Raw genomic sequence first — 82,319 nt, 5'->3', positions numbered from 1 at the left:
AATTTTACTAGTTTTTCAATAAATAAAAAGATGTTTCTGCAAATAAAAATCAGATTTATGAGATAAAATATCTTATCAGGAATAAGAAATTAATACATATTTTAAAAAAATATTTTAGCTACGCAGAATAATTGCGTACTACAATTTGAATATTTGCTCAACAAATAAAAACACGTTCTTTTAAATAAAACAAATACATTAATCAGGTCAAGTCTAAAGTTACTTCAATAACCATTTAAGATATACTTTGACAATTATCGATTAATACATTTATAAAAATATGGGGCAGTAGCTCAGCGGTAGAGCAGGTAGTTTTGAAATTATCCTTAAAAGGTCAATCATAACTTACTTCTCGCATTTTTAACGCCCGTGTCGTGGGTTCGAATCCCACCTGCTCCACAATTAATGATTATTAAAAACTTACTTCAGAACACGGTTAATTTCGGTTCGAATTTGAACAAGTTTTAAAATTATCATTAATACAACCGAGGGTCAAGATTAACTTACTTCTGGGGAATCCCCACCAAATTAAGGCTTTGTATAGTTAATCCATTATCCTCGAATTTAAGGTCAAGTGTTTCTTACTTCAAAAATCTTTTAGGTAGAACCAGAAACACAATTATCTAAATTTTTAAAAATTAAAAAAATGAAAACACAAGAATTATTAAAAATCAGTTTACGTCAAAATGCAATTTTTATTCCAACAGAATTAATTGCAAATGATGTTAAAAAAATATCAGGAACTACATTGGCTTTAGTAGCTAATGTTTCAAAACTCGGATTCACTTTTTCTGAATCGTTATTACATGCTTTAAATAATGTAAATCCAAATTATAAAATTGATGTTTTAGATATTTTAAAAGAAGTTTTAGGAACCAATAAAAACTGGACTCCTTTGGTTAAAGAATGGAATGTTCCTACCGGAGAATCAGTTATGGATCATGTTGCGACTTTGTTTGCTAATCTTTTTAAATCTAGTAACGGAATCACTTTGCAATGTGGACATATTATTCCTAATGGTACTTTTCCTTTAGAGAGATATAATGGTTGCCCATTTTGTGGAACTCCTTTTGAATTTGGGAAAATTAAAAATTACGGGCAAGGGAGTAAATTAAAAGTTTTAGAATTATGGTCGGAAAAAGAGTTGAATGATTTTTTTACTTCGTTATTGACGTCAAAAACAGCTTTGGATGCTACTCAGGTAGAAAGTTTAAAAACTTCGATTACGTATTTGCCATTGCCAGAAGTTGCTATTGCAATGAAAGAAACTTTGATGCTTGTTATAGACGCATTAATTGAACAAGGCCAAGCCGAAAAAGCAACACAATATTTTAAAACGCCGACAGATATTTTGAGATATTTATGGTACAAGAAAACTAATTTATTGCAAATTATTGATCCAAAAACTATTGTACAAAGAGTGGAGAAAAACAACCAACATTTGGTTCATTTTTTGGATAATAGCGCCCAGTCTAAGCTAACTGCCAAAGAGAATTTAAAACTTAAATATTCCAGAAAAGAATGTTTGATGGTTGCCAATTGGTTGAGTAATCTTGAAATGAGTGCCGATGCTGCTTGCGAAATCATGCATCCAAAAAGAGGAATGTGGGTTCGTTTTATACGAGCATTGCGTTTACCAGAATATAGCAAACGAAAAGGTTTCGAAAAATTATCTGTTTTATTGGATACTTTCTATAACCAGACTTATGAAGTTTGGCAAGGGAATCTGAATCATTTTCGATTGAAATTAGATGCAGATAAAACTTTTGCTTTGCTAAAACAACGACCAGGATTATTTGCTCGTTCGTTATTTTCGAATATGCTTTGGTTTGGAGCCGATGAAACGATAGCGCATTTTAATGAAATTATTGATAAAGTACCTGCACGTTTGGTTTTTACTTTGAATATGTATGCTCAAAATTATTTTGATAAAACGATCCAAAGAAGTGTGAAACCATTGGGAGGAACTACTAAAAGAATCGAACCAAATCGTTTGTTGTCATTGTATACCGATGAGCAATTGAATGCGATGAAAAAGCAAATAGAGGATGTTTGTATCTTGGCAATGAAGAAGAGATTTGCTGCTGTAGCAAATGAGAATAAGACAATGTATATAGATCCACAATTGTTTAATATTCCTGTTGCGATAGGAGATAGAAGTGAAAACGTTCAGGATTTACCAGTAGCTTTAATGGGGACACGTTTCCCGATTGAGGGTAACGAAGTACGATTGTTTATGCAATGGGGGCAAGATTTACCAGCGCAACATCTGGATATGGATTTAAGCTGTCATATTGCTTATGCAGATAGTGCCGATATTTGTTCTTTTAGCCGATTAGAAACTACAGGTTGTAAGCATAGTGGAGATATAAGAAGTATTCCGAATAAAATAGGTACGGCAGAATATATCAACATTAATATCGATGAATTGGCTAAAGCCAAAGCTAAATATGTAACTTTTACTTGTAATGCGTATAGTAACGGAAGTATAACTCCAAATTTAATTGTGGGTTGGATGAATAGTAAGCACCCAATGAAAATATCCGAGAGAACTGGAGTTGCTTATGATCCATCTTGTGTAGATCATCAGGTGCGAGTGACACAAAATGTTGCGAAAGGTTTAGTTTTTGGAGTTTTGGATGTAGCCAAAAGAGAAATCATTTGGTTAGAGATGACATTTGGAGGTCAGGTTGTACAAGGATTAGATTATAAAGGTGTGAAAGCACTATTATCTAAGCTGAACAGTAAATTGAACATAGGATGTTTGTTAGTTCTTAAAGCCGAAGCGCAAGGTTTGGAAATTGTAGAAACACCAGATGCCGATGAGGTTTACGATACAAATTGGGCGATAAATTCGGCTGCAGTTACCCAATTATTAATAGATTAAAAAACAAAAACCACGAACGTAATATTCGTGGTTTTTATATTATATAGCTTTTTTAGTTTGCAATGCCATTCGGGTTGCTAGAATATGTTCACAAGGTCCTTTTCGTAATTGATTTGATTTGTAAAAAGAGCATTCGCAATAACCCTCGATAAGACGGTTATCTTTGTCTAATACTGCAAGAGTGCTGTAAGTGAAGTTTTTATCATTTACTTTTCCTTTAATTTGCAATTGATCAGCATTTGCAGTCGAAGTTATTTTTACTCTATTTTCGGTTATGTAATTATTAGCAATCTCTTCTTGTGGACTCGCAAAACGTAATGATTTCATGTTTAGAGGTTCTTGAGTTAATTCCCTCACGCGATATACACCTAAATTCAAGTCATAAATTACTCGTCCAGCTTGAGTATATGCGGTTAATGATGCCGAAACTACAGACGGATCAAGATTTAGCTTTTTAGCTAAATTATCAGATGTATCGAGCCAATTTTCTTTTAATGCATTGAAAACTTTTTCCTGAGTAAATAAATCTACATTGCTTCTTGGTGCCATTAAATCAAAGTTGCCTGCGGTACTCCAATCATTTTTTGTCCAACCAGATAAGCCTAAAGTATAAGACATATCGCCTAAGTCGGCAATAAAAAAGGACGGTAAACCTGAACCTAATAAAACTACTTTAAAATTACGTGCTACAGGAATTAGTCTTTCTAAAATTAGTAATCTACGTCTTCCCCAGATACGAATTGTTTTAGATTCGTTTCCTTGATAAATAGAACGATGAAATGTAATTTCGTCATGCAAAGGTTCAAATATAGCTTTAATAGGTTTGTCTGGTTCTAGTACAAATCGTAAAGCTCTAGGTCCTTTCTTTTCTTTGAAGCGTCGTAAATATTGGCATAAGCTAAAAATGTCCATAGGATGTAAATCGAGTACAGTTGCAGGTAAAGTCATTGCTGAACTTACTTGTAAAAATCCTCTAACCCATGAATCAGGCAAATCTATTTTTACCTCTTTGTAGATTTGTTCGTTTGTTGTTTTAGCTTCAAAACCAGAAGGGTCAATCTTAAACTCGGTTTCTTTATAATTTCTTATTTTTTGGAATTCATTATATAATCCTTCTGAATAATCAATATTTGTTGTACCACATTTAAAGTCACTAATCTCTGTGAATATATTATAATTACAGCTTAATTTTCCATAAGATGATTCATCTTTACTAAAACATTCAAAAAAAACTTCATCAGGATGTACCGTGATTACTGGATCTAATACGTACCAGGCATCTTTATCATTTTTATATAAATAATCAAAATAGGCAGTTTTAGCTTTGTTAAAAGGTCCCATTACTGTTCTTTTTTCTTTTTGAACGATACTTAATTCTTCTTTTAATTCCTGAATACGGGCACGGACATTTTCAATCTGAAAATCGGCCATATACTCACTTAACCATATCTTTTCTTGCTCTGCTGCCCATAATTTGTATTCTTCTTTATCCTTTGGAAAAAAACGTAAATCAGAAATTACTACGTCATGCAACGCAGAAATAGCTTCTCTAAATGCTATTTTTTGGTTTAGTTTTCCAACAAAAAAAGTAGGTTCTCGCAAAGTATCTGGCGAAAAACTCATGCCAGTACTAGTAGAAGTGTTATTTACAATGGTGCTTCCGCTATATTTATAATCAAATAACATAACTTAGTTTTTAAGGATTAAATGGGTATGCAATTGCGGATAAAGCGTTTTTAAATCGGTCAAAATAGAGATGCAATTTGCTTTATCTTGTATGGCAACTGTAGCCGAAACTTCGTCGATAATTTGGGTTACAAAAACTGCAGCTTCTTCGCTTTTTTTTCCTTCCTGATGTAAAAACTGAAAAATACGCTGTTTAGCAATTCTGGCTTTATGTACTCGGGTTAATACGGAACGGAAATAGAAATCAAGCTCTTTTAACTTTGGAAGATTATCTGTGGCATACGTGTTTAGATAATTTGTTACAAAAAACTGAATATTTACGCTAGGATGCTGGCTTAATTTGGTTAGATAAGTTACACCATCATCAGGATTAAAATATTTAGTAATGATTTCTTTTCCAAATTGTTCAACAGCCGGTAATACTGAATCGACAATACTTATCAGACATTCTAAATCCCAATCGGTTTCATCAAATTCGGTTTTGAAAAAATTAAATGCAAATGCTCTGGTATCATCCCAAGTTGTATCTAGTATTGCTAAAGCATTATTTCTTTCGGCTCGAATTCGTTCTTTTTTGTCCACAAAATAATTCCAACACCATTGTCTTATAGCTAGGATTTCATGGTTTCCTAAAGAGATAATCTGGCGGATTGTAAAATCATCTTTACGAGAATATTTCTTCAAAATTTCATAACCAGTTAATTGACTTTCTCTATAATTAGCATGAATCAATTTTATAACATCGCGTGGTTGTAATGCTGTATCCCAATGATTGGTTGTTTCTTCAAGAATGAATTTTTTGAAGATTAAATGAGCACCTTCAAACTTTTCTTTTCGAATCATTGCATAAACTGCATTAGGAAGAGCAACGTCGATTATACCGGAATTTGATTTTCCTAATTGTGTAATGCACTTTAGGACAGATTCAATAACATCTGAGTATTCATTATGAAATAAATCTAACAAAGGGTCACTATTTGCTAATAAGTAATCTTCCTGATAGTTGTTTAATAACTGAATACCATTTTTTCTAATTTCAGCACTTTCATCTTCTAAAAAGAGAGTAATTAATGAAAATGGAATTTCCTTAGAATCTACTTTTTTGGATTTTAGAATTAAAATATTGCTGGCAAGTAAATTATTAGTTTTTAAATCCGATGAAATTAAGCGAGCTACAATGTCCCAACTCAATTGTTCGAGTTGAGGTGTAGCAATTTTTTTCATCCTATCGATGGCTAGTGTCGCTAGAGTATTGTTAGCTTCATATTCTTCAAACGTAAGTAGTTCAACGATTACTTTTCCAGTAATTACTTTGGCTTTATCTTCCGTAAATGCAAAGTTCTCTAAAGTGCTTGTTATCCAATTTCTTAAATCAGAAACTTCATTAAAAATTAGTTTTACAACACATTCAATATCATTAAGAAATAGTGCCGTGTTTGATAAAATATGGTTTTTAGACCAATTTCTCGCAGACTCGGTTTTAGAGTTCAGCACATCAGCAATAAAACTAACCTGAGTAGAAAGAACATCATTTTTTAGAACAATTGTTTCAAATCCTAAATTGTTTGGTATAGTAAAATCACTATTTAATAAATTTAAAATACTTGTTTCGTCAAAACGATTGATTAAAGTATTATAGTCTTTTCTTGCCTTTAAATTATGATAAGCAAACTCATGAATAATATTCATTTGCCCTTCCATTATAAGCTGAATATAAGCTTCAGGAAAAGCATCCCAATGTTCTGGAAATAATTCTAGACGTTTTGGGGAGTTATCCACAATTGTTTTTTGTTCTTCAGTAACGATAAGACTTTGAGTCTTTTTCTCTGTTTCTTTTTTACCAAAAAAAGTTGAAAATGCTTTTTTGGCAACATCTAATACTGAGCTCGAACTCTGGTCTGCAGCAGTATTTTTATTTTCAGTAGTTACTTTACTACTTACTTTAGTTACTTGATTTGAATCGTAATAATAGTTTTTGCTTGAGAATACTTCCTGATTTAAAATGAATTTCATCTTTGAAGTTAAAATTCGTTTTTCGTCATTCCCAAATAAGATTGTAGATAACAATGCCAAGTTAGAACACTCAGGGTAATCTACTACTGTGTAATAATATTTCTGATCATTATAATTGTATTGTCCATAGATGTTTATAGGCGATTTTTCGGCTTTGCTATAATCATCCTCTGAATACTTCAATAAAATTGATACCGCAAACTTCAGGTATTTTTTTGAATCCATTTCTGAATCCATTTCTTTTAAAAATCGAAGACTATTTTTCTGAAAATAGAATTTGGTAAAATTAGAGAATGCAATTTTACTGTTTTTCCCTCGAAGTTCTTTCCCAATGTTTACTCTTTCATTTATAGCAGTAATAAATTGAGAGTTGTCATATTCACTTTCTAGAGAAACTGTTCTTGTGAACATAGGATTTTCATTCTCAAAACGATAAGCAAGAACTGCAATTGCATCTGCATCGTTTCTTATATGAGCTAGTTTATAAATAGCTCTAATGTGCTTAAAATAAGGAGGTCTAAATGGAACTGCTTCTAGTAAGAAAATAACAATTTCATGTAATTTGCTATCAAATTTTGCAACTAAGTATAAAGCTGTTAGATAATTGATAGAATTATTCTCTAGTTCCTCTTTTAGAAAAATTATTAACGAATCGAAATCTTTTTTATCAATATGATATCTTGCTTCTTGAGGTATCGCCTCCAGAATTGTTGAGATATGTTTTTGTAATTCCTCCTCTTTTAAGATTCCTAGTAATCCCTCATGAGCCAGATTTCTTATATATTCTTTTTGTTTGTTTTGTAAAGCATACGATTTAAAAACTTCTTCTGCAGTATCTGATTTAAGCTTTATTAAAGCCCAAATAGCCGAATAGGTTTGTAAATCATCCCCTTTTGAGGCTAATTTAATGATATAAGGAATCGCTTCTTTAGTATCTAATAAACCCGCTTTCCAAATTACGCGACTGGTTTTCCAAGTTGTACTAAAAGTTTGTTTTCCCATTACAGCATCTTCTAAACGCTGAAGAATAACTCCGTTTATAGAATCAGGTTCTACACTTTCTAACGAAGGAAGATCTATTAATGTTTCTATTTCTGAAGCGTATCCTTTAACTTTTTTCTCATTTTCAAGTTTATCAAAAATGATTTGTGCTTTATCGGCCGAAACATATTCGGGAGTTTTAGTCCCATCTTTTAAAACGCTACCTCTTCTTCCATATCTAAAATTGACTACATAATTAGTATCATCAATACTACACAAGTCTATTTCGTATACTTTATCTGAATTCCCTTCTTTATAGAAAAGTTTAATCTGCTTAATTAATTTCATAATTGAAAAGGGTATTAATTAAAAAATATTCCACCAGTTTTCTGGCTTTTGATCCGTTACTGTTTCTTTTATTTCATCAAGAACAGGAACAGCTATTGGGGTTACTTTTTCAGGAATACTTGTTTTTGCTATGTTGGGTTGACCGTGTTTCTTTATAATGGTTTTCAAATTTTGTTTAAATGCCGTTCCTTTTTCAGGATTCACCATGTATACATAATTAATATAACCTTCTATGGCATTAATTAGATGAATAGCTTTTCCCCATTGTTGGTCTTTCCATCCATTTTTTTCAATATTATGTAGTAGGGCACGGAATTTTCGTAATTGAATTCTATCTATATTTAGTTTTTTATTTACAACAACTCCAGTAACTTTTTGTTGCATCCCTTTTCGCATTACGTGCACTTTATTGGGATGAATTATAAAACCTTCAGATTCAATAATTTTTTTAGTATAATATAATAATCGGGAAACATTTTGACTGTTTTCGTCAGTAGTCGAAAAACTCATATCGTCTGCATAACGGGTATAGCTAAAATTTAATTTTTTGGCTAACCCATTAATTTTTTTATCCATTTTATAAACAATCATATTACTTATTGCTGGACTTGCAGGAGAACCCTGAGGTAATTTGCGTTCGCCAGATTGTACATAATAAGTAACTCCGTCTAGTGTAGTTTCATTAATCTCGGAGTAGGTGCATAATAAACCTAAAATTGTAGCGAGTTCTTCAGAGTAGCCCATTTTATGGAACAATCCTTTTACTCGTTTATAAGTTACAGTAGGAAAAAAATCTTTTAAATCTACATTAACAACAATGTCTTTGTTAATGTGTGATTCTGCATTGGTAACAATAGAGCGCTCTTTTATAAAACCATGCGCCTCTATAGTATATGGTATTTTGTGGAGTATGTTTTCTAAAATCCAGGTTTGAACTTCTTTTAGCTTTGGTTTTGGAGCAGATATCTTGCGCTTACCACCTGATTTTTTTTCAAGTTCAAATGTATGATAATGATTAATTTTAGAAACTTTTCTGTTATAAGCAAGATATTGTAATGCTTTTAAGTCTATCTGCATGCTTTTTGCCAATGCCAATGCATCTTCATAAATAGGCAGACTATATTTTTCTAAAAGTGTAGAATCGGTTTCTTTAGCATTTAAACCTCTAGATACGGATTCACCTAAATATAAAATTTGTTGCTGTTGCAATAATTTCCAATTTTCAGCTTTATCCAGTCTTTTCTTCTCTTGGTTTAATTTGGTTTCAGCTCTTTTTTCTTTAGCAATTTTCATACGTGCTTTACGCATTTCAAGAACCATAGCTTCTTTATTGCTAAACTTTCTGTCTTGTGCTAAAAGATCATTTAATTCCTTCTCAATCTTTGCTTCCTGATTAATTAGAATTTCAGATAGAGTAGGTTCAGATCCTGATTGCCAAAATCCTAAACGTTGCATTTCTTCTAATATGTAGCTATCCTTTGAGGTAGCTTTTATTCTATCATAAATTTGTTGTTTACTAAGCTGTTCAGACATATTACAATCGCTATTTTACATTAAAAAGCCCTATTGTAGCAATAGGGCTTAAAGTTTAAAACCTTCGTATTTTCTAAGGACTATGTCTATCAACTCCCGAGAAAGGGTACTATACGTACAGTTAATCTCGAGGAGGTGGAACCGAAACTGTACGTATAGTACCCTTTCTCATCCATAAGATAGAAGTAGTGCTGAATGTTAAATAATCTTACATCGATGACGAAACATCATCATTTTCTTTATACAAGAAAAGCAAGGTATTTCTTAAACTCAAAACAAACATACTAAAAAACTTTTAATTGAATACTAATAAAATTAAAATAGATTATCCTTTTTTAAAACTCCCGTTATCCACATCTTTAAGGAACTGGATTACACCAGGAAAATAATGTTTAGGGTCATCATATTGAGAAAGATGACTTCCGTTAGGACAGAATAAAAAGCGTCCGTTTTGTACTTCGTTTGCAATCCATTTCATGTGTTCCGGATCCATAGTATCGTATTTAGAACCAATAGATAAAGTAGGAACTGTAATCGTTTTTAATCTTGATTTAATATCCCAGTTTTTTAATGTAGCATTTCCAGTTATCCCAAATTCACTCGGACCTTGCATATATACATATACGCGTGGATTAATGTGTTTGAAACATCTGTTTATAGATTCTGGCCATTCCTCTAGAGGCATTCTTAAAATATGTTGTGTGTAATAATTTTTAAAAAGGAGTTCGCTGTATTTAGGATTTTCAAAATCATTCTTGGCTTCAATATCCTGTAACTCTTTTAATACTTTTGGATCCATTTGGGGAGCGAGAACATCTTTGGCATATTTATTATATTCAGGAACACTTGCCATCATGTTTGAGATAATAAGACCTTTTAAGTTTTTTTGATATTTCAGTGCGTATTCCATAGCAAGAATTCCACCCCAAGATTGACCCAAAATATAAAAGTTAGAATTGTCCAAACCTAATGCAATGCGTACTTGTTCTACCTCTTCTACAAAGCGCTCATTTGTCCATAAACTACTATCGGTAGGCTGGTCGCTATAATAAGAACCCAATTGGTCATAATATATATATTCGATACTTTCGTTAGGGAAATAACCATCAAAACATTCGTATAATTCATGTGTAAGTCCTGGGCCACCATGTAATAATAAAACCTTTATCGTAGGATTGTTACCAACAGTTTTTGTCCATACTTTAAATTTTCCTTTGGGAGTAGTAATCGGAATCATCTTAATTCCACCGGTAAGTTGGTCATCACGTTTAGAAAAATCTAAATAATTTGCTTTAACAGGATCAACTTTGGTTTCTTCTTTACAACTAGAAAATAATATAATGCTTAAAAAACAAATAATAAATTTTATTCTCATGATTTTATCTTTAGGATTATTCGGAATCTTAAAAATAGATAAATTTATTGAAATTGCTAGCATTGTCTAAAAAATAGAACACGATCCCGAAGCGTCGGGACGGATTCGCTAACGCGAAAACGCTGATAAAAACGGATTTTTTCTTTTTACAAGTTTTAAAAATCCGTTTTTATCAGCGTCTTTACTTTAGTAAATCAGCGTTATCCGCGTTACTTCTTTAGGTAATATGTTTTATTCGCCGTAGATTTTCTTATAAAGTGGCGCGTAAATTTCTTTGATTATTTTACGTTTTAGTTTTAAAGTTGGAGTTAATTGTCCGCCATCGATAGACCAAACATCTGGAGTAAGCTCAAAACGTTTGATTTTTTCCCAATGACCAAATTTTTCATTTACAGCTTCAACTTCTTCATCAATACGTTTAATTACCTGAACATTTGTAATGATATCGTTGTTAGAATCTCCTAAAACTATTTTGTGAATTTTAGCCCATTCTTTTACAAATTCAAAGTTTGGTTGGATAAAAGCAGCTGGCATTTTTTCGCCTTCACCAATAACCATTATTTGTTCGATAAAACGAGATTGTTTCATCATGTTCTCAATCATTTGAGGAGCAATATATTTTCCTCCCGAAGTTTTGAACATTTCTTTCTTACGATCCGTAATTTTAAGGAAACCTTCGCTGTCGATTTCACCAATATCTCCTGTATGGAAATATCCATTTTGTAATGCTTCGGCAGTTTTTTCTTCATCTTTGTAGTATCCCATCATAACGTTAGGTCCTTTACAAAGGATTTCTCCATCCTCGGCAATTTTAACTTCTACATTACGAATTACTTTTCCAACAGTTCCAATTTTAAAACCTCTGTTTCTAGTATCGTTTACAGATATTACAGGAGAAGTTTCAGATAAACCGTAACCTTCCATAACAGGTATTCCTGCTGCTGCAAAAACGCGAGTTAATCTTGTTTGTAAAGCGGCACTTCCAGAAACCATTAAATCTATATTACCACCTAAACCTTCTTTCCATTTACTGAAAATTAATTTACGTGCTATTTTTAATTGAAATTCATACCAAAAACCATTTGCTCCGTAAGGCTCATATCTTAAACCTAAATCGATAGCCCAGAAAAATAATTTCTTTTTGATTCCCGTTAATTCAGCTCCTTTAGCATAAATTTTATCATATACTTTTTCAAGAAGTCTAGGAACAGCTGTAATTACATTTGGTCTAACTTCTTTTAAGTTATCACTTAATTTATCAATTGATTCTCCAAAGTATACCGAAATACCATAATATTGATAAATGTACAATATCATTCTTTCGAAAATATGACAAATAGGAAGGAAGCTTAATGCTACACTATTTCCTGGGTCAAACGGGATTCTTGGAGCACTGTCCAGAACATTAGAAACGATGTTTTTATGCGAAAGCATAACACCTTTAGGACGTCCAGTTGTTCCAGATGTATATATTATCGTAGCAAGATCTTCAGTATCGATACTGTCTTTTCTTGCTTCAACTTCATTCTGATTGCTTTCATCTGCACCTTCGCCTAATACAATAGTCCAGTTTTTGGCTCCAGCGATTTCATCAAAAGTAAAAACATCTTTTAATGTTGGTACATTATGTTTAATAGCTAATACTTTGTCTAATACTTCTTTATCAGATACAAAACAATAACTACTACCACTATGGTTTAAGACATATTCGTAATCTTCCTCAGATATAGTTGGGTAAATAGGAACGGTTTGCGCTCCAGTTTGTAAAACTCCAATGTCCATGATATGCCATTCCGTTCTATTTGTAGAAGTGATTAAAGCAATTTTATCATTTTTTTGAACTCCCATACGTAATAACGCGCGAGAAACGGCATTGGCTTTTGCAATATATTCTTCAGTAGAGGTTTTTTCCCAAACACCATTACGTTTGGTTACTAAAGCATCTTTTTTATTATATTTTTCTTTCTGATAATAAGGAAAATCAAAAAGTCTCGTAATTGTAACCATGGCGTTTAGATTGAATTTTACCGCAAATTAATAAAATTTATCGTTAATTTTTATTTTTAATAAATTAAATATGAAAACTTTAATTCTAATTAATATAAATTACGAAATCGATTTCTTTATGCGATATATTTTATTTTATTTATATTGCTAATTAACAATAGGATAATGATATTATTTGTTTAAAAAACTAAATTTAGACATCTGATTTAAAGTACCGCCTTTGTGTTAGTTATGACTAGAGTTTTTTCCGGATTGCTTCTTGTTTTTAGAATAATGCAATTAAATTAAGAAAAAAAGATTACGGATTTTAGATTGCTTCGCCTGTTTTGTCCCAAAATTTCAGGATCAGGTTCGGGTAACGATTTTTGATTGCGGTTATATGAAGCCTCCAAAAAATGACAATCTTTTTTACCAACACCAAATCATAAATCATAAACCTACAATCGTAAATCTACAATCTAAAATCGCTTAATCTTTCTTAATTTTTTAATGATTCATAAATGTTTATTTCTTTACTTCTTCGACATACTCTTTTACTCTCTCTCCAGAAATATACATTTTCTTTTTCTTAAAATGAATAGAGAATTGCGCGTAAATCCATTCGCTGTCTTCTTTATCATTTGTTTTGTACCAAAGAGAATATGAAGCACTATCAAATCCTTCTTTAAATATAGGGATTCCAATTTCAGAACATTCAAATCCCCAAGTAATATTTTTCTTGGTAAGATCTTCATATTGATAAATTCCGGTTCCATTTGCATTTAACTGAACTATTGGTTCCGTTTTTCCATCATATAAATAAATTCCGTTTACAGGATAAGAGATTGTAGTAGTAATGAAACGTTCTTGATTTTTAGCTGTAATTTTTTCAGTTTTAATTTGAGAATATACGTTTGTTAAACAAAGAAAAAGTGTGATAAAAAGTAGGTTTTTAACTTTCATTAATATGGTATTTAGGGATTAATTTTATTTGTTTTTGGGGCACAATAAATAAGTCTATTTTTTATGCGGGAGGGCAAAACTAATAAAATCAGGTCAAAAAAAAAGACAAAATCAGCGTACTAATTTTATCTTTTTTATACCAAAAATGCGATGTATTGAGAATTAACTCGTTGTGTTTTTAGTACTCAATTTTGTGTATGAGAGTAGTCTTACTTAATAAAAAGAAGAGTCTAAATTTTTCAGACAACCTCTTTGTTTATTTTGAAAGTTTTAGAAGAATGATAGGTAATTGCTCCAGCGGAGCATCATATTTATAGTAAATTAAAGAGGGTTTGGGTAAAAGCTACAGCGTAGCGATATATTGGTTTTTCTTTAGATTGCTATATATGTCCAATGGGTTTTGGCTCAAGCAGAGAGACCATCTAATTAATGAAATACCACCCCGATGGGGTTTCTTTTGATTACAATTAAAATTACTATAAATATAACGTCCCGCTGGGACTTTCTTTATCAATAATTTTAAAAAAAATGACATTATTTCAATAAACAAAAGGTTGTCTGAAAATAACTTTTCGGACAACCTCTTTTTAGTATGAGTATGAAAATTAGATTTTTTCAATCCATTTTCTTGCATTTACAAACGCTTCATGCCAAGGAGAAACTTCGTCGTTTCTGTCTTTTGGATAGTGCGCCCAGTTCCATTGGAATGTTGAACGCTCAATGTGTGGCATCATTACTAAATGTCTTCCTGTTTTATCACACATCATTGCTGTGTTGTAATCAGAACCATTTGGGTTTGCAGGATATCCTTCGTAAGCATATTTAGATACGATATTGTAATTTTCTTCTGCTAGTGGTAAATTAAATTTTCCTTCACCATGAGAAACCCAAACTCCAAGAGTACTTCCTGCAAGAGATGATAACATCACCGAGTTGTTTTCTTGTACTTTTACAGATGTAAAGATACTTTCGTGCTTGTTACTTTCGTTATGCAATAATTTACCGTGTACTTCGTGTTCTGGATTAATTACCTCTAGTTCCATAAATAATTGGCAACCATTACAGATTCCTACAGATAATGTATCTTCTCTTTTAAAGAATTTATCCAAAGCTGTTTTTGCTTTTTCATTGTATAAGAATGCTCCAGCCCAACCTTTGGCAGAACCTAAAACATCCGAGTTAGAGAATCCTCCAACTGCACCAATAAACTGAATATCTTCAAGTGTTTCACGACCAGAGATTAAATCGGTCATGTGAACATCTTTTACATCAAATCCAGCCAAGTACATTGCATTTGCCATTTCGCGCTCAGAATTACTTCCTTTCTCACGAATAATAGCAGCTTTTGGTCTTGGTTTCGAAGCATCGATTACTGGTTTTTTTCCTGTAAAATGTGCTGGGAAAGTATAGTTTAAAACTTGATTTTTATAATTCTCAAAACGCGCCTGAGCTCTTCCGTTTTTAGATTGTTTTTGATCTAATAAATAAGAAGTTTCAAACCAAATATCTCTGTACTTCGCAATATCCAAATTATAAATTCCAAATTCCAAACTTGGTTTGCTTTGAACTGAACCAATTTTGAAGAATTCGATATTGTTGGCGCTTAGTTTAGCTTCAACAACAGTATTAGATTTTGCCTGGAAAACGATTCCGATGTTTTCAGCGAAAAGAATTTTCAATAAGTCTTTTTCTGCGAAAGCACTAAAATCAATTTTTGCTCCAAGGTTTACATCAGCAAAACATAATTCTAATAAAGTTGTGATTAAACCACCACTTCCGATATCATGTCCAGCAAGAATTTGGTCTTCGCCAATTAATTCCTGAATGGTATTAAATGCATTTTTAAAGAAAGAAGCGTCTTTAATAGTAGAAGTTTCGTTTCCGATAGTATTTCTGATTTGTGCAAAAGAAGAACCTCCTAATTTGTACGCATCCTGAGATAAATTGATATAATAAATAGAATCACCATTTTTCTGTAAAACAGGCTCTACTACTTTTTTAATGTCTGTACAATTTCCACCTGCTGAAATAATAACCGTTCCCGGCGCGATTACTTCATCATTAGGATATTTTTGTTTCATTGACAGTGAATCTTTTCCTGTTGGGATATTGATTCCTAACTCAATTGCAAATTCAGAACAACCTTCTACAGCTGCGTATAAACGAGCATCTTCGCCTTCGTTTTTACAAGCCCACATCCAGTTTGCTGATAATGAGATTCCTTTTAAACCATCTTTAATCGGAGCCCAAACAATGTTTGATAATGATTCGGCAATAGCATTTCTGCTTCCTGCTACAGGATCAATTAAAGCAGCGATAGGAGCGTGCCCAATAGAAGTTGCAATTCCTTCTTTACCTAAATAATCTAAAGCCATTACACCAACATTATTCAATGGTAATTGTAATGGTCCTGCACATTGTTGTTTAGCAACTTTTCCACCTACACAACGGTCTACTTTATTTGTTAACCAGTCTTTAGATGCAACTGCTTCTAAACGTAAAACATCTTGTAAATAACTTTCGAAGTCATTTGCTGTATAAGAAACATCAGCATATTTTCTATCGATAGTTTTGTCATTCATAATCGTTTTTGGAGAACTTCCGAAGAAATCTTCTAGTGCATAATCCATAGGTTTAGCTCCAGTCGATTTAGATTCAAAAGTAAAACGGTGATCTCCAGTGACATCTCCAACTTGGTACATTGGCGAACGCTCTCTGTCGGCGATTCTTTGTAAGATATCAATATCTTTTTGACCAATTACTAATCCCATTCTTTCCTGAGATTCGTTTCCGATAATTTCTTTAGCAGAAAGGGTTGGATCTCCAACAGGTAATTTATCTAAATCTATTAAACCTCCAGTTTCTTCTACTAGTTCAGAAAGACAGTTTAAGTGTCCTCCAGCTCCGTGATCATGGATTGATACAATTGGGTTGTTATCGCTTTCTACCAAACCACGAATAGCATTGGCAGCACGTTTTTGCATTTCTGGATTAGAACGTTGGATTGCATTTAATTCAATTCCCGAACCAAAAGCTCCTGTGTCTGCAGATGAAACCGCAGCTCCACCCATTCCGATTCTATAATTTTCTCCACCAAGAATAACGATTTTATCTCCTTCTTGTGGTTTCTTTTTAATGGCTTGATCTAATTTTCCGTAACCGATTCCTCCAGCTTGCATGATTACTTTATCGTAACCAATTTTGCGGTCGTTTTCTGAATGTTCGAATGTTAAAACTGAACCTGTAATAAGTGGCTGACCAAATTTATTTCCGAAATCTGATGCTCCGTTAGAAGCTTTTATCAAGATATCCATTGGAGTTTGGTATAACCATTTTCTTTCGTCCATAGCATTTTCCCATGTTCTGTCATCCTGTGCAGATTCAGATTTTAAACGAGAATATGAAGTCATGTAAACTGCTGTTCCTGCAAGTGGTAATGAACCTTGTCCTCCTGCAAGACGGTCACGAATTTCTCCTCCTGATCCTGTTGCAGCACCGTTAAAAGGCTCAACAGTTGTGGGGAAATTGTGTGTTTCAGCTTTTAATGAAATAACTGAATCAAATTCTTTTATTTCGTAAAAGTCTGGTTTGTCTGCTGTTTTTGGAGCAAACTGTTGTACGCGTGGTCCTTTTACAAAAGCCACATTATCTTTGTAAGCCGAAACGATATCGTTAGGGTTTTCTTGAGATGTTTTCTTGATTAATTTAAATAAAGACGTTTCTTTTTCTTCTCCATCGATTACAAAAGTTCCGTTGAAAATTTTGTGACGACAGTGTTCTGAATTTGCTTGTGAGAAAGCAAAAATTTCAGAGTCGGTTAATTTACGTCCTAGTTTAACAGCTAGATTGTCTAGATAATCTACTTCTTCTTGGCTCAAAGCCAAACCTTCAGTTTTGTTGTAGGTAGCAATATCATCGATATCCAAAATTGCTTCTGGCTGTACGTTGATAGTGAAGATTTCTTGATTCAGTTCAGTATACTTTTGCGAAAGCATCGGGTCAAAGTCTGAAAAATCAGCTGTTGCCGGATAAAATTCTTCAATTCTGATGATGCCAGGAATACCCATATTCTGAGTAATCTCTACAGCATTTGTACTCCAAGGGGTAATCATAGTGGCACGAGGACCAACAAAAAAATCCGTCAGTACGGATTTTTCTATTTTATTGGAGTTGGCAAAAAGCCAGTTTAATTTTGAAATGTCTTGAGCCGAAATTTCGTTTTGCGTTTGTACGGCAAAAACAGTTTTGCTTTGGTTTTCAAAGAAATGAATCATTGTGTTGTGTAGTTTGTTGTATTTAGCTGCAAATTTAGTTAATTAAGATCAAAAAAAAAAGCGACAATTTGCCGCTTTTTAATTATTAGAGATCTAATTTTTAATTAATTGATTATTATCTTTTTAATGAAAGTTTTTTCCTCTTTTGTAGCTTTAACTATATAGAACCCTTTAGGTAGATTACTTACAGCTATAGATTGCTGAGTTGTGTTTGCTTTTTCGAATACTTTTTGTCCAGATACTGAAATTATTTCTATCGTATAAGGAGTGTTTGAATTATCGAAATTAATAAAAAAGTTCCCATCTGAAGGATTTGGATATAAGTGGATTTCATCTGAATCTGACATTAATTCAGGGTTTGTTACTTTCAGTGTACGATTTCCTAAATTTTCACAAGAATCTACAGCGAATGAATCCCATTGAGAACTTAAATTAAATGTTGTGCTTGGAGAAGTTACAGTTGATTTTCTTCTTAAAGTTACATTAGCTGCAAAGTCAGCTGCTCCACCATTAAAAGTTCCGATGATGTCGATAAGTACTCCATTTTTAAATAAACCCATAGGGTCATTTCCATTAAAAGTAATCTCTGAAGCTGTTGTCGAAATATTGGCTGAAGCTTTAGGATAACATGTAGAAGCAATAGAACTATTTACAATAGTAAATTTGGTTCCGTTATTTAAAGTTCCGCTTAAAGCAAGACCAGAACTCCATGTTCCGCCTCCGTTTGTTTGTCTTTTTATAGTGTATCCAGATAAGTTAATTGGACTACCTGTTGCATTCAGAATTTCTAAAGCTTTGTTATTTCCAGAACCTTCTATATATTCTGAGAATAATAAATCGGTTGTTGTTCCGCCGCCAGTTCCAGTACCGGCATCTGTTGTTTCGGTAATTGTATTGCTTGTAGCCGAAATATTTCCTGCTGCGTCATTTGCTTTTACAGTAAGATTATAGCTTGTTGAAGCTGTTAAGCCAGTTATAGTAGCGGTTAATGTTGTAACTGTAGTTTTTAAAACTCCATTAGCATATACATTATATCCTGTAACTCCTACGTTATCTGTAGATGCTGTCCAACTTACAGAAATAGTGCTGGACGTTTTTGCGGTGCTTGCTAAGCTTGTTGGTGCAGTTGGTGCTTGCGTATCGCTAGATGGGCTCCAAACCTGATTTACATATTCGGGATGATCGATATAAGGATTTCTATTGTTCTGACGGGCGTAAATAGCATTGTTTCTTGCAATTTCTCTTGCGCTTACTGGATCTTGCGCGTTCCATGCCAAAAGAATATTTAAGAATGCAGCTGTAAATACTTTATTACTTGTTCCCTCAAACATAGGGTAGTTGTAGCCTGCAACGGTATTTTCATAACGCGTTGCAAAATAAAAATACATTCGGGCAATATCTCCTTTAAATTCGTTGATTGGCTCAAAAACAGTTCCTGAATATCCCGAAGTTGAATTTGCTCCAAGTTTCCCTCCGTTTTTAGAAATGTAAGTTGGTGTGTTTACAACTCCATGCGGATAATTTGATCTTATACCATTTACTTTTCCATCCGTTGGAGTGATAAAGTGAGCATCAGAAACCATAGGTGATTTTTCACTAAATACTGATTGTGGGATTATATGTTCGCGGTTATAACAATCTCCTTCTACGACATAACTACCACATCTTTGTGTAGTTCCTATGCTATAATTATAAGGATCTGTTCCTGACGGATTTTCAGAATACATGTCCAGAACTGTTCCATCGTTTTCATAAAAATTATCAATGTCAGATGCTTGATAAGTGACGTACAAACCGGCATAACCATTGTCTGTATGATCTTTTATGATATTGTACAATTGTGTTTTAAGGGCGTAACCTGTACCTGTTGCAGTGTTGTAATATCCCGAAGGAATTTGAGCAAAAGTCACAAAACTAAAAAGCAGTAATAAAATGGAAGAGTAGATTTTCTTCATAATTAATTTAATAGTTTAAAGTTAAAAAAAATAGGGCTTGTGAAACTTTTCAAAAAATTGATTTTGAGTTGGTTAGTTTTACAATGAAACAAATCTACATCTTTTGGCGATACCTTGTGTTAAGAGATGTTTAATTTATGCAGCATTTTTCTTACTCGTGACTATTATGATTGATTGGAAGGGATTTAAGAGAATGTAAGGTTAAAAGAGCTTGCATTCCTTTAAATTTCTAAATAGGTCTGTTTTTTTCTCAATATTGTCTCTCTGACGAAGGAAGAGTCTCCACTAGTGGCTCGACAATATAGAAATAGTTTGTGCTAGTTTCTTGCGGAGATTCTTCCTTCGTCAGAAAGACAAGTTTGTGGTTTTTTATAGTAAATTAAATCTATTTCGGAAATGGCATGCTTTGATAAGCGCCTAAATCGGGAGGTGAAGTTCTTGTGTTTCCTATAATATCAATCGGAATGTTATACGCCTGATTTCCTTTTGCGAAAGCACCAGAATTGGTGTCGATATTAAATTTGTTTTCTGAAGCATTATAAAACTTAGGATCCTGATTTAATATAATTGCATTATAATGTTGGGTATCGGTGTTAAACTGAAAATCGGGATTAGTGCTTGTACTGCTAAACTTTATTAGGCAATTATTAAACTGATATACAAAGGCTGAATTTGCTTTTTTGTTTAAAGATAATTCGTTTGTATTTGATCCATAAACAATACAATTGTTGAAAGTTGCCTGTGTTAAATCTTTGGTTTCGGGAGTTGCGCCTGCGAGAGTATTGCTAAGGGAAACCGCAGCTTGTTGAGAACTTTGCCAATTGTTATTGAATGTACAATGTGTAAATTCATAATTTCCGCCATATAAACAAGCTAGACTCGATAATCCTGCACGATTTATTACAATGTTTTCGCCTTTTATTTTTGCATTTTGTGCCAGAATACCATGATTTACAGAGTTGTAAATTTGTGTGTTTTTAATGCTAACAGTTGTTTGGTCGCTATTTTCTATTAGTAAACCAGTGGTTGCATTTTTAATCGTAAGATGATTGATGATGTTATTTGTACTTCCGTCAGCAAGCCAGATTGTTCCCCATTGTCCTGGAACATCGGAGTATAATGGTTCTAAACGATCTCCTTCAAAAATTACTTCTTTCTCTAATTTTTCTGTTGATGAAAGAGCTCCATTTACATTAATACTTGCCTTTTTACTAACCAAAAGCCCTGAATTTGAATGAAAATAGACTCTTGAGCCAGCATCAAACGTAGCGGTTTTTCCTTCGGGAACGGCTGCGTAGCCATATATTACATACGGTTTTTGGTTCGTAAATTGTAATTCGTTTTCTTCCAGATAAAAACCTGCTACTTCCTTGCCATCAATTGGTAATGTTTCGATAGTTCCGTCAGAGAGTTTTTTTGGATATAAAAAAGTAGCATCCTGAATAAGTGTTACCAATTCTACATTTTGAAGATTTGCACCACTATCAAACTGAATTTGGTCGGTGTATAAAAAATCAGTTGGGTTTGCATCGGCAATTGCAGCAGTTGTTTCTATAAAAATATACATACTGTCTTTGGCCAAAAGTGTTACATCGCTAAAGATTTTACCTTCGGTTCCGTGCATTCCATCAACGGTCATTCTGTATTTAGAGCTTAATCCTTTTCCTAGTTTGATAGACGGAATTGTAATGTCTTTTTTACCTTGATTAAATACTTTGAGTTGGTATGTACTCGAACCAATATTCGTAAAAACAGTATCTAGATAAACGGTGTCTTTTGAGAAAACTAAATCTCCAGTACTGGCAACGGTTTCAAAATCACTTCGACATGAGCTTGTTGCCAAAAGTATTCCGATAGTAAATAGTAAAAAAAAAGTACGCATTTGAATAGAATTTATGTAAAAATAGCAAAAAACTAATTCGATTAACATATGATTTTCAATTTAGAATTGCATTTTCTGTTTTGTGACTCATCTTTTATTTAATTTTACATTTTAAAGCCAAACAAATGAATTTTAGTAAAGAACAAATATTGGAGCGTTGCAATCAGTTTTCTCAAAACACCTTAATGCAAACTCTACAAATTGAATATATTGATGCTGGAGCAGATTTTTTAGTAGCCAGAATGCCAGTAAATCCAGCAGTTCACCAACCAATGGGATTATTACACGGAGGTGCATCGGTAGCACTTGCGGAAAGTGTAGGTAGCGCAGCATCATTTTTTTATATAAATCCTGAATTACAAGAAGTACGCGGAATAGAAATTTCGGCAAATCATTTAAAAAGTATTCGTGAAGGTTATGTTTACGGAACAGCACGAATTATTCATAAAGGAAGAAGTTTGCATCTTTGGGAAATCAAAATTACCGATGAAGAAGGGAATCTGGTTTCTTTATGCAAATTGACGAACATGGTTTTGGACAGACAAAAAAAGTAATCTGGAAATCATGAATGAATTTTTTTCTAAAATTAAAAAACACAAAGAACAGCTTTTGCCCTTTGTACTTTATAAGAAACCAAAATCGGATACAATCATAGCTTTATTACAACAAAATAATACGTTGCATAAGGTTGTTGATTATAAAGAAAAGGGTTTTGTATTTGCTTCTTTTGATAAAAAACAAATTGTTCTTATTCCCGAAAAGGAATCTGAAATTTGTACGACTCTGTTAGAACGAAAATCGATAAATTTAGTTGATGTCGCTGATTCTGGTTTTGATGCTGAAGCTAAAAAACAATTTGAAACATTAGTTGTTAATGGTGTTCAGGCCATTGAGAATGATGAGTTTAAAAAAGTAGTTTTATCACGTAGTGAAATTGTTCCTTTGAATGATTTTGATTTTATTGAGACTTTTCAAAATTTAGCAAATTTATATCCAACAACATTAGCGTATTGTTTTTATCATCCCGAAGTTGGTTTCTGGATGGGAGCAACGCCTGAGCAATTGCTTAAAGCAAATGGGAATATTTTTGAAACCACTGCTTTGGCGGGAACTCAAAAGGCTGCTTTGGCATCAGATGTTATCTGGCATCAGAAAGAGAAAGATGAGCAACAATATGTTACCGACTTTATTGTAAAAAGATTACAGGATGTCGCTTCTTCTGTTGCAGTTACGGAACCTTATAGTGCTAATGCTGGAAGTATCTGGCATATAAAAACCGATATTTCGGGAGCTCTAAATACTGATTCTAGTTTAGATGAAGTGATAGATTTATTGCATCCAACACCTGCAGTTTGTGGTTATCCTAAAAAGAAATCCAGAGCATTTATTCTGGAAAATGAAAATTACGATAGAACTTTTTATACTGGTTTTTTAGGCGAACTAAATAGCAGTTTCGCATCTGACTCGATAAGCTCTGATTTATTTGTAAATTTACGAAGTATGCAAATGCGTAATTCTGAAGCCGTTTTGTATATGGGATGCGGAATCACAAAAGAAAGTATTCCTGAAAACGAGTGGGAGGAAAGTGTCAATAAGTCAATGACGATGAAAAGGGTTTTAAATATAGAAGCAAGAGAATAGAAGCAAGATTAAAGAAGAAAGAGAATAGGGGTGTAGTAATTAGTAAGGATTAAAAACTAAGGCTCAAATTAAATTTGAAATAAAAACATGAAATTAGATATATTAGCTTTTGGAGCACATCCAGATGATGTAGAATTAGGTTGTGCAGGAACAATTTTAAAAGAAGTTTCTTTAGGGAAGAAAGTTGGCATTGTCGATTTGACCCGAGGAGAATTAGGAACACGTGGTTCTGCTGAATTAAGAGATCAGGAAGCTGCTGCTGCGGCAAACATATTAGGTGTTTCTGTGCGTGAAAATTTAGCGATGCGTGATGGTTTTTTTGTAAATGACGAAGCGCATCAATTAGAGGTTATAAAAATGATCCGTAAGTACAAACCAGAGATTGTTTTGTGTAATGCAATTGATGACCGCCATATTGATCACGGAAAAGGTAGTAAGTTGGTTTCTGATGCTTGTTTTTTATCTGGTTTGATGAAGATAGAAACTACGCTTAACGGTGAGCCACAAACAGCATGGCGCCCTAAGGTTGTATACCATTATATTCAGTGGAAAAATATCGAGCCAGACTTTGTTGTGGACATCACAGGATTTACTGAAAAGAAAATAGAATCGATTTTAGCGTATGGATCGCAGTTTTATGATGCGAATTCTAAAGAACCTGCTACCCCGATAACGAGTAAAAATTTTCTTGAAAGTTTAAATTATCGTGCACAAGACTTAGGAAGATTAGTTGGTGTAGATTTTGCCGAAGGTTTTACTGTTGAAAGGTGTTTGGCCGTCAATAGTTTAGGGAATTTGATGTAAAAAAGATGAAAATTTTTCATTTTTTTCTTTGTAGAAGTAAAGTTTTGCTCTATATTTGCACTCGCTAAGCAGAAATGGTGGTTGTAGCTCAGCTGGTTAGAGCATCGGTTTGTGGTACCGAGGGTCGCCGGTTCGAACCCGGTCATCCACCCAGAAATTTAAAGCCTTGAAGAAATTCAAGGCTTTTTTTGTATGTTTAATTTTTTGAGAAAAATTTTACCGCAAAGAGTGCAAAGGGTTACACAAAGTTTAATGAATAGCTTTGCGAACCTTTGTGTTTTTTTGTCTTTGTGTGCTTTGCGTTTAAAATGGATTCTAAAGATTCAAAGGGATAAAGATTGTCTTATACAAAAAAGATTTAACTGCAAAGGGTTATGCAGAGGTTCGTAAAGTTTAATAAATAGTTTAGTGAAGCTTTTTATTTTTTTCTTTGTAGAAGTAAAGTTTTACTTTATATTTGCACTCGCTAAGTAAAAATGGTGGTTGTAGCTCAGTTGGTTAGAGCATCGGTTTGTGGTACCGAGGGTCGCCGGTTCGAACCCGGTCATCCACCCAGAAATTTAAAGCCTTGAAGAAATTCAAGGCTTTTTTTTGTGCATTTATTTGAGGTTCAGAGAGTTAAGGACGGCACAAGTGTCTTGTGCAAAAGATTTTACCGCAAAGAACGCAAAGGGTTACACGAAGGTTCGCAAAGTTTGATAGATAGCTTTGCGAACCTTTGCGTTTTTTTTTTTCTTTGTGTACTTTGCGTTTAAAATGAATCCTAAAGAGGCAAAGATTCAAAGGGACAAAGGTTTTCTGTAGAGACGCACCGCAGTGCATCTACGTTGTAAAGGTTTGTTTGACTTGTGGGAGAACACAAAGATTAATATTATGGGACTTCGACTCTGCTCAGTCGGACAATATTGGGTATAAAAAAAGCATGATAATTATTTATCATGCTTTTTTTATAATTTGAGATTTTATCTTCTTATCTAATTTCGGCAAAGGTATCGCCTTGGTTGATGTCTCCGGTTTTATATCCTTTCATAAACCAAAATTTGCGTTGTTCTGATGTTCCGTGTGTAAATGAGTCAGGAACAACTTGTCCTTGCATTTTACTTTGTATGGCATCGTCTCCAACTGCATTTGCAGCACTTAATGCTTCATCAATATCTCCTTCTTCTAGATATTGTTGGTTGTTATGTGCCCAAACTCCTGCATAAAAATCGGCTTGAAGTTCTAATGCTACAGATAGTTTATTGGCTTGTGCTTCGCTTTTGCCTTCTTGTGCTTTACGCATTTTGGCCGATGTACCTAGTAATGTTTGTATGTGATGCCCAATTTCATGCGCTATAACGTATGCAATAGCAAAGTCCCCACCTTTGGCACCAAATCTTGTTTTTAGTTCCTCAAAAAAGGCTAAATCCATATATACATTCTGGTCGGCAGGACAATAAAAAGGACCAGAAGCTGATGTAGCTCCACCGCATTGTGTTTGAACTGAACCTCTAAAAAGTACTAGTTTTGGATATTTATATTTCATACCATTCTCGGAGAAAATTTTGTCCCAAGTTTCTTCATTTCTTGCTAGAATTGCTTTAACAAAATGACCTAATTCTTCGTCTTCTTTACTTAGTGGGGCAGCAGCTTCGGTTTGGTTTGATTGGGAACCTTGCATTTGTTCTAAGACAGGAGTTATTAATTGTGCATTTTCACCTCCAAAAACATTTACGAGTAATATTATAATTCCAATGATTCCACCTCCTACAAGGGTTTTTCCACCTCCCGACATTCCTCTTCTGTCTTCAACGTTATCACTTTCTCTTGTGCCTTTCCATTTCATAATTATATGGTTTAAATGTTTTTATTCAAAATTATGCGTACACGAATTTATTGATATTTTTTGAAATAGTAGCTTTTATCTTCTATTTCTTTACTGTTTAGGTAATGGATTTAATTATGGCTTTTTCGATACTACCCTTAATAATTGGTTTAGATATATAACCAGTCATTCCGGCATTGATGCAATTTTGCTTTTCATCTTTTTCCGCACCAGCTGTAACAGCGATTATAGGGATTTTTTTTCCTGATTTTAATTTACGTATTGCTTTTGTAGCTTCATATCCATTCATGATAGGCATTTGTATGTCCATGAAAATAATGTCTGGATTAATTACTTTGTGTAATCTAACGGCTTCTTCGCCGTTTTCGGCATCGTAAATAATAGCATTTACAAATAGGTTTTTTATAGTAGCCCTAAGTAACAATCTATTCACGTTATTATCCTCTACAATAAGGAACTTTATTTCTCTAGTGAGTAGGTCTTTGTTTAAAGTAGAAGTGCTATTACTGTTTTCGGTCTCATTTATGAAAAGATAAGGCACATATGTATCGCAACTTTTTATATCTAAATCAAAATAAAAAGTACTTCCAATATTTAGTTTGCTTTCTAGTTTTAAATGGCTGTCCATTAAACTAAGTAGTTTATTAGAAATGGTCAATCCTAATCCTGTACCTCCAAATTTGCGGGTGGTCGAGCTGTCTTCTTGTGAAAACGCCTGAAAAATTCGTTTTTTGTTTTCCTCAAGAATCCCAATACCAGTATCAGAAACCGAAAAGCGTATTGTGTATGTATCGTTAATCTTATCGAGTACGGATACATTTAGTTTTATCGTTCCTTTCTCGGTAAATTTAACGGCATTTGCTAGTAAGTTAATCAGGATTTGTTTTATTCGGAGTACGTCAATCCAAAAGCAATTTGGTACATCTTCATTTATGTTTAATTCTAATGTAAGTTTCTTAAGATTAGATTCGTATAATATTAAATCGACTACTTGATTGAGTATTTCTCTAATATCATATTTATCGATATTTAGTTCTAATTTTCCAGCTTCTATTTTAGAAAAATCAAGGATATCATTTATAATATTTAGCAATGATTGAGCCGATTGATTAACGGTAATCATATATTTTTGCTGAATTTCCTGAAGATTGGTTTTCATCAATAAATTTGTAAAACCAATAATTCCGTTTAAAGGTGTTCGGATTTCATGAGACATATTTGCCAGGAAATCTGATTTTGATTTATTTGCTGCTTCTGCTAATTGTTTTGCTTTTATAGCATCTTCAGTTTCTTTTTTGCTTGTAATATCAAAATAAATTCCACCAACAAAATCAATTGTATTTCCTTTTTTAATTACATCGCCAAATTCTTCTACCCAAATGTATTCGCCAGATTTTCTTTGTATTCTGTAAACACAATGTATTGGTATTCCTCTTTTTAAATCATTTATTTGGTTTTTAATGATGTTTTCTTTGTCCTCTGGATGCATTAATGAAATAAAGGATAATCTATTTTCGAGAAACTCAGTTTTTGGATATCCGGTTAAATTCTCGATTTCATCGTTTAGGAATACTTTGGAGCCTAATTCATCAAATTTGGATAAATAAACTGTACCAGGAATATTATTAGCGATTAGCTTAAATTTTTCTTCACTTTCGTGAATTCTAGCTTCATTTCTGTTTCTTTCTAAGGTCGAAGAAACGTTATTAGCAAGCGATTGTAAAATATAAATTTCGTCTTCGGACCATTTTTTTTCATTTGTACAATCATCAAATCCTATAAAGCCAGTAAAATCGTCATTTATATATAGCGGAAGTATCAAGATTGATTTGATTTCATTGGCTATTAATAGCTCTTTAAAAAACGAATCTTTAAGTTTTCTTGTTAGTGTATTTAAGATTTTTTTGCTTTGAGCCTGATTGAATATCTCATGTAAATTATCGGAGGTAAAACCTCGTAATTCGGTGATTTGCTTAGTAATTCCTTCTCTTGCCCATTTGTATTTCTGACTTACGAGATTGGTATCATTATTTTTTTCATAATAAAACATATGATCCACCTTTGTAGCTTTTCCTATTATTTCAAAGGTTTCTTCAAACATTTTAGAAGTGCTTTTGCTTAGTAAAAACTTTTCGGTACATAAAGCAAGTGCAGATAATAGCTGACTCTTGAATTCTAATTTTTTCTCGGTCATTAACCTCATTTGCGAAGAAATCGCTAATGAAATAATATCCGAAATGGTTCGGGCAAAATTGATGTCTTCATTATCCCAAATCCGTTTGGTTTTGGTAGATTCAAAACAAAGAATACCTGTTAGTTGTCCATTCGTAAAAATTGGAACATCTAGCATCGATTTAATATCGTTTATTAAGAAAGCTTCTTTTGTAAATTCTGATATTTCTAAATGATTAAAAACATCTGGAGCATTGATGATGGTTTTGTTTTTTATTGAGTTAAAATAGATAGGGTATAATTCTCTTTTTAAAATCTTCTTTTTCTCTAGTTTATGATTGTCTACGCTAAATAAATTAGTACAAGTAATTATATCTTCAGTATATTTCCAATGGCTAACCCGATTGGCTTTAGAAACAATTGCGGCTTCTTTTATAATCAGTTCTACAACACTATCTATGTCATCGTAATTACTGAAGTTTGTGGTCGATAATTTTTTGGAGACAGTATTATAATCTTCAATTTTTTCATGCCTGATTTTATTCTCGTTTTCAATGTTTTTTAATTTTGTAATATCTCTGGCAATACCTGAATAACCAATTATTTGGCCTGCATCATTTTTACGGATAATTACTTTTAGGGAAACCCATAATTCTTCGGTATTTTTTTTCAATAACGGAATTTCTATAGCAGGAAAATCATTTTCCTTTTTCTTTAAGTTTTCTTCCAGATTTTCATAAAAATTCACCGTATTTATGGTGTAATCAACGTGAATGAATTCTGAATAATTATGAGAAATAATTTCTGACTCTGAATATCCTAATGATGAAATTGCAAATTCATTGATGAAAGTAAAGTTACCGTCATCATCGGCTTCAAAAATTAAATCGGTAGCGGTCTGGATTAGATTTTTATATAAATCTTTAGTGTTTATTTGCTCCGTTATATCTTGTCCTATACTAATTATTAGGTCCTCTGAGAATTTTTTATCTTTCCATTGAATGTATTTATATTCTCCGTTTTTACATTTTAATTTACGGATGTAGAGTTTGTTGTCGATATAAGTTAAATGGTAATCTTCGCCAATAAACTCGGGATCTTCTGTAAGATTCCAGAATCCAATTCCCATAACTGCTTCTGGTGAATATCCTAAAATATCGATTATGGTTTCACTACAAAATAAGATTTCTCCTTTGCGATTACTGGCAATTGTAAGAGAGTTTCCTTTATGTACTATTTCGTTAGAAAACCGAAATTTGTCGTTTTCGTTTAATAAAACAGCATATTTTACGTAGTTGACAACAAATACAATAAGAGAAAAATTAATTAAAATTACAGATGTTTTTAAAGGAATAGAATGTGAAATAGTAACATCAACTAAAAACAAAAATAATAAGGCTGTAAAAAACCAATATAATTTTATAGGTTTTAAAATAGTATACGAAAAGTAATAGGCTACGACAAAACTAATTATTGGGGTTATATCATTAGGAAGAGAAATGATATTGCGTAATATATAACCAAAGAATAGTAAAAATAATACAATGAAGATAAATTGTACTTTTTTACGTAAGTATTTAACTTTACTAGTTATAAAGTAGAATAATAAAAAGAAAAGACCAATCGAGGTGTTAATGATAAGTAAGCTTTTGGGCCTAATTTTAAATAGCTCATTAACAATCTCTATTACAATAATGGTAATCCCAAAAAACAAAAAATAGAGAAGATACTCTTTATCAGTAGTATCATTTTCTTTCTCTTTTTCGATAAAATTACCTAGTTGCTTTTTTATATTAAAAAAATGATAACCTAAAAAAATAATAAAACCCAATAAAGCCAGTCCTAGTGCAGGAAATTTAGGATTATTGTAAGAAACAATCCATTGGAGGTTTACGTCGCTAAATAACAATAAATTATGGGCCAAGCCTGTTAGGTTTGGCCATGAGGATATCATTGTTATAAAACTACAGTAAAATACCATAGATTTTTGGTTAATTTAGGTTTAATTAAATAGATTCCTGGAGAAATTATTATATCAATTCTATCTGTTATAAAAATGTTTTTGGTCCTGATTTAGATTCTTCAATCTCGTCTAATGCATCTACACCGATAATTGCGCAATAAATTGCATAGGTCATAGAATAAATAAAAGGAAGGGTAAAAACTACCCCAATACAGCATCCTATAAATCCTACCATTGCTGCGATTCCGGCAACAATTAATAACCCAATAAGAATTAGAGGTTGTTTTGAAACAAGCATAAAGCTAGTTTTAATAGCATCAATGGCATTAAAATTTCCAAAGACAATTAATGGAATTGTTAGGTAAGTAAAAAGCGAAATTAGTAATGAAATTACTGTTCCATAAATTGATAGATTTATCATTTCTGTCGCTATTGATATGGCGATACTTATAACCGATATAATAAAAGTAGCTCCTATAATGTTTGTTAAGTATGGTAATTTGTAGTAATAAAAAATTGTAGCAAAATTAAATTCTTTGTCTTTATCTGCACAATCGGCCATTTTTAAAAATCCAGCAGTAAAGGGAGCAATAAATACAGCCAATAAAATCATAGATGTCATATATATTATAAGGAAATTTCCAGATAATTTTAAATGTTGTAAGTTTTCTATAGATTCTTTTGTTAGACTTCCGATTCCAAATAAAGAAATCACAATACTCGAACCGAAAATAGCAAGTACAAAGTAAAAAATAAGAAGAATAGACCCTGCGTAAAGCGCTATTTTTTTATAATTTTCGAAAGCATGATTAAATACATTTGAAAAGTCTAATTGATAACCAATTTTGTTGATTTCTTCTATTCGTTGTTGCGTACGATTCATAATTTTTGAAAGTAGTTATTCGTTATATTTTGGATTTTTTTTAGATTATCTTTTTATAAAATATCAGAAGTAAATATAGTATATTTTTTAAGTCGGCAAAGTTAAAATCGGGTTTTTAGCAAAATGATTTAATGCAATTATCTGATTTAGTTACGGAAAATAATTTTGATTAATTGATTGTTTAAACTCAGATAAATTTAGATCCAGTCTAATAATTTTTTTATAGTCGTTAATTTATCTTTATATGGTGCATATCGCATTGGTAAATCGAGCCAATTGGCTTTTTTTACTATGCTTTTATGATGAGAGAAAGTATCAAAACTTAATTTACCATGATAAGCTCCTAAGCCACTATGACCAACACCTCCAAACGGAAGTCTGTTATTTGAAAAATGAACAACGGTATCATTAATGCATCCTCCGCCAAATGAGTAACGTGTAATTATTCTTTTTGTAAAATTCTGGTTGTCACTAAAAACATATAAGGCAAGAGGTTTTTCGTATTGCTCGATAATGTTTTTTATATCAGCTTCGGTTTTGTAAGCAAGTATAGGTAATAATGGCCCGAAAATTTCTTCTTGCATAATATTACTTTCCATACCTGGTTCGTCGATAAGAGTTGGTGCGATATAAAGTTTTTTCGCATCGGTATGTCCTCCAAAAACTACTTTGCCAGGTTCGATCATGCTATCTAATCGTACCCAGTTTTTGGTATTTATAATTCTGGCAAAATCTGGTGATTCTTCGGGATTTGCGCCGTAAGCTTTATTAATCTCATCTTTTAGATATCCTATAAAATGAGTTTTCATATCTTTATGAATCAAGATGTAATCGGGGGCTATACAGGTTTGTCCTGCATTTATAAATTTTCCCCAAACGATTCTTTTTGCAGCTAGTTTTAAATTGGCAGTTTCATCTATAATACATGGGTTTTTTCCGCCAAGCTCCAGCGTAACAGGAGTAAGGTATTCTGCAGCGGCTTTTGCTACAATTTTCCCGACAGCTACACTTCCTGTAAAAAATATATAATCCCAACGTTTCTCTAAAAGTTTTTGCGAAACATCAACTCCTCCTTGTACCACTTCGACATGATTAATGTGAAATGTTTTCTGGATGATTTCGGTTATAATTTCGGCAGTTTTAGGAGTAAGTTCTGATGGTTTTAAAATGACTTTATTTCCTGCTGCTACAGCGGATATTAATGGGCATAAAGCTAATTGAAAAGGATAATTCCAAGGAGCAAGAATCAATACTTTTCCGTAAGGTTCTTTGTAAATATAATCGGTAGAAGGAAAGTTAAGTATCGATGGAAAAACACGTTGTGGTTTTGCCCAGCGATAAATATTTTTAATGGTATCTTTTAATTCCGAAATAACATAATTGGTTTCGGTTAGAACGGCTTCAAAAGCAGGTTTTTTGAAATCATCATACAAAGCTTTAATGATTAAATCTTCGCTTTTTTGTATGTTGAACAATAGTTTTTTAAGCGTCTCTTTTCTGTAACCGATGTCATTTTTATAGTCCATTTTAAAATCTGCTTAGTTTTTACTATGCAAGTTAATTTTAAAATTTTAAATAAAAGTGATTTTACCCAAAAATCATATAGCATTCCATATCACTTCATCTGGAGTAGGAGCAATAATGGTAAGTGGTTCTTTGGTTACAGGATGTATAAAGGTTAATTTTCGGGCATGAAGATGTATTCCTCCATCGGGATTACTTCGGTCAAAACCATATTTTAAATCTCCTTTTATAGGTGATCCAATTGCTGATAGTTGTGCTCTAATCTGGTGGTGTCTTCCTGTATGTAAATTAATTTCGAGTGCTACGTAATTCTGAAGTTCTTTAAAAACAGTATAATCTAAGCTTGCCAATTTACTATCTGGAACTTCTTTTAAATGCGCTTTTGAAGTATTATTTTTCTCGTTTCTTTTTAGAAAATGAACCAATTTGGCGCTTGTTTCTACAGGCTTATTCTTTACAACAGCCCAATAGGTTTTTTGAGTCTCGCGATTACTGAACAATTCGTTCATACGCGTTAATGCTTTGCTTGTTCTGGCAAAAACTACAATTCCAGTTGTAGGACGGTCCAATCGATGTATTACACCTAAAAATACGTCACCAGGTTTATTGTATTTGTCTTTTATGTATTCTTTTACAACGTCCGATAATGGTTTATCGCCTGTTTTGTCACCTTGTACAATATCGCCTACGCGTTTGTTTACAACAATAATATGGTTGTCTTCGTGTAGAACCTGGAGATTATCTTTATTGGAAATGATTTTCATAGTTTATTTTTGGAGTTCCTAAGTGGCTAAGTTTCTAAGATGCTAAGAAGAAACCTTAGAACCTTATTTCCTTAGCATTTTAGAACCTTAAAGAAGTTTGGCTAAAGCCTGATTAACTTAAAATATTCCTCCTGCTTTAGCAGGAGGCTATTCAATTTTAAAACCTTTGAACCTTTGTTGCTTAGAACCTTAGTGTCTTAAAAAATTAATATTGCTCACCAGAGTTAGGGAAATCTCCAGATTTTACATCATCAACATATTGGCTAATTGCAGTAGTCATTCCTTCGTATAAATTCATGTAGCGTCTTAAAAAACGTGGGCTAAACTCATTGTTCATTCCTAACATATCGTGAATTACAAGAACCTGACCATCTACCTGACCACCAGCACCGATTCCGATTACAGGAATAGAGATGCTTTCGGCAACTTTTTGAGCTAAATGTGCAGGGATTTTTTCAAGAACTAAAGCAAAACAACCAATTTTTTCTAGCAATTTTGCATCTTCAATTAGTTTTTCGGCTTCGTCTTCTTCTTTGGCACGAACGGTATATGTTCCGAATTTATATATTGATTGTGGTGTTAAACCCAAATGTCCCATAACTGGAATTCCTGCGTTTAATATTTTTTTAATTGATTCTTTAATTTCTTTTCCACCTTCTAATTTTACTGCGTGACCACCACTTTCTTTCATGATTCTGATAGCAGAACGCAATGCTTCTTTAGGGTCTGATTGGTAACTTCCGAAAGGTAAATCAACAACAACCAAAGCTCTTTCGATAGCTCTTACTACAGACGACGCATGATAAATCATTTGGTCTAAAGTAATTGGTAAGGTAGTTTCGTGACCAGCCATTACATTCGAAGCTGAGTCTCCTACAAGGATTACATCGATTCCGGCAGTATCAACAATTTTGGCCATTGTATAATCGTAAGCCGTAAGCATTGAGATTTTTTGCCCATTGGCTTTCATCTCAATTAATGATTTGGTAGTAATTCTTTTGTAATCTTTTTTTGCTACAGACATTGTAATCTATGATTTAGTACCGATAGAATCGGGATTGATTTATATTTTGAATCTGTAAAAGTAATAAAATGAATTTTTTTAAAATGAATTTTGGTAGGGAATATAAAAAATGAGAAGTAAAATTAATTGAGGAGAGTATATGTATTAAGTTTTGAATTGTCTCCAGCATTAGCAGGAGTCAATTTAAAACTCGAAGTAACTGAAAGTATTTCTGTGCTATCGTTGTGTTGATATTTTCGGGACTGAGCAATCTGTTTTGTTTCTAGCCCTGATGGGAACGGCATCCTTTTATGGCATCCCGATAGCTATCGGGATGCTATAAAAGATATAGTGTACAGCGGGATTAGCTCCTAAATAAAAGGGTAGATTATTTTATGCTAAAAAAGTATTTGGAAGTATTTAATTGACAAATGGGTAAAATAACTAATTTTGAAAAACTAATTCACAAATCCCCATTTTGAAAAATATTCTTATTATTGACGACGAAGAAAAATTACGCCATCTTCTCGCCAGAATTATACGCTCGGAAGGTTTCGAAGTTTTTGAAGCAGCAGATTTAAAATCGGGCTTCAAAAAGTTAGAACACAATGATATTGATGCTGTGTTGTGTGATGTAAAACTTCCTGATGGAAATGGTGTTGATTTTCTTCAGAAAATAAAAGCGGCTTTCCCGTTTACAGAAGTTATCTTATTGACGGCTTTCGGTAAAATTTCTGATGGTGTTCAAGCCATGAAAAATGGCGCTTTTGATTATATCGTAAAAGGTGATGATAATGATAAAATTATTCCGCTTTTATACAAAGCTTTGGAGAAAGTACAATTGCAAAAGAAAGTTAAACAACTTGAAAAGCGAATCTCTGATAAATACTCATTTGATAATATTATAGGAAAATCTAAAGGGCTTGAGCAGGTTATCGATTTGGCTCAAAGGGTTTCTAAAACAGATTCGACTGTGCTTTTGATGGGAGAAACCGGAACTGGTAAAGAGGTTTTTGCTCAGGCAATTCACGAAAACAGTAATAGAGTTGGTAAGTCGTTTGTGGCTTTAAACTGCAGTACTTTTAGTAAAGAAATTCTGGAAAGCGAATTGTTTGGACACAAACAAGGTGCTTTTACGGGAGCGATAAAAGATAAAAAAGGATATATTGAGGAGGCTAATGGTGGTACTTTATTTCTGGATGAGATAGGAGAGATGCCATTAGAACTGCAAGCTAAATTATTACGTGTTCTGGAAACAAGCGAATACATTCAGCTTGGAGATACGAAGCCAAGAAAATCGAATTTTAGATTAATTGCAGCTACCAATCGAGATTTAAAGGTAGAAAGTGAAGAACACCGTTTTCGTTCGGATTTATATTTCAGGTTGAATATTTTTGAAATTAAAATTCCGCCTTTGCGAGAAAGGGTTAAGGATATTTTGCCGTTGGCACATTATTACGTAAAGCAATTTTCTGAAAAAATAAATAAGAAAGCTTTATCTATTGATGAAGGGTTTATGCAAAAAATGGAATCGTACCAATGGCCAGGAAACGTTAGAGAATTAAAGAATGTTATTGAGCGTTCGGTTATTCTGGTAAATGGCGATGTTTTAACTCAAGATGTTTTGCCTTATGAAATGCAACACCAAGTAGTTAAAACGAATAAAAGCGTGTCGGCATTCTCTATGCAAAGTGTTGAAAAATTGCATATTCAGAAGGTATTTAATTATACTAAAGGTAATAAAGCCGAAACGGCACGATTACTCGAAATAGGGATTGCAACTCTTTATCGAAAATTAGACGAATATAATATTCAATAATAATTTAAAATTCCAATGCTGATAGTTATCGGGATAAATTCCAATTTAAAAACTTCATCGGAGGGATACATATTTTGATTACGAAACGTTTGTCTACTAATTTTTAATTTTTCTATAAATATATTGTCCCAATGGGACTCAAAACTAAAAAATTAAAATCCTTATCATTTCAATAAAAGCCTATCATTTTGATAGGCTTTTTTTATGCCTGAATTTTAAGTAAATTTGATAAGGTGTTAGTTTATAGTGTATTGGGTTAAAAGTTTTTTTTTGGAATGTATTTTGGCATAAGGGAGGAAGAACAAAAAAAATCATTCTTATGAAAAATCAAGTCACCACGATTTATAAGCAAGCTGAACGGTTTGCCGAAATCACTAAGACAGCAATCATTAGCGGGAATATTGTCAGAGCAAAAAAATGTCTGGCGCTTGCCGAGCGATTATATACTACAGGGAGTTACGAAACTAAAAGTGCCATTTCGAACGTATACGTTTTCTCGGTTTCTTCTTTCATGGAATTACGGCATTGTACGATTTCGGATTTATTTCCAAAATCGTTGAAGGCTGAATATATAAAACAAATTAATGCGTCGGGTGTCTAGGAAAGACTGATAGAGCCAAGAGAATAGGGTTAAGAGAATAGAAACAAGATGTTAGGAGGTAGAAGAAAGACTAAAGTTGTTTTTTGAAATCTATTATCTATAAATGTTTAATCTATAATCTTTAAGTCTTGCCTCTTGTTTCTCCTCATCTTTAAATCTTGCCTCTTGCTTCTCCTAGTCTAGTTTCTTCTAATCTCGGAGTCTAAAAAATAATAATCCAATAATCTAAATAAATCAAAACCTATGTTAATCACTATTCTTTTACTCGCACTGGCAGTTTTGCTCTTTGCGATTTGTTTTAAATCTGTCGAATTTTTTGAAAAAATTTAAATCATGACTGCACTATTTATTATTGCCCTTGCCGTTTTCGGCTATTTGGTTTACGTATTAATCAAACCCGAAAAATTTTAATGATGTTAAAAGTTATAAGTGAGATGTTAGATGTTATACGTCGGTCTCCTTTTACAAATCACATCTGACATTTTACTAAAATTTAAAAAATTATGAACACAGAATTATTTGGCGTCATCAGTATTTTTATCATTACGATAGTTTTAGCCATTCCTTTGGGAAAATATATTGCTAAAGTTTATTTGGGTGATAAAACATTACTTGACCCGATTTTCAATCCAATTGAAAAACTTATTTTTAAAATCAGTGGAATCAATTCCACCGAAGAAATGAACTGGAAGCAACACTTAAAAGCACTTTTAAGTATAAACATGGTTTGGTTCTTTCTTTGCTTCTTTATTTTATTGTTTCAAGGGTCGCTATTCTTAAACCCCGATAATAATCCATCGATGAGCCCAGATTTGGCATTTAATACTGCCATTTCATTTATAGTAAACTGTAATTTACAGCATTATTCGGGCGAAAGCGGTGTATCTTATTTATCACAAATGTTCCTGATGTTCTTGCAATTTGTTTCGGCTGGTGTCGGAATGGCTGCTGCAGCAATGGTTTTTACTGCAATGAAAGAAAGATCTACAGATAAATTAGGTAACTTTTATAACTATTTTATCAAAAGTTGTACTCGCGTTTTATTACCATTAGCTGCTATTGTAGCTACTGCTTTGGTATTTAGCGGTTCACCAATGACTTTTGAAGGTAAAGATGCTATCACTACTTTACAAGGTGATAATGTTGAGGTTTCTCGCGGACCTGCTGCAGCATTTATTGCCATAAAACATATAGGTACAAATGGTGGAGGTTTTTTTGGAGCTAACTCAGCACATCCATTAGAAAACCCTACTTATTTTTCTAATGCTGTCGAATTATGGGCTCAATTAATTATTCCGTTTGGGATGATTTTTGCCCTAGGTTTTTATCTAAAGAAAAGAAAATTATCATACGTTATTTTTGGCGTTATGACGGTTGGATTCTTATTACTGGTTATCCCAACGGTTATTAGTGAGATTAACGGAAATCCAGCTATCGAAAGAATGGGAATTACCCAGGCAACAGGAGCAATGGAAGGCAAGGAGGTTCGTTTAGGTCCAGCTATTTCAGGTTTCTGGAGTATTGCAACAACGGTAATTTCTACAGGTTCTGTTAATAGTATGCATGATAGCTCGATGCCAGTATCTGGTGCTATGGAATTGCTTGCCATGATGGTTAATGCATTTTATGGTGGTTGTGGTGTTGGTATTCTTAACTTTTATGTTTTCATTATTCTGGCAGTATTTATTTCTGGTTTAATGGTTGGTCGAACACCTGAATTTTTAGGAAAGAAAATTGAAGCTCGGGAAGTTAAGATTGCTGCTTTTGTTGCTATTCTTCATCCTTTATTAATATTATCAGGAACAGCTTTGGCTTCGTATTTTGCTGCACATGATACAGCAATGGGATGGTGGTTTAATGGGAATGCAACAGGTTGGTTAAACAACCCGGGAAATCATGGATTTTCAGAAATGTTATATGAATATACTTCTAGTGCAGCCAATAATGGTTCTGGGTTTGAAGGTTTAGGAGATAATAATCCGTTCTGGAATATTACTACAGGAATTGTATTGCTATTGAGTCGTTTCATTCCTATAATCGGGCCATTGGCTATTGCAGGATTATTGGCTAATAAAAAATATATCCCAGAAAGTGCAGGAACTTTAAAAACAGACACTTCTATTTTTGGAGTAATGGTTTTTGCAGTAATTGCAATTATCGCCGCCTTATCATTCTTCCCAGCGTTGGCTTTAGGTCCATTGGCAGAATATTTTACATTAAAATAATATAAAAGAAAATGACTAACAATAAATCCAATTCATTGTTTGAAAGTAAGCAGGTAAAAGATGCCTTAGTGCAATCTTTTGTGAAGCTTAATCCAAAATTGATGATTAAAAATCCGGTAATGTTTACCGTAGAAATAGGGACTGCCATTATGTTTGCTGTTTGTATTTCCATTTTGATGGGAGCAAACGATCAAGGTAGTTTTGCATATAATTTAATTGTGTTTTTAATTTTACTAGCAACTCTTTTGTTTGCCAATTTTGCCGAAGCAATTGCCGAAGCAAGAGGTAAAGCCCAAGCCGATAGTTTAAGAAAAACACGGGAAGAAACACCAGCAAGACAAATCCTTGCTAATGGAGAAATCAAAAATATTAGTTCTTCGGAATTAAAAAAAGGAGATGTTTTCGTTTGTGAAGCTGGAGATTTAATAGCAACTGATGGTGAAATCATCGAAGGTTTGGCAACTATTGATGAAAGTGCGATTACTGGAGAAAGTGCTCCTGTAATTCGTGAAGCTGGTGGTGATAAATCATCGGTAACTGGAGGTACAAAAGTATTGTCGGATAAAATTAAAGTAATCGTAACATCTGAGCCTGGCGAAAGTTTTCTTGATAAAATGATTGCTTTGGTTGAAGGAGCAAGCCGTCAGAAAACGCCAAACGAAATTGCATTGACTATTTTGTTGGCAGCATTTACTCTAATCTTCGTGATTGTTTGTGTTACCTTAAAACCATTTGCAGATTATGCTAATGCGCCAATAACAATTGCTGCTTTTATCTCTCTTTTTGTATGTTTAATTCCAACAACAATTGGAGGTTTACTTTCAGCAATCGGAATTGCGGGAATGGATAGAGCATTGCGTGCTAACGTAATTACAAAATCTGGAAAAGCGGTAGAAACTGCTGGTGATATTGATGTATTACTTCTTGATAAAACAGGAACTATTACTATTGGTAACAGAAAAGCAACTAATTTTTATCCTGCTAAAGGTGTTACAGAAAAAGATTTTATAGAATCTGCAGTATTAAGTTCTCTTGCAGATGATACTCCTGAAGGAAAAAGTATTGTAGAGTTGGCTGGTCCAACTGTAGCTCAAAACTTATCTATTGAAGGTGCTACTTTAATCAAATTTACTGCTGAAACCAGAACTAGTGGTGTTGTCTTAAAAGACGGAACTAACATTAGAAAAGGGGCTCAGGATGCTGCAAAAAATATTGCACTTCAGGCTGGAAATAATTTCCCTGAAGATATTGCTCAAAAAGTAATTGATATTTCGTCTAAAGGTGGAACGCCATTGGTAGTGGTTAAAAATAACCAAGTACAAGGGGTTATAGAGTTGCAGGATATCATTAAAACTGGAATGAAAGAACGTTTTGACCGTTTGAGAAAAATGGGTGTAAAAACGGTAATGGTTACTGGAGATAATCCTCTTACGGCTAAGTTTATTGCTGAAGCTGCTGGTGTTGACGATTTTATTGCCGAAGCGAAACCTGAGGATAAAATGAACTACATTAAAAATGAGCAACAAATGGGTAAACTTGTCGCAATGATGGGTGACGGTACGAATGATGCACCGGCTCTTGCACAAGCAGATGTTGGTGTTGCAATGAATAGCGGAACTCAAGCTGCTAAGGAAGCGGGTAACATGGTCGATTTAGATAATGACCCAACCAAGTTAATTGAGATTATTGAAATTGGAAAACAGTTGTTGATGACCAGAGGTACACTTACAACATTTTCTATTGCAAATGACGTAGCGAAGTATTTTGCTATTGTTCCTGCACTTTTTATCACTGCGATTCCTGCTTTACAAGGTTTAAATATCATGCATTTGCATAGTCCTGAGAGTGCGATTTTATCGGCTGTAATCTTTAATGCGATTATTATCCCAATATTGATTCCGCTTGCGTTGAGAGGTGTTGATTATAAACCAATCGGAGCGAGTGCAATCCTAAAAAGAAACTTGTTGATTTATGGTTTAGGAGGATTGATTATTCCTTTTATCGGAATTAAATTAATTGATTTGGCAGTAGCTTTATTTATGTAATCTAAAAAAAGGTTCTGAGATACTAAGTTACTAAGGTTCTAAGGTTTTTTCTTAGCGTCTTAGAAGCTTAGTCTCTTAGAAACTCAAAAAATAAAAACAATGAAAAATATATTTTCAATAATAAAATTTACCCTACTTACGGTGGTTCTGTTTGCAGTTATTTATCCTCTGGCAATTTATGGTATTGCTCAGCTTGCACCTAACCAAGGTAAGGGAGAAACTATTTCGGTTAATGGTAAAGTGGTAGGGTATCAAAAAATAGGTCAGAAATTTGATAAATCTAATTATTTCTGGGGACGCCCTTCGGCTGTAGATTATAATGCTGCTGGTAGTGGAGGAAGCAATAAAGGACCAAGTAACGCTGATTATTTAGCGGTGGTTCAAAAAAGAATTGATACTTTTTTAATCGTTCATCCTTATTTAAGAAAATCTGAAATTCCTGCCGATATGGTTACTGCTTCAGGAAGTGGTTTAGACCCAAATATTTCCCCTCAAGGAGCTTTGGTACAGGTAAAACGGGTTGCTAAAGAAAGAAAATTAGCTGAGGATAAAGTTAAGGCTTTGGTTGAATCTAAAATCAATACTCCTAAGGTTATGGGAACTGCAATGGTAAATGTTCTGGAACTGAACATTGCTCTTGACGAACTTTCTAAAAAAGGTTCTTAGGTTTTTATCCTGCAAGGTTTCTAAAACCTTGTAGGTATGATATTCAGTAATCAGTACTTAGATATCTAACAGGTTTTGGAAACCTGTTAGGATAACAAAAATACTTGTAAATATGATGATTAATACTAAACCCAACAGTCCCGAAATTTCGGGATAAAAACCTGTTGGCAAGGTTGCTAGTGCCTTGTATGTATGAAAATTTATGGACAAAATATAGATAGACTTGTAGTTGTTTTATCTGAGTTTGCCCTTTATTACCTAACAGGTTTTATCCCGAAGCGTCGGGACTGTTAGGATGACTAAAGCCCTTGTTGCCCCAAGTGTTTTAGCCCAGATAGAAGCGGTATCCTTTTTCTGTCCGCCGCGGCGGACAGAAAAAGATATAGCGGACAGCTGGTCCCGAAGCTTCGGGAGCTCCTAAAAAAAACTAATAACAAATAGAATAATTAAGAGAACGAGATTATTTCGTTTCTCGCAATGATAAAATAAAATGAAAAAAATAATACTTACAGCTTTAATAGCTTTCGGATATACAACAATGAATGCTCAGGAAGAATCTAAAAGTCCGTTTACGTTTTCGGGTTATATAGATACTTATTACAGTTATGATTTTGGAAATCCTGATAATCATACTCGCCCAAGTTTTCTTTATAATTATAACAAACACAATGAGGTAAACTTGAATTTAGGTTTAGCAAAAGTGAATTATGCTAAAGACAATGTTCGAGGGAATTTTGCAATTATGGCTGGAACTTATGCCGAATATAATATGGCTGCTGAACAAGGCTTATTAAAAAATGTTTATGAAGCTAATGTGGGAGTAAAAATCTCAAAAGAGCACAATCTTTGGGTTGATGCGGGAGTTATGCCTTCGCACATTGGTTTTGAAAGTGCAATCGGGAAAGATTGTATGACTTTAACCAGAAGTATTCTTGCGGAGAACTCTCCATATTATGAGGCGGGTGTTAAGTTAGGATATACATCTAAAAGTGAAAAATGGTATTTGGCAGTAATGTATTTAAATGGCTGGCAACGTATCCAGAAGGTTGAGGGAAATCAGACTCCGGCTTTTGGAACACAGGTTACTTATAAACCAACTTCGGCAGTTACATTAAACTGGAGTACATATGTTGGGAATGAACAACCGGATGTGGATAGAAAATGGAGATACTTTAATGATTTTTACGGACAGTTTAAAGTGTCTGAAAAAGTAAACCTGATTGCAGGTTTTGATATTGGATTGCAACAAGCTACTAACGGAAGTTCTGATTATGATGTTTGGTATTCGCCAATTGTAGTGGCTCAATATAAACCAACAAATAAAATTATGGTTGCAGCAAGGGGAGAGTATTATCAGGATAAAAAAGGGGTAATCATTGCAACTGATACTCCAAACGGTTTTAAAACGTATGGTTTCTCTGCAAACTTTGATTATTTAGCCGCAGAAAATGTAATATTTAGATTAGAAGCACGAACTTTGAATAGTAAAGATGATATCTTTTTAAAAAATAATGATCCAACAGATAGTAACGTATTTATAACGACTTCTTTGGCAATTACTCTTTAAGTTTATTAGAAATTAGAAGCAAGAGGCAAGATTCATTTTATAATTATTTTGACTTCTTGCTTCTAACTTCTTTCATCTTTTTTTACAGATAAAAAATATATGGATAACGAAAAGGAAAATAATGTTAAGCACTTTCTCGATTTAATTCAGAAATCCCGTAAAGGAAAGTTTAAGGTCTACATTGGCATGAGTGCTGGTGTAGGCAAAACTTTTCGTATGCTACAGGAAGCACATACATTATTAAAGAATGGAATAGATGTAAAAATCGGATACATAGAAACGCATAACCGTAAGGAAACGCATGAATTGCTGGATGGTTTGCCTGTGATTCCGCGTCGTTCTATTTTTTACAAAGGAAAGCAACTGGAGGAAATGGATGTGCAAGCCATAATTAATTTGCGACCAGAAGTGGTTATTGTAGATGAGTTGGCGCACACAAACATAGAAGGTAGCAAGAATGAAAAGCGCTGGCAAGATGTTCTGGAGATTTTAGAATCTGGAATAAACGTGATTTCGGCAGTTAATATTCAACATATCGAGAGCTTAAACGAAGATGTAAAACGGATTACCAATGTTGATGTTAAAGAACGGATTCCTGATAATGTACTGCGATTAGCAGATGAGGTTGTAAACATCGATTTGACTTCAGAAGATTTAATTGACCGATTAAAGGAAGGGAAAATTTATACGGAAGATAAAATCCAGACTGCGCTGAATAATTTTTTTAAGTCTGATCAGATTCTACAATTGCGAGAATTGGCTCTTAAAGAAGTAGCGAGTCAGGTGTTGCGAAAAGTAGAAAATGAAGTTCCTAAAACTCAGGCGCTGCGACACGAAAAATTATTGGCATGTATAAGTAGTAATGAACGAACGGCAAAGAATATTATCAGAAAAACGGCTCGATTGGCTAGTTATTATAATAGCGATTGGTATGTTTTGTATGTTCAGTTACCAAGAGAAAGCAGTGATAAAATAGCGCTGGATAAACAACGTCACTTAATTAATAATTTTAAATTGGCGACTCAACTCGGTGCCGAAGTAATTAAAATAGAAAGTACCAATATTACTGATACGATGCTTAAGGTTGTAGAACAAAAAGAAATTACAACGGTTTGTATTGGGAAACCTCATTTTAATTTTTTTAAGGTAATTTTGTCGACATCGATTTTTAGACGTTTATTGACTCGTCTTTCTTTATCGAATGTTGATCTTGTTATTTTGTCTTAGATATTGAGAGTTGTTAGATAATTGAGAAGCAAGAAGCAAGATTTGAGATGTAAGACTCGAAGAGACAAGATAAGAGATGTTTGAAAAAGATTAATCACTTAAGTTATGCAAGTACTTATTAAGCTGTTTAGAAAAGTTAGATACTTGGATAAAAAATAAAATGTTTTGTAAATCATAGGAAATGAAAATTAAAACGAAATTAAACTTGGGCGTGGGATTGTTATTTTTAATGATAATTATCCTTGCATTAGTTAGTGCCTTTTATATTTTTTTGATAAAAGGAGATACCGAAAATATTTTGAAAGCCAATTATAACACATTGGAATATTCTAGAAATATGCTCACTTCGCTTGATGAAATAAGTGGTAATGAAGATAAAGCAATTGTTTTTTTTAAAGACAATTTGAAAAAACAAATTATCAATGTAACCGAAGCTGGAGAAGATAAGGTAACGACTAATTTACAAATGAGTTTTAATAAATTAGAAAATAACTGGGAGGATCAAGCGGTTAAAAGTCAGATTCGTCAGGATATTTTTGCAATCATGAAACTCAATATGAATGCCATAAAACAGAAAAGTGATATTGCCAAGCAAACTGCCGAAACGGCTAATTTTTCGATTGCAATTGTTGGCACACTTTGTTTTTTGATTGCTTTTAATTTACTAATTAATTTGCCTAATAATATTGCAAATCCAATTAAGGAATTGACCGAAAGTATTAAGCAAATTGCGAATAAAAACTATTCAGAACGGGTACATTTTATGAATCATAACGAATTTGGGGATCTAGCAAAATCGTTTAATACGATGGCCGAAAAACTCGAGGAATATCATGATAGTAATTTGTATAAATTATCATTTGAAAAAAAACGACTCGAGACTTTAATAAATAATATGCATGATCCAATTATTGGGCTTGATAATCAGGGGAAAGTTTTATTTGTAAATAATGAAGCACTTAAGATTATCGGAATGAAATCGGAGGATGTAATAGGGGAGTTGGCTACAACGCTGGCATTGAAAAATGATTTGATGAAATCTTTAATCATCAATGATCTCGAAAGTACGAAAGCGCACCCGATGAAGATTTTTGCCGATGGTAAAGAAAGCTATTTTGATAAAGAGACTGTTAATATTACTATTACGCCAACAGGTGAGGATAAAACGATTAATATTGGTGATGTAATTATTTTACGAAATATTACGCTGTTTAAGGAGCTTGATTTTGCCAAAACTAATTTTATTGCAACTGTTTCGCATGAATTAAAAACACCTATATCATCTATTAAATTAAGCCTTCAGTTATTAGAAAAGCCGAACACAGGAAGTATTAATGAAGAGCAAAAACAATTAATAGATAGTATTAAGGATGATAGCCAACGCTTGCTGAAAATTACGGGTGAGTTGCTGGATATGGCACAACTGGAAACAGGTAATATTAAGCTAGATATTGGACAATGTAGTCCGTATAAAATTATAGATTATGCTCTTGAAGCTGTGAAAGTACAAGCAGAGCAAAAACAAATTGAATTGATTGTTGAAAGCGAACCTAATCTTGCAGATATAAAAGCAGACTCGGAAAAAACAACTTGGGTGATGATTAATTTTTTAACGAATGCTATTAGATACTCTTATGAAAAAAGTAGTATTACAGTTAAACTGAAAAAAGAAAGAAATCAGATTGTTTTTGCAGTAGTCGATACTGGTAAGGGAATCGATAGCCATTATAAATCCAAAGTATTTGATAAGTTTTTCCAGATTCCAGGAAGTCATAAATCAGGAACCGGACTTGGTTTATCTATCAGTAAAGAATTTATCGAAGCACAAAACGGAACTATTGGTGTAGAAAGCGAGTTGGGATTAGGAAGTTCGTTCTGGTTTAAACTGCTTAAAGCGTAGTTTTTAGTATTCAGTTGCAGTATTCAGTCTCAGTTTTTAGTACCAGTGACAGTTTACAGTTTTTGATAATTGTAAAGGTATAATTAAAAAAAGTGTTCAGTACAATCTGTAGTTTTTTAAAACTGCGACTGCAACTGAACACTTTTTTTATTGAATACTGAAAACTAGTACTGTGATTGTAAACTAAAACTGAAAACTGCGACTGAATACTAGCAATCCGCCATATTCACGGCAATTGCCAATCCTCCTTCGGAGGTTTCTTTGTATTTAGAGTTCATATCTTTTGCTGTTTGCCACATCGTATCGATTACTTTATCGAGAGGCACTTTTGCATTTTTAGAGTCTGTTTCTAGGGCTAATTCGGCTGCATTGATGGCTTTTATAGCTCCCATTGTATTTCTTTCGATACAAGGTATTTGTACTAATCCACCAATTGGGTCACAGGTTAATCCTAAGTGATGTTCCATAGCGATTTCGGCAGCCATTAAAACTTGTGCAGGAGTTCCGCCCATTAATTCGCAAAGTGCTGCTGCTGCCATAGATGACGAAACACCTATTTCGGCTTGACAACCACCCATTGCGGCAGAAATTGTAGATCCTTTCTTAAAGATACTTCCTATCTCGCCAGCAACCATCAGGAATTGTTTGATTTCTTTTTCGCCTGCATCATGGTTTTCGATTACCAAATAATACATTAAAACGGCAGGAATTACACCAGCGCTACCATTGGTCGGGGCAGTAACTACACGTCCTAAAGCAGCATTTACCTCATTTACGGCAAGTGCAAAACAACTTACCCATTTTAGGATTTGACGAAATTTAACCTCAGTCTTTCTTATTTCTTCTAGCCACGTTTGTGGAGAATTATAGTTGGATAAACCGATGAGGTTTTGGTGCATATCAAATGCTCTACGACGTACATTTAGTCCACCAGGAAGTATTCCTTCAGAATGGCAACCGATGTACATACATTCGAGCATGGTATTCCAAATACGCATTAATTCGTTATTAATGAATTCTTCAGAACGCATCGATTTTTCATTCTCATAAACAATCTCCGAAATGGATTTGTTTTGAGTAATGGTATATTCTAAAAGTTCTGCTGCGTTTTGTATAGGAAACGGAAATGCACATTTTATCTCCGATTTTATTTTAGCATTTTCGCGTTCTTCTTTTACCACAAATCCTCCACCAATAGAGTAGAAGATAGATTCGTATTCGGAATCATCTTTGGCGTAAGCCGTAAATTTTAAACCATTGGCATGAAAAGGCAAGAATTCTTTATTGAAAACAATGTCTTGTAAAAAGAAAAACGGAATGGTTATCTCGTTTCCAAGTATAATTGTATTGGTTTCTTCGATAGATTTGATAATTCCTGCAATGTCGTTTATAGGAATATATTCGGGATCCTGACCGCTTAATCCTAACATAACTGCCAAATCTGTAGCATGACCTTTTCCTGTTAAAGAAAGAGAACCATACAAATCGACTTTGACACGAGTGATTTGAGAAAACAGATTTTCACTTTTTAATTCAGCAAGAAAACGTTCTGCTGCACGCCAAGGTCCAAGGGTGTGTGAACTTGATGGTCCTACACCAATCTTAAGCATATCAAATACCGATATACATTCTTCCATTATACTATAATTTTATTATCACAAAGATAATTGAATAACGCAATGAAATTAAAAGAAAAATTGTTAATGTTGCGTATTTATTAAAATTTGTATTTAATATTAATAATTTGGCAATAAAATAATAATGTAAAAAGGATTGATTATAATTTTTTGATTATCTTAAAATAAGGGTTTTAACAACAATGAGTAGGAAAAATCAGTTAAATAAGAAAGAAAAGATGTTTTTGTCAAACCATTAAGAGATTAAGTAAATTAAGAATTAAAACTTAATATCTTAATATCTTAATGGTTGGAACCTTTAATTTTTAACGAGTTAAAGCTGGTTTCATTTCGGTTGTAACCCCAATTCTGTTCCAGGCATTTATTGTAATAATTGCCATTATAATATTTGATAAATAGTTTTCATCAAATAAACTAGCTGCTTTTTGATAGGTTTCGTCTGAAACTCCTCCATTACTTATTAATGTAATTTCTTCGGTCAAAGCCAAAATTGCTCTTTCTTCTTCAGAGTAAAAATCAACTTCTCTCCAAGCATTCAATAAATAAATACGTTGTTCGGTTTCGCCATATTTTCGAGCATCTTTTGTATGCAAATCGATACAATAAGCACAACCGTTTATTTGTGATGTTCTAATTTTTATTAATTCGTGATGTGTGTGGGTTAAAGGAGTTGAGTCTAAATAAGTATTCAAATCCAATAATGGTTTTACAGCAGCTGGTTGAGTGTGTGCGATTTTAATTCTCTTGCTCATGATTTCTTTGTTTTTAATTATTAAGCAAAGATATTTATAGGAACCATGAAAAATCTTAAGCTAGTTTAAGAAATGCTATTAAAGTGCGTTTTTTCTTATCTCGCTTAAATATTCTGGAGTAAGATTTAAGTAAGATGCTAGCATATATTGCGGAATTCGTTGCACAAATTCAGGAAATCTGGTAATAAAATGCTGGTAACTTTCTTCTTTTGTAAAGTCGTATAAATACTTCATTCGCAATTGGGCAGCCGAATAAGCTCTATGCGAAACAAGTCGGAAGTAGCGTTCTAGTTGAGGTAATTGGCTAAAAACTTTTTCCTGATTATGATAATCAAAAACATAAACTTCGGTATTTTCGATTGCCTGAATATAAAACTGTGATGGTGATTGTGTATCAAAACTCATATAATCGGCAATCCACCAGTTTTCGATTGCAAATTGTGTGATCTGTTCTGTTCCTTTATCATTGATAAAAAAGAAACGTAAACAGCCTTTTTCTACAAAATATAGCGAAGAACATATTTGTCCTTCTTCTAGTAAATAACTTTTCTTTTTTAGGGTAATTGGCTTCATATTAGCCAGAACTAATTGGGTTTGTTCATCGTTTAATTCGACGTACTTTTTTATGTGTTCAATTAGTTTTGGTTGCATTATTGTTTATATAAGTGTTGTAGTTATAAATTCTCGCAAAGACGCCAAGTCGCAAAGAAAGCTAAATTTTAACTTGGCGTCTTTGCGACTTTGCGAGAGAATCTAGAAAATTAAAGCATTTTTTTGAAATTGACTGATATGAGTAAATTCACTAAATAGCTATAAAAATAGGCACTTCAGCATTTTCCGGATTAGATGCTTTTTCTCCGTATATCTCAAAATCGGCAGTATATTTTCTGTTAAGATCAGTATTCCAAATTTCTATCCATTTCTGGATTACAACACCGTCGGCTAATTTTCCTTTGGCTGTAAATTGTTTGTAGGTTTCTTTTGCAATGATTTTTCCAATCATTCCGGTTGGTATATTCTCTAAAATTGAAACTTTGCAGCCTAAAATTGTGGTGTATGGTTTTGTATAATCCTTTTCATATTCGGTGTAAACAGCATAGATTGAGCTATCTATTTTATTTGGAATATTTTCGATTGTGTTTTCAGACATAAATTTGTTCCAAAGCGCTGGAATATCCGTTGCAGATTGTTCATTTTCATTGGTAGTTCTTATCGATAATCCGATAATAAAAAACTCTTCGATAGTAATTAATTCCATGGTTTTGATTTCAATTTATAATGTTATTCTATGTAAAAGTAGCACAAAAAATCATGTTGTTAATGCTAATGTTGTTGCTAAAATCGAAATAAATAAGCATAATGGAGAGAAGTATTTGGTATCCATTTGTGCAAATTTTGTGGTTTTGACTTTTTTAAAAAATCCCACGTATTTGAATTCGCCAATTGCTCTCACAATAAACAATATCGAAATAATCCAAAGTCCATATTCTTGTAACCAATTAGGCAAACTATAGACTATTATTTCTGATTTTATTAAAACTAAAACCGAAAGACTCAGTAAGGCAATTGCAACTACCATGCATTCTTTTAGTTTCGGATTGATAACTTTTTCATTGTTTGCGGTTGTTGGTATAGCGGCATCATTTCCCCATTTCCCACCAAATCCCCAATAAATATGAATTCCTGCCAGGAATAGAAATATGGTTACTAGAATTAATCCAATTGTTGTTTGCATAATGTGATGAGTTATATTTTTTGGGCGACTACTTTTTTGTGGCAACTATCGAATATACCATTGGGATCTTATTGTCTAAATGTTTTATTCTGTATTTTTTTGGTTCAAATTCGATGGTGTTATTAAAGCAATTATATGGCGAGTAATCATATTCATTTAGGGCATTTAATTCTAGCCCGTTTTTTATTAGACTATTTATAACTTCGCTCATACTATGATTCCAACATACGTACTCTAGTTCTATCGGAGCTTCTCTATCAGCGTAGGTTCCCTCTTGGGTTTCTATTATTGCTCCCGAATTAAAATAATTATATCCTATTTTTTCAAAATTATCATCGAACATCCAAACTACTGGATGAAATTCGGCAAAGACTAATTTCCCATTCGGGTTAAGAAAATCAGAAATTAATTTTGCCCATTTATCAAGGTCTGGCAACCACGGGATTGCTCCGTAACTTGCAAATACAATATCGAATTTCTGGTTTAAATGGGTTGGTAAATCATAAATATCACAACATATAAATGTAGCTTTAGCATCAGCTTCTTGCGCAAGTTTGTTGGCGCTATCTATTGCTTTGTCAGACAAATCGACTCCCGTAACATTTGCGCCAAGTCTTGCCAAAGAAATTGTGTCCTGACCAAAATGACATTGCAAATGCAGGATTGATTTTCCTTTTACATCACCAAGTAATTCTAACTCGATACTATTTAATGAAGTGTTTCCTTTTAAGAAACCTTCTAAATCATAAAAGTCAGATGTAAGATGTGACTCAACCCGACTATTCCAAGATTGTTTATTAACTTCTATATAATTGTTTTCTAAGCTCATTTTGTTGATATGAATTAATAATGTGTTTTTTGCAGATTATCTATAAAAAGAAACGCGAATGAAACGGATTCGCTAAAGCGAAAACACGATCCCGAAGCGTCGGGATTGCGCCCTTTGCGGTTAATTTTTCTGCCACTCCCGATAGCTATCGGGATAAAAGGATTACACGGATTTTTTATGCTTTGCGACCTTTGCGTAAATCATTGTGATCTTTGCGGTTAATTTTTTCGCTCTTTTTTTATGTATTAAACGCTTCTTTCGGAAATTTATCGGCTATAAGATTCAGGTTGATGTTATGTTCTAAATAGGCTTTTAGACCGTCTAGAACAGTGGTAAATCCGCCTGTAGAATCTTTGATTGTATTTAAAAGTTCGTCGCCTTCTTTATCAAAACCATAATTTTTGATAACCACATAAGTTGTATCGTCGGTTATTTTTCTGAATTCAAAATCAACAGTTGTTTTAGGTTCGTTCCATTCGATAGTAATCTTTTCGTTTTCGATAATTTCTTTTACAAAAACGGTAGTTGATACTTTGTACATTTCCCATTCCCAGATTATATTTTTGCCTACAGCCAGCTTATCACTTCCTTTTGTAAACCAAAAGTTCTTGGTTACATTCGGGTCTATAAAAGCATTAAAAACAATTGCAGCTGGTTTTCTTATCAGCATTTGGGCTTCAACAGATTTTGGATTACTACTCATATCGATATTTTTTCTAGTTATGTTTTTAGAATTTTGCGTATAAAAGGATTCTTTTGAACGCGTATAATGATGGCGTTTTACTAAACCTTTTTTCTATTCTCTTTTTAAATTCTTTGATAAATTGTTCTTTAACTGCACCTTCTAATCTCTCGAAATAGGGAACTAATGTTGAGCCCAAAATAAACTCATATAATTCGTCATGCGACTTGGCTATCATAGGATATACTTTTTGGTAAATAACCATATCTGTACCGCCATTTTCGAATAAAATTTGAGCATAATCGTCCATTGTAAGAACAGGAGAAAGTCGTTTCCAATTATTCAATGCGCTTTTATATGGTTCTTCCTGCACTAATTCGATTACAATCTGATTGAGTAAATTCTCGTTCTGACAAGGCATTTGGATTGCTAATTGTCCATCAGGATTTAATAATGATATAATTTTAGGAAATAATTCTTCGTGATTATCAACCCATTGAATGGATGCATTTGCAAAAACTAAATCCCATTTTTCTCTCGTATTAATTTGTTCTTCGATGGTTTTTTGATCAAATTGTATCGAGGTGAATTCTTTGGCTTTCTCCAGCATTTCTTTCGAGGAATCGATACCTTTTACTGAAGGATTGGTTAGCTTTTCGGATAGCATATTGGTTAACTCTCCAGTCCCACAACCTAAATCTACGACTTTCATATTTGGTTTATCCTGAATATGGGCAATCAAATCAAAGAAAGGTTTGTATCGAAGTGTTTTAAACTCGTTGTATTTTTCGGGATTCCATGCCATAATTTTCAGCGTTTTTATGTAGCAAACGAAGTTAAGGAAATTAAAGTTTTTATTTAGTTAAAAACAATAAACTGTGGTAGAGAAATTAACCGCAAAGGGCGCAAAGTTTTTTGAATCTCTGACTGGAAAAAGGGACGCGGATAAAACGGATTCGCTAAGGCGAAAACGCGGATAAAACGGATTTTTTTCTATTTTTTTAATCTGTTTTTATCTGCGTCTTTACTTTTGTAAATCCGTTTTATCCGCGTCCCATTTATAGATTATCTATGGCAGCAAATAGAGGTTATATTCCCTAATCTTTCCAGATTGGAATTTTGACAAAACTATCGTTATACCACTTTATTTTTAGAGGTTCTTTGGAATCTTTAATGGTTTCATCGCTTACGTCTTTACCAGTTCCATAATTTAGTTGGGCGAAAGCATTTTTATTTACATTTATTACCACAACCAAGCGGCTCCCTTTGCTTAATTGCTTACTTACTAATCTGGTATTTGTAAACGGGATAGATTCTATTTTGTTAGGAACAAGAAGATTTCTGGTTGTAATATCTTTTGCATAACTGGCTCTGCCTAAAAAATAGGATAAGTGAAAGTATTCGCCATTAGGCATCAATTCATATAATACTACACCTAAATCCATATCTTTTTTGTTGATAAGCGCTTTTATTTCGCCTTCAAAAGCACCATTAACCAAAATAGGTTTATCAAGGGGTTCGCTTATAAAAAAATAGCCATTTATAGTATCGAGTTCTTTACGAATTATTGGGTCTGGGTAATAGTCATTATTACTAATTTCTCTGTTGGCAAAATCTACTTCCTGAGGTAAGAACCCAGATTTGGCTGGTTTTTTATCTGATAATAGATACTTATCTTTCGATTTGGTATTGGTTAAATATAATTTAAGAAAACCATTACTCATTTTTTCTAATGATGGTGCATGTCTCCATTCATTAGCACCCATTACTTCATAGTTTATTTTATCTTTTAAAACGGCAGGTTTAGGACCACCTTTAAGAATGTAGTTAAACCATTCGTAGGTTAGTTTTTTGGTATTAAAAATCGCTATAGGGTCAACTTTATAGTCGTTTATGGTAGGGTCTCCACCTTTTTGAGCACCAAAATGTCCATAAGGTCCGATAACAAGATAATGCTCAGCGTTTTTATTGTATTTAACGTGTTCTCTTAAATAGTATAAACTAGATATTTGGGAATCGTTATAATAACCATCGATAGATAAAATAGGGATGTTTATTTGGGCAAATTCATCTTTATACGGAACCATATCTTGCCAATATTTATCATAACCAGGATGTAATAACCACTTTTGTAAATATTTATTTGGTGTGCCATCAATGCTGTCAATTTTGCGATAAGCAGTACCTGAATTCCACCATTTGTCCTGCATGGTTCGGAAACGTTTTCTGTCGTCTCCAACAACTGTATCTAAGGTTTTGTTATTGGTTACATAAAATGCCCATTCGTAATTAGGATTTATAAATACGCTATTTTCCATTGGTAATCCCATTCCTGGTCTGTTGGCTACATAAGGAACGATTGTTTTAAGTGCTGGATGCAATTTTTTTGCCGATGCCCATTGTGTAAAACCGTTATAGCTACCGCCAAACATTCCGATTTTTCCGTTACACCATGATTGCTTGCTTGTCCAGTCGATAACATCATAAGCATCTTTGCCATCATGCTCGTACGGAAATATTTCGTCGGGACTTAATCTTTTTCCTCTGGAGTATGCCATAACTCCAACATAACCATTATCTGCGGCTTCTTTTAAACCTTTAATATCTCGATCGCGTACATAGATTGTAAATTGTAAAATAACTGGTTGTGGTGTCGTTATTCCTTTTTTGCGAACTACAATTGCGGAAATTAATGCTCCATCTCTGGTTTTAATTAAAACATCATCCTGTATATCATAAAGTGATTTGGAATCTTCGGGTTTTGTACCATTTGCTTGTTGTGCTGATGTGTTGAGAACAATTAGGAAGAGAAACATAAATTTCAGAAGTACTTTCATTAAGAATTGTTTTAAAGTTTGTTTAGGTTGTTAAATATTTAAATGTTAAACAGGAAATGTGGTTGTTAATTGTGTAATTTATTTAAAATTATGATAATTATAGATAGAATTAACATGAAGCTAACAAGGAATATTACGTGGCTCAATACAGATAATAGAAAAGCTTTGGTTTTAGTGAGTTTATTAAAAAATTGAACATTTGTCCAATAAATTAATATAATATCTATAACATATAGAATTTGGGTTATCGTTTTTATATTGGGAGTTCCATTATAATAATAAAGCAACGGAAATAAAGCAATATGTACAAAGAGTCGTTGCGAGGCTTTAAAGGTGTTGAGTATAAAATATTCGATATAGTTGTATCCTTGTTTTCTAAATGCGATATATGTTCCTAATGAGTAAAATGGTATTGTTGCTAATGTTATCCATGAAAAATGAGTCGCGACCCATTCATTTGCTGCTTTGGGATTAATTATTGATAGTGTCTCACTATCTGTGGGAGCATCCGCAATTAGGTTGATATGAAAGTAATGATAAAGAACTCCATAAAGAGTTGCGAGAATAATTACTAAGGAAAGTGGTTTAAAATGTTTAATTCGTTTTCCTTCTATAAACTCTCTTATGGTATTTCCGGGACGCGTAAAAAGTTGTTTGGCGGAGTATAAAATACCTTTATCAAAATGAATTAATCCGTGTTGGATTTCATGCATCAGGAAATGAAAATCGAGTTTGTGAGTATCGGCTGGCTGTCCGCAATTACTACAATAATGCCCTTTAAAATGCTGATTACAGTTCTTACAGATTATATTCATCTTGATTATTTATTATTTAGCCATTTATATAATTTCTATGATAAATTTTATTCTTTTAATGAAAATGCTACTGCAGCTCTCGAGTGTAATAATACAGTATCAAATGTTGGGATGGTTACATCTTCGGGTTTTATAACAAGCGGAATTTCGGTGCAACCAAGTATGATTCCTTCGGCTCCGTTTTGTATCAATTTATCAATAATTTCCAAGTATCGTTTTTTGGTTTTTTCAGTGACAATTCCTTTTCCTAATTCTTCAAAAACAGTCATGTGTACAAACTCTCTGTCTTCATCACTAGGAATAATTGTTTCGATACCTCTATCGGTAAGTTTAGATTTGAAAAAATCAAGTTCCATTGTAAATTTAGTTCCCAGTAATCCTACTTTTTTTAGTCCGGTTTTTTCGATTTCTTCGGCTGTTACTGTGGCAATATGAATTAGTGGGATTCCGATTTCTTTTTCGAGTCTATCAGCAATATGATGCATAGTGTTGGCACATAATACAATTGCCGTTGCTCCCGAAGATTTTAAATGTTTGCAAGCTTCATATAGCATCTGAAAAGTTTTCTCCCAATCATTATTATCATTATTTTTTTTGATGTCTTCATAATTAAATGAATAAATAATACATTGAGAAAAGTTTAATCCGCCCAATTTTTCATTTATTCCTTCATTAATAAGTTTGTAATAATCGACTGTAGATACCCAACTAATTCCGCCAATAAGCCCTAATGTTTGCATATTTTGTTTAAACTTTATATTGTTTATACTGATTTAAAAACTAATTATATGTTTTGTAATTTGGTTTTAATCTTTAATTTCCAATAAAAGTATACAATAGTAACCACCTCTGCAACAAGAATCCAGAGGAATTTACTAGTAAAAAAACTATAATAATTTCCCTGATTCGGGATTATGGTAAAAGGTACAGTTATGAGTACATCTAGTGTTAAAGCTGTTGTAACTATAATTAAACCGAGAATGAATCCGTTGGTTCTATATCCGTTTTTATAGAAAATATAAGCACCAAGAATTGTAAATGGAATTGCCAATGGTGCAACAATTAAGAATTGTTGTAATGCAGAATCTTTAATGTTTGGAAGATAACTTAATAAACCGAAAGTACTAAATATTAATAGCCAGATTAACGCTCCAACTAAAATTGCTCTCATTTTTTTCATTTCATTTTAATATTAAAAGTTACTATTTCTAAACAAACACACTATAATTAATAAGAAGAATGATAGTACTGATGTTATGGTTCGAACCAAATGCAGATTATTCCATTTAAGTTCAAATTGATCTCTTAAACTTCGGGCATTTTCCAGAGAAATATTGGTTAAGTCAGTTTTGTCTAAAAGATTATTTAGCGGAATATTGCCCATAATTGTTACCAGAAATACGCCTACAAAATATAGTATTGCTGCAATTAGTAATAACCAGAAAATATAAGGATGATTGGATTTATATAGATAAGCTGTAGCAAAAGATAAAAATACTGGCCCCATAATTATCACTAAGAATAATGGGTTTACAATAGTACGGTTCATGTTCTGGAAAGCTCTTAGATAATTAATATCATCAAGCCTGCCAATACCTGGAGTTATAGCATTAGACCAAGTAAAAAAGATCCCAGCCAGAAGTCCGGTTAATAATGTGGTAAATAATAAAACAATAGTTTTTGTGTCGATAATAAATGGTTCCATGATTATGATGTTTAGTTAACAAAATAAAATTAGAACTATTGATTATCAGTTGTTTGTTTTAAAAGGATTAAAGTTTGTTCGAAAAGAATTATTTTTTTAGTTCGCTTGGTCTTACGCCAAATTTTTTATGGAAAGCATTCGAGAAAGAACTTAAACTTTCATATCCCACAAACCATGCAGTTTCCTGAATGTTCTTGTCGGTATTGCTTAATAATTCATGCGCTTTATTTAGTCGTTGTTCCTGAAGATATTTAAATACAGGAATACCAAAAAGTTCTTTAAAATTCTTTTTGAGTTTGTTGTTGTTAAGACCAATTTGCTTAGATAACTCACTTAATGAGGGTGGAGTAGCAATATTTTGGGTCATAATTTCTTTTGCGTGAAAAAGTTTATCACGGTCAATTTTGTTGGTGGTTTTTTCTTTTTCGGTAGCAAGATGAGCAAAAAAATGTGCCAGTAATTCGGTTATCTGGCTTTTAAGAAACATCAATCTTGTGTCTCCTTTATATTGGGTATTAAATATTTTTTGAACTGCATTTTGCATATCAGGGGACATATAAAAACTTGGACCTTCTACAAAATTGGCTTCGGGATTAAGGAGTTGTTGTAAATACTCGGAGAAGATTTCGCTTTCACGTTCTGGCAGCATATTAAGATTTTTGATCTTCATAAATACGCTAATAGATTGTAATGGTTTATTAGGCGAAATTTTATGAGCAAATCCGACTTTGCTGTTTCCGAAAAATGAAATTGCAATTCCTGTAGTATTGTTTATAATTATACTATTGTTTTCATACGTAATTTCTAATTCGACATTTCCTGAACCATAGAACGCAAAGCCAACAGCATCTCCATCGATTTCACATTTTTCGATAATCGTTTTATCAGCATTTGATTGCTCTATTAAAACGACGAAGTTGTTTATTTCTATGATATCTGTTGTCATCGAATACTAATTAATTCTATTCAGAAAATTTATTTAAAATAGTAATGGCATTGTCTGTATCTTTTTTATTTACAAAGATATGGTCGTGATAAAATGCAGCTACAACATTGCAACTAATGTTATTGTCTGATAACGCTTTCGCGAAAGCGGCAGTTAAACCCACAGCTTCTAATGATGAATGTACAGTTAGCGTTATCCACGACATTACAACCGAATAACTTAGTTTAAGTTCATCGGCAATTTCTTTTTTTAAGATTAAAGTAATGCCTTCACTTTCTGTAAATGACATTACAATATCTTCGAGAGCTATATTTTCAAGACTTTTAACGGTACAAAAAACATAATCACCAACATTGTGTTTGGGTTTCATGCTTTTGAGTAATTTCTCTAAATCTTTTTCTCCAGACATTTTAATGGATTGTTTTTATTTTATTAACCCGTTGAGCACAATTATTTTAAACACATAGATTTAGCACTCTCAAAAATAGACGTTTCACTTTACATACAGCCGCATAGTAACTATATCTTAGATGCGCTGCGGTGCATCTCTACCTTCAAATGTATTATCTCAACTAGTTACTATGTGAGAGAAATGTATTTCTTTTTGTATCCTTTTTTGCACATAAAATCTGTGTTTCTATGTGTTAAATCAATTCTATAATTACATAATTATTTATTAGTCATATGCAATGCAATCCTGTTTCCTTCGCAGTCTTTAAATTCAGTGAGTACGATAATTATTATTCGATTCGTTTTACAACATTATCAAGATTATCAACTACTAAATTTAAAACGATTTTGTTATTAGGGAATTCTTTTTGTATTTCATTTCTTAATAGGACAAAAGGAATTTGTGATTCAGGGATGTCTTCAATAGTTTGATTACATGGAATAGAAACTTCATAAGTAGAATTACTCTTTTTTATATACACATATTTTTTAGTTGTATTTTCAAAAAATGCATTTTTTTCAAAGCCTTCTGCTAGTTTGTCTACTTCTGTTACGGGTATATTATCTTGATAAACAATTTCGTTTTTCATAACGCCATATTCTTTTGTTATTCCATCAAATTGTTCATTTTCTGTAAATAACACTACACATATAATAACACTAAATGTGATTAAAAGGGCAATAAAGCTGATTCCAATTGTTCGCCACCAACCAAAAAATGAACCACCAGAATTTATATGTTCATTTATTTTTTGTCCCTGAAAATGTTGTACGAAATAAAAAGCTATTCCAGTATATATTAAAGGGATTATCTGATTTGGGACTTTTACATCTTCAGGAATTAAAAAAGCGCCACCAAATATTGCTATTGTGGCTATAATAGCTATTATCCATGTTGTTTTTGCTTTTTTTGTGTCATTAAATGCCTTAAAATTCTCAGCTATCAAATATCCAGCTGCAAGTGGTCCTCCTAAAAATGTTCCAACCCAGATAGCTCGGTCTTTATAAATTTTTTGTGTAGGCACTTCATTCTCTTTTAATTCTTCCATTTTTATTGTAAAGTATTGTTTTGTATAAGTTGTTATATTATTTATTAGCCATATGTAATGCAATCCTGTTTCCTTCGCAGTCTTTAAATTCTGCTACAGAACCATATTCTCCATTTGATGTTATTGGAAATAAAACTTCGGCACCATTTTGTAATGCAAGATTTAAAGTTACTTCGATATCCTCGGTATTAAAATATACAAGAGTTCCGCTTATCGTTGGTATGTATATTTCTCCTTTTGCTAAAGCTCCCGAAATTCCGTTATTGCCTTCGGTAAGAGGGAAAAAAGCCATTTCGTTATCATGTATAATATCTCGCTCAAAGGCGAAATTGAATACTGCTGTATAAAATTGGATGGCTCTTTCTATATCGGTTACAGGAATCTCAAAATAGATAACCGGATTTGATTTGTTTTTCATACTTTAATTTAAGAGGTGTTCTTTTTAAATTATTTCACTTTGGTCATATACATATACCAATTCCATTCCCAGGTTTCTCCGTTATCAGCAGACATTGCCTGACTCCAAATAGGATTGTTTTTGTCTCTGGCGTCCCAACGAAATAGCTGAATTACTTTTTTTCCTTCATAAATATCTCTTGAAAAGAAATGGCCTACTTTTTTTTCGAATGAACCAATTACGGGTTTATCTAAAACTCCGGTATTAGAGTCGGACCAATAAATACTCCACAGTTTTGTTTCGGGATTAAATAATCGTACCGTCATTCCTTCAAAAGGAACACCATCAAATTCCGCCAGAAAATTATCGATATTACCAATTCCCTGAAGAATCTTGTACATTTCCTGTGTTGATGGAAATTCAATCCATTCGGTACAATTCGAGAATCGGTATTTTAGTTTTTTATTTATAATATTAGATTTTCCCTGAAAAAAATCAAAATCATCTTTGGATGAAGTAGGGGAAGGTAGGATTATTAATTCTCCGTGTGCATTAAAAATCAATTTCGGAATTTCTAAATTTAAATTATCTACAGGCATGTTTTTTGATTTTTAAATGATTTATTCATTTCCTTTTTTAATCCATTTCCCAACTTCTGGTGCCACGTAATTTTTCATTTTAAGGAGCAAATCCTCTGAATCTGTACTTACGAGTATCATTTGTTGGTTTATCTCTTTTAAGAAACCTTCATTTACCATTTTTAGTATAAATTCTAATAACAAATCGTAAAAACCATCAATATTTAAAATCCCGATTGGTTTTTTATGAAGTCCGAGTTGCGCCCAGGTAAGCATCTCAAAAAACTCTTCAAGAGTTCCAAATCCGCCTGGTAAAGCAATTACGCCATCGCTTAATTCGTTCATTTTGGTTTTTCTTTCATGCATGCTTTTTACAATAATTAATTCGGTTAAATTATCGTGTGCAATTTCTTTCTTCATTAAGAAGTCTGGTAAAACACCAATTACTTTTCCGTTTTTATTTAAAACTCCATCTGCAACTGCACCCATAAGTCCAACTTTGGCTCCGCCATAAACTAAATCGATATTATTTTCGGACATTGTTTGTCCAAGTTTAAAAGCTTGAGTTTCGTATTCTTTTTTGTTTCCAAAACTTGATCCACAAAAAACGGTAATTCTATTCATTTGTTTAATTGTAAAATGTATTATGTAATCGGTAATTAGTTTTCCTGAGTAATTAAATCTACAAAGTCCGCCTTTGTAAGTAATTCGATTATAAATTGAAAATTTTCTGTACCAAATATTTTATATAAATTTTCTGTTCCTGTTATTTCTATAATGCATTCTCCTGGATGTCCCGGACCTGCGGTCGAAATGGCATCATTAAATGCATCTAAGTTTTTTCCAAAATGTTTTGCCGATTCGGGATCGATTTCTTTTGCGTAGGCATTCCAGAAATCTTCACGGCTGCTGCAAATATTTCCGTTAATGAATATTTTTCGTTTGCTATTTTGTGCTGCTGATTTATTTTTCATCTAAAAATTATTTCGTTTGTATTTTTATCCAATCCAGAATTTCGTTCATAGCTGTTGGAGAAAATGTTTGTTCTATTGTTGCATATTCAGTTGGCAAACCAGTTTTACATTCCTGAAATAAATGATTTAGGTTTGGTAATTCTTTGGTTGTTATATTTTTATTTCCTCCTTTTAAAAGGGCTTCTTTTATGGCGGTTAGGTTTTCTTTTGGTGCAACTTGTAAATCTTTTGCTCCATTAAGTGCTAAAACGGCACATTTTACTTTCTCTAATGTTGGTGCTGGATTGTAGGTTACAAAAGTTACCATCCAAGGAGTTAGAATCTTATCTGTTTGCATTTTGATATATTCAGCCTCAGTCATTCCTGCGGGTTTATTGGGGTCATTTTTAGAAACTTGGGTTATGTAAGCCGTTATATCGGTTTTTAATTGTTCTGGGCCTTTAGATTTAGCAATAATATTAAAAGCTGTTTTGTTTATTTCTTGTGCTTTCTGAATATCAGCTTCACTCATTCCGGCTGCTTCTGCAATTAATTTTTGTTGTAATAAAAGTAATTGGTTTCCAGGAAGTCCGGGACCAGCCAGTAATACAATAAAATTGACATTCTTAGAGTTTGTAGCTACAATTGGAGCAATTAATCCTCCTTCGCTATGACCTATCAAACCAATTTTTTGTTTGTTAATTTCTTTTCTGGTTAGCAAATAGTTTACTGCTGCCAGAGCATCTGTAGCAAAATCTAAAGAAGTTGAATTTTTAAAGTTACCTGTCGATTGTGCCGTTCCTCTATCATCATATCGTAAAACCGCAATTCCGTTTTTGGTCAAAAAGTCCGATAATACCAAGAAAGGTTTGTGTCCTGCTAATTCCTCATCACGGTTTTGCGCACCACTTCCGCTTATTAAAATAACAACAGGAAAAACACCTTCTTTTTTAGGTAGAGTCAGTGTTCCTGCCAGAGTTATTCCTGCTTTTTCATTCTTAAAAGTTACATCTTCGGAGTAATATGGATATGGTTTAGTTGGTTCTTGCGGTCGTACCAATTTCTCTTTTTCAATTTTTTCTCTCGATAAATTCATAGGAAATGCATGACCAGCTTGTTTAAAAGTACCGACTATTTTATTGTCTTTACCAAGAACGCCTTCATATTCTATTTTAGCATTTGCAACGGTAAGTTTTAAAGTTGAGTTCTCAAAAGTTGTTGTAGTTACCGGAATATCTTTTGCACCTTGATCAGGACTGTCCATTGTGGATTTAAAACCAGTGTCGGATTTATTAATATTAAAAACTAATCTTAATTGTGTTCCCTGAACATTTAAAAGACCATTCCATTGTCCTGTAATATCTTGTCCAAAAGCGGTTAATGTGGTTAAAAAAGTTAGTATTGTTACTATGTAATGTTTCATTTGGTTGGTTTTTTTAATAAATGGTTAGTTTATATTCTATGATTTAGTTAATAGACGATTAAAATGTATTCTGTTACAGAAATGATGTAAAAAGATTATTCTCTTTTTAATTTATTTTCCAATTGTCTTTAGTAACTATCATATTGAGCGAGATCCAAACTTCTTCCTGGACTATGATTTCGCTTATTTTGTCTGGATTTATGACAAAACCGGATTTCTCATAACATTTAATTGCCTGTTTATTCCAGTCGTAGACATTAAGTTCTACTTTCTCTACATTTAATTCTTCAAAAGAATATTGTACAAGAAGATTAACTATTTTTTCTCCAATTCCTTTTCCTCTAAATTTTGCATCACCAATAAGTATTCGGCAAAGTTTAGCCAAATTATCTTCGGATTGATATATTTCGGCATGTCCTAGTACTTCTTTGGATTCGGTGTCAATTACTTTAAAAGGAATTCTATTTTCTTCTTTTAGATAATTATCTAACTGCTCAGTTGTTAATGGAAATTTAAAAATTGGACCTGAAAATTGAACTAACATTTCTTCATTATCTGCCCATTTTATTAATCTTTCAAAATCGGTATTATCGAATTTTTCTAGTTTTATCATTGTTTTATTTCCTTTAAAAGTACTTGGAGAATCCTGCGTGATTTCTAAATATAAATCTTGTGTTACAAGGTATTTTGCCATTAAGAAAGGCTGAATATTTGCGGTCCAGATATGTTTAATCCTATCGTCTCTCAATGTAATCTGACCTTGAGGAATTTCGACCATTTGCAGGCTAATGGCTTTATTATTTGATATGTCGATACTATCCTGATTCATTGATGTTTGAATGCTTTTGCAATTGTAAACGAAGTTATGAAAAATATAGGTGCACATTTAAACAAAAAAAGGCAATTACCAGAAACTAGTATTGCCTTTTTGTATTTTGAAAATTGAATAATGTTTAAGGTTTAGATTTTAACCTGCTTAGTGTTTCTTGCGAAACGTTAAGAAAGGAAGATACAATCTTGTTAGACAAACGTTGTGTGATTTTAGGGTTGGTGTCTAGTAATTGCTTGTATCTTTCGGTTGCATTTTGGGTTAAGAACGACATGAGTCTTTTGGTATTTGTTACATAAGCCATTTCCATATAATGCCTGTAAAAACTACCCCAATTAGGTATAATTTCCAGCAAATGATAAAAATCCTGACGCGAAATATAAAGTAATTCCGTTGGTTCTAATGCCTGAACAAATTCTAAAGAAGGTTCATTTAGCACAAAGCTAGATAAGGCGGTTACAAAATTACTTTCGAATCCTAAGTATCGTGTTGCTTCTTGTCCTTCTTCGGTTATAAAAAATATGCGCAAGCAACCATTGCAAATAAAATACATTCGTTGGGTGGTTTGCCCTGGGAAAACCAAGAGCTCATTTTTCTCGACTTCTATAGGATTAAAGTAACTGATTATTTTCTCCAGTTCTTCGTCTGTAACTGTTGATACCTCTTTTATATATTCGATTAATTGCTCTTTCATGTTTTAAATAAAATCTTTAACAAATTTACGATAATGTACAATATCTGCTATTGTTAAAACTACCAATTGATGCTTTTGGGCAAATGATAAAATCTCGGGTAATCTTGCCATCGTTCCGTTAGGGTTCATTAATTCGCATAATACAGCTTCAGGTTTTAAACCTGACAGTTTCATCAAATCGACACTTCCTTCGGTATGTCCGTTGCGCTGTAGTACACCGTTATCATTTGCTCTTAGCGGAAAAATATGTCCAGGTTTTACTAAGTCTGAAGATTTTGCATTTTCTGCAGATGCGGTTCTTATGGTTTGAATCCTATCTGATGCCGAAAGTCCTGTTGTAACTCCTTCTTTAGCTTCTATAGTAACTGTAAACGGAGTCTGAAAAAGACTGGTGTTTTCTTTTACCATATAAGGTAATTCTAATTCATCGGCTTTTTCGTTAGTGAGGCAAAGGCATACAATTCCGCTACATTCGCGTATCATCAATGCCATATCTTCGACTGACATATGCTGGGCTGAATAAACTAAATCGCCTTCGTTCTCACGGTCTTTGTCGTCTAGTAATAAAATTCCTTTTCCGAGCCTAAGTTCGTTAATTGCATTTTCAACGCGTTCTTGACTAGTTGTACCAAATGATACTAATGGGTTTTCGTTTTCTATTTCGGTAATCATTTTGATGTTGTTTTTTGGGCTAGCTTTCTAGCATTTGGAATAATTATAAAAGCGGTACTATAGGGAATAGGAATTATGACGCCCCAAGCTTTTAGGAATTTAAAGGACAAATCTTCTCCAAAGCTATAATTGCGCATAAAACCCACAAACGCCATAATGAGAGCTATAGGAGTAATAACAAATAAAGTGTTGGTGTATTTAAAATACTTTTTGTTCATTTTTAATTAATTATTAAATTTTTGAAGGAACAAAATTGTTTAAATAAGAGAGAGAAAACATTGATGTACATCAAAAAAAACAAAAAATCTATCCTATTTTTATTATAGCCCACGGTTTCAACCGTGTGATACGGATTACGATAATGTATTGCGTTCCAACGGTTAAAGCCGTTGGCAATGTTATAGCATGTTATTTTTGTTGGCAATCTGTTGTCGAGCCAATGCTAATGCGAGCTCAATGTCATTAAGTTAAGCTCTTTTCTAGCAAATTGTTTTAAAGAAGCAAAGATTAAACGCAATATTGTCATTTCGACGAAGGAGAAATCTCCGTAAGTAACTCTGCAGCGGGAATCCAATCTTTGTCGAGCTTCTCGAGGAGATTTCTCCTTCGTCGAAAAGACAAACCTTTGCGCTTTTGCATCTTTGCGTGAGATTTATACCGTACAGTATTGCAGCTGTTTTTCTTAACTTAATGACATTGAGCTCGCGTTAGCAATGGGAGAAGGTTTTATTTATTTTTATCATAGCACACGGTTTCAACTGTGTGATACGGATTGGGATGATGCATTGCGCTCTTTATTTCAGGTTATTTTCTTTTTTCCATTTTCTTATTCGTGCTCGTGCATTTTTATATGGTGATGAGGTATTAAATTGTATCATTCTTCCCATTGTCCATTTTTCATACCATGCTTGATCATAAAGAGTTTCATTGTTGTGGCTTTCTATCAGGATTTGTAACTCATTTACTGTTGCATCTAGTTTTTCTTGTAGTGAAATAAAATCTAAATCTTGATAATCGGCATAGAACTTCTGCGCAAGTTTGCCTAACTCGTTCCATTTATAGCCTGTTTCTGGAAAATCTACAGCTTCGTTATTATTCTTTTTATGATGCCATTTTAGGACTAATTCACCCCAACCTATTAGGTATGAAACTAAATTATTCACGCTCATCATGGTATTTTTAGAATGTCCTTCGAGTGTTTCCTTTGCAGTAAGTTCAACAGGAATTGTTTTTAAATCCTCTCGAAGTTTTACATATGTTATTTCAATCTCTTTTAAAAGTTCAGTTTTATTTTGAGGTACAGCCATTCTTTTTTTAGATAACAGAATACCTCAATTATAAAGAAGAGGTATTCTTTAATTTAGTTCAATTATTTCTTTTAATCTCGAGGATTTTAATTCAAATATATCAAATAAGCCAATTTTTTTCAACAAATGTGCTTGCACTTTTATATCTTGAATTGCTGTTTTGTATTCTTCTGAATTTTGATTGTTTTGATTAATAATTTTGCAATTTTCCATAAATGCACCTATGGAACCTTTGCGGATTTCTTGTCCTTGTATCGTTACAAAATTTTCGTTTTCTTTTAAAATGTCTTCTGGTTTCATTGTTTTATTTTTAAATGTGAATGACAAAATTCTTCATTTAAAAATAGTCCAACGATAACAATTGTTAATTAATATATTAACGCCTATTCCTAATTCTGCTTAGCGATACTGCCGATATTCCTAGATAAGAGGCAATATAATGTTGTGGAATACGCTGTAAAATTTCAGGATTGGTTTTTAATAATTCCTTATACCGTTGTTCGGGTTTGTCTGCAATTCGGGAAAGAAAAAGTTTCACATAGTTACCGAGACGTTTGTAAATATAATTTTCAAAATCTTTTTTTGTACTCGGGTTGCTATCGAGGACTTCTTGAAAATCATTTCTTTTTATAGTATGAATTATGCTATCTTCGATGGTTTCGATGCTATATAAACTGGGTTGTCCTGTCCAAAAACTTTCAAATGAGGAAACCATTTGTCCTTCAAAGAAAAACTGAAAGGTGATTTCTTTTCCGTTGCTATTGAACCAAACTCGTAGACATCCTTTTTCTACATAAAACATTTTTTTAGAAATTTCTCCTTCGCTCAGTAATACCGTTTTTGATTTTAATTTCTCAGAGTAAAAAAAATCTTTCGAAGCTTCCCAAAAGGATTCATTGTGATTTAAATGGTTCAACATAGTTTTTGTTTTATAGCTAAAAAAATAGTGATGCTTAGGTCAATGATAAGATTGAAATTATCAATAAAGATAAGCAAAGGAGCTGTTTTTTCTAAATCATTTTTAGTATAAAATCAACGGTTTTCCAAATGATTATTCCCATCGAAAAACCTCCTATTGTACCTGTCAAAAGTCTCATAAAGTTGCTATGGTATTTGTGTAATGAATTTTGGAAATACCAATCTGCAAGCATTAATGCTAAACCAATTATCGAAAAGTAAAAAGGAGGGAGGAAATAAAAAAAGTAACAAATAGCACAAAAAATATGTCCGATGCTTGCACCCAAACATCTTGCGCAAAAAGGCATGTGTTTGTCATTAATTTTATAACACCTCTCGGGGATTCGGTGGCAACCTAAAGTAAAATCATCTAGTTTCATTTACCAGGTACGTTTACAATTTAAACAAGTCATTCTAACTTTATTCGATTTATGAGTGCCACATAAGAGTCCTAAAGGTCCAGCCAGAATTGCTCCGCAACACGCTTTTTTTCCGCTAAAGCCTTTTTTATCTACATATATTTGGGTCGAATGACATTTTGGACATCTAATTTGGTTGTCTTGATTGATAGTGTTCATGGTTTTAGTTTCGGGTTAATTTTTGGTTTCAATTTCGAATATTTTTCTTCCGTTATCTCCTAAATAATGGAAAAGTAGTTTTTCATATACTTTATAACCATCATCGACATTGGTAAAAATTAGTATTCCTTGTTTTGTTTTTGGGAGAATAAAAAAGATTGTTTGTACTCCTTGGTCTGCACCACCATGAGACAATGCTATTTCTCCATTTCCTAAATCGTAAATAACCAAACCTAAGCCATAATACTCTTTGGCTTTCATTTCTATTTGATTAGTTTTCATTTCATCAAAAACTTTTTTAGATAATCCGTCACCATTCATAACACTAATCAAAAATTTCCCATAATCTTCGATGGTTGTTAATACATCATCGGCAGCATTTGCAGTTTTTCTCTTCTCTGTTTCGTATGCATTTCCTTTTGGATCATATCCAATTGCATAGCGGGATTCGTCAGTTTTTTTGTCCCAGATATAATTGGTATCGTTCATTTGCAATGGAGTAAATAGTAATTCCTTTGCTAGTTGATCCAGGGTTTTATTAAACTTTTTTTCTAATGCTTTTCTAAGATATTCAAATCCTTCACCAGAGTATTGGTATTTTGTTCCCGGCTCAGACTCAAAGTGTAGTTTTTTATCAGGACTGTTCCAGCGCCAATTAGGAAAACCAGTTTGATGACTTAAAACCTGTCTTGTTGTAATTTTTTTTGTTTTGGGATCATTTGCAATATCTGGATCAATCCAATATTTATAAAGAGGTTCATCCAGATCCCATTTGCCTAAACTAACCAATTTTAGGGTTACCATTGCAGTGATTGGTTTGGTAAGTGAAGCAACATTAAAAATGGTATTGTATGGTGCTGTGACTCCTTTTTTTAGTTCGCCAAAAACTTTAATCTGTTGCAGTTTTCCATCATTGATTATTCCAAGTCCAAGAGTTGGAACATTGTTTTCTTTAAGCCATTTTTCAATTTCGGTATCATTGTCAAAAATAGCAGTTTTATTAGCAGTAGTTGTAGTATTATCATGATCGTAACTAAGAGCGCGAGCTAGTCTCCAAGTATCTTTTTGTAGCAGCCATAAATGGGTAAATCGAGCGCTACTTCCCGGAGTTTCTTTTCTGTCAGGAGTTATTCTGTAAAATTTATGGATTCCGATTTGTATTGCTCCATAGAGTACTTTGTCTTTATAAAGTGGGTAAATCTCGGTACTTCCTGCAATTAAATCTCTTCTTAACTGATATGTCTTAGTAGAAGCACATAATCCGTTGCGAAGGTTATAAATGAATTTCTTTTTATTAGATATACTGTCTTCGTCATGAAAAAACTCAAAATCTTCGGTTAATAAAGTTTCAAATTGTCTGATGTCGCAAGTATTAAAACCAACTTTAAAGAGCAAGCTGTCTCTGGAAATGATGGTTTTGTATAAATCGGATTTTTTATCAACCTGAGCTGATAATGAGAGCGATGCTAGAAAGAATAGCAGTAATAAATAACGGTTGATTGTTTTGATTGTCATGATTGATGATTTTTTTATATGACGTAATATGAATTTTTTTGTTACAAAAAATCATAATGTCTATATTCTACTATTCAGACAATTACTTGGTTTAAGTATCAAGTTTAATTCTTAACTGCTGATATCAATATAAAAATTGGTCTTCTGGCTTCGTCAATCATTTCAGGATATTTCTCTACTATTTCCTCAGAAGGTTTAGGTTCAGATATTTGTTTAATTGTAAAGTTAGCATTGATTAATGTGTTTACAATAGTCTCAAAAGTTCGATGGTATTTAATTACTTCGTGACCTAAAAATTGTGTGTGTCTTATACCTTCATCCTGATAATTATCTATTGGCCAGTGCAAGCGATTTCCGCTTGAGTCGGTAAACCAATCTTGTTCTGGTCGAGAGGTAAATGCAGGATGTTCCATTGAAAAAATAAAGCTTCCGCCTTTTTTTAGATACGTATTGATTTTATCAAAAATGTCTTTTAGATTTTTTACATAATGAAATGCTAGTGAACTAATCACAACATCAAATTCTTCGGGTTTAAAATCGATATCTTCAATTGCCTTTTGTGTGTAATCTATAACTAAGTCTTTCGAATTCTCCTTAGCTTTTTCAATCATTTTTTGAGACAAATCGATACCAACAACCTTTTTTGCACCTTGTTCTTTGGCATAAATACAATGCCATCCATATCCACATCCTAGATCAAGAATATTTTTATCTTTAAATTTAGGAAACATTTTGCGTAAAATATACCATTCGCCAGCAGCATTTAATCCTTCGGCAGAACGAGGCATTTTGCTATAATTATCAAAAAAGGATTCGTCGTCGTATTTATTTTGTTTCATGTGTGGTATTGTTTTTTTGTAGCTAAGGTTTTTGTTTATACTTTTCTCAATGTATAAGTTACCAAATTCTCAATATTTAGATGGGTATTATTATAAGGTTTGTCTTCGTATTGAAAATTAAGCTTCTTTAAAATCGAGACCGAATTAACATTGTCAGAAGAAGGAAAAGCGGTTATTATTGCTGAGTTTATTTCTTCAAAAGCATGTTTTACAACTTCTTTTAGTGCTTCTGTCATAAAACCTTTTCCTTGATATTGCGATAACATTTCGTAACCAATCTCTACAATTTTATTTTCAATATCAAAATTCCAAAGACAAACAGAACCTATTAAATCATTACTTTCTTTTGTCGTGATTACCCAATATATGCATTCGTTTTTGGCAACCAGATTATCCATTCGGAGTATATATGCTTTTGCTTTTTCTAAACTAGAGGAATTATCTCTGCCTACAAATGCATTTACAATTGGATCAGAATGTAATTTATGAATGAGTTCGAAATCTGGATTTTCGAGATTCCTCAAAGTTAATCTTTGAGTTTTGAGTCTTGGGAATTTACTAAAATCTAATTTCATAACATTTTATTATTTAAAATGAGTACTTGTCTTAATAAACGAAGTTATGAAAATATAAGTTTTCTTGGTAAGAAATTCTCTATTTGATAAATGTAATAATGATTTATTCCTTTTTGCTAGTTACTCCAATCATTACCCCAAAATCACCATCGGTTTGAATCCAGTTTTCTTTTGGTATATAAGCTCTTGATACTAATCCATCAAGATACAAGGCATTTTTGCAGCCTAGGGTTTTGAAGTAATTTGCAAAATCATAAAAATTGATTTTTTCTTTGGATAGGACAAAAACAACTTTGTTATTAGGCAAAATACCTACGCCGTTTCTTATATTTAAGTTTATAGATTCGGGTTTAAAAGCAGAATGGATTTTATGATCTATTACTAACATCGGTCCAGATTGTGTAGCATATTTTATTTTTCCGTTATTTATAAAATCTTGTGTTGTACAAATTTCAGGAATGTTTTTGGTAGTAATATAAAATACGCCATTTGGTTTTAGATAAAAATTACCATTTCCGTTTGCAGTATCTAGAAGTGTTATAGTTTTTTGTTTTTCAATAAAGAGTCCTTGTGGCGAATTATCTTTTTTATACATTCCCCCATTCATTGCAAAATCTAATTTTAAGTTGTTTTTTTCAACCCAAAGTTTTAAATTCAGTATGCTTTTAAGGTTTTGATTTTTTTCATCTTTCCAATACAGTTTCAAATTTTGCTTGTTTGGATCAACTATATAAGTTACAAAACGGTCGTCATTAATTTCTTTTGATTGTAAGTGGATAAAAACTCCTATTGTTGAAAGAATTACAAGTGTGATTGCTATTAGAAGTGTTTTTTGCAAGGTAATTTTAGTTTTTAGTCTTTGAGTTTAAAATAACAGGAGTTTCTGCTCCACACCATGTAGATACATTTGAAGGACTAAAATTAGGACAGCTTTTCATATCTTCTTTGGATATCGTAATAATATCTTCGGCTTTTAAACCAGCATTGTAATAATAGTTATTATAATCTTCGCCATATACCCAAATATCACTAGAAGGGCTTTGCATGGTGGTAGCATTAAAAATAAGTAAGTTTGATTCTTTTGGTAAATGGTAATTCTTATCAGAAATATATCCCCATGCGTTCATAAGAAAAGAAGAAACGAACAATACGTAAAACATGATAAACAATAAACTCCAAATTAAATATTTTTTATATTTCATAGCGGTAATTTTTTATTTAAAAATTAAAACAGGAGTTAATATTATTTACATTCGTAATTGTTTTACAACTAAAAGTAATAATTAAAAGTAATAATTATAATGTTTTTTTAAATTATTCATAGCGAATAATCATTTTGTACTTTTTTTGATTTGGATTTTTTATGATATAGATTACCTTATTTATCGAGGTTGTAGCGCAGATTTCATCAGATACTAATCTATGAATTAAGTAAATAGTATCATTCTTTATCTCTATATCTCCCACATAGGTTCCGCAAGCATTTACATCAATATATTTTGTGACATAAATAACATCATCCAGATACTGCGTTTTAATAGGAGAGTCCATTTTAGGTTGTAGTTTATACCATTCATCATCGCCTAAGTCTGCCATGAAATGAGAATTAAAGTATATCAGGTTTTTATTCTTTTTACTATCTTCTTCTTTGGTTTCTGCTCTATTTTGACACGAAATGATGAGAGGGATTAGTATATAAAATAAGTATTTCATGGACTTTTAATTTTATAATGCTCTATGATTTTTAGAAAGGACGGGCTTCAGCTCTGGTTTTGAATTTCTTTTTCTCGATTACCCATAATATCACGTAGCTACCAGCGCCATCACTATTGGAAGATTGTATATACAATATGTCATTTACAGAATCGTAGTTGACCATAGTTTGTTCCAGATTAGGCTCAAATGCATTCTTTAAAGCATTTTCGGGTACGTTTATTAAAATTTTATCAACTTCTATTTCAATTGATTTGTACTTTCTTTTAGGGATATTTCCATCAGTTCCAAATATAACTTGATCATCAATAGTTTCTAATAAAGTTGGACTTTCACTATTATATTTTAGTTTGTGGTTTTTTGGACTAAATGCAATTTCAGTGATCGCTACCTTAACATTGTTGTTTTCGAGTTTTATAACTCCATTTTTATTTTCTCTAACTGGTATTTTTGTGAAGTTTGTTAAATCGATTATTCGGTCTTTATAGACATATCCGTTTAAGTTTTCTTTACCTTTTTTGTAGTCAATATTAACCCAGTTACCATCTGGTTCATAATTATAAACGATTGCTCCATTATCTAATTTGTCAATTATTTTGTTCGATTTTCCTGCAGAATTTCTAACATTAACATAACCATCAGGGTCATTTATAATTCCGAATTGAGAGAAACAAATATTAAAGGCTAGAAGCAGAAGAATGTTGGTTAATTTTTTCATGGTTTCTTTATAATTAAGCTTTGATAAAGAAACAAATATATAAGTTTTTTATTACGTTTTGCAAGTATATTTCTATGTATTGCTACAATTGTATTATTTTTCCCTTATGAACATCATATTGCATAGATACAACTTGTATTTTGTGTTCTTTAATGATTTTATTTTCCTGGATAAGTCTTGTCGAATGCTTAATGTTGGCATTAATTGCTCCCAGATAATTAGTTGCTTTAGGAGTTATTTTATCAGCTTCTATTTCTTCATTTTCTTTTGCTATCATTTCTACGATATCATCTATATGGTTAAAGTGTTTTTTATATTCGCCATCTTTATCGTTAATGTATGCTTTTATGGCGCCACATTCTGTATGCCCCAAAACGACAATTAATTTTGTATCCAAGTGTTCTACGGCATATTCTATACTTCCCATATCAATATCAGAAATTAGATTGCCAGCATTTCTAATCACAAATAAATCGCCAATACCTTGATCAAATACAATTTCGGGGGAAACCCTACTATCAGAACAGGTTATGATAACAGCAAATGGTTTTTGTCCATCCTGATTTTCAAGAACAGATTTTTTGTTTTGGTGTGGATGAATTGATTTCTCATTCAAAAATCTTTGATTTCCTGTTGTTAATTTTTCAAGAGGAGCCAAATTACTATCTGTATTTGTAGTTACAGTTTTTGGATTGTCATTGTTTTTACAGCTTACTAAAGAAAGTACTGCAACTACTAAAGTTAAAATACTTGTTTTCATTATTTTTGTTTTTAATTGTTAAAAATAGAAGCAATTAGTTAGAAAACTATTTACATCGGAATATAGCCACAAAAATATAATTTTTATTTTAAATATGATTATCTTAGGAATTATTTGGACCATGTAGAATTAAAAGTCGCAGCAAGATTATCTGCAAAAGCTGCCGTATATTCTCCCGTAGTATCTAAATCGGGATCTAGGATTGTTATCTCAAATCCAGTAAGTTTTTTGCTTTGGAATAGGAGGGAAGTAAGTTCGTTAAATTCCTGATACGCTAAACCATCAGGTGTTCGGCTATCTACGCAAGGCATTATCAAATCATTTAAAACATCAACATCGATATGGAGCCAAAATCCATCTAGATTTTTATTTTCAATTTCTAAAAGAAACGATTGAATGCAATTTGCAATACCTCGTTTTCTTAATAAATCCAGGCTAATATATGTGGCGTCCGATTTACGAATTTCATTTTCATATTCGTCATCGTATTCGCGATTGCCCACACACCAAAGATTTTCTTCTTTTATATAAGGGGAAAGATTTAAGATATTGGTTAACTTTTTATGTCCGTTGCCAGTTACTATAGATGCAGCCATACCGCCAACACCACCAGTTTCCGACAAAGAAATATCTATAAAATCGGTATGTCCGTCTAGGTAAAACAAGCCATAATTCCCGTTTTGTTTTAAGGCAATTGCTGCGCCTAAAAGAATGCTGCAATCTCCACCAATTACAAATGGGAATTTATTTGTTGTGATTAGGTTATGTATTAATTCAGCTTGTTTTATCGCATAATCTGCTAAAGAATTTGCGTTGAGAATTCCAGTTTCTAGATCTTTTTTGTTGCTGTATGCAGGAGAATCGAGCCTGAGAATACTTTCTGGATTTATTAAGTTATGCAAATTGAGTTTCTTTAACCAATCTGGTAAAAGTTTTACGCCAGGTTCTTTTCCTGGTTGAGGTTCTTTTAAACCCAAATTTGATGGAAACTCAACGATACATATCTTTTTCATGAAGTTTGTTTTAAGATGAAGATTTGAAAAAAACTTAACACATATTCCCGCAGCCAATGTCATCAAGTTAAGCCTTTTTGAGCTAATTATGGTTAATTATATTCTCAACAAAGATTGTCTATAAGGGAACGCGGATGATGCGGATTCGCTATAGCGAAAACACGGATTAAACACGGATTTTCTCCCGTTCCGACGCTTCGGGACGTTAGTCAAAAATCTTAAATCTTTTTATCATTTTTCTCTTAACTTAATGACATTGTGCTTCGGGATTGTGACTATGTGTTAAAATTAATTATAATCATATTATTCTGGATTCTTTACTAACTCAAATACAATAAAAGTTCCTTGCTCAGATCCTCCTTTTTCTTTCTCGATGAAGCCTTTACTTTTATAGAAATTTATTGCTTGTATGTTCTTTTCTAGACATTTTAAAGTAAAGGGAAAATTAGTTTTCTTGAGAGCGGCTTTTAGCAACTGAGTTCCTATGCCTTTGCCATGATATTTTTTATCTACATATAAATGGTGAATAAAGTTATCGGGCAGCCAAATAGAAATAAATCCAATTGTAATATCATCGAGAATAGCAACCAGAATATATTCTCCTTCGGTTTCAGTATCAAAATCATGTAAATGAAATGTAGCTGGATCTACCCACGAAAATGTTGTTTGCCTTTCTTCTAAGAATATCTTCCTTAGAGAATCTAGGTCACTTTTTCTAATTTCTACAATTTTCATCTACACTTATTATTGTGCTTGGTTTTTACGTTTTCTACGAATTTTTCTAAAAATGTATATAATACCAGTTATTAGGATGATAAATGGCCAAATTGAAAATAACCACAATAGGAAATCAACAATAGAAGTCCATCCTTCGCTAATAGAATTTTTAATTCTTTCCGAAAATTTATCTTGTTCTCGAGCTTTATAGATATACTCTTTTTCTTTATATAAATTTAAATTCAGCGTACTAAAAGATACTTGGTCGCTAAGGTATTTTAAGCGTCCTTCTGTACTTTCTATTTCTTCTTCGATTACTCTTATATTTTCCTCGATTGCAAGAATATCTTTTACGGTAGAAGCTTTGGAAAGTAATTCTTTATAACGTTTTAAATATTCTCTTTTATTAGCCAAACGAGTTGTAATATCAACAAATTCTTCGGTTACATCTCTGGCTTGTATACTTTTGCTTGTAAGTTCATCTTTTCCATTTTCGATATTAGATATTAGTTTTTCGAAGTTATCGGCTGGAACTCTTATTTTTAAATCGTATGAAATTGACTGATCGGTATTCTGTAAGTCTTCTACTTCGTAATAACCGTTAAGTTTTTTTATTAATTCATCTATATTTTTCTTGCTTGCAGCAATGTCATTTGTTTTAACCGAAACAGTTCCGTCTTTTATGATTTTTTTTTCTTTTACTACAGGCTTAATAGTTTCTGGTTCAGTATTTTTGTCTTCAGATACTTCTTTTTTATCTTTATAATTAGTATCAGAACCCGTAGAAGGTGGAGGAGGTGGTGGTATTTCCATTGCCATTACCTTAGCGTCATTGCTAGTTTCGTTACTATTGGAATTACAAGAAGCCGCAAGCACTAAAATAATTATACTTAAAAAGAATTGTTTCATATTTGTTTAGTTTAAGGTTTTAACTAATATAGTTTATTTTAAATGGCTATTTCGGTTCTAAAAACTACCACAGCATCTCCTTTTATCTGAATCAATGATGGTTTATTATTTTCAATCTTAACTTTAACTTTTATTACGCCAAGTCGATCTATTTTCTCACCTTGTCTTCCGTTAAATTCGAATTCATTACCATTAAAATCAACGATTTTGTTTTCTATTAAATATCCCCCTAGTGGTCCATTTGCATTACCAGTAACAGGGTCTTCATTGATACCAATTCCAGGGGCAAACATTCTGCCGTAGGTCAATATATCTTTATCGTCAGAGTCGAATGTAAAGACAAAATAACCATTGCAATTAATCACTTTGCTTAAGTCGGCGAGAGCATTGTAGTTTGGAGTTAAAGCATTAAGTTTTGTTCTGCTTTTAATACCAATCATAACTTTCGAATGTCCTGTAGAAGCTATCTGAATCGGGCATTTCTCATCCCAATCAGATTCTTCCAGCCCTAATGCAGTTAGCATTCTGTTGTTTATATCGTTATCGAATGTAGGGCTAAGTTCAAAATTTCCCTGAGTCATTACAATTTGATAATCTCCATTGTTTTTGATAATTTCAAAAGGAAGAGTACCAATCTTGGTTTTAAATTTTAATACACAAGAATCTAAATTTTCTTCGACAGCTTTGGCATACATTGCAGCAATAGTAGCGTGTCCGCAAATAGGAACTTCAGTACTTGGCGTAAAGTATCGTATTACACCATCGCAATCATTACTATCGGGAGGAAAAAGAAAAGCCGTTTCGGAGTTGTTTAATTCTCTCGCAATTTGCTGCATTTCGTAATCATTCAATCCGTTGGCATTTACAACGACTCCTGCAGGATTTCCTTTAAATTTTTCTTTGGTAAAGGAATCGATCTGGTATGTTATTAGTTTCTTCATTATTATTTTTTTCGGCCAACAAATCGTATTACAGAACCTTTCCCATTATGAAAAAGACCTTCGTTCAATTCGATTTCTTGTTCTACTAATTCGATGATCTCATAATCTGGAAAGTCAGATTGTATTTCTTCAATAGAAAATAACATATCCAATTCTTTTGGTCCACCAATTTTTTCGTTTTTGGAGTTGTATTCGATATGTTTCTTGCTAAAAGCTTCAAAAATTATCAAGCCATCTTTTCGTAAAAACGTACTAAGTGTTTTGTGGTATGAAGATTTAATGTCGCTAGGGAAATGCGCATAAATTAATGCAATTACATCAAATTGTTCTGAAGTATAATTTAATGTTTGCAATTCGCCAACTTGGTAGTCGATAGTTGCATTATTTGATTCGGCAAGTCGTAAGGCTTTGTTTTTTCCTTCTATGCTTATATCAAATGCCGAAACTGTCCAGCCTAGTTTGGCTGCAAAAATGGCATTGCGCCCTTCGCCTTCGGCAGGAAAAAGAATTGTCCCGGGATTACCTTTTTCTAATTGTTCTCTTAAATAGTTATTTGGTTGTTCGCCATAAGCAAACTCATCTGCGCTATATCTGTCATTCCATCTTTCAGTCCAAGTGTCATTCATGTTTTCGTAGGATTTAGTATTTAAATAGAAATGTTTTTTATCTAACGAAAATACGAATTTAAAAAGGGAATTTTAGCAAAGATATTATGTTGTTAATAGTTATTTTACTTTGTATGGTTTTCCTTATTTTACGCTTTAACGGAGATTATCAATTTTCTAATTTGAGATAATTATGATCAAAACTAATGGTGACTTTCTTAAACTGACCAATTATATCTTGTCCGATATTGCCATAATTTACTTTTCCATAAACACCATAATTAGATTTATCGACTTGCAATTTAGGTACGTTTATTTGATTTTTCCCTAATAGAATTTGTTGATCTTTTAGTTCCAAAAGTTCTGAAGTAATTTCTTGTCCGCCTGCACTGGCTGTTTTTGCAGAAATTAGAGTACTATTTTTATCCAAATAAGTTTTAAATAATTCGTAGAAAGATTTATTAAATGAACTTGTTTTTGCACCACTATCAAAATTAAATGGGAGAGTTTTACCTTTAAAATTTAGCATTACAATGGCACGAAGTTCATCTATAAATAAGTTTTTGTCGTTGCTCTTGATCGTTTTGTTTTTAGAAAAAGTAAGGCTATTTTCTTCAATTGTAACTGTTCCTAATTCTTTAATAATAGGAAATCCTATGATACCATTTATTACATATTTACCATTTGCAAATGTAAATGCTGAATCAGGATAAACCAAAAAGATGGCGTTATGAATTTTTATATCTCCGATATTTAAAACAGGAGCAATGCCCATAAGTACTTTGTTTTTAACGCCAGTAAAACTCATAACTTCGATGTTGTTATCTGGTAAGATGATAAAGCCTAGTTTCTTTGCTAAACTTTCGGTTATGCAGCTAATACCAGCTCCAGTATCAAAAACAAAATCTGTATCTATAGTATTTGCTAAAACATTAGTGGTAATTAAACCTGCTTTATCTTTTTTTGTTGCCACAGAATGATTAGAAAAAGAATCGATTATTTGAGATTTCTGTAATTTCAAAACTTCCCAAATACGTCTTGTATTCAGTTCATCATCCCGTTCTTCTTTTGTGAATTTTTCTGAAAATGTAGAGGTTAAAATACCAGATGTTTTAAAAGCATTTGCATAATCAAACAGCTTTATGTAGTTGTCGTTTTTTAATTTATAATACCTGAATTCTTTGGTGATTTGGCTTTTATTTAAGCTATCTAAATATAAGTTTGATAAATCAGGTTTATTACATATGTTGGCAAACAGTGCTTTATAAAAATAATAATCTTTAGTTCTAATTTTATTATTTAAGCTATCCATCTTTACAAATTGATGTTGCTCACTGAGTTTTTTAAGATAGCTCTCCGTTTTTATTTGAGAAAAGGCTACTCCAGTTTCTAATAATAAGAGGGTAAGGATTAGAAGTTTTTTCATTTTTAAGAAGATTAGTAATGTGCTGTTGTAGTATATGAATTTAGGAAATGTGGTTTGCTATTCAGTCAATATTGTTCTGTCATCATTTCTATAAAGTAATGAAAACAATCCCAAAGCAAAAAGGATACAACTTAGTACCATATACGATCCGTTTTTTAATACAAAGAAAGAAATACCTACTGCGGGTGCTCCAATTATAACCATTAAGGCACTAAAGGTATGAGTTTTAATAAAATTTAAGGCATGCGCTGCCAATCCTATAAAAAGTAAAGATGGACCAATAATAACAAAAGGATATAAAATAGATGGCGTATTACTTATCTGATTACTTAATTCCGTTTTTGAGATTTCGTCATCTCCAAAACTCCACATTATAAAGTCAATAGTACAAAGCCCAACGTGACCTATAACTCCTAAAATGGTTAGAAAAGAAGCTACTGAATTAAGTTTATTCTTAGGGAATACATCATTAAAAGAAAGTAACAATACAGCTCCAATTAAATTAAACCAGTGTGCAAAATCTATAGGTTTTTGAAAATAAGCAAATTTAGAACCTTGTGAAAACATGATATAACTACTAACAAAAAAAGATAATCCGATTAAGCAAATAGTTCTTGGTTTCATAAATTTATTTTTGGTTGTTAATAATTGGTTTTATTATATAGACTCTGTTTTTTATAATTTGTTACAAATCTGGTTTTTCGGGTTGATTGTTTTTCTTTAAGAACTGCTTTTATCATTCTTAAATGGACTTTCAAAATTTATCCACTTTGTTGTATTTAATGACTTTCCATCCGTATTCATTGGAGTGAATCTGACCTTATATTTTCCAAGTTTGGTAAAAGTAAAAGCTCCGGAACACATTCCATGTCCTACATTAAGTTTCCCATCCCATTCTTTGATATAAAACACAGTTTTTTGGTTTGTATTTAGGTCAACCATTTCTGTTTTGTACCAGATTTCAGAATCAGATTTATTGGTAACATTGAATATTGCATTTGCCGCAGGACCACAACCATATTCTCTAACTTCTGTTTTTTGATATTTAATCTTCAGATTAGGATTTAATAATTCAGCTGAATTTTTGTTTGTTGTTTTCCAGTAAACTTTTTCATTTTGGTTCGTTTCAGTATTCCACTGTGTCATTTCTTCTGTTTCTCTCTCTGTTTGCTTAGAGTATTTTAAGAAGTAAATGGTATTAGGTTTTAGTTGTTTTGCAGGTTTAAAAATGGCCTGTGTCAGACTCATTTGACCTTTTAGAATTTCAACAAGATTAAGTTTTACCAATTCACCTTTCTTACTTTGTAAATAAGCAGTTCGATTTTTGAAACTATTGATTGTTTTTTCACTCATGTAATATCCCTGTATGATAAACATCGAATTTAAACTTATGTTTGTTTTCTTTGGGAAAAATTGCATTCCGTTTACACCACATTCTGCATGAGCAGAATTTAATCCGATTGCGAAGAAAAAAAGGAGTATAAGTTTTTTCATAATGTGATTTTAAATTAAATTTTTTTCTTTTATTTCGAAATAGCATTCTTCACAAACTAATTTTATTTTAGCCATTTTTATATTTTCTTCATTCCAACCATCATCTTTAATTCTAGTTTCTTCACATTTATTGCACCAAGCAGATAAATCATCATCTTCTCCTAAATACATTCCAATTTCTGATTCAAATGCTTCTTCAAAACCAGTTTTATCTATTTCGTTAAGATGTTGGCAAATAAAGGCGAGCCTGTTAGAACCGTGTTTTTTGCATTGAATCTGTTTTTCTGTTTTACTTTTATTTATAATTTTTAGTTCTTCGACGAAATTGCTTTCAATTTTATCAGTTAACAAAAAATATATTTCAAGATTATTATCATTAACAATTCGATACGAACCGATTGCTTCAATCATGTTATAGGCTATTGCAGTCAATTCCCAACCAACATATTTATCAGCATCAAAGAAACCTTCAGTTAGTTTTGAATAATTGTTTTTTTCTCCAAACTGTTTTATTAATAAAGTTTTAAGTTTATTATTATGAAGCAATTCTTTATTATTCCATGCCCATAACCAAGTTTTACCCGAATTAGAATAACTACCAATTGGAATGTATTCAAAATTTAGTTCGGTTTGCCCTTTTTTAAATGTAATTAATGATGTTTCTTCATCGTAAAACCATTCTGTAAAATCGTTTAAGTTGTATTTTTCTACGAACTTTTCTTGGATGCTTTTGAATTCATTGCAAATATTTATTGCA

General features: G+C 32.6%; 75 protein-coding genes and 3 tRNA genes. 16 read left to right on the top strand and 62 right to left on the bottom strand.

What is annotated here, in order from left to right; translation table 11 throughout:
• The first annotated feature begins 282 nt into the window (after nucleotides 1-282).
• Nucleotides 283-399, top strand: a tRNA-OTHER gene (locus B8T70_RS23770).
• 247 nt (nucleotides 400-646) lie between these two features.
• The gene (locus B8T70_RS04265) at nucleotides 647-2,887 is read left to right on the top strand and encodes a hypothetical protein (RefSeq protein ID WP_086894038.1); all 2,241 of its coding nucleotides are present in this window, start codon (nucleotides 647-649) and stop codon (nucleotides 2,885-2,887) included.
• A gap of 39 nt (nucleotides 2,888-2,926) precedes the next feature.
• Here B8T70_RS04265 and B8T70_RS04260 read toward each other — a convergent pair whose 3' ends face one another.
• From B8T70_RS04260 to B8T70_RS04215, 9 genes are all read right to left on the bottom strand, one after another.
• Nucleotides 2,927-4,573, bottom strand: coding sequence for a hypothetical protein (locus B8T70_RS04260; protein ID WP_086894037.1), 1,647 nt, complete (start codon nucleotides 4,571-4,573; stop codon nucleotides 2,927-2,929).
• Between the two features lie 3 nt (nucleotides 4,574-4,576).
• Nucleotides 4,577-7,915, bottom strand: coding sequence for a WGR domain-containing protein (locus tag B8T70_RS04255; protein WP_086894036.1), 3,339 nt, complete (start codon nucleotides 7,913-7,915; stop codon nucleotides 4,577-4,579).
• 18 nt (nucleotides 7,916-7,933) lie between these two features.
• Nucleotides 7,934-9,448 (bottom strand): reverse transcriptase family protein, encoded by a 1,515-nt coding sequence (locus tag B8T70_RS04250; RefSeq protein ID WP_086894035.1) that lies wholly within the window; start codon nucleotides 9,446-9,448, stop codon nucleotides 7,934-7,936.
• Nucleotides 9,449-9,773: 325 nt separating this feature from the next.
• Nucleotides 9,774-10,823, bottom strand: coding sequence for a proline iminopeptidase-family hydrolase (locus B8T70_RS04245; protein WP_086894040.1), 1,050 nt, complete (start codon nucleotides 10,821-10,823; stop codon nucleotides 9,774-9,776).
• A gap of 231 nt (nucleotides 10,824-11,054) precedes the next feature.
• Nucleotides 11,055-12,830, bottom strand: coding sequence for a long-chain fatty acid--CoA ligase (locus tag B8T70_RS04240; RefSeq protein WP_086894034.1), 1,776 nt, complete (start codon nucleotides 12,828-12,830; stop codon nucleotides 11,055-11,057).
• A gap of 504 nt (nucleotides 12,831-13,334) precedes the next feature.
• Nucleotides 13,335-13,772, bottom strand: a complete 438-nt coding sequence (locus tag B8T70_RS04235; protein WP_086894033.1) for a hypothetical protein — start codon at nucleotides 13,770-13,772, stop codon at nucleotides 13,335-13,337.
• A gap of 605 nt (nucleotides 13,773-14,377) precedes the next feature.
• Nucleotides 14,378-18,046 carry a phosphoribosylformylglycinamidine synthase gene (gene purL / locus B8T70_RS04225; RefSeq protein ID WP_086894031.1) on the bottom strand — a complete coding sequence of 1,223 codons (3,669 nt, stop codon included), beginning with the start codon at nucleotides 18,044-18,046 and terminating at the stop codon, nucleotides 14,378-14,380.
• Between the two features lie 104 nt (nucleotides 18,047-18,150).
• A complete protein-coding gene (locus tag B8T70_RS04220; protein WP_086894030.1) occupies nucleotides 18,151-20,001 on the bottom strand; it encodes an endonuclease in 1,851 nt (616 codons plus the stop codon).
• Between the two features lie 385 nt (nucleotides 20,002-20,386).
• Entirely contained in the window at nucleotides 20,387-21,883 is a 1,497-nt protein-coding gene (locus B8T70_RS04215; RefSeq protein WP_086894029.1) for a hypothetical protein, read from the bottom strand.
• A gap of 125 nt (nucleotides 21,884-22,008) precedes the next feature.
• Here B8T70_RS04215 and B8T70_RS04210 point away from each other — a divergent pair, with 125 nt between their 5' ends.
• The 5 genes from B8T70_RS04210 (at nucleotide 22,009) to B8T70_RS04190 (ending at nucleotide 24,881) form a co-directional block, all read left to right on the top strand.
• Nucleotides 22,009-22,437, top strand: coding sequence for a PaaI family thioesterase (locus tag B8T70_RS04210; RefSeq protein WP_086894028.1), 429 nt, complete (start codon nucleotides 22,009-22,011; stop codon nucleotides 22,435-22,437).
• A gap of 10 nt (nucleotides 22,438-22,447) precedes the next feature.
• The gene (locus B8T70_RS04205) at nucleotides 22,448-23,524 is read left to right on the top strand and encodes a chorismate-binding protein (RefSeq protein ID WP_086894027.1); all 1,077 of its coding nucleotides are present in this window, start codon (nucleotides 22,448-22,450) and stop codon (nucleotides 23,522-23,524) included.
• 87 nt (nucleotides 23,525-23,611) lie between these two features.
• The gene (gene bshB1, locus B8T70_RS04200; RefSeq protein ID WP_039117200.1) at nucleotides 23,612-24,328 is read left to right on the top strand and encodes a bacillithiol biosynthesis deacetylase BshB1; all 717 of its coding nucleotides are present in this window, start codon (nucleotides 23,612-23,614) and stop codon (nucleotides 24,326-24,328) included.
• Nucleotides 24,329-24,405: 77 nt separating this feature from the next.
• A tRNA-His gene (locus B8T70_RS04195) sits at nucleotides 24,406-24,479 on the top strand.
• A 328-nt stretch (nucleotides 24,480-24,807) separates the two neighbouring features.
• Nucleotides 24,808-24,881: transfer RNA gene (locus tag B8T70_RS04190), tRNA-His, on the top strand.
• Between the two features lie 417 nt (nucleotides 24,882-25,298).
• On the opposite strand, the gene B8T70_RS04185 is transcribed toward B8T70_RS04190, so the two are convergent.
• The 6 genes from B8T70_RS04185 to panB form a co-directional block, all read right to left on the bottom strand.
• Entirely contained in the window at nucleotides 25,299-26,153 is an 855-nt protein-coding gene (locus B8T70_RS04185; protein ID WP_086894026.1) for a neutral zinc metallopeptidase, read from the bottom strand.
• A gap of 97 nt (nucleotides 26,154-26,250) precedes the next feature.
• Nucleotides 26,251-30,279 carry a PAS domain S-box protein gene (locus B8T70_RS04180; protein ID WP_242667421.1) on the bottom strand — a complete coding sequence of 1,343 codons (4,029 nt, stop codon included), beginning with the start codon at nucleotides 30,277-30,279 and terminating at the stop codon, nucleotides 26,251-26,253.
• Between the two features lie 94 nt (nucleotides 30,280-30,373).
• Nucleotides 30,374-31,171: a hypothetical protein gene (locus B8T70_RS04175; protein WP_039117203.1), complete on the bottom strand. Its 798-nt coding sequence runs from the start codon at nucleotides 31,169-31,171 to the stop codon at nucleotides 30,374-30,376.
• Between the two features lie 197 nt (nucleotides 31,172-31,368).
• The gene (locus B8T70_RS04170; RefSeq protein ID WP_086894024.1) at nucleotides 31,369-32,697 is read right to left on the bottom strand and encodes an aldehyde dehydrogenase; all 1,329 of its coding nucleotides are present in this window, start codon (nucleotides 32,695-32,697) and stop codon (nucleotides 31,369-31,371) included.
• Nucleotides 32,698-32,769: 72 nt separating this feature from the next.
• The gene (locus B8T70_RS04165; protein ID WP_039116171.1) at nucleotides 32,770-33,459 is read right to left on the bottom strand and encodes an RluA family pseudouridine synthase; all 690 of its coding nucleotides are present in this window, start codon (nucleotides 33,457-33,459) and stop codon (nucleotides 32,770-32,772) included.
• 205 nt (nucleotides 33,460-33,664) lie between these two features.
• The gene (gene panB, locus B8T70_RS04160) at nucleotides 33,665-34,483 is read right to left on the bottom strand and encodes a 3-methyl-2-oxobutanoate hydroxymethyltransferase (RefSeq protein WP_039116170.1); all 819 of its coding nucleotides are present in this window, start codon (nucleotides 34,481-34,483) and stop codon (nucleotides 33,665-33,667) included.
• A gap of 454 nt (nucleotides 34,484-34,937) precedes the next feature.
• Here panB and B8T70_RS04155 point away from each other — a divergent pair, with 454 nt between their 5' ends.
• From B8T70_RS04155 to B8T70_RS04115, 9 genes are all read left to right on the top strand, one after another.
• Nucleotides 34,938-36,281, top strand: a complete 1,344-nt coding sequence (locus tag B8T70_RS04155) for a sigma-54 dependent transcriptional regulator (protein WP_165572289.1) — start codon at nucleotides 34,938-34,940, stop codon at nucleotides 36,279-36,281.
• 319 nt (nucleotides 36,282-36,600) lie between these two features.
• Nucleotides 36,601-36,882, top strand: coding sequence for a hypothetical protein (locus tag B8T70_RS04150; protein ID WP_035626556.1), 282 nt, complete (start codon nucleotides 36,601-36,603; stop codon nucleotides 36,880-36,882).
• A 333-nt stretch (nucleotides 36,883-37,215) separates the two neighbouring features.
• Complete coding sequence (gene kdpF / locus B8T70_RS24435) at nucleotides 37,216-37,293, top strand: K(+)-transporting ATPase subunit F (protein ID WP_016362011.1); 78 nt, start codon at nucleotides 37,216-37,218, stop codon at nucleotides 37,291-37,293.
• A 92-nt stretch (nucleotides 37,294-37,385) separates the two neighbouring features.
• Nucleotides 37,386-39,107 (top strand): potassium-transporting ATPase subunit KdpA, encoded by a 1,722-nt coding sequence (gene kdpA, locus B8T70_RS04140; protein WP_039117207.1) that lies wholly within the window; start codon nucleotides 37,386-37,388, stop codon nucleotides 39,105-39,107.
• Between the two features lie 11 nt (nucleotides 39,108-39,118).
• Nucleotides 39,119-41,152: a potassium-transporting ATPase subunit KdpB gene (gene kdpB, locus B8T70_RS04135; RefSeq protein WP_039117208.1), complete on the top strand. Its 2,034-nt coding sequence runs from the start codon at nucleotides 39,119-39,121 to the stop codon at nucleotides 41,150-41,152.
• A gap of 99 nt (nucleotides 41,153-41,251) precedes the next feature.
• Nucleotides 41,252-41,818 carry a K(+)-transporting ATPase subunit C gene (locus B8T70_RS04130; RefSeq protein WP_086894023.1) on the top strand — a complete coding sequence of 189 codons (567 nt, stop codon included), beginning with the start codon at nucleotides 41,252-41,254 and terminating at the stop codon, nucleotides 41,816-41,818.
• A 490-nt stretch (nucleotides 41,819-42,308) separates the two neighbouring features.
• A complete protein-coding gene (locus tag B8T70_RS04125; protein ID WP_039116164.1) occupies nucleotides 42,309-43,385 on the top strand; it encodes a porin in 1,077 nt (358 codons plus the stop codon).
• A gap of 99 nt (nucleotides 43,386-43,484) precedes the next feature.
• The gene (locus tag B8T70_RS04120) at nucleotides 43,485-44,612 is read left to right on the top strand and encodes a histidine kinase (protein ID WP_039117210.1); all 1,128 of its coding nucleotides are present in this window, start codon (nucleotides 43,485-43,487) and stop codon (nucleotides 44,610-44,612) included.
• 181 nt (nucleotides 44,613-44,793) lie between these two features.
• Nucleotides 44,794-46,512: an ATP-binding protein gene (locus tag B8T70_RS04115; RefSeq protein ID WP_086894022.1), complete on the top strand. Its 1,719-nt coding sequence runs from the start codon at nucleotides 44,794-44,796 to the stop codon at nucleotides 46,510-46,512.
• A gap of 209 nt (nucleotides 46,513-46,721) precedes the next feature.
• Here the strand turns inward: B8T70_RS04115 and B8T70_RS04110 are convergent, their stop codons facing one another.
• From B8T70_RS04110 to B8T70_RS23760, 47 genes are all read right to left on the bottom strand, one after another.
• A complete protein-coding gene (locus B8T70_RS04110) occupies nucleotides 46,722-48,149 on the bottom strand; it encodes an L-serine ammonia-lyase (protein ID WP_086894021.1) in 1,428 nt (475 codons plus the stop codon).
• Between the two features lie 305 nt (nucleotides 48,150-48,454).
• On the bottom strand, nucleotides 48,455-48,901 hold the full coding sequence (locus B8T70_RS04105; RefSeq protein ID WP_039117213.1) for a carboxymuconolactone decarboxylase family protein: 447 nt from the start codon (nucleotides 48,899-48,901) through the stop codon (nucleotides 48,455-48,457).
• Between the two features lie 78 nt (nucleotides 48,902-48,979).
• Nucleotides 48,980-49,552: a Crp/Fnr family transcriptional regulator gene (locus tag B8T70_RS04100; protein WP_086894020.1), complete on the bottom strand. Its 573-nt coding sequence runs from the start codon at nucleotides 49,550-49,552 to the stop codon at nucleotides 48,980-48,982.
• A gap of 151 nt (nucleotides 49,553-49,703) precedes the next feature.
• Nucleotides 49,704-50,159, bottom strand: a complete 456-nt coding sequence (locus tag B8T70_RS04095) for a GyrI-like domain-containing protein (protein ID WP_086894019.1) — start codon at nucleotides 50,157-50,159, stop codon at nucleotides 49,704-49,706.
• Between the two features lie 51 nt (nucleotides 50,160-50,210).
• A complete protein-coding gene (locus B8T70_RS04090) occupies nucleotides 50,211-50,636 on the bottom strand; it encodes a DUF3995 domain-containing protein (RefSeq protein WP_123912068.1) in 426 nt (141 codons plus the stop codon).
• 28 nt (nucleotides 50,637-50,664) lie between these two features.
• Entirely contained in the window at nucleotides 50,665-51,465 is an 801-nt protein-coding gene (locus B8T70_RS04085; protein WP_086894017.1) for a bifunctional 2-polyprenyl-6-hydroxyphenol methylase/3-demethylubiquinol 3-O-methyltransferase UbiG, read from the bottom strand.
• Between the two features lie 238 nt (nucleotides 51,466-51,703).
• On the bottom strand, nucleotides 51,704-52,168 hold the full coding sequence (locus tag B8T70_RS04080) for an SRPBCC family protein (RefSeq protein WP_039116152.1): 465 nt from the start codon (nucleotides 52,166-52,168) through the stop codon (nucleotides 51,704-51,706).
• 25 nt (nucleotides 52,169-52,193) lie between these two features.
• On the bottom strand, nucleotides 52,194-52,952 hold the full coding sequence (locus tag B8T70_RS04075; protein ID WP_086894016.1) for a methyltransferase domain-containing protein: 759 nt from the start codon (nucleotides 52,950-52,952) through the stop codon (nucleotides 52,194-52,196).
• 292 nt (nucleotides 52,953-53,244) lie between these two features.
• Nucleotides 53,245-54,984 (bottom strand): CocE/NonD family hydrolase, encoded by a 1,740-nt coding sequence (locus B8T70_RS04070; protein WP_086894015.1) that lies wholly within the window; start codon nucleotides 54,982-54,984, stop codon nucleotides 53,245-53,247.
• A 65-nt stretch (nucleotides 54,985-55,049) separates the two neighbouring features.
• Nucleotides 55,050-55,799, bottom strand: a complete 750-nt coding sequence (locus tag B8T70_RS04065) for a DUF3667 domain-containing protein (protein WP_086894014.1) — start codon at nucleotides 55,797-55,799, stop codon at nucleotides 55,050-55,052.
• A gap of 47 nt (nucleotides 55,800-55,846) precedes the next feature.
• Complete coding sequence (locus B8T70_RS04060) at nucleotides 55,847-56,539, bottom strand: aspartate/glutamate racemase family protein (protein WP_086894013.1); 693 nt, start codon at nucleotides 56,537-56,539, stop codon at nucleotides 55,847-55,849.
• Between the two features lie 44 nt (nucleotides 56,540-56,583).
• Nucleotides 56,584-56,979, bottom strand: a complete 396-nt coding sequence (locus B8T70_RS04055; protein WP_086894012.1) for a DUF5367 family protein — start codon at nucleotides 56,977-56,979, stop codon at nucleotides 56,584-56,586.
• A 12-nt stretch (nucleotides 56,980-56,991) separates the two neighbouring features.
• Nucleotides 56,992-57,504, bottom strand: coding sequence for a DUF1772 domain-containing protein (locus B8T70_RS04050; protein WP_086894011.1), 513 nt, complete (start codon nucleotides 57,502-57,504; stop codon nucleotides 56,992-56,994).
• Between the two features lie 88 nt (nucleotides 57,505-57,592).
• Entirely contained in the window at nucleotides 57,593-58,450 is an 858-nt protein-coding gene (locus B8T70_RS04045) for an AraC family transcriptional regulator (RefSeq protein WP_039116142.1), read from the bottom strand.
• 16 nt (nucleotides 58,451-58,466) lie between these two features.
• A complete protein-coding gene (locus B8T70_RS04040) occupies nucleotides 58,467-58,859 on the bottom strand; it encodes an ACT domain-containing protein (protein ID WP_086894010.1) in 393 nt (130 codons plus the stop codon).
• 331 nt (nucleotides 58,860-59,190) lie between these two features.
• Nucleotides 59,191-59,949 carry a hypothetical protein gene (locus B8T70_RS04035; protein WP_086894009.1) on the bottom strand — a complete coding sequence of 253 codons (759 nt, stop codon included), beginning with the start codon at nucleotides 59,947-59,949 and terminating at the stop codon, nucleotides 59,191-59,193.
• 37 nt (nucleotides 59,950-59,986) lie between these two features.
• Nucleotides 59,987-60,367, bottom strand: coding sequence for a VOC family protein (locus B8T70_RS04030; protein WP_086894008.1), 381 nt, complete (start codon nucleotides 60,365-60,367; stop codon nucleotides 59,987-59,989).
• Nucleotides 60,368-60,396: 29 nt separating this feature from the next.
• Nucleotides 60,397-60,945, bottom strand: a complete 549-nt coding sequence (locus tag B8T70_RS24085) for a hypothetical protein (protein WP_086894007.1) — start codon at nucleotides 60,943-60,945, stop codon at nucleotides 60,397-60,399.
• Between the two features lie 21 nt (nucleotides 60,946-60,966).
• On the bottom strand, nucleotides 60,967-61,548 hold the full coding sequence (locus tag B8T70_RS04020; RefSeq protein WP_039116131.1) for a TIGR00730 family Rossman fold protein: 582 nt from the start codon (nucleotides 61,546-61,548) through the stop codon (nucleotides 60,967-60,969).
• 35 nt (nucleotides 61,549-61,583) lie between these two features.
• Nucleotides 61,584-61,898 carry a barstar family protein gene (locus B8T70_RS04015; protein ID WP_086894006.1) on the bottom strand — a complete coding sequence of 105 codons (315 nt, stop codon included), beginning with the start codon at nucleotides 61,896-61,898 and terminating at the stop codon, nucleotides 61,584-61,586.
• A 7-nt stretch (nucleotides 61,899-61,905) separates the two neighbouring features.
• Nucleotides 61,906-63,300 carry a S9 family peptidase gene (locus B8T70_RS04010; protein WP_086894005.1) on the bottom strand — a complete coding sequence of 465 codons (1,395 nt, stop codon included), beginning with the start codon at nucleotides 63,298-63,300 and terminating at the stop codon, nucleotides 61,906-61,908.
• Between the two features lie 106 nt (nucleotides 63,301-63,406).
• Nucleotides 63,407-64,129 (bottom strand): GNAT family N-acetyltransferase, encoded by a 723-nt coding sequence (locus tag B8T70_RS04005; protein WP_165763185.1) that lies wholly within the window; start codon nucleotides 64,127-64,129, stop codon nucleotides 63,407-63,409.
• A gap of 124 nt (nucleotides 64,130-64,253) precedes the next feature.
• Entirely contained in the window at nucleotides 64,254-64,823 is a 570-nt protein-coding gene (locus B8T70_RS04000) for a Crp/Fnr family transcriptional regulator (RefSeq protein WP_039116125.1), read from the bottom strand.
• A gap of 3 nt (nucleotides 64,824-64,826) precedes the next feature.
• On the bottom strand, nucleotides 64,827-65,495 hold the full coding sequence (gene ribB, locus B8T70_RS03995; RefSeq protein WP_086894003.1) for a 3,4-dihydroxy-2-butanone-4-phosphate synthase: 669 nt from the start codon (nucleotides 65,493-65,495) through the stop codon (nucleotides 64,827-64,829).
• Nucleotides 65,492-65,713, bottom strand: coding sequence for a DUF2798 domain-containing protein (locus tag B8T70_RS03990; protein WP_086894002.1), 222 nt, complete (start codon nucleotides 65,711-65,713; stop codon nucleotides 65,492-65,494). Before B8T70_RS03990 ends, ribB begins: the two co-directional genes overlap by 4 nt.
• 576 nt (nucleotides 65,714-66,289) lie before the next feature.
• Complete coding sequence (locus B8T70_RS03985; protein ID WP_086894001.1) at nucleotides 66,290-66,802, bottom strand: ClbS/DfsB family four-helix bundle protein; 513 nt, start codon at nucleotides 66,800-66,802, stop codon at nucleotides 66,290-66,292.
• A gap of 48 nt (nucleotides 66,803-66,850) precedes the next feature.
• Nucleotides 66,851-67,102 carry a hypothetical protein gene (locus B8T70_RS03980; protein WP_039112898.1) on the bottom strand — a complete coding sequence of 84 codons (252 nt, stop codon included), beginning with the start codon at nucleotides 67,100-67,102 and terminating at the stop codon, nucleotides 66,851-66,853.
• A gap of 76 nt (nucleotides 67,103-67,178) precedes the next feature.
• Nucleotides 67,179-67,721, bottom strand: coding sequence for a Crp/Fnr family transcriptional regulator (locus tag B8T70_RS03975; RefSeq protein ID WP_086894000.1), 543 nt, complete (start codon nucleotides 67,719-67,721; stop codon nucleotides 67,179-67,181).
• Nucleotides 67,722-67,812: 91 nt separating this feature from the next.
• Nucleotides 67,813-68,139: a DUF2085 domain-containing protein gene (locus tag B8T70_RS03970; RefSeq protein ID WP_086893999.1), complete on the bottom strand. Its 327-nt coding sequence runs from the start codon at nucleotides 68,137-68,139 to the stop codon at nucleotides 67,813-67,815.
• Nucleotides 68,140-68,337, bottom strand: coding sequence for a hypothetical protein (locus B8T70_RS23565; RefSeq protein WP_123912066.1), 198 nt, complete (start codon nucleotides 68,335-68,337; stop codon nucleotides 68,140-68,142).
• A 15-nt stretch (nucleotides 68,338-68,352) separates the two neighbouring features.
• Nucleotides 68,353-69,852 (bottom strand): serine hydrolase, encoded by a 1,500-nt coding sequence (locus tag B8T70_RS03965; RefSeq protein WP_086893998.1) that lies wholly within the window; start codon nucleotides 69,850-69,852, stop codon nucleotides 68,353-68,355.
• Between the two features lie 104 nt (nucleotides 69,853-69,956).
• Nucleotides 69,957-70,691: a bifunctional 2-polyprenyl-6-hydroxyphenol methylase/3-demethylubiquinol 3-O-methyltransferase UbiG gene (locus B8T70_RS03960; protein WP_086893997.1), complete on the bottom strand. Its 735-nt coding sequence runs from the start codon at nucleotides 70,689-70,691 to the stop codon at nucleotides 69,957-69,959.
• Between the two features lie 35 nt (nucleotides 70,692-70,726).
• A complete protein-coding gene (locus B8T70_RS03955) occupies nucleotides 70,727-71,266 on the bottom strand; it encodes a GNAT family N-acetyltransferase (protein ID WP_086893996.1) in 540 nt (179 codons plus the stop codon).
• A gap of 103 nt (nucleotides 71,267-71,369) precedes the next feature.
• Nucleotides 71,370-72,104: a phosphodiester glycosidase family protein gene (locus B8T70_RS03950; protein ID WP_242667420.1), complete on the bottom strand. Its 735-nt coding sequence runs from the start codon at nucleotides 72,102-72,104 to the stop codon at nucleotides 71,370-71,372.
• A gap of 7 nt (nucleotides 72,105-72,111) precedes the next feature.
• Nucleotides 72,112-72,468, bottom strand: a complete 357-nt coding sequence (locus B8T70_RS03945; protein WP_086893994.1) for a hypothetical protein — start codon at nucleotides 72,466-72,468, stop codon at nucleotides 72,112-72,114.
• A 112-nt stretch (nucleotides 72,469-72,580) separates the two neighbouring features.
• Nucleotides 72,581-72,979, bottom strand: a complete 399-nt coding sequence (locus B8T70_RS03940) for a hypothetical protein (RefSeq protein WP_086893993.1) — start codon at nucleotides 72,977-72,979, stop codon at nucleotides 72,581-72,583.
• 31 nt (nucleotides 72,980-73,010) lie between these two features.
• Nucleotides 73,011-73,697 carry an SH3 domain-containing protein gene (locus B8T70_RS03935; protein ID WP_086893992.1) on the bottom strand — a complete coding sequence of 229 codons (687 nt, stop codon included), beginning with the start codon at nucleotides 73,695-73,697 and terminating at the stop codon, nucleotides 73,011-73,013.
• A gap of 82 nt (nucleotides 73,698-73,779) precedes the next feature.
• The gene (locus tag B8T70_RS03930) at nucleotides 73,780-74,457 is read right to left on the bottom strand and encodes a carbonic anhydrase (RefSeq protein WP_086893991.1); all 678 of its coding nucleotides are present in this window, start codon (nucleotides 74,455-74,457) and stop codon (nucleotides 73,780-73,782) included.
• Nucleotides 74,458-74,567: 110 nt separating this feature from the next.
• Nucleotides 74,568-75,470 carry an arginase family protein gene (locus tag B8T70_RS03925; RefSeq protein WP_086893990.1) on the bottom strand — a complete coding sequence of 301 codons (903 nt, stop codon included), beginning with the start codon at nucleotides 75,468-75,470 and terminating at the stop codon, nucleotides 74,568-74,570.
• Nucleotides 75,471-75,773: 303 nt separating this feature from the next.
• Nucleotides 75,774-76,205, bottom strand: coding sequence for a GNAT family N-acetyltransferase (locus B8T70_RS03920; protein WP_086893989.1), 432 nt, complete (start codon nucleotides 76,203-76,205; stop codon nucleotides 75,774-75,776).
• A gap of 9 nt (nucleotides 76,206-76,214) precedes the next feature.
• Nucleotides 76,215-77,096: a DUF4349 domain-containing protein gene (locus B8T70_RS03915; RefSeq protein ID WP_086893988.1), complete on the bottom strand. Its 882-nt coding sequence runs from the start codon at nucleotides 77,094-77,096 to the stop codon at nucleotides 76,215-76,217.
• 38 nt (nucleotides 77,097-77,134) lie between these two features.
• The gene (locus tag B8T70_RS03910) at nucleotides 77,135-78,037 is read right to left on the bottom strand and encodes a PhzF family isomerase (protein ID WP_086893987.1); all 903 of its coding nucleotides are present in this window, start codon (nucleotides 78,035-78,037) and stop codon (nucleotides 77,135-77,137) included.
• 2 nt (nucleotides 78,038-78,039) lie between these two features.
• A complete protein-coding gene (locus B8T70_RS03905; RefSeq protein ID WP_086893986.1) occupies nucleotides 78,040-78,663 on the bottom strand; it encodes a bifunctional 2-polyprenyl-6-hydroxyphenol methylase/3-demethylubiquinol 3-O-methyltransferase UbiG in 624 nt (207 codons plus the stop codon).
• Nucleotides 78,664-78,811: 148 nt separating this feature from the next.
• Nucleotides 78,812-80,068 (bottom strand): retropepsin-like aspartic protease, encoded by a 1,257-nt coding sequence (locus tag B8T70_RS03900; protein ID WP_086893985.1) that lies wholly within the window; start codon nucleotides 80,066-80,068, stop codon nucleotides 78,812-78,814.
• A 57-nt stretch (nucleotides 80,069-80,125) separates the two neighbouring features.
• Nucleotides 80,126-80,692, bottom strand: a complete 567-nt coding sequence (locus B8T70_RS03895; RefSeq protein ID WP_039118187.1) for a hypothetical protein — start codon at nucleotides 80,690-80,692, stop codon at nucleotides 80,126-80,128.
• Between the two features lie 96 nt (nucleotides 80,693-80,788).
• Entirely contained in the window at nucleotides 80,789-81,562 is a 774-nt protein-coding gene (locus B8T70_RS03890) for a hypothetical protein (RefSeq protein WP_086893984.1), read from the bottom strand.
• A 9-nt stretch (nucleotides 81,563-81,571) separates the two neighbouring features.
• Nucleotides 81,572-82,319 (bottom strand): DUF6882 domain-containing protein (locus tag B8T70_RS23760; protein WP_086893983.1); only part of this gene is annotated, 748 nt, incomplete at its 5' end.

Source organism: Flavobacterium sp. AJR (assembly GCF_002156885.1).
GTDB lineage: Bacteria > Bacteroidota > Bacteroidia > Flavobacteriales > Flavobacteriaceae > Flavobacterium.
This window is presented reverse-complemented; position numbering and strand designations above follow the sequence as displayed.

Coding starts and splice junctions, on each gene's coding strand:
- B8T70_RS04265 (WP_086894038.1), top strand. CDS start 647: ATGAAAACACAAGAATTATTAAAAATCAGTTTACGTCAAAATGCAATT.
- B8T70_RS04260 (WP_086894037.1), bottom strand. CDS start 4,573: ATGTTATTTGATTATAAATATAGCGGAAGCACCATTGTAAATAACACT.
- B8T70_RS04255 (WP_086894036.1), bottom strand. CDS start 7,915: ATGAAATTAATTAAGCAGATTAAACTTTTCTATAAAGAAGGGAATTCA.
- B8T70_RS04250 (WP_086894035.1), bottom strand. CDS start 9,448: ATGTCTGAACAGCTTAGTAAACAACAAATTTATGATAGAATAAAAGCT.
- B8T70_RS04245 (WP_086894040.1), bottom strand. CDS start 10,823: ATGAGAATAAAATTTATTATTTGTTTTTTAAGCATTATATTATTTTCT.
- B8T70_RS04240 (WP_086894034.1), bottom strand. CDS start 12,830: ATGGTTACAATTACGAGACTTTTTGATTTTCCTTATTATCAGAAAGAA.
- B8T70_RS04235 (WP_086894033.1), bottom strand. CDS start 13,772: ATGAAAGTTAAAAACCTACTTTTTATCACACTTTTTCTTTGTTTAACA.
- purL (WP_086894031.1), bottom strand. CDS start 18,046: ATGATTCATTTCTTTGAAAACCAAAGCAAAACTGTTTTTGCCGTACAA.
- B8T70_RS04220 (WP_086894030.1), bottom strand. CDS start 20,001: ATGAAGAAAATCTACTCTTCCATTTTATTACTGCTTTTTAGTTTTGTG.
- B8T70_RS04215 (WP_086894029.1), bottom strand. CDS start 21,883: ATGCGTACTTTTTTTTTACTATTTACTATCGGAATACTTTTGGCAACA.
- B8T70_RS04210 (WP_086894028.1), top strand. CDS start 22,009: ATGAATTTTAGTAAAGAACAAATATTGGAGCGTTGCAATCAGTTTTCT.
- B8T70_RS04205 (WP_086894027.1), top strand. CDS start 22,448: ATGAATGAATTTTTTTCTAAAATTAAAAAACACAAAGAACAGCTTTTG.
- bshB1 (WP_039117200.1), top strand. CDS start 23,612: ATGAAATTAGATATATTAGCTTTTGGAGCACATCCAGATGATGTAGAA.
- B8T70_RS04185 (WP_086894026.1), bottom strand. CDS start 26,153: ATGAAATGGAAAGGCACAAGAGAAAGTGATAACGTTGAAGACAGAAGA.
- B8T70_RS04180 (WP_242667421.1), bottom strand. CDS start 30,279: ATGATATCCTCATGGCCAAACCTAACAGGCTTGGCCCATAATTTATTG.
- B8T70_RS04175 (WP_039117203.1), bottom strand. CDS start 31,171: ATGAATCGTACGCAACAACGAATAGAAGAAATCAACAAAATTGGTTAT.
- B8T70_RS04170 (WP_086894024.1), bottom strand. CDS start 32,697: ATGGACTATAAAAATGACATCGGTTACAGAAAAGAGACGCTTAAAAAA.
- B8T70_RS04165 (WP_039116171.1), bottom strand. CDS start 33,459: ATGAAAATCATTTCCAATAAAGATAATCTCCAGGTTCTACACGAAGAC.
- panB (WP_039116170.1), bottom strand. CDS start 34,483: ATGTCTGTAGCAAAAAAAGATTACAAAAGAATTACTACCAAATCATTA.
- B8T70_RS04150 (WP_035626556.1), top strand. CDS start 36,601: ATGAAAAATCAAGTCACCACGATTTATAAGCAAGCTGAACGGTTTGCC.
- kdpF (WP_016362011.1), top strand. CDS start 37,216: ATGACTGCACTATTTATTATTGCCCTTGCCGTTTTCGGCTATTTGGTT.
- kdpA (WP_039117207.1), top strand. CDS start 37,386: ATGAACACAGAATTATTTGGCGTCATCAGTATTTTTATCATTACGATA.
- kdpB (WP_039117208.1), top strand. CDS start 39,119: ATGACTAACAATAAATCCAATTCATTGTTTGAAAGTAAGCAGGTAAAA.
- B8T70_RS04130 (WP_086894023.1), top strand. CDS start 41,252: ATGAAAAATATATTTTCAATAATAAAATTTACCCTACTTACGGTGGTT.
- B8T70_RS04125 (WP_039116164.1), top strand. CDS start 42,309: ATGAAAAAAATAATACTTACAGCTTTAATAGCTTTCGGATATACAACA.
- B8T70_RS04120 (WP_039117210.1), top strand. CDS start 43,485: ATGGATAACGAAAAGGAAAATAATGTTAAGCACTTTCTCGATTTAATT.
- B8T70_RS04115 (WP_086894022.1), top strand. CDS start 44,794: ATGAAAATTAAAACGAAATTAAACTTGGGCGTGGGATTGTTATTTTTA.
- B8T70_RS04110 (WP_086894021.1), bottom strand. CDS start 48,149: ATGGAAGAATGTATATCGGTATTTGATATGCTTAAGATTGGTGTAGGA.
- B8T70_RS04105 (WP_039117213.1), bottom strand. CDS start 48,901: ATGAGCAAGAGAATTAAAATCGCACACACTCAACCAGCTGCTGTAAAA.
- B8T70_RS04100 (WP_086894020.1), bottom strand. CDS start 49,552: ATGCAACCAAAACTAATTGAACACATAAAAAAGTACGTCGAATTAAAC.
- B8T70_RS04095 (WP_086894019.1), bottom strand. CDS start 50,159: ATGGAATTAATTACTATCGAAGAGTTTTTTATTATCGGATTATCGATA.
- B8T70_RS04090 (WP_123912068.1), bottom strand. CDS start 50,636: ATGCAAACAACAATTGGATTAATTCTAGTAACCATATTTCTATTCCTG.
- B8T70_RS04085 (WP_086894017.1), bottom strand. CDS start 51,465: ATGAGCTTAGAAAACAATTATATAGAAGTTAATAAACAATCTTGGAAT.
- B8T70_RS04080 (WP_039116152.1), bottom strand. CDS start 52,168: ATGAGTAGTAATCCAAAATCTGTTGAAGCCCAAATGCTGATAAGAAAA.
- B8T70_RS04075 (WP_086894016.1), bottom strand. CDS start 52,952: ATGGCATGGAATCCCGAAAAATACAACGAGTTTAAAACACTTCGATAC.
- B8T70_RS04070 (WP_086894015.1), bottom strand. CDS start 54,984: ATGAAAGTACTTCTGAAATTTATGTTTCTCTTCCTAATTGTTCTCAAC.
- B8T70_RS04065 (WP_086894014.1), bottom strand. CDS start 55,799: ATGAATATAATCTGTAAGAACTGTAATCAGCATTTTAAAGGGCATTAT.
- B8T70_RS04060 (WP_086894013.1), bottom strand. CDS start 56,539: ATGCAAACATTAGGGCTTATTGGCGGAATTAGTTGGGTATCTACAGTC.
- B8T70_RS04055 (WP_086894012.1), bottom strand. CDS start 56,979: ATGAAAAAAATGAGAGCAATTTTAGTTGGAGCGTTAATCTGGCTATTA.
- B8T70_RS04050 (WP_086894011.1), bottom strand. CDS start 57,504: ATGGAACCATTTATTATCGACACAAAAACTATTGTTTTATTATTTACC.
- B8T70_RS04045 (WP_039116142.1), bottom strand. CDS start 58,450: ATGACAACAGATATCATAGAAATAAACAACTTCGTCGTTTTAATAGAG.
- B8T70_RS04040 (WP_086894010.1), bottom strand. CDS start 58,859: ATGTCTGGAGAAAAAGATTTAGAGAAATTACTCAAAAGCATGAAACCC.
- B8T70_RS04035 (WP_086894009.1), bottom strand. CDS start 59,949: ATGGAAGAATTAAAAGAGAATGAAGTGCCTACACAAAAAATTTATAAA.
- B8T70_RS04030 (WP_086894008.1), bottom strand. CDS start 60,367: ATGAAAAACAAATCAAATCCGGTTATCTATTTTGAGATTCCTGTAACC.
- B8T70_RS24085 (WP_086894007.1), bottom strand. CDS start 60,945: ATGCCTGTAGATAATTTAAATTTAGAAATTCCGAAATTGATTTTTAAT.
- B8T70_RS04020 (WP_039116131.1), bottom strand. CDS start 61,548: ATGAATAGAATTACCGTTTTTTGTGGATCAAGTTTTGGAAACAAAAAA.
- B8T70_RS04015 (WP_086894006.1), bottom strand. CDS start 61,898: ATGAAAAATAAATCAGCAGCACAAAATAGCAAACGAAAAATATTCATT.
- B8T70_RS04010 (WP_086894005.1), bottom strand. CDS start 63,300: ATGAAACATTACATAGTAACAATACTAACTTTTTTAACCACATTAACC.
- B8T70_RS04005 (WP_165763185.1), bottom strand. CDS start 64,129: ATGAATCAGGATAGTATCGACATATCAAATAATAAAGCCATTAGCCTG.
- B8T70_RS04000 (WP_039116125.1), bottom strand. CDS start 64,823: ATGAAAGAGCAATTAATCGAATATATAAAAGAGGTATCAACAGTTACA.
- ribB (WP_086894003.1), bottom strand. CDS start 65,495: ATGATTACCGAAATAGAAAACGAAAACCCATTAGTATCATTTGGTACA.
- B8T70_RS03990 (WP_086894002.1), bottom strand. CDS start 65,713: ATGAACAAAAAGTATTTTAAATACACCAACACTTTATTTGTTATTACT.
- B8T70_RS03985 (WP_086894001.1), bottom strand. CDS start 66,802: ATGGCTGTACCTCAAAATAAAACTGAACTTTTAAAAGAGATTGAAATA.
- B8T70_RS03980 (WP_039112898.1), bottom strand. CDS start 67,102: ATGAAACCAGAAGACATTTTAAAAGAAAACGAAAATTTTGTAACGATA.
- B8T70_RS03975 (WP_086894000.1), bottom strand. CDS start 67,721: ATGTTGAACCATTTAAATCACAATGAATCCTTTTGGGAAGCTTCGAAA.
- B8T70_RS03970 (WP_086893999.1), bottom strand. CDS start 68,139: ATGAAACTAGATGATTTTACTTTAGGTTGCCACCGAATCCCCGAGAGG.
- B8T70_RS23565 (WP_123912066.1), bottom strand. CDS start 68,337: ATGAACACTATCAATCAAGACAACCAAATTAGATGTCCAAAATGTCAT.
- B8T70_RS03965 (WP_086893998.1), bottom strand. CDS start 69,852: ATGACAATCAAAACAATCAACCGTTATTTATTACTGCTATTCTTTCTA.
- B8T70_RS03960 (WP_086893997.1), bottom strand. CDS start 70,691: ATGAAACAAAATAAATACGACGACGAATCCTTTTTTGATAATTATAGC.
- B8T70_RS03955 (WP_086893996.1), bottom strand. CDS start 71,266: ATGAAATTAGATTTTAGTAAATTCCCAAGACTCAAAACTCAAAGATTA.
- B8T70_RS03945 (WP_086893994.1), bottom strand. CDS start 72,468: ATGAAATATAAAAAATATTTAATTTGGAGTTTATTGTTTATCATGTTT.
- B8T70_RS03940 (WP_086893993.1), bottom strand. CDS start 72,979: ATGAAATACTTATTTTATATACTAATCCCTCTCATCATTTCGTGTCAA.
- B8T70_RS03935 (WP_086893992.1), bottom strand. CDS start 73,697: ATGAAAAAATTAACCAACATTCTTCTGCTTCTAGCCTTTAATATTTGT.
- B8T70_RS03930 (WP_086893991.1), bottom strand. CDS start 74,457: ATGAAAACAAGTATTTTAACTTTAGTAGTTGCAGTACTTTCTTTAGTA.
- B8T70_RS03925 (WP_086893990.1), bottom strand. CDS start 75,470: ATGAAAAAGATATGTATCGTTGAGTTTCCATCAAATTTGGGTTTAAAA.
- B8T70_RS03920 (WP_086893989.1), bottom strand. CDS start 76,205: ATGAAAATTGTAGAAATTAGAAAAAGTGACCTAGATTCTCTAAGGAAG.
- B8T70_RS03915 (WP_086893988.1), bottom strand. CDS start 77,096: ATGAAACAATTCTTTTTAAGTATAATTATTTTAGTGCTTGCGGCTTCT.
- B8T70_RS03910 (WP_086893987.1), bottom strand. CDS start 78,037: ATGAAGAAACTAATAACATACCAGATCGATTCCTTTACCAAAGAAAAA.
- B8T70_RS03905 (WP_086893986.1), bottom strand. CDS start 78,663: ATGAATGACACTTGGACTGAAAGATGGAATGACAGATATAGCGCAGAT.
- B8T70_RS03900 (WP_086893985.1), bottom strand. CDS start 80,068: ATGAAAAAACTTCTAATCCTTACCCTCTTATTATTAGAAACTGGAGTA.
- B8T70_RS03895 (WP_039118187.1), bottom strand. CDS start 80,692: ATGAAACCAAGAACTATTTGCTTAATCGGATTATCTTTTTTTGTTAGT.
- B8T70_RS03890 (WP_086893984.1), bottom strand. CDS start 81,562: ATGAAAAAACTTATACTCCTTTTTTTCTTCGCAATCGGATTAAATTCT.